The 115,343-nt window shown below is 44.8% G+C and carries 96 protein-coding genes, 1 pseudogene and 1 riboswitch (1 of these 98 only partly in view); of the genes and pseudogenes, 77 read left to right on the top strand and 20 right to left on the bottom strand.

The genetic code is table 11. The annotated features are described in order from the left end of the window. Nucleotides 1–37: 37 nt before the first annotated feature. Together ACR1R9_RS13590 and ACR1R9_RS13585 are read left to right on the top strand one after the other, a co-directional pair. Entirely contained in the window at nt 38–3,280 is a 3,243-nt protein-coding gene (locus ACR1R9_RS13590; protein WP_433923427.1) for a bifunctional cytochrome P450/NADPH--P450 reductase, read from the top strand. Between the two features lie 241 nt (nt 3,281–3,521). Next, nucleotides 3,522–4,739: an MFS transporter gene (locus ACR1R9_RS13585; protein ID WP_433923428.1), complete on the top strand. Its 1,218-nt coding sequence runs from the start codon at nt 3,522–3,524 to the stop codon at nt 4,737–4,739. 115 nt (nt 4,740–4,854) lie between these two features. Here the strand turns inward: ACR1R9_RS13585 and ACR1R9_RS13580 are convergent, their stop codons facing one another. Continuing rightward, entirely contained in the window at nt 4,855–6,357 is a 1,503-nt protein-coding gene (locus tag ACR1R9_RS13580) for a carboxypeptidase M32 (protein ID WP_433923429.1), read from the bottom strand. A 255-nt stretch (nt 6,358–6,612) separates the two neighbouring features. On the opposite strand from ACR1R9_RS13580, the gene ACR1R9_RS13575 reads away from it, so the two are divergent. The 8 genes from ACR1R9_RS13575 to ACR1R9_RS13540 all read left to right on the top strand — a co-directional run bounded on the left by ACR1R9_RS13575 (nt 6,613) and on the right by ACR1R9_RS13540 (nt 15,955). Next, the gene (locus ACR1R9_RS13575; RefSeq protein ID WP_076288317.1) at nt 6,613–8,220 is read left to right on the top strand and encodes an ABC transporter substrate-binding protein; all 1,608 of its coding nucleotides are present in this window, start codon (nt 6,613–6,615) and stop codon (nt 8,218–8,220) included. Nucleotides 8,221–8,312: 92 nt separating this feature from the next. Then, a complete protein-coding gene (locus ACR1R9_RS13570) occupies nt 8,313–9,263 on the top strand; it encodes an ABC transporter permease (RefSeq protein ID WP_076288318.1) in 951 nt (316 codons plus the stop codon). A gap of 16 nt (nt 9,264–9,279) precedes the next feature. After that, nucleotides 9,280–10,203 carry an ABC transporter permease gene (locus tag ACR1R9_RS13565; RefSeq protein ID WP_433923430.1) on the top strand — a complete coding sequence of 308 codons (924 nt, stop codon included), beginning with the start codon at nt 9,280–9,282 and terminating at the stop codon, nt 10,201–10,203. After that, nucleotides 10,181–11,197: an ABC transporter ATP-binding protein gene (locus ACR1R9_RS13560; RefSeq protein ID WP_433923431.1), complete on the top strand. Its 1,017-nt coding sequence runs from the start codon at nt 10,181–10,183 to the stop codon at nt 11,195–11,197. Before ACR1R9_RS13565 ends, ACR1R9_RS13560 begins: the two co-directional genes overlap by 23 nt. After that, complete coding sequence (locus ACR1R9_RS13555; RefSeq protein WP_433923432.1) at nt 11,175–12,164, top strand: ABC transporter ATP-binding protein; 990 nt, start codon at nt 11,175–11,177, stop codon at nt 12,162–12,164. Before ACR1R9_RS13560 ends, ACR1R9_RS13555 begins: the two co-directional genes overlap by 23 nt. Before the next feature lie 15 nt (nt 12,165–12,179). Then, a complete protein-coding gene (locus tag ACR1R9_RS13550; RefSeq protein WP_433923433.1) occupies nt 12,180–13,433 on the top strand; it encodes a M20 metallopeptidase family protein in 1,254 nt (417 codons plus the stop codon). Beyond that, nucleotides 13,426–15,132, top strand: a complete 1,707-nt coding sequence (locus tag ACR1R9_RS13545) for a M28 family peptidase (protein WP_433923434.1) — start codon at nt 13,426–13,428, stop codon at nt 15,130–15,132. The genes ACR1R9_RS13550 and ACR1R9_RS13545 overlap by 8 nt, the downstream gene beginning before the upstream one ends. Before the next feature lie 58 nt (nt 15,133–15,190). Continuing rightward, nucleotides 15,191–15,955, top strand: a complete 765-nt coding sequence (locus ACR1R9_RS13540; protein WP_433923435.1) for an SDR family NAD(P)-dependent oxidoreductase — start codon at nt 15,191–15,193, stop codon at nt 15,953–15,955. Between the two features lie 43 nt (nt 15,956–15,998). Here ACR1R9_RS13540 and ACR1R9_RS13535 read toward each other — a convergent pair whose 3' ends face one another. After that, the gene (locus ACR1R9_RS13535) at nt 15,999–16,928 is read right to left on the bottom strand and encodes a LysR family transcriptional regulator (RefSeq protein WP_079694381.1); all 930 of its coding nucleotides are present in this window, start codon (nt 16,926–16,928) and stop codon (nt 15,999–16,001) included. A gap of 242 nt (nt 16,929–17,170) precedes the next feature. Here ACR1R9_RS13535 and ACR1R9_RS13530 point away from each other — a divergent pair, with 242 nt between their 5' ends. The 3 genes from ACR1R9_RS13530 to ACR1R9_RS13520 all read left to right on the top strand — a co-directional run bounded on the left by ACR1R9_RS13530 (nt 17,171) and on the right by ACR1R9_RS13520 (nt 20,230). Beyond that, nucleotides 17,171–17,758, top strand: coding sequence for a TetR/AcrR family transcriptional regulator (locus tag ACR1R9_RS13530; RefSeq protein ID WP_099854444.1), 588 nt, complete (start codon nt 17,171–17,173; stop codon nt 17,756–17,758). A gap of 63 nt (nt 17,759–17,821) precedes the next feature. Further along, entirely contained in the window at nt 17,822–19,303 is a 1,482-nt protein-coding gene (locus tag ACR1R9_RS13525; protein ID WP_076288859.1) for a DHA2 family efflux MFS transporter permease subunit, read from the top strand. Between the two features lie 273 nt (nt 19,304–19,576). Continuing rightward, a complete protein-coding gene (locus tag ACR1R9_RS13520; protein WP_175382683.1) occupies nt 19,577–20,230 on the top strand; it encodes a hypothetical protein in 654 nt (217 codons plus the stop codon). Nucleotides 20,231–20,323: 93 nt separating this feature from the next. On the opposite strand, the gene ACR1R9_RS13515 is transcribed toward ACR1R9_RS13520, so the two are convergent. The 3 genes from ACR1R9_RS13515 to ACR1R9_RS13505 all read right to left on the bottom strand — a co-directional run bounded on the left by ACR1R9_RS13515 (nt 20,324) and on the right by ACR1R9_RS13505 (nt 21,935). After that, nucleotides 20,324–21,082 (bottom strand): alpha/beta fold hydrolase, encoded by a 759-nt coding sequence (locus tag ACR1R9_RS13515; RefSeq protein WP_433956459.1) that lies wholly within the window; start codon nt 21,080–21,082, stop codon nt 20,324–20,326. Continuing rightward, nucleotides 21,061–21,294, bottom strand: coding sequence for a hypothetical protein (locus ACR1R9_RS13510; protein ID WP_433923436.1), 234 nt, complete (start codon nt 21,292–21,294; stop codon nt 21,061–21,063). Before ACR1R9_RS13510 ends, ACR1R9_RS13515 begins: the two co-directional genes overlap by 22 nt. Nucleotides 21,295–21,401: 107 nt before the next feature. After that, on the bottom strand, nt 21,402–21,935 hold the full coding sequence (locus ACR1R9_RS13505) for a DUF1572 family protein (protein WP_326064376.1): 534 nt from the start codon (nt 21,933–21,935) through the stop codon (nt 21,402–21,404). 172 nt (nt 21,936–22,107) lie between these two features. Between ACR1R9_RS13505 and ACR1R9_RS13500 the strand changes: the two genes are divergently transcribed. Continuing rightward, entirely contained in the window at nt 22,108–23,079 is a 972-nt protein-coding gene (locus ACR1R9_RS13500) for an MBL fold metallo-hydrolase (protein WP_433923437.1), read from the top strand. Nucleotides 23,080–23,150: 71 nt separating this feature from the next. Here the strand turns inward: ACR1R9_RS13500 and ACR1R9_RS13495 are convergent, their stop codons facing one another. Beyond that, nucleotides 23,151–23,726 (bottom strand): LysE family transporter, encoded by a 576-nt coding sequence (locus tag ACR1R9_RS13495; protein WP_433923438.1) that lies wholly within the window; start codon nt 23,724–23,726, stop codon nt 23,151–23,153. Between the two features lie 133 nt (nt 23,727–23,859). Here ACR1R9_RS13495 and ACR1R9_RS13490 point away from each other — a divergent pair, with 133 nt between their 5' ends. Beyond that, a complete protein-coding gene (locus ACR1R9_RS13490; RefSeq protein WP_076288336.1) occupies nt 23,860–24,414 on the top strand; it encodes a helix-turn-helix domain-containing protein in 555 nt (184 codons plus the stop codon). 98 nt (nt 24,415–24,512) lie between these two features. Here the strand turns inward: ACR1R9_RS13490 and ACR1R9_RS13485 are convergent, their stop codons facing one another. Continuing rightward, nucleotides 24,513–26,927, bottom strand: a complete 2,415-nt coding sequence (locus tag ACR1R9_RS13485) for a family 43 glycosylhydrolase (RefSeq protein WP_076288337.1) — start codon at nt 26,925–26,927, stop codon at nt 24,513–24,515. Between the two features lie 388 nt (nt 26,928–27,315). Here ACR1R9_RS13485 and ACR1R9_RS13480 point away from each other — a divergent pair, with 388 nt between their 5' ends. The 6 genes from ACR1R9_RS13480 to ACR1R9_RS13455 all read left to right on the top strand — a co-directional run bounded on the left by ACR1R9_RS13480 (nt 27,316) and on the right by ACR1R9_RS13455 (nt 38,459). After that, nucleotides 27,316–31,167 (top strand): alpha-L-arabinofuranosidase C-terminal domain-containing protein, encoded by a 3,852-nt coding sequence (locus tag ACR1R9_RS13480; protein ID WP_433923439.1) that lies wholly within the window; start codon nt 27,316–27,318, stop codon nt 31,165–31,167. A 226-nt stretch (nt 31,168–31,393) separates the two neighbouring features. Continuing rightward, nucleotides 31,394–32,299 carry an ABC transporter permease gene (locus ACR1R9_RS13475; protein WP_064638694.1) on the top strand — a complete coding sequence of 302 codons (906 nt, stop codon included), beginning with the start codon at nt 31,394–31,396 and terminating at the stop codon, nt 32,297–32,299. A gap of 15 nt (nt 32,300–32,314) precedes the next feature. After that, the gene (locus tag ACR1R9_RS13470; protein ID WP_076288339.1) at nt 32,315–33,205 is read left to right on the top strand and encodes a carbohydrate ABC transporter permease; all 891 of its coding nucleotides are present in this window, start codon (nt 32,315–32,317) and stop codon (nt 33,203–33,205) included. 76 nt (nt 33,206–33,281) lie between these two features. Next, nucleotides 33,282–35,033, top strand: coding sequence for a sensor histidine kinase (locus tag ACR1R9_RS13465; RefSeq protein ID WP_433923440.1), 1,752 nt, complete (start codon nt 33,282–33,284; stop codon nt 35,031–35,033). 4 nt (nt 35,034–35,037) lie between these two features. After that, nucleotides 35,038–36,696 carry a response regulator transcription factor gene (locus ACR1R9_RS13460; protein WP_433923441.1) on the top strand — a complete coding sequence of 553 codons (1,659 nt, stop codon included), beginning with the start codon at nt 35,038–35,040 and terminating at the stop codon, nt 36,694–36,696. A 119-nt stretch (nt 36,697–36,815) separates the two neighbouring features. After that, complete coding sequence (locus tag ACR1R9_RS13455; RefSeq protein WP_433923442.1) at nt 36,816–38,459, top strand: extracellular solute-binding protein; 1,644 nt, start codon at nt 36,816–36,818, stop codon at nt 38,457–38,459. A gap of 73 nt (nt 38,460–38,532) precedes the next feature. Here the strand turns inward: ACR1R9_RS13455 and ACR1R9_RS13450 are convergent, their stop codons facing one another. Both ACR1R9_RS13450 and ACR1R9_RS13445 read right to left on the bottom strand, forming a co-directional pair. Continuing rightward, nucleotides 38,533–40,143 carry a response regulator gene (locus ACR1R9_RS13450; RefSeq protein WP_433923443.1) on the bottom strand — a complete coding sequence of 537 codons (1,611 nt, stop codon included), beginning with the start codon at nt 40,141–40,143 and terminating at the stop codon, nt 38,533–38,535. Further along, nucleotides 40,124–41,875, bottom strand: coding sequence for a cache domain-containing sensor histidine kinase (locus ACR1R9_RS13445; protein ID WP_076288344.1), 1,752 nt, complete (start codon nt 41,873–41,875; stop codon nt 40,124–40,126). The genes ACR1R9_RS13450 and ACR1R9_RS13445 overlap by 20 nt, the downstream gene beginning before the upstream one ends. Nucleotides 41,876–42,210: 335 nt before the next feature. Here ACR1R9_RS13445 and ACR1R9_RS13440 point away from each other — a divergent pair, with 335 nt between their 5' ends. From ACR1R9_RS13440 to ACR1R9_RS13430, 3 genes are read left to right on the top strand one after another with little or no spacing between them, the layout of a single operon-like run. Continuing rightward, the gene (locus ACR1R9_RS13440) at nt 42,211–43,134 is read left to right on the top strand and encodes an ABC transporter permease (protein ID WP_076288345.1); all 924 of its coding nucleotides are present in this window, start codon (nt 42,211–42,213) and stop codon (nt 43,132–43,134) included. Nucleotides 43,135–43,174: 40 nt separating this feature from the next. Next, nucleotides 43,175–44,071 (top strand): carbohydrate ABC transporter permease, encoded by an 897-nt coding sequence (locus ACR1R9_RS13435; RefSeq protein WP_240342896.1) that lies wholly within the window; start codon nt 43,175–43,177, stop codon nt 44,069–44,071. 38 nt (nt 44,072–44,109) lie between these two features. Then, nucleotides 44,110–45,723, top strand: a complete 1,614-nt coding sequence (locus ACR1R9_RS13430; RefSeq protein WP_083678818.1) for an extracellular solute-binding protein — start codon at nt 44,110–44,112, stop codon at nt 45,721–45,723. 81 nt (nt 45,724–45,804) lie between these two features. On the opposite strand, the gene ACR1R9_RS13425 is transcribed toward ACR1R9_RS13430, so the two are convergent. Next, nucleotides 45,805–46,068, bottom strand: coding sequence for a hypothetical protein (locus ACR1R9_RS13425; protein ID WP_076288346.1), 264 nt, complete (start codon nt 46,066–46,068; stop codon nt 45,805–45,807). Nucleotides 46,069–46,300: 232 nt separating this feature from the next. Between ACR1R9_RS13425 and ACR1R9_RS13420 the strand changes: the two genes are divergently transcribed. Next, nucleotides 46,301–48,337 carry a catalase gene (locus tag ACR1R9_RS13420; RefSeq protein WP_433923444.1) on the top strand — a complete coding sequence of 679 codons (2,037 nt, stop codon included), beginning with the start codon at nt 46,301–46,303 and terminating at the stop codon, nt 48,335–48,337. Between the two features lie 134 nt (nt 48,338–48,471). Here ACR1R9_RS13420 and ACR1R9_RS13415 read toward each other — a convergent pair whose 3' ends face one another. Continuing rightward, entirely contained in the window at nt 48,472–48,600 is a 129-nt protein-coding gene (locus ACR1R9_RS13415) for a DUF4023 family protein (RefSeq protein WP_036664828.1), read from the bottom strand. 205 nt (nt 48,601–48,805) lie between these two features. Here ACR1R9_RS13415 and ACR1R9_RS13410 point away from each other — a divergent pair, with 205 nt between their 5' ends. From ACR1R9_RS13410 to ACR1R9_RS13390, 5 genes are all read left to right on the top strand, one after another. Then, nucleotides 48,806–49,564 (top strand): TrmB family transcriptional regulator, encoded by a 759-nt coding sequence (locus tag ACR1R9_RS13410; protein ID WP_099854422.1) that lies wholly within the window; start codon nt 48,806–48,808, stop codon nt 49,562–49,564. Nucleotides 49,565–49,669: 105 nt separating this feature from the next. Further along, the gene (locus ACR1R9_RS13405; RefSeq protein ID WP_433923445.1) at nt 49,670–50,845 is read left to right on the top strand and encodes an MFS transporter; all 1,176 of its coding nucleotides are present in this window, start codon (nt 49,670–49,672) and stop codon (nt 50,843–50,845) included. Between the two features lie 260 nt (nt 50,846–51,105). Further along, nucleotides 51,106–51,645: a sugar O-acetyltransferase gene (locus ACR1R9_RS13400; RefSeq protein WP_433923446.1), complete on the top strand. Its 540-nt coding sequence runs from the start codon at nt 51,106–51,108 to the stop codon at nt 51,643–51,645. A gap of 41 nt (nt 51,646–51,686) precedes the next feature. Continuing rightward, nucleotides 51,687–52,274, top strand: a complete 588-nt coding sequence (locus ACR1R9_RS13395; protein WP_433923447.1) for a sugar O-acetyltransferase — start codon at nt 51,687–51,689, stop codon at nt 52,272–52,274. A gap of 116 nt (nt 52,275–52,390) precedes the next feature. After that, complete coding sequence (locus ACR1R9_RS13390; protein ID WP_326064364.1) at nt 52,391–53,395, top strand: ROK family protein; 1,005 nt, start codon at nt 52,391–52,393, stop codon at nt 53,393–53,395. Between the two features lie 132 nt (nt 53,396–53,527). On the opposite strand, the gene ACR1R9_RS13385 is transcribed toward ACR1R9_RS13390, so the two are convergent. Then, nucleotides 53,528–54,961: a glycoside hydrolase family 1 protein gene (locus ACR1R9_RS13385; RefSeq protein ID WP_433948943.1), complete on the bottom strand. Its 1,434-nt coding sequence runs from the start codon at nt 54,959–54,961 to the stop codon at nt 53,528–53,530. A 166-nt stretch (nt 54,962–55,127) separates the two neighbouring features. Here ACR1R9_RS13385 and ACR1R9_RS13380 point away from each other — a divergent pair, with 166 nt between their 5' ends. From ACR1R9_RS13380 to ACR1R9_RS13370, 3 genes are all read left to right on the top strand, one after another. Then, nucleotides 55,128–56,096: a LacI family DNA-binding transcriptional regulator gene (locus ACR1R9_RS13380; RefSeq protein ID WP_433923448.1), complete on the top strand. Its 969-nt coding sequence runs from the start codon at nt 55,128–55,130 to the stop codon at nt 56,094–56,096. A gap of 86 nt (nt 56,097–56,182) precedes the next feature. Further along, nucleotides 56,183–57,391, top strand: a complete 1,209-nt coding sequence (locus tag ACR1R9_RS13375; RefSeq protein WP_433923718.1) for a macrolide family glycosyltransferase — start codon at nt 56,183–56,185, stop codon at nt 57,389–57,391. A 176-nt stretch (nt 57,392–57,567) separates the two neighbouring features. Further along, a complete protein-coding gene (locus ACR1R9_RS13370) occupies nt 57,568–57,861 on the top strand; it encodes a DUF3817 domain-containing protein (protein ID WP_433923449.1) in 294 nt (97 codons plus the stop codon). A 112-nt stretch (nt 57,862–57,973) separates the two neighbouring features. Here the strand turns inward: ACR1R9_RS13370 and ACR1R9_RS13365 are convergent, their stop codons facing one another. Next, nucleotides 57,974–58,111 carry a hypothetical protein gene (locus tag ACR1R9_RS13365; RefSeq protein ID WP_175382695.1) on the bottom strand — a complete coding sequence of 46 codons (138 nt, stop codon included), beginning with the start codon at nt 58,109–58,111 and terminating at the stop codon, nt 57,974–57,976. Nucleotides 58,112–58,279: 168 nt separating this feature from the next. On the opposite strand from ACR1R9_RS13365, the gene ACR1R9_RS13360 reads away from it, so the two are divergent. The 6 genes from ACR1R9_RS13360 to ACR1R9_RS13335 all read left to right on the top strand — a co-directional run bounded on the left by ACR1R9_RS13360 (nt 58,280) and on the right by ACR1R9_RS13335 (nt 64,939). Next, nucleotides 58,280–58,624, top strand: coding sequence for a thioredoxin family protein (locus ACR1R9_RS13360; RefSeq protein WP_433923450.1), 345 nt, complete (start codon nt 58,280–58,282; stop codon nt 58,622–58,624). 196 nt (nt 58,625–58,820) lie between these two features. Continuing rightward, nucleotides 58,821–59,843, top strand: coding sequence for a LacI family DNA-binding transcriptional regulator (locus ACR1R9_RS13355; protein WP_433923451.1), 1,023 nt, complete (start codon nt 58,821–58,823; stop codon nt 59,841–59,843). Between the two features lie 117 nt (nt 59,844–59,960). Continuing rightward, nucleotides 59,961–60,953, top strand: coding sequence for an ABC transporter permease (locus ACR1R9_RS13350; RefSeq protein WP_218642251.1), 993 nt, complete (start codon nt 59,961–59,963; stop codon nt 60,951–60,953). A gap of 15 nt (nt 60,954–60,968) precedes the next feature. Then, complete coding sequence (locus tag ACR1R9_RS13345) at nt 60,969–61,856, top strand: carbohydrate ABC transporter permease (protein ID WP_076288356.1); 888 nt, start codon at nt 60,969–60,971, stop codon at nt 61,854–61,856. A gap of 67 nt (nt 61,857–61,923) precedes the next feature. After that, the gene (locus tag ACR1R9_RS13340; RefSeq protein ID WP_433923452.1) at nt 61,924–63,567 is read left to right on the top strand and encodes a sugar ABC transporter substrate-binding protein; all 1,644 of its coding nucleotides are present in this window, start codon (nt 61,924–61,926) and stop codon (nt 63,565–63,567) included. A 22-nt stretch (nt 63,568–63,589) separates the two neighbouring features. Further along, complete coding sequence (locus ACR1R9_RS13335) at nt 63,590–64,939, top strand: glycoside hydrolase family 30 protein (protein WP_310852876.1); 1,350 nt, start codon at nt 63,590–63,592, stop codon at nt 64,937–64,939. Nucleotides 64,940–65,017: 78 nt separating this feature from the next. Here ACR1R9_RS13335 and ACR1R9_RS13330 read toward each other — a convergent pair whose 3' ends face one another. After that, nucleotides 65,018–65,416 carry a hypothetical protein gene (locus ACR1R9_RS13330; RefSeq protein ID WP_099854414.1) on the bottom strand — a complete coding sequence of 133 codons (399 nt, stop codon included), beginning with the start codon at nt 65,414–65,416 and terminating at the stop codon, nt 65,018–65,020. A 369-nt stretch (nt 65,417–65,785) separates the two neighbouring features. On the opposite strand from ACR1R9_RS13330, the gene ACR1R9_RS13325 reads away from it, so the two are divergent. Together ACR1R9_RS13325 and ACR1R9_RS13320 are read left to right on the top strand one after the other, a co-directional pair. Beyond that, nucleotides 65,786–66,748 carry a glycosyltransferase family protein gene (locus tag ACR1R9_RS13325; protein WP_433923453.1) on the top strand — a complete coding sequence of 321 codons (963 nt, stop codon included), beginning with the start codon at nt 65,786–65,788 and terminating at the stop codon, nt 66,746–66,748. A gap of 29 nt (nt 66,749–66,777) precedes the next feature. Further along, nucleotides 66,778–67,848, top strand: coding sequence for a glycosyltransferase WbsX family protein (locus ACR1R9_RS13320; protein ID WP_433923454.1), 1,071 nt, complete (start codon nt 66,778–66,780; stop codon nt 67,846–67,848). On the opposite strand, the gene ACR1R9_RS13315 is transcribed toward ACR1R9_RS13320, so the two are convergent. Further along, nucleotides 67,843–68,739, bottom strand: coding sequence for an AraC family transcriptional regulator (locus ACR1R9_RS13315; RefSeq protein WP_433948944.1), 897 nt, complete (start codon nt 68,737–68,739; stop codon nt 67,843–67,845). The two genes, ACR1R9_RS13320 and ACR1R9_RS13315, sit on opposite strands and share 6 nt — an antisense overlap. 122 nt (nt 68,740–68,861) lie before the next feature. On the opposite strand from ACR1R9_RS13315, the gene ACR1R9_RS13310 reads away from it, so the two are divergent. From ACR1R9_RS13310 to ACR1R9_RS13300, 3 genes are all read left to right on the top strand, one after another. After that, nucleotides 68,862–70,319: an alpha-L-fucosidase gene (locus ACR1R9_RS13310; protein WP_433948945.1), complete on the top strand. Its 1,458-nt coding sequence runs from the start codon at nt 68,862–68,864 to the stop codon at nt 70,317–70,319. A gap of 249 nt (nt 70,320–70,568) precedes the next feature. Continuing rightward, a complete protein-coding gene (locus ACR1R9_RS13305) occupies nt 70,569–71,807 on the top strand; it encodes an RICIN domain-containing protein (RefSeq protein WP_433923457.1) in 1,239 nt (412 codons plus the stop codon). Between the two features lie 130 nt (nt 71,808–71,937). Then, the gene (locus ACR1R9_RS13300; RefSeq protein WP_433923458.1) at nt 71,938–73,509 is read left to right on the top strand and encodes an exosporium glycoprotein BclB-related protein; all 1,572 of its coding nucleotides are present in this window, start codon (nt 71,938–71,940) and stop codon (nt 73,507–73,509) included. A gap of 565 nt (nt 73,510–74,074) precedes the next feature. Here the strand turns inward: ACR1R9_RS13300 and ytaF are convergent. Beyond that, on the bottom strand, nt 74,075–74,698 hold the full coding sequence (gene ytaF, locus ACR1R9_RS13295) for a sporulation membrane protein YtaF (RefSeq protein WP_433923459.1): 624 nt from the start codon (nt 74,696–74,698) through the stop codon (nt 74,075–74,077). A 165-nt stretch (nt 74,699–74,863) separates the two neighbouring features. Here ytaF and ACR1R9_RS13290 point away from each other — a divergent pair, with 165 nt between their 5' ends. From ACR1R9_RS13290 to ACR1R9_RS13200, 19 genes are all read left to right on the top strand, one after another. Further along, entirely contained in the window at nt 74,864–75,523 is a 660-nt protein-coding gene (locus ACR1R9_RS13290) for a DUF1232 domain-containing protein (RefSeq protein ID WP_433923460.1), read from the top strand. 653 nt (nt 75,524–76,176) lie between these two features. Continuing rightward, complete coding sequence (locus ACR1R9_RS13285; protein WP_433923461.1) at nt 76,177–81,375, top strand: S8 family serine peptidase; 5,199 nt, start codon at nt 76,177–76,179, stop codon at nt 81,373–81,375. Between the two features lie 227 nt (nt 81,376–81,602). Then, nucleotides 81,603–82,361: a YheC/YheD family protein gene (locus ACR1R9_RS13280; protein WP_099854400.1), complete on the top strand. Its 759-nt coding sequence runs from the start codon at nt 81,603–81,605 to the stop codon at nt 82,359–82,361. Nucleotides 82,362–82,598: 237 nt separating this feature from the next. Next, on the top strand, nt 82,599–83,603 hold the full coding sequence (locus ACR1R9_RS13275) for a Gfo/Idh/MocA family protein (RefSeq protein WP_433923462.1): 1,005 nt from the start codon (nt 82,599–82,601) through the stop codon (nt 83,601–83,603). Between the two features lie 19 nt (nt 83,604–83,622). After that, nucleotides 83,623–84,546 (top strand): AraC family transcriptional regulator, encoded by a 924-nt coding sequence (locus tag ACR1R9_RS13270; protein ID WP_246318147.1) that lies wholly within the window; start codon nt 83,623–83,625, stop codon nt 84,544–84,546. Between the two features lie 12 nt (nt 84,547–84,558). Continuing rightward, nucleotides 84,559–85,650 carry a Gfo/Idh/MocA family protein gene (locus ACR1R9_RS13265; protein WP_076288366.1) on the top strand — a complete coding sequence of 364 codons (1,092 nt, stop codon included), beginning with the start codon at nt 84,559–84,561 and terminating at the stop codon, nt 85,648–85,650. Nucleotides 85,651–85,797: 147 nt separating this feature from the next. Continuing rightward, nucleotides 85,798–86,511: a glycosyltransferase gene (locus ACR1R9_RS13260; protein ID WP_076288367.1), complete on the top strand. Its 714-nt coding sequence runs from the start codon at nt 85,798–85,800 to the stop codon at nt 86,509–86,511. Nucleotides 86,512–86,722: 211 nt separating this feature from the next. Beyond that, the gene (locus ACR1R9_RS13255; protein WP_076288368.1) at nt 86,723–87,328 is read left to right on the top strand and encodes a pentapeptide repeat-containing protein; all 606 of its coding nucleotides are present in this window, start codon (nt 86,723–86,725) and stop codon (nt 87,326–87,328) included. 136 nt (nt 87,329–87,464) lie between these two features. Further along, on the top strand, nt 87,465–87,851 hold the full coding sequence (locus ACR1R9_RS13250) for a hypothetical protein (protein ID WP_433923463.1): 387 nt from the start codon (nt 87,465–87,467) through the stop codon (nt 87,849–87,851). Nucleotides 87,852–87,915: 64 nt separating this feature from the next. Beyond that, a complete protein-coding gene (locus ACR1R9_RS13245) occupies nt 87,916–88,452 on the top strand; it encodes a GNAT family N-acetyltransferase (RefSeq protein WP_099854394.1) in 537 nt (178 codons plus the stop codon). Between the two features lie 317 nt (nt 88,453–88,769). Then, nucleotides 88,770–90,470, top strand: a complete 1,701-nt coding sequence (locus ACR1R9_RS13240; protein ID WP_099854392.1) for an NAD-dependent malic enzyme — start codon at nt 88,770–88,772, stop codon at nt 90,468–90,470. A gap of 532 nt (nt 90,471–91,002) precedes the next feature. Continuing rightward, a complete protein-coding gene (locus tag ACR1R9_RS13235; RefSeq protein ID WP_099854390.1) occupies nt 91,003–92,481 on the top strand; it encodes an Lsa family ABC-F type ribosomal protection protein in 1,479 nt (492 codons plus the stop codon). 224 nt (nt 92,482–92,705) lie between these two features. After that, a complete protein-coding gene (locus ACR1R9_RS13230; RefSeq protein WP_433923464.1) occupies nt 92,706–93,272 on the top strand; it encodes a TetR/AcrR family transcriptional regulator in 567 nt (188 codons plus the stop codon). A 348-nt stretch (nt 93,273–93,620) separates the two neighbouring features. Then, nucleotides 93,621–94,775 (top strand): glycosyltransferase family 2 protein, encoded by a 1,155-nt coding sequence (locus tag ACR1R9_RS13225; protein WP_433923465.1) that lies wholly within the window; start codon nt 93,621–93,623, stop codon nt 94,773–94,775. A 33-nt stretch (nt 94,776–94,808) separates the two neighbouring features. Further along, a complete protein-coding gene (locus tag ACR1R9_RS13220; protein ID WP_433923466.1) occupies nt 94,809–96,089 on the top strand; it encodes an aminotransferase class III-fold pyridoxal phosphate-dependent enzyme in 1,281 nt (426 codons plus the stop codon). Nucleotides 96,090–96,337: 248 nt separating this feature from the next. Further along, nucleotides 96,338–97,369 carry a zinc-dependent alcohol dehydrogenase gene (locus ACR1R9_RS13215; RefSeq protein ID WP_433948946.1) on the top strand — a complete coding sequence of 344 codons (1,032 nt, stop codon included), beginning with the start codon at nt 96,338–96,340 and terminating at the stop codon, nt 97,367–97,369. Between the two features lie 82 nt (nt 97,370–97,451). Continuing rightward, the gene (locus ACR1R9_RS13210) at nt 97,452–98,696 is read left to right on the top strand and encodes an MFS transporter (RefSeq protein ID WP_433923467.1); all 1,245 of its coding nucleotides are present in this window, start codon (nt 97,452–97,454) and stop codon (nt 98,694–98,696) included. 65 nt (nt 98,697–98,761) lie between these two features. Next, nucleotides 98,762–99,355 carry a DUF1349 domain-containing protein gene (locus ACR1R9_RS13205; RefSeq protein ID WP_433923468.1) on the top strand — a complete coding sequence of 198 codons (594 nt, stop codon included), beginning with the start codon at nt 98,762–98,764 and terminating at the stop codon, nt 99,353–99,355. Between the two features lie 47 nt (nt 99,356–99,402). Beyond that, complete coding sequence (locus ACR1R9_RS13200) at nt 99,403–100,044, top strand: HAD family hydrolase (RefSeq protein ID WP_076288380.1); 642 nt, start codon at nt 99,403–99,405, stop codon at nt 100,042–100,044. Here the strand turns inward: ACR1R9_RS13200 and ACR1R9_RS13195 are convergent. Beyond that, complete coding sequence (locus ACR1R9_RS13195; RefSeq protein WP_433923469.1) at nt 100,041–100,841, bottom strand: AraC family transcriptional regulator; 801 nt, start codon at nt 100,839–100,841, stop codon at nt 100,041–100,043. The two genes, ACR1R9_RS13200 and ACR1R9_RS13195, sit on opposite strands and share 4 nt — an antisense overlap. A 224-nt stretch (nt 100,842–101,065) precedes the next feature. Between ACR1R9_RS13195 and ACR1R9_RS13190 the strand changes: the two genes are divergently transcribed. The 6 genes from ACR1R9_RS13190 (at nt 101,066) to ACR1R9_RS13165 (ending at nt 104,958) form a co-directional block, all read left to right on the top strand. Next, on the top strand, nt 101,066–102,196 hold the full coding sequence (locus ACR1R9_RS13190) for an NAD(P)/FAD-dependent oxidoreductase (protein ID WP_433923470.1): 1,131 nt from the start codon (nt 101,066–101,068) through the stop codon (nt 102,194–102,196). Between the two features lie 8 nt (nt 102,197–102,204). Then, nucleotides 102,205–102,495: a hypothetical protein gene (locus tag ACR1R9_RS13185; RefSeq protein ID WP_433923471.1), complete on the top strand. Its 291-nt coding sequence runs from the start codon at nt 102,205–102,207 to the stop codon at nt 102,493–102,495. 46 nt (nt 102,496–102,541) lie between these two features. Next, nucleotides 102,542–102,640: riboswitch (TPP riboswitch) on the top strand. Nucleotides 102,641–102,761: 121 nt separating this feature from the next. Further along, the gene (gene tenA / locus ACR1R9_RS13180; protein WP_433923472.1) at nt 102,762–103,433 is read left to right on the top strand and encodes a thiaminase II; all 672 of its coding nucleotides are present in this window, start codon (nt 102,762–102,764) and stop codon (nt 103,431–103,433) included. 43 nt (nt 103,434–103,476) lie between these two features. Further along, the gene (locus ACR1R9_RS13175) at nt 103,477–104,010 is read left to right on the top strand and encodes a GNAT family N-acetyltransferase (protein ID WP_099854369.1); all 534 of its coding nucleotides are present in this window, start codon (nt 103,477–103,479) and stop codon (nt 104,008–104,010) included. 49 nt (nt 104,011–104,059) lie between these two features. Continuing rightward, on the top strand, nt 104,060–104,395 hold the full coding sequence (locus tag ACR1R9_RS13170; RefSeq protein ID WP_433948947.1) for a TetR/AcrR family transcriptional regulator: 336 nt from the start codon (nt 104,060–104,062) through the stop codon (nt 104,393–104,395). Between the two features lie 14 nt (nt 104,396–104,409). After that, complete coding sequence (locus ACR1R9_RS13165) at nt 104,410–104,958, top strand: hypothetical protein (protein ID WP_433948948.1); 549 nt, start codon at nt 104,410–104,412, stop codon at nt 104,956–104,958. A gap of 161 nt (nt 104,959–105,119) precedes the next feature. On the opposite strand, the gene ACR1R9_RS13160 is transcribed toward ACR1R9_RS13165, so the two are convergent. Next, nucleotides 105,120–106,559 carry a DHA2 family efflux MFS transporter permease subunit gene (locus ACR1R9_RS13160; RefSeq protein ID WP_099854619.1) on the bottom strand — a complete coding sequence of 480 codons (1,440 nt, stop codon included), beginning with the start codon at nt 106,557–106,559 and terminating at the stop codon, nt 105,120–105,122. 281 nt (nt 106,560–106,840) lie between these two features. Here ACR1R9_RS13160 and ACR1R9_RS13155 point away from each other — a divergent pair, with 281 nt between their 5' ends. Further along, a complete protein-coding gene (locus tag ACR1R9_RS13155) occupies nt 106,841–107,446 on the top strand; it encodes a TetR/AcrR family transcriptional regulator (protein WP_099854365.1) in 606 nt (201 codons plus the stop codon). Between the two features lie 63 nt (nt 107,447–107,509). Here the strand turns inward: ACR1R9_RS13155 and ACR1R9_RS13150 are convergent, their stop codons facing one another. Then, nucleotides 107,510–108,169 (bottom strand): hypothetical protein, encoded by a 660-nt coding sequence (locus ACR1R9_RS13150; RefSeq protein WP_099854363.1) that lies wholly within the window; start codon nt 108,167–108,169, stop codon nt 107,510–107,512. Nucleotides 108,170–108,573: 404 nt separating this feature from the next. On the opposite strand from ACR1R9_RS13150, the gene ACR1R9_RS13145 reads away from it, so the two are divergent. Next, the gene (locus tag ACR1R9_RS13145) at nt 108,574–109,806 is read left to right on the top strand and encodes a cytochrome P450 (RefSeq protein WP_433923474.1); all 1,233 of its coding nucleotides are present in this window, start codon (nt 108,574–108,576) and stop codon (nt 109,804–109,806) included. 169 nt (nt 109,807–109,975) lie between these two features. Here the strand turns inward: ACR1R9_RS13145 and ACR1R9_RS13140 are convergent, their stop codons facing one another. Continuing rightward, nucleotides 109,976–110,251: a hypothetical protein gene (locus ACR1R9_RS13140; RefSeq protein WP_326064335.1), complete on the bottom strand. Its 276-nt coding sequence runs from the start codon at nt 110,249–110,251 to the stop codon at nt 109,976–109,978. Between the two features lie 188 nt (nt 110,252–110,439). Between ACR1R9_RS13140 and ACR1R9_RS13135 the strand changes: the two genes are divergently transcribed. The 6 genes and pseudogenes from ACR1R9_RS13135 to ACR1R9_RS13110 all read left to right on the top strand — a co-directional run. Then, nucleotides 110,440–111,399 (top strand): ArsR/SmtB family transcription factor, encoded by a 960-nt coding sequence (locus ACR1R9_RS13135; protein WP_076288391.1) that lies wholly within the window; start codon nt 110,440–110,442, stop codon nt 111,397–111,399. 75 nt (nt 111,400–111,474) lie between these two features. Then, nucleotides 111,475–112,053 carry a family 43 glycosylhydrolase gene (locus tag ACR1R9_RS13130; protein WP_411835997.1) on the top strand — a complete coding sequence of 193 codons (579 nt, stop codon included), beginning with the start codon at nt 111,475–111,477 and terminating at the stop codon, nt 112,051–112,053. Next, complete coding sequence (locus ACR1R9_RS13125) at nt 112,047–112,316, top strand: family 43 glycosylhydrolase (RefSeq protein ID WP_411835951.1); 270 nt, start codon at nt 112,047–112,049, stop codon at nt 112,314–112,316. The genes ACR1R9_RS13130 and ACR1R9_RS13125 overlap by 7 nt, the downstream gene beginning before the upstream one ends. 317 nt (nt 112,317–112,633) lie before the next feature. Then, nucleotides 112,634–112,738 (top strand): annotated as a pseudogene (locus tag ACR1R9_RS13120) (carbohydrate ABC transporter permease); the annotation flags it as partial. A 16-nt stretch (nt 112,739–112,754) separates the two neighbouring features. Continuing rightward, a complete protein-coding gene (locus tag ACR1R9_RS13115; protein WP_433923475.1) occupies nt 112,755–114,509 on the top strand; it encodes a glycoside hydrolase family 2 protein in 1,755 nt (584 codons plus the stop codon). Between the two features lie 56 nt (nt 114,510–114,565). Beyond that, nucleotides 114,566–115,343: the 5' portion of a family 43 glycosylhydrolase gene (locus tag ACR1R9_RS13110; protein WP_433923476.1), read on the top strand. The gene runs 623 nt beyond the window's last position; 778 of the gene's 1,401 nt are visible here — the first part of the coding sequence; its start codon is at nt 114,566–114,568; its stop codon lies off the right edge, out of view.

Raw genomic sequence — 115,343 nt, 5'->3', positions numbered from 1 at the left:
ATACTATCATTTTAAACTCTGGGAGAGGGTGTTTAAAATGAGTATTGCAACTAACGTTCCACAGCCCAAAATGTATGGACCACTCGGGAATCTGCCCTTGATTGATAAAGAGAAACCAACATTGTCCCTTGGGAAATTAGCTGAGGAGTATGGACCGATATATCGACTGACCGTTCCTGGTTATTCCGGTTTGATCGTATCTGGCCCAGATCTGGTAGCTGAATTATGTGACGTATCTCGATTTGATAAATTTGTATACAATGAACTCGAGAATGTACGTGCCTTTGGAGGTGATGGTTTATTTACAAGCAGAACATCCGAGCCAAACTGGAAAAAGGCACATAATATTTTGCTTCCCACCTTTAGTAAACAGGCGATGAAGGGTTATCATCCGATGATGGTCGACATAGCCGAACAATTGATAAACAAATGGGCACGTTTGAATTCCAACGACACCATTGATGTAGCAGATGACATGACACGTCTTACGCTGGATACCATTGGACTGTGTGGTTTCAATTATCGATTTAACAGCTTTTACAGACAGGATCACAGTCCTTTTATCGAAAGTATGGTTCGTGCATTAAATGAGGCTATGCAAAAAAGCTCACGCTTGAAAATCCAAAATCTGCTGATGGTGAAAACCAAGCGACAGTTCGAGGAAGACATCCAAACGATGTTCTCATTGGTCGATCAGATTATTGAGGAACGTAAAGCAAGTGCTGCTCCTGAAGAGGTTGACTTGCTCGCTCGTATGCTGAATGGCAAAGATCCGGAAACCGGAGAAACGCTGGACGATGAGAATATTAGGTATCAGATTATTACGTTCCTCATAGCCGGACATGAAACGACGAGTGGTTTGTTATCTTTTGCCCTTTATTTTTTGCTGAACAATCCAGAAGCACTTCAAAAGGCCCATGATGAGGTGGATCGGGTGTTGGTAAGTGACTCTCCACAGTACGAGGAAATCCTTCAGCTCCCATATATCCGCATGATTCTCAGTGAATCGCTGCGTCTATGGCCAACCGCTCCCGGATTTGACGTCTATGCCAAAGAAGACACTGTCATCGGTGGCAAATATCCGCTGAAAAAAGGGGAGAGCTGTAGTATTCTTCTGCCTCAGCTTCACCGTGACAAAGGAGCCTGGGGAGAGGATGCAGAGCTATTCCGGCCGGAACGTTTTGAAGATACGACTCAAGTGCCTCATCACGCGTATAAACCGTTTGGCAATGGGGAGAGAGCATGTATCGGTATGCAGTTTGCTCTATATGAAGCAACCCTTGTACTCGGTATGGTACTAAAACATTTTGAACTGGTTGACTATAGTGATTATAAGTTGGATGTGAAACAAACGTTAACGTTAAAACCAGGCGATTTTCGAATTCAGGTGAGAGTACGTACTGTATCATCGAAACTGATTGCTTCTGTTGCACCCTCGAATGAAAAGCCGAATCAGGGTATTCATACAAATGTAACTGGTCATAGCCCTATTATGGAATCTATGACGACTTCAACTCCGGTAAATGCCAATCCAACATTACTGGTACTATATGGCTCCAATCTGGGGACGGCAGAAGGCATTGCCAGAGTTTTTGCAGAGAAAGCCCGTACCTATGGAATTCCAAGCGAAGCCGCAGCATTGAATGAATGGATTGGCCGTCTGCCCAATAAGGGGATCGTTCTCATCGTGACAGCTTCGTATAATGGTAAACCTCCGCAAAATGCAGCGGCATTTATCGAGTGGTTAAAGGAAGCCGAGTCAGAGAAGGTGCAAGGTGTGACCTATGCAGTTCTGGGCTGCGGGGATCGGAGCTGGTCTGGTACCTACCAGAGCATTCCTCGATTGGTCGATGAGAAGCTTGCGAGCTTGGGAGGCAACAGGCTGATAACTCGGGGAGAAGTCGATGCAGGCGGGGATATGGAGAAACAAGTGGAAGAGTGGAAGCGGGTGTTGTGGCCTCAGATGTTAAACGCGTTGGGGATCAGCGAGGAATCGATGGAGCACTCCTCACGAGGTACACTTCAAATGGAATTCGTTCGCGAGAAAGCCGATCTGCCACTTACACGAACCTACAATGCCAGCTATGCCACTATAGTGGTGAATGAAGAGCTTCAGGCAATGGATAGTGGGCGGAGTACACGTCACATTGAGATGCTGCTGCCTGAAGGCATGACCTATAAAGAAGGCGATCATCTTGGCGTATTGCCCCTGAATGCAGATGAAATCGTGAATCGCATCCTGCATCGTTTTGGATTAAAAGGAGAGGTTCAAATCCAATTAACTTCGAACGAAATACAGTTTACACATCTTCCTCTAAACCGTCCTGTCAAAGTGAATGAATTGCTCCATTCCTGTGTTGAGCTGCAAGCACCTGTTACAAGGGCGCAGCTTCAGGAGCTGGCCAACCATACGGTGTGCCCACCTCATAAACGCGAGCTGGAAGCGATGCTTGAAGAAAACAACTACAGGGAACATATACTTCAAAACAGAACTACCATGCTGGAACTGCTGGAAAAGTATGAAGCCTGTGAGCTGCCGTTTGAAAGATTCCTTGGAATGCTGCCTCCACTCAAGCCCAGGTATTATTCCATATCCAGCTCTCCACACTTCAATGCCAAGCAGGCCAGTATCACGGTGTCCGTTGTGAAAGAGCCTGCATGGAGCGGCAATGGTGAATTCCGTGGTGTGGCTTCATCCTATTTGGCCGAATGCCAGACGGGAGAGAGTATTTCGATGTTTGTACGTACGCCAGGGTCCGGATTTGAGCTGTCAGAAGAGCCGGATGTTCCAATTATTATGGTTGGTCCAGGGACGGGGGTTGCACCGTTCAGAGGTTTCCTGCAGGCCAGATCTGTGCTGAAAGAGAGAGGATTGCCACTGAGTGAAGCACATTTGTTCTTTGGTTGCAGGAATGATTCGGATTTCATATATCGTCAAGAACTTGAACAATACGAACAGGCAGGCATCGTCAGGCTGCACACCGCTTTTTCGCGTGTTGAGGGTACGCCCAAAACGTATGTTCAGCATCTGATGTTACAGGAAGCCGAAGCTTTACTTCATTTACTTGATGCCAAAGGGAGAATCTACGTATGCGGGGATGGAAGCCTTATGGCTCTCGCCGTGGAAGAGACTTTGCGGCAAGCATATCAAAAGGCGAAGGGAGCAACCCGCCAGGAGGCGAAAAATTGGCTCAATCAGCTTCAGTCGGAAGGGCGTTACGTCCAGGATGTGTGGGCAGGTAAACGAGCCGTTGATTCGGCTAAGGCTCCTGTAAGTTGAGAAATGTTAAGATGGAGGCGGCGATAAACCGCCTTTTTCTTATGTCCAAAAACAGCCGCAGATCTGGAGTTTCTAATCCAGATCTACGGCTGTTTTAATTTGGCTGATACGATCTATTGACAAAGAAAAATTTTTGACGCAATATAATAAAATAACTTTATAAAGTATATAAATAAAGTAATTGACTAGCATTATTGTGTTTCATTTACTTTTAATTTATATGCAGGGAAGGGATCTATTTATGGCAACTTGGTTTCTTATCATTATCTACCTTGCGTTTATCAGTCTGGGGATTCCGGACTCCCTACTAGGTTCAGCCTGGCCCGTAATGTGGCCTGAACTTGGCGCTTCGTTTGGGTCAGCAGGAATTCTGTCGATGGTCGTTGCAGGGGGAACTATCGTTTCAAGCTTGGCAAGTGGCACGGTGATTCAAAAATGGGGAACAGGCAAGGTTACGTTAATTAGCTGTTGTCTGACTGCCGGAGCACTCCTTGGATTTTCCTTCGCCCCTTCATTGGTGTGGCTCGTCATTCTTGCCATTCCGCTCGGTCTAGGGGCCGGCGCCGTTGATGCTGCACTGAATCATTATGTCGCAGAGCACTACAAAGCACACCATATGAACTGGCTGCACTGTTTCTGGGGTGTTGGCGCGACGTCAGGGCCGATTATTATGTCATATTACATTGCGGAACATCATTCCTGGAGAAGCGGCTATACAGCTGTAGCTGTCGTCCAGTGCTGCCTCGTCCTGATTTTGTTTGCCACGTTGCCGTTGTGGAAGCGTGTGGCTGCAAGTCGGGAGCGTGCGAGTCTGAACAACGAATCAGATCATGTGCAAGCAGACAACACGTTAGTACAGCATGAGGAGAGACCCGAACGGAATGTATTGAAGATTAAGGGAGTCAAAAACTCACTGATTGCATTTCTGTTTTATTGTGGCGTGGAGACGACGGTTGGTTTATGGGGAGCCAGCTATCTGGTAGGAGCAAGAAACATTTCGGCAGAAACGGCTGCGGGATGGATCTCCTTATACTACGGTGGTATTACGATGGGCAGGTTGATAACAGGCTTTATCACGTTAAAAATAAAAAATCGGGTGTTAATTCTAGCGGGTCAAGTGACTGCCATTGTGGGCGGAATCATCTTGCTGCTTCCATTATCCATTTCGTTTGCGCTGGCAGGATTTATGCTAATTGGATTGGGGCTTGCCCCCATCTATCCCGGACTTCTTCATGAAACTCCAGTTCGATTCGGCAAAGCGAATTCTGCTCGATTGATGGGATACCAGATGGCACTGGCATACACAGGAACTACATTGCTTCCTCCGCTTTTTGGCGTTCTTGCTGCGAAAACCAATATCGGATTTTTCCCGCTGGTTGTACTTGTTTTTCTTATCCTAATGCTAGCCAGCTCAGAGCAAGTGAATCGTATTTTGAAAAAGAGGATTCTAAATGGGTAGAGCTGTTACGGGTGTAACAAGCAACAAGTCATACAACATTCCATTTAAAAAAATGATACACCAAAAAAGCGAGGATCAATCCTCGCTTTTTTTATTTTGCAGAATCACAGAGTCATTACAACTCGTAGAGCTGCTCGTATTTTTCCGTTAAGTAATGAATTAATGGAGCGGTATCAATACTTTTTCCGGTGATGGACTTGATTAGCTCGTCCGCCGATCTTGATTTACCAAATTGATGAATATGAGTTGTTAGCCATCCGGTAATTGTCTCAATATGATCTGATTCAATCAAATGATCATAATCGGGAAGTTCGCGGCGGATGACTTTGTGTATTTGTGCAGCATAGACAAACCCAAGTGTATAGGAAGGGAATAATCCAAATCCGGCGCTCCAGTGTCCATCCTGTAAAATGCCTTCCAGATGAGTCGGGGGACGAATGCCCAGATATTCCTCATATTTATCATTCCATGCTTCAGGCAATCCTTCGTAATCCACTTCTCCAGCAATAATGGCTTGCTCCAACTCATACCGAATAATGAGATGCAGGTTGTAGGTAAGTTCGTCGGCCTCAAAACGGTTAAACGACGGTTTTACTGCATTTAAAGCAAAATAAAAGTCATCCAAACTCACATGGCCAAACGTTTCAGGTTTGATTTTTTGCAAAATAAAATAGTTGTTTTCCCAGAAGCCTTTATGTCTGCCAATGAATTTCTCGAAAAAGATCGATTGGGATTCATGAATGCCGTACGAAGTGAAGATCCCAAGTCCAGTATGTATCAGGTTGGGGTCAATATTCTGTGTATAGAGTGAGTGCCCTCCTTCATGTAAAGCACTCCACAAGGAAACGCGAACGTCATTTTCAACAAATTTGGCTGCAAGACGTGCATCGTAAGGATTGATGGCAGAACTGAATGGGTGCACGGTTGAACCGAATTGCCCGGCATCAAAGTCGTAGCGAATGGCTTGTAACAGCTCGATCCCAAGCTGCCGCTGCTGTTCAAGTGGGAAGGGATGGTTGAATATGGATGTGTCCGGTTGCTTAGCGGAAGAGGTGACGCGACGGATCAGTGGTATAAGAGCAGATTTCAGCTCACTGAAAATGCGATCCAACGTTACTTTGTCCAGGTCAGGATCAAACTGCTGTACGAGTGGATCGTATGCATGCTGCTCGTATCCCCAGTATCCGGCAAACTTCAAGCTTGCATCGAAGATCTGTTTCAAATGCGGAGCGAAAATGGAAAAATCATTGGCAGCTCTGGCTTCCAGCCAAGCGGCGTTTGCAAGACCTTGCTGCTGTACAAATGCCTGATATTCCCCTATTGGAATGGCGCTCCAGCGTTTATACGTTTTCCAATGCTCTGCAATAATTCGCTTGGATAGCTCATCAAGGTCCTCTTGTTGTGCTGTTTCTTCTAATCGCGAACCGAAATCAGAATCGGTCTGTAACTTGAATAGTTCTCCAGCCAATGTTGCTTTGGCTCGTGCGGCGTAGGATGCGCCCTTTCGAGGTGCCCCTGTGCGAGCATCCCAGGCAAGCAGGGTTTGTACCTGTTTATAATGTTCGATCTTCTCGATATGTGCCGCAAGTGCAGCATCCAAGCGTTGTATTGTTGTCATGTTCATGACTCCTTCCAGATAAAGGATGAAATTTAAGTTGTATATTACCATCGGAATAGTTGGAAGTACAGAGAATCACGCTTTTTCGTAGATTACAAAAAATGAATTAACACATTAGGATTGCTTATTTTACAAAAGACCTCTGTTCCCTTAGCCTGAAAATACCAATTTTCACTAATCCGACATGAACACTTGTATATCATTCAGGGCAGTGAAATTGGATTTAACATTATGCATGAGAGCGAGAGGGGTTACATGATGAGAAAACATACCAAGCCTGCTTTAATGATGATTCTGGCATTCCTGCTTCTGGCAGGTTGCGCTTCAGGTGGAGAGGGCCAGCAGAGTACACAGGCCTCTTCAACAACCGGTGAAACTCCAGCACAGCAGACATCGGCAGAAGGCAAGACAGGCGGGGCACTGAACATTGGCTATCCAACACAACCAGTTACACTGGATGCACATGTGTCTTCCAATACAGCGGTCAAGGATATTTCACGCGAGATCTATGAGCAGCTGGTAACGTTGGATAAAAATGCACAGGTCATTCCGCTGCTGGCAGAATCCTATGAGATTAGCGACGACAAGTTATCCTATACATTCCATCTGCGCCAAGGTGTGAAGTTTCATAATGGCAAGGAACTGCACGCGGAGGACGTAGTTGCTTCATTGAATCGCTGGATCAAACTGTCAAGTCATGGTAAAGCGAACTTTGTGGGTGCCGAGGCCAAAGAAACGGACCCATATACCGTCGTACTTCAATTGAAAACACCATTTCTGCTAACACTGCAACTTCTTGCTGATCCGATTCCAGCAGCGGCGATCTACCCGAAAGAAGTAGTTGATGAAGCAGATGATAAAGGTATCAAATCATTCATCGGTACAGGTCCGTTTCAATTGGAGGAGTGGAAGCAGGATCAGTATATTCATTTGAAAAAATATGACGATTACTCCGCCCGTGCCGAGCCGAGTGATGGAGCAGGTGGAAAAAAGGAAGCGCTGGTCGATGACCTGTACTTCCGCTTCGTAACAGACGAGTCAACCCGTCTTGCCGGGATTACTTCCGGGGAATACGACATTGCGCTGAATATCTCTGTGGATAATGAACAGCAGATTGCGGACAATCCCGACTTGCAAACCTTCCTCAGTCCGGGAGGCATGATTGGATATTTCTACAACAGTAATGACGGCTTGTTCAAGAACGTCAAACTTCGGCAGGCTGTCAATGCCGTTCAGAATGTGGATGACATACTGACATCGGCTTTCCGTGATCCACAATTTTATGTGAAGACATCCTCTCTGGTTCTACCGGAATATCCGAACTGGTATTCGGAAGCAGGCAAAGAATCGTACAGCCAAGCTAACGCGGATAAAGCAAAGCAACTGCTTCAGGAAGCAGGCTATAACGGCGAAGAAATCAAAATTTTCACGACGAGAGATTATGTGGATCAATATAACGTGGCGGTTGTTTTGCAGCAGGAGCTGGAGTCGATTGGCGTCAAGGTCAAGCTGGATGTCTATGATTGGCCTACTTTGCAGGAAAAACTCGGGACAGGCACAGGATGGGATATCTACCCGATGAGTTATGCGTTCCGGCCTACGTTCTACCAGTATGCATTTTGGGGAGGGGGAGCAGGGCTGCTGAAAAGCGAAAAACTGAGCGAGCTACTTCAAGGAATTCGGACGTCCGATTCAGTAGAGGCCGCAAGGCCGCTCATTGACGAATTGCAGCAATTTGTATGGACCGAAGTTCCATTCTCTCAGATCGGGCACACCAAACAGGTTACAGCGCTATCGAAAAATATCAGTGGTTTCCAGAATATTTTGGGCCCGATCTTCTGGAATACAACCAATAACAAATAGTTAAAAGGAAAGGCAGCGGATGAAAAGGCGTAGCATCGCTACTACAGGAATACGCCTTTCCGTTTGCCATTGGAAAGTGAGGTGGCCCTCATATGGGTGGATATATTGTTCGTCGGTTATTGTCCTTGATACCTGTCCTTTTTGTAGTAGCAATTGTGGTGTTCTCCATTATCCATGTCACACCAGGTGACCCCGCTGCGATTCTGCTGGGTGAAGAGGCAAGCAAAGCCGATATCGATGAGCTAAGAAGCAAGCTGGGCTTGGACAGGCCGATCTATGAGCAATTCGGCATTTGGTTGCTGGGGCTGTTATCCGGGAATTTGGGGGAGTCCATCTTTCTGGACAAACCTGTGACAGAGGCTTTTTTTGAACGACTGGCGCCTACATTGTCCCTTGCGATCATTGCACAGGTGATTGGTGTGTTTCTCGCCTTGTTCCTTGGCATTACAGCAGTCAAGCGAAGAGGGACCATCGTGGACCAATCGGTGATGGGTTTCTCCATGCTGGGAATCTCCATTCCGAGCTTTCTGTTGGGATCACTGCTGGTGATGTTCTTTAGCGTGAAGCTGCGCTGGCTTCCCGTTGCAGGGTATCAACCACTCACAGAGGGTTTGTGGCAGCATATCAAGTATCTGTTGCTCCCTGGCATCGTGCTCGGCATCATTCAGGCAGCGCTCATTACCCGAATGACAAGATCCTCCATCCTGGATGTGATGTCCGGCAATTTTATCAAAACCGCCAAAGCCAAGGGAGTCAAAGAAAAAACGATCGTATATACACACGCGTTACGCGTTGCATTCATCCCTATTCTCACAGTTATTGGGGAATCATTCGGTGGGCTGGTTACTGGTGCTGCGGTAATAGAAACGCTATTCAATATTCCGGGAGTGGGACAGCTCATCGTCAATTCGATAAGCCGAAGAGATTACTCTGTTATTCAGGGTTCCGTGCTGCTGGTTACGGTTGCTTATGTGTTCGTAAATCTAATCGTTGATTTGTTGTATGGTTTGGTCGATCCACGAGTTCGATTAAGCAAGAGATGAAGGAGGTGGAGACAACTTGATAACCAATCCGGATACCACCATCGCTGCGTCAAGACTTCAAAAAGGGAAGAGCAGTCGCATCGCATTCAGACGTTTTATGCATAATCAGTTGTTAACCACAGGGGCGGGAATTCTGCTTGTTGTTGTGCTGCTGGTAATCATCGGGCCGCTGCTTACACCATACGGGCCGTTACAGATTGATCCGGTGAATCGACTTAAAGGGCCCAACTTGCAGCACATATTTGGCACAGATAACTTTGGACGTGATGTATTCACTCGCGCCGTATATGGTTTGCGTATTTCGGTTGCGGTTGGTTTTGCTGTTACGGTCGTATCTTCTTTGATCGGCATGATTGTTGGGCTGTTATCCGCAAGTTATTCGGTGCTGGATCACATCTTTATGCGCATCTGTGACGGTTTGTTCGCTTTTCCGTCCATTTTGCTTGCCATCTCTATTATGGCGGCTCTTGGCCCAAATCCGGGTAATGTCATTATCGCCCTAAGTATTATCTTCATTCCATCGATGGCTCGGATTATTCGTTCCAAGGCGCTGGTCATTCGGGAGTTAACTTATATTGAAGCGTTGCATGCGCAGGGAGCAAGCAGCTGGCGCATTATTTGGATTCATATGGCGCCCAATACGCTGTCTCCGCTCATTATCCAATCCAGCTTTATTTTTGCCGTATCGATCCTGACGGAAGCCTCTCTAAGTTTTCTTGGAGCGGGTATTCCTTCCCCGTCCCCAAGTCTCGGGAATATGCTTTTTGACGGAAAAACAGTGATCTACAACGCTTGGTGGATGACTGTCTTCCCGGGCATTTTCTTGGTGCTCGTTGTACTGGGTCTGAACCTGTTCGGCGATGGCCTTAGAGATCTGCTCGACCCACATACGAATAAGGTGAAAAGGGGGAGACGTCGTGGGAAAACAACCGCTGCTTGAGGTGAAGGACCTGAAAGTGTCCATTTCAACCGAAAAAGGAACCATTCACCCGGTGGAAGGCGTATCCTTCCATGTCCTTGCCGGGGAGACGCTGGGTATCGTAGGTGAGTCCGGTTGCGGGAAAAGCGTAACCGCCGAATCCATTCTCAGACTGTTTGACGAAGATTACGTGGATTACTCGGGTGAAGTCCTCTACGAAGGAACCAATCTCTTAAGCTTATCCAAAAGACAAATGGAACGCATTCGTGGCAATGAACTCTCCATGATCTTTCAAGACCCCATGTCTTCCCTGAATCCGGTTCAGACGATTGGCAAACAAATTGCCGAGAGCTTGAAGCTGCATCAAGACATGAATGGCAGACAGGCGCGTCTTGCTGCCGTGGATCTACTGCGTATGACAGGTATCCCTTCACCTGAAAAGAGGGTGGATGAGCATCCGCATGAAATTTCGGGAGGCATGCGACAGCGGGTCATGATTGCCATGGCACTTGCCTGTAATCCGAAACTGCTTATCGCAGATGAACCGACAACGGCACTGGATGTGACGATTCAGGCGCAAATACTGGAGCTGATCGAAAGTCTGCAAGCGAAGACGGGACTTGGTGTCATCCTGATTACACATGATCTGGGTGTAGTCGCAGAGACGTGTACGAGAGTGGCCGTTATGTATCTTGGACAGGTCGTGGAGGAGGCGAGCGTGGACGATTTATTTTTCAATCCCCAGCATCCGTATACGTCAGGTTTAATGAAATCCATTCCCCGTATTGATGGCGAGCAGCACAGCAAGCTTCATGTCATTGAGGGAACGGTACCCGCGCTGCATCAGGTTCCAACAGGCTGCCGATTCGCTCCAAGATGCGCTTATGCGGATGAACAATGCTTGCGGGCAGCACCTTCCTTGAAACAGGTGGAAGAGAAACATTTGGTACGCTGCTGGTATCCCGGAATAGTAACGATTCAGGAGGAGACACATGAACTCGAAATCATTGGATGAGTCGAAGCCGCTGCTGCAGGTTAGCAATCTGAACAAACATTTCCCTGTTCGATCTTCTTTTGGTAGAACCAAGGGGCAAGTCAAGGCCGTCAACGGGGTATCCTTTGACATCCACCAAGGACAAACCTTTGGCCTGGTGGGCGAATCCGGCTGCGGTAAAAGCACACTCGGGCGGTCGATTCTCCGACTTGTTGAGCCAACATCAGGGGAAGCATTTTATGAGGGCACAGATATTCTGGGGTTAAGCAAAAAAGAATTGCGAAGCTACAGGCAGCATATGCAGATGGTATTTCAGGACCCGTACACCTCGTTGGACCCTCGTAAACGCATCGGTTACTCCATAGAAGAACCGCTGTTAATCCACAAGAAGGGCAACAAACGGGACAGAACGGAAACAGCCATGTCGTTGCTGCGCAAAGTAGGATTCAGTGAAGAACATTACGAGCGGTTTCCTCATGAATTTTCAGGTGGTCAGCGTCAAAGGCTGGGCATCGCCAAAGCGTTGGCCCTTGGACCGAAGCTCATTATATGTGATGAACCCGTATCGGCGCTGGACGTATCGATTCAGTCCCAGGTTATTAATTTGCTGGAAGAGGTTCAGGAGGAGCTGGGCATCTCCTATTTATTCATTGCACATGACCTTAGCGTTGTACGCCATATTGCCGACCGCATCGGTGTGATGTATTTGGGCGAGATGGTGGAGCAGGGGCCAGCAGAAGCTTTATTTGCCGATCCTTTGCATCCTTATACCAAATCATTATTGTCTGCGGTACCGATCCCGAATCCTCGTGCCAAAAGGGAAAGAGTTGTATTAAGCGGTGAGATCCCATCGCCACTTCATCTACCTGCCGGTTGCGTTTTTCATACCCGATGCCCATACGTTATGGAGACATGCCGACAGGTCGTTCCACAGAAACGATTCGTCGCTCCAGACCGTGAAGTGCAGTGTCATTTATACGATGAATAGAGGAGGAATGAAACAATGAGTTTTCGTAGTTCAGCCGAAAAGTGGAAGGACGAAGCTATACGGCTTCGCCGCCATATTCACCAGAATCCTGAGCTTGGTCACCAGGAGTTTGAAACGGCCAAGCTGGTTGCTCAATTTTTGGAGGACGTTGGTCTCGAAGTAGAGACGGGTGTAGGCGGCACAGGGGTTGTCGGGCTTTTGAAAGGCGGACGTGAGGGAAGAACCATTGGAATTCGCGCTGATATGGATGCACTGCCTATCTTAGAGAAGACAGGATTGCCGTTTGCCAGCGTTCGCGAAGGGGTGATGCATGCTTGTGGGCATGATGTGCATACCGCCATTCTTCTTGGAACAGCAGCCGCATTAAGTGAGCACAGGGATGAGCTCCAGGGAACAGTGAAGTTCATATTCCAGCCTGCTGAGGAAGTTCAAGGAGGGGCAACGGATCTGATTGATGCAGGTGTATTGCATAATCCGGAAGTGAATGCGATCATTGCGCTCCACGTGTGGCCGGATTTGCCTGCTGGCAAGATTGGTTTGAGAAAAGGGGCCATGCTGGCAGCGGCAGATGCTTTTGATATACGAGTGACGGGAAAAGGGGGACATGCTGCCTATCCGCATCGAACCATCGATCCGGTCATCATTGCTGCCCAGATTATAACTGCGTTACAAACGGTAGTATCCCGAAACTTGTCTCCGCTTGATTCTTCTGTCATCTCGATTACGAAACTGCAAAGCAATAGCAATGCGTATAACGTTATCGCTGGGGAGGTTCAACTCAGAGGTACCATTCGTACGCACAATCCTGAGACGCGTGAAGCAGTGCCAGTATATATGAAGCGACTCATTGAGACCATTGCGGAAGGGTTCGGTGGAAAAGCGGAATTTGATTACTACCGCGGCGGTTCTCCTGTAATAAACGATGATCATATTGTCGATGTGATTGAACAGGCAGCGGCAGATACCATTGGCCGGGAAGCCGTGGTGTATCTGAAGGAGCCATCCATGGGCGCCGAAGATTTTGGAGCGTATCTCGAATATGTGCCAGGTGCCATATTCCGGCTCGGCACGGTTACAGAAGAAGATGCCCGATCAGAGCTGCCCCTTCACAGTGATTCCATTATTTTTGAAGAGCAAGCGATTGTTACAGGTATATCGGTTCTTGGAGAAGCAGCCATCCGTTACTTGAACCAGAGCAGTGATGATGAAACAAGGGTTGCCCTGAGTGTTTCAGCAGGCAATGAGGAGAGAGGGAATCGACATGACTGAGTTGAAGCAGCAGTCGGAGGTGCACTCCATACTGCATGAGATCGACCGTGATTTCTTGCTTGAATACAACAGACAGATTGCGAAGGAGATTCGTTTATCGGGTTCCGAAGAGGAACTACGGGCATTCCATTATATTAAGGAACAGCTTGAGGATTTTGGGTTGACCACCGAACTTACGTTTGACAAAGCCTACATCAGTATCCCTGTCAGTGCAGAACTTAAGGTCGGCGGCATTTCTTTTGCAGCTATCACGCACTCCATGTCAGCCCAGGCGGAACAGTTGAGCACGCTTTTGAGATTCATAGAGCTAAAGGATTCAGACCAGACCGACTGGGCCAATCAAGTGACAGGTCAAGCGGTGGTCGTTCACGGACTTGCGAATGGTCCCACGATTTATCGTTTGCAGCAGTTGGGTGCAGCAGCGGTCATATTTATCAATAGTGGTGCGTACACGCATGAAATGATCGTTTCCTCCGTGTGGGGAAATCCGACACCAGAGGATGATGGCTATCCGTCTATTCCGGTTCTGTCGGTCAACCATTCAGATGGAGAGCAGATCAAGTCTTTAATCGCCGCGGAAGAAAGAGAGAATGTAGAGATTACGTTGACCGCGGAAGTGCGCACAGACTGGGTGAACATTCCGACCTTGATTGCTGAGATAAAGGGGACGAAAGAACCTGAATCCTTTGTGTTGTTTAGCGGACATGTGGATTCATGGCATTATGGGGCTATGGATAACGGCTCCGCCAATGCAGTCATGGTGGAGACGGCACGGGTATTATCATTGCATCGTAACACGCTGCGGCGCTCCGTTCGGTTCGCATTTTGGTCAGGCCATTCCCACGGCAGATATGCCGGCTCTGCATTATACAGCGATCTTCATTGGGAAGATTTGCACGAAAACGGGGTGCTGCATATCAATATTGATTCCGTGGGCGCCAAGGGAGCGAGTCAGCTCGGTGCAGCCAATACAATGGCAGAGACACGGACACTATGTGCAAATGTCATACGTACCGTCACGGATGAACCTTTTCGCGGTTCTCCATTTGGAAGGTCGGGAGATCAGTCCTTCTGGGGTGCTGGACTTCCGTCCGCTTTTATGGGGCTGTCCTATCAGCCTGAGGGCTGGTTTGGCTGGTGGTGGCATACGACTGAGGATACGCTGGACAAAATTGACGGAGATTATCTGGCACGTGATTGCAAAGTGTACGCAGCAGCTGTCCATAATGCTGCCTCTTCTCCCATTATTCCACTTGACCAGAGACAGGCGATCCGAACCCTTTCCGAACGAGTTGGTTACTACACAGAACTTATCGGAGACAAGCTTGATCTTTCACGCTTAACAAGCAGGATCCAGCAGCTACAGAATGCCACGGACCATTTCTATGACCGGATAGGCTCCACGTCCCTGCCGGATGATTCTGTTACAGAAGCGAACCGAACGATATTGTCACTTAGCAGATGGCTGGTGCCCATCAATTATGTGCGAGGCAGCCGCTATGAACATGACGCCGCAGGCAGTCATTCACTTGTGCCTGCGCTGTCAGACATCGAGCTTCTGGCGACAGCCGAAGTAGGAAGTGAAGCCTTTTTCAGACTCCAAACATCACTTATACGTCAGGTGAATCGGATTGGTTATGAAATAAAGCAGGCAGTGCGACTTGTCGTGGAGGCCGAAAAGAATCTCGTTTTGAATTAACCCAAGTTCAAGCAGCCTGTTTACAGCAAGAACATCATGATATAGAGGAGCGACTGTCATGCCGGAACGAACATTTGCAGGGAAAAGGGTAGTCATTACCGGAGCGGCAGGTGTTTTTGGCCAATGGATTGCACAAGCATATGCCGCCGAAGGCGCGAGCCTTTATTTGTCCGATATCCGGGAGGATGCCCTAAGAAGTACAGTAGACAAGCTGAGGCAGGAGGGAGTGGATGTTCACTGGCATGTAACGAATCTTGTGGATGAACACTCCATTAATGAATTGGTTCAAGTGGTCGAGCAGCAATGGAAAGCGCCGGATATTGTCATCAATAATGCGGGAATATATCCATACCGCACACTCATGAATATGACACTTCAACACTGGAATGAGACGATGGATCTGAATCTGGCAGCGCCATTCCTGCTCACTCAGCATTTTGCCAAACAGATGATTGCGAGCGAAGTAGAAGGTTCCTTCATTAATATAAGCTCTGGGGCAGCTTCCACCGCAGGTGTCGGCATGGGGAATTATTCGGTTTCAAAAGTAGGGATCGAGATGCTGACCAAAACCTTTGCCCTGGAGTTGTCGCCCTATCGCATTCGGGTAAATGCGGTTGTGCCGGGTTATGCACCCGGCAGCGAGGTTAGTGTGATGACGAAGGAGCATACAGAACATATGATCAAAATTACACCGCTAGGCCGGACATCAGGTCCAGATGACGCTCCCCAAGCGATATTGTATCTGACCTCAGACCAGGCTTCATTTATTACAGGCAGCATATTAACGGTTGATGGTGGACGCACGGCAGGCAGACTCAAGTAACAGTTCGCATCCTGAAAATAGAATGGCAGCTGGTGAGTCAGTTTTATGGCATAGCCAGCTGGGAAGGGAGTTCAAATTCAGGAACATATAAATTGCTCTGAAGCAGCGCAGCTCGAATGTCGAGCATGAGCTTTTCGCTCGCGGAACCAAGCGGTATATTTCGCTTACGCAAAATGCCTGCAATGGGCCCAACCTTGAGATCGGCAATTTTTTGGATAACAGTACCGGGAATGGCTGGGCAGATTGTTGCAATCGGAGCAATGGTTATGCCTAATTTGGCTTGTACATAATACTTGTGAGACCGGATATTGCTTATTTCGATTCCCTGATAATCGCTGTCGATTTTCTCGGCCAATAACTGCTCAATGCGGATGCGAATCGGGCAATTAGGGGGTGTGAATAGGAATTGTTGTCCTTTCAGATCTGCCAAATGGATTTCATCACCCTGAGCAAATGGATGTGAATCATACAACAGCAATGCCATCGGTTCAAAAAGCAGCGGTTGAAACTCGGTCTCCATACTCGTCTCAGGAGAAGGGCAGACGGCAAAGTCAAGCTGCTCATCAATTAGCAATTCATTAAGCAACTTACTGTCCCCGATTCGCACGCTGAGCTTAATCTTGGGATTCTGTTTAACAAAAGAAGACAGAATAGCAGGAAGCCGATGGCTGGCTGTTGGCTCGGATACTCCAATTCGTACAAACCCCGCTTGTCCCTGTTGAATGTCTGTGATCGTATTTGTCAAATACTCGTATTCCTTTAAGAGCTGATCGGCTCTGGCGTAAAAAATTTTCCCCGCTTCCGTCAATTTAATCTTTTTGCCTCTATCCAGTAATTTCATACCCAGATCGGCTTCAAGCTTCTGCATATGCAGTGTAATAGCGGGTTGTGAATACTGCAAAGCTTCTGCTGCCTGTTGAAAGCTCCCGAGCTTTACAATCGTTTGAAAGGTCTTGATCATTCGCATTTCCATGGCAAACACCTTTCTATTCATTATTGTAATGATATCAGTATATCATGGTTAATACATACTATCCCAATAGGATATTATGTTTTTAAAATGTTATCAAGGATAATTTGCTCCTGTTCTTTCCGTGCATTGAATTGATAGCGCTATCACAAAAAAAGGCCGAAATATAAGGGTTGACAGTGTTTTTCGAAACGGTTTTAATTATATAGACCGATTGTTATAATTCATTTAAGGATGTGGCTTTATTGAGTGAAAAGTCTAATGCTAGAGAACTAATCGTCAGCACAGCAGCCAGACTGTTTTTTTCACAAGGATATCATGCGACCGGTCTAAATCAGATTATTAAGGAGAGCAGTACGCCAAAAGGCTCGTTATATCATTATTTCCCACATGGCAAAGAAGAGCTCGCTCATGAGTGTATTCAAAAAGCCAATGAAAACATTCTGCAGAAGTTTGAAGAAGTATTTGCTGCTCATGATAATACGGGGGATGCCATTCAGCAATTTATTCATGACTTAGCCATTGAAACGGAGGCGGCAGGGTTTACGGGTTTTCTTCCATTTAGTTTCTGGGCAGCCGTGGAGACCTCGTGCATCAGTCATCAATTGCGAATTGCATGTCAGGACGTGTTTGCAGGATGGCAGCAAATCATTACGAAACATCTGATTTTGGATGGCATAGGCGAAATGAAAGCACAAGAGATGGGACTACTCGTCATTTCCTTAATGGAGGGCGCGTTGATTATCAGCCTGACCAACCAGGACAAACAGCCCTTGCTGACGGCTGCTGATTATTTGTCCGTTGTGGCGAAAAATGCAAAAGAGAAGCAGTAAGCTTCGTAAAGAGAAATAGAAATCGTCAGATTGTTTGAGGAGGATGGGATTGTGGAAGCTGCCATGAAGGCTGGTTCTGTAAAGGATCAACAAGAAACAAAACAATATAAAGTATTTCCGATTTTATTCGCTATGCTACTTAGCGGTTTTATTGGTCTGTTCGGTGAAACTGCACTAAATGTGGCATTGACACCACTTATGGGCTTGCTCGAAGTTGGACCAACGACCATTCAATGGTTAACGACAGGTTATTTGCTCGTTTTGGGTATTTTGGTGCCGGTTTCCGGTATGCTGTTACAATGGTTTTCAACGAGACAGTTGTTCACAACTTCTCTGATTTTTTCGATTGCAGGAACGCTAGTTGCTGCTATTGCACCGAGCTTTGAAATTCTCTTGGTGGCACGGGTATTGCAAGCTGTAGGTACAGCTCTGTTACTGCCACTAATGTTCAACACCATATTGGTTATTTTCCCGATTGAAAAACGTGGCGCTGCCATGGGATTGATCGGTCTGGTTATCATGTTTGCACCAGCAAGTGGTCCGAGTATCTCGGGTCTGATTCTGGCCAATCTGAGCTGGCACTGGATTTTCTGGATCTCCTTGCCGTTCTTCATTATTTCATTGGTATGCGGCTTGCTGTTCTTACCGAATATCTCGAATTTGACCAAGCCCAAAATTGATGTTCTTTCCATTGTGCTTTCCACACTTGGTTTCGGTGGTATCGTGTACGGATTCAGTAGTGCAGGAGGACATGGGGAAAGTGGTGGTGGCTGGACCAGTCCTATCGTTGTAGCCACACTGGTTATTGGAGTATTATCTTTGCTGCTGTTCAGCATCCGTCAACTGAGAATGAAACAGCCGATGATGGATCTGCGGGCATTCAAATATCCAATGTTTACAGTCGGCTTGATTCTGATTTTCCTTTGTATGATGATGATGTTGTCATCCATGCTGATCCTGCCGATGTACCTGCAACAAGGTATGGCGGTTACGGCTCTGACTGCCGGTCTGGTACTGCTGCCGGGCAGCTTGCTGAATGGATTCTTGTCTCCGGTTATGGGGCGTCTGTTTGACAAATTTGGTCCGAAGTGGCTTGTGATTATCGGTCTTGCGATCGTAACTGTTGTACTCTTCTTGTACACAGGAATCACTCCGACAACGACCCTTGGCAAGATTATTACGCTGCATATCTTCATGATGATCGGGATTTCAATGATCATGATGCCTGCACAAACCAACGGCTTGAATCAATTGCCACCTGATTTCTATCCTCACGGAACGGCGATTATGAATACATTGCAGCAGGTATCAGGAGCTATTGGTACAGCTGTTGCGGTAAGTATATTGAGCGCAGGTCAGACACGCTTCTTGAGCGGTGTGACAGATCCGGAGAGTCCAGAGAATCAGTTGGCTGGCTTCACATCCGGTGTACAAAATGCATTTATTTTCGCACTGGTTCTTGCTGTCATTGGTCTGATCATTTCACTCTTCGTGAAACGAGTTAAGGTCGGTGCTCAGCAGGGTCAACAAGGACCTATGCATTAATTGAAAGTCATATTAGTAATGAAACGATGCTCTCTCATTAATAGAGGGCATCGTTTTTTTGTACCTTGACATGAAACGGGTTCCATCCATTAGAGTGAAAATAAAACTGCCAGTCGAATAAAATAAATCTCGATTTTGGAAGCAAATAGTTCATGTTCTGGCGAAATTGTATATGTTCATATGAAATTTTAAAGATAATATAGAGAGTAGATTAATAATAACGGATAGAGGAAAACGTTTTAGAATGTATCTTATAATCAAGGAGACGTCTTTATGAGAATGGTTAAATCAATTCCTGCTAATATTGAACAATTGCTAGATCGATACGAGAAAAATGGTCATCTGACCATGCAAGCTTCACTAATGGGAAAGCAGTCGGTTGTCTATCGTTTACAAGAGTATTGCCTTAAGGTATATACGCCTCGTGGAAAAGTGGATGGAGAATTTGAATGTGACGCGCTCATGTCATTGCAAAACAACCATCATGTTCCCGAATTGTATGCGTACGCTTCGGGGAATTTTGTGCTGACAGAATGGATCGATGGCCTCAATCTGAGACAGTTTCGGATAACATACGGGCACATACCGCACAATCTGATATATGATATGTTTTCAACAGAACTTCAGCAGATTCAGGCGGGTTATCGTGATTGGGATGTCATACGATATGAGAATTTGTTATGGACTGCAACAGGTGAGGTCAAGCGAACTGATTTTTGGCTATGTGAACCTGTCAGTTGTATGCGGTTGCGGGAGCGATTACAACAAGAGATTATTCGAAAGATTGAGCGGATATACAGCGGTGATGGAACTGACATGGAGGAGATCGTGCATTATTTTGATCGACACGGTCTTACGAGCACGGAGGTTCAAGAGGCATTGGCACATTTCAGATCGCTAACACCGAGGATGGCACTGGCACAGTAACGAGTTTAACGAAATAAAAACCCTGACGATTACCAGAATCGTTGGGGTTTTTTCGAAAGAAATTTTACGCTATTTTGCGTTTGTTTAGGAAATCTACTTCTTAACCAGTTCCAATATTTCATTGGCAACAAGATCCGGGTGATATTGATGAATATAATGCTCGGTATCCTTTACAGTTACATGTTTGGAATGTTCCGACCAGGACGTAAATTCAGCTTGGGTTTTATCCCATATCGGCTCACTGGTTCCGAAGTAATCCGCTGTCAGTATGGTTAGTGAAAACGGGAAGGGCTTTTTGTTATCGACGACTACCTTGGCATTGGCTGTCATTTCACGCAGCTCATCCAGAGTGTTCGCATTCCCATAGTTAAGCAATAGAGCCGTGGTATCTATTTTTTTCAGATCATCTGGTACAAACTTCAGGCCGTTGCGATTGGCATTGGAGGCTTCCAGAACAGCGTCAGACTGTAGAGTCAACCGAAACAAACCGGTTTTGATCCGAAATTGGTTCATGAAGCCACCAATCACACTTGCCATATCGTCAGTGTCGTTGGCGTAATATTCCGGACTTCCCCCATCCAACATGACAATACCTTGTACTTCATCCGGATATTTTTGCGCAAATCGGAGCGTTTCCAGCGAACCGAGGGAGTGCCCCACCAGAACGTATGGCGGCTTTTGCCCAGATACCTCTAATAACTCGTGCAATTCATCTGCCACAGTATCCACATCGCGTTTCTTATCGGTCATATCGCTATAACCATAGCCAAAGCGATCATAAACCGCGAATTTCGTGTACGGTGCAAGCTTTTCATAAAGCGGATAATAGTCTACATAAGGATTAGCGGGGATGCAAGGACAACTGTTGCATTTCCTTGACCACCCGTATATAAATGCATATTTTCATCATGTATGCTGTAGAGCTTGCCAGGCGGAATAAATGTTTTCTGATCCTGACGGGTACTCACTTGTTGATAGATAAAGCCCGTAACCAGAAGGAGAAGTAAAGCCACTGCTCCGAATATAAACGTCTTAAATAATCTTCTGCGAAATTTTTTCATCATCTCTCACATACTCTCTCTGTATTTTCTCTATCATATATGCCCAATCTTATTGGAGAGAAAACAGAGTCTTAATTCCACCTTAAATCTACATTTTTTCTATAGTGTGTTTAGTGATACAGTCCGGTGAGATGTTCGTCGCTGGGCTGTAAAAGCTTCGACAGCAATACGATCTGGCCGGTATGGTATCCGTAATGGGAAGAGACCTTTATTAACAGAGAACGTACAAATTTATGCTCATGCGCATCTTTGGCTTCATCCTCACGACGGTTCATACGATTCCAATCGGTCAACTCATAGGGAATGGTCACTTCTCTGGATAAATCCTCCTCTACCAGACTAGATAATATCGCAGTTGATTCTGTTCGCACCTGGTGAAGCTTGGCTAATAATTCCTCCCGACTCAAACCACCATTGGTATTGAACTCAGCAGAGCGTTCCCGGATTAGAGGCTGGTTCCCGATACCTGTCACCAGATTCTGATATTCATTGCCCGCCAAATGCAGACAATAATTCCCCACACTGTTCATACCAGGCTGAAGTCTGGTCCAAATCTGATCCTCGTTCAACCTGTTCAAGCTGGTTTCAATACGTTCTAGCTGCTTGTTCATGTCCTCAACTACGTCATGAATAAGTTTAATCATGATAACATGTCCTCCATTCATTAGGGTTGATTGGATATCAAATTCAGATTACCGAAGGCGAATTGATTATAAACGAACAATGATTTAATATAAAGGCTAATATTGCTCCTGTTTTACTCAAGATTGAATGATCGCTTGAATTATTGATTATAGAGAACAGAAGGTATGAATAATGACAAAATACGAAAATCAGGTTCCGACCTCCGCTGGTATGAGCTTCAGCTCCCTCGTGAGCATGTTGAAAGATTCCATGCGGAGAAGTATAGAGCGAAGGCCTGCGGGTAACATTCCGGTGGAGAAATATGAACCAGCGGAATCGTTAAATGTATCCGATCATCCGCAGGTGACATGGTTTGGTCATTCGGCTTTTTTGCTTGAGATCGAAGGACACAGATTGTTATTTGATCCAATGCTGGGCAACCGTCCATCTCCTGTATCCTGGGCGGGTACGAAACGATACAGCACTAACCTGCCGATTCAACCCGAAGACTTTCCTGCCTTGGATGCGATCATTATATCGCATGACCATTATGATCATCTGGACTATTCATCTATCCGCAGATTGAAGAATAAAACACAGCGCTTTATCGTCCCATTGGGCGTGCGTCGAAGACTAATTCAACTGGGTGTGCCCTCGGAACAGATTACCGAACATAACTGGTGGGATGAGCTATCCTTCAAAGGTTTGACATTAGCCTGCACGCCAGCGAGGCATTTCTCCGGCAGGGGGTTATTGGACCGCAATTCGACACTATGGTGTTCGTGGGTCATTGCTGGACAAGAAACGAAGGTTTTCTTTAGTGGCGACAGCGGATACGGTCCTCATTTTAAGGAAATCGGCAGTAAGTACGGACCCTTTGACCTGACCCTGATGGAATGCGGGCAATATGATGAGCGTTGGTCCAACATTCATATGATGCCAGAAGAAACGGTACAGGCACACTTGGATGTAAAGGGAGGGCTGCTCATTCCGATTCATTGGGCAGCATTTACGTTGGCCTATCATGCCTGGAACGAGCCGGTTGAACGGATCACCAAGGCTGCACATGACTTGAATGTCACTATTGCAACGCCCAAAATCGGTGAGAAGGTTGTGCTGAATACGGGAGCTTACCCAAGTCAACCGTGGTGGAGATCAAACTGAGGAAATTTGAAATAAATATAAAAGCGTCCAACTCATTAGATGGGAGGACGCTTTTTCTATTGCATTTATTATTAAATCGATAGGGCGCTATAGATGAGCAAAACACCCATTAGAATATTAAAAGGACGCTCATATTTCAATAAAAAGCTCTGAAATAACATACCGCATAACCCCCAAGTCATATTGGCACTAATGCCAATGATGGTTAGAAGTAACGAAAATACGATCATATGAACATGAGAGTCTCCGAGAGGCATAACAAATACCGAGATGGCCGTAAGACCATACAGAATGACTTTGGGGTTGATGAATTGCAGGGTGAAGCCAAAGAGAAACGTAAAACGATTGACCTTGGGATCTTTGGCATTCACAGGTTTACTTCGCATAATTTTGATCGCCAAATAGATCATGTATACACACCCCAATATGTTCAGGGCCGGTTTGATCCTAGGGATGTATTGATGCAGAATAAGGTTGAAATAACTGGACAGAAACATAATAAGCAGGCAGCCAGCTGCTACGCCGGCAATAAACGGAAGAATTTTTTTGAATCCTTCGTTTCTTGCATGCGTCATCGCGATTATGTTATTGGGACCCGGTGTGAATGAAGCCACAATTGCGTAAGTCAGTAACGGTAAGATATTCATAAGTCCTCCACATTTGATTCTTCTTGTATGTTATATTTAAATGAAATGTACGCTATAACGTACGTTCTTTATGATTGTACAATATGTACGCTATATAGCACAACATAATCTTTTAAACAGAGGTGACTGAATATTGAAAAACATTAATGTTGTTCTGGCACAGAATTTGAAGCAGCTCAGGGAACAAAGAAAACTTAGTCTGGACAAGGTTGCCGAGATGTCTGGAATCAGCAAGACGATGCTGGGTCAGATTGAACGGGGTGAATCCAACCCTACAATTGCGACAGTCTGGAAAATTGCAAACGGCCTGAAAATTTCTTTTACCGCCTTGATTCACGAGCCGAAGTCGGATACTACAGTTGTAACGGGCAGTGATATTCAAGCATTGATGGAGGATGAGGGGAAGATTCGCATTTATCCGCATTTTACCTTCGAAGAGGGGCGGCGTTTTGAAATGTACATGATGGAAATGGATGAAGAGTCTTCTTTGAATGCTGAACCGCATATCGAAGGGGCAGAGGAATTTATTACGGTTTTTGAAGGAGAAGTAACGATTCGGGTTGGGGAGGAGGATTATACGGTAAAACAAGGGGAGTCGATTCGTTTTCGCGCGGATAAGGCTCATGGCTATAAAAATTCGGGAGCCTCTGCGAATAAATTAAGCATGGTCATTCATTATTCAAAGTGAAATGAAATAAAACGCCAATACAACAGTCTGTGAATTCGACCGATAGATTGGCGTTTTTGTTATTTCAAATCAATTCCATGCGTAAGGCTTTGAATAAATTAAGGCTTTTCTTTTGCCTGACGCAGAATTTCGTTGGAGGTTAACGCTTTCTCATATACTTTTACGTTATCCATTGAGCCTTTATAGAAGGGATCGGCTGTATAGCGGCTTTTGCCCAAATAAGCTTCAGTTACTTGCAGATCTTTCGGGTTAAACGTGATTTCCGTGCTGCTTGCTACGACTTTTCCATTCACATACATAGTGCCGGTATCTCCTTGAAGGGTAACAGCGACATGCACCCATTGATTGGAGGGCAGCGGTTCAGCAGCAATCAGGCTCTGATCTCGTCCCTGATCATGAATGGTGAATTGCAGAGCTCCGGTATGCTGGGCGGGAGTAAGGAACATATGTCTAGTCAGGCCATTTCCAAAGTCGAAAATTCGCTGCCAGGCTCCGCCGCCACTCCAGTTGACCCATGCACTAAAGGTGAAATCCGTCGTATCGGTAATGATTCCGGGCAGCTGGATATAGCTGTCGGTTCCGTTAAAAGCTGCAGCCTGATTCTTGCTGCTAACCACAGAAGTCGCCACATTAAAGGCTTGGCCATGGTATTCATTTTTGCTGAAATCCTGTGCGATTTTTGCAAGTTTCTTTTGTTCAAAAGTATATTCTCCAAGCAGTGGACTTACCGCTTGCTGTGGAATGATAACGTTAAACGTTTTGGAGCTTACCGCACTACCTTTTCGAATCGTTGCCGTTAATGCCACCTTGACATCTCCCTTACCCGTGCGAGGACGATTCACTACACCGGTAGCGGACAGCGCAGAGGTGTTGGAAGATTTCCACGTAATCTCTGCATCACGTGTTCCCTTGGTCGGGAGGGACAGGTTGAAGAATACGTTCCCTGTGTCGCCGATACTCAGATCCTTTTTCACCGCATTGACAATATCCTGATCCTTCATTGCAGTCATCTGACTTCCCCAGATTGCCACGCCAGAGGAGGAGAGAGCGCTAAAGGTCAGAACCGTCTTTTGGGAATCTGGCTCCCATTCATGCGTGAAGACACCTTTATACACAACATTATTCGATGTGATTTGCACCTGATTGTCTGCTTCAAGACTCCATGTTCCCGTCACCGCACCACTAATCTGCCCATCTGGTGTGAACTGAACGGTCTGTGAAGATTTGATCTCGGCCGTAATTTCCTTCCCGTGATTCACCCATTTGTATTGACCAGCAATCTCCTGGGTTGTCAGTTGGGCAGTGTTTTCTTCCAATGCCGCATAGCGGTAAGGAGAAACGACAGGCCATCCTTCCGAGTTCATATGCATCTCATGTACGCGGACTTCATGCTCTTCGCCGCGTCCTGGAAAGCGGGAATGGAAGATCAGAAATTGTTTTCCCGTTTCAGCGTCAACATAAGCGGAGTTATGTCCTGGTGATACATAGCCGATACCTTGACCTGTGCCTGGGTCACCGATCTGTCTTTGAAACAGGAAGTTTCCCAGTAATTTGACGCCAAAAGGCTCGATCGAGCGGTCATCAAACAAGGGTTTGTCCTTGTCCGCCTTGACGTTAATCATATCATTTCCTTCAGCATCGAGGAAAGGACCGTCAGGTGTTTTGGAGCGAGCTACCCGAATGTTATATCCCCCGTCAGCACCCAATCCGCCATAGGACAGATACAGATAATAATAGTCGGTTTCGGGACTATAGAGCATATAAGGTGCTTCAATTCGGCTATGATTGCCTCCGGTCAGTTTTTTGCCATACCCCTGATTAGGGAGAGGTTTTCCCGTCGTTTCATCCATCTCCAGAATGAAAATCCCCCCGGAATAGGAACCGTACACCATCCAGAGCTTGCCGTTTTTATCGAAAAATACATCAGGGTCGACCACATTTGGATGTATGGTTGCATCGTATATGGTGCCATCCTCACTGATCTCATCCCACATGCCGGATTTGAGCAGAATACCCTGATCCTTATAAGGCCCCTCAATGTTGTCTGCAACAGCAACGCCTAACGCAGAGCGGGGAGAGTCCCCTTTGCACGCATTGTAGTACATATAAAATTTTCCATCCGCCAACTGAATGACATCTGCTGCCCATAACGTATCGGTCTGCGCCCATTGCAGGGCTTCAGCGAATTCCTTGGTTACATTAGGCACAACAGGGTTGTCATCTGTAACCCCGGAGGCGACCGAATCCCAATTCATCAAATCTTTGGACTTTGCTACTTGAAGATGTGAACCAAAAATATAAAAGGTATCCCCCACCTTGATAACGGAAGGGTCATGAACGGAAACATTCCTGAATGCTGGAACCGTATTTTCAATGGATGTGGAAACTTGCGATTTGGAACTCACCGTCCCCGGACTGTCCGCCAATACGGAGACGGGAGCCAAAGCTGTTGTCGTAAGTAATGCAGAGCTCAGTAAAGAAATATGAAGTACGCTTACCCAATAACGTTTCATACGTTTCCCCTTTCCCAATACATGAAATGAAAAATAGCCCTATTCAATGCCGAAAACGTTAACTGGTTGGACAGCCCTCCTTTTGATTACCACGAATGATCAAGCGCTTTCATTTGTTATATTATCAATCAATTTATATATTTGTAAACTATAAATATCAGAGTTAGTGTGACTTGATAATGGAGAGAGAGATAGGCAAAAGGTCGATGTATTCGTATGAATTCCTATGATATAACAGATTGTTTGTAATTTTGGGATTGAAATATTTACTCGAAATAAGATACTATACGATTAGATTATGTTTTTATATATTTATTAATCAATTTATATTTATACGAATTAAAGAGAGCTCATCTACGATAATTTAACCTACATAGGAGGAATGAACATGACTACATTTCATAATCAACTAATCGCACACTATAAGTTTGAAGATGCAGCCGACATTGGCAAGGATAGCTCAGGAAACGGGCACGTTGGAGCTGCCGCAGGAGAGAAATCACCCAACATTTCTGAAGTGAATGGCAGATGGGCGGTGACTTTTACCGGTGGATTGAACGGAACATCGTATTTGGAGCTGCCATCAAATTTACTGCAAAATGTAAGCGACAACACCGGAGTGACTGTTGCAGCATGGGTCCATTTGGGCAAAGGATCGAACGTGTGGGAGCGGATTTTCGACTTCGGTAAAGGCGAGAAGGGTCCCTATTTATTTCTGACTCGTCAGATGCGAGGCACGTTATACGCAGGCGATGATCTGGTTGTAGACCCGGGACGCGGATTTGCCAGCGGGGAATGGATGCATATTGCTTTATCGGTGGCAGGCAGTCAGGGCGGCACACGCAGCAGTGCGGGGCCGGTTGTATATGTGAATGGTGAGAAGGTGGCAGACGGTTCCATCAGTCAGACATCCAGTGGCAATTATGCCAAGCTGCGCAAATGGTTTGATTCCTTCGTGGACCCTGCGAATTATAGCCGCAATTATATTGGACGTTCACAGTACGCGGCAGATGTAGATTTTGCAGGCTCACTGTCCGATTTTCGGATTTATCAGGCCGCTCTGTCCATGGATGAAGTGATTGAAGTTATGTGCGAGTCCCTGACGGATGAAGAGATTGTGCAGCTGGCAGGAGATAAATATTTATCTGCTCCAGCCCGGATTATTACCAAAGATGTGTCATTGCCTGTAGATTTACTGGGGGGCAAGGTAAACGTGCAATGGAATTCAAGTCAGCCTGAAGTTCTGTCAGCGAATGGAGAAGTTCAACCTCTTAGCTCGGCACAGGAGATTCGTTTGAACGCACTTTTGACCAAAGGTGGAAATACGCTGAATAAAAGTTTTAATGTGTCCGTTGTGCCAGAGCATCTCCCGCCTTATACCGTGACAATACACGGGGACCAGCAGGTGGCGGATATTAGTGAAGTGATGTATGGCCTATTCTACGAAGATATCAACAATGCAGCAGATGGGGGAATCTATGCGGAGTTAGTTCAGAACCGTTCGTTCGAATCCTTTGCATTCGATACGTACTCACATGACTCTGGAGAATGTGGTTGTTCAACAGGTCGGAACCGTGATCCTTTGTTTGCCTGGTCCGGGGATACCGAGAAAATGATCGTACAGCATACCGACGGAATAAACACTCATCTTAACGTGGAAGACCCGGAAGTGAACGCTTATTATGTAACGGTTCAGGCGGGTGCGACCATTCGAAATCGCGGATTCTCGGATTCCAATCAGCATTGTGCCATGTCCATTAAGAAAGGAGAGGCATACGATTTTACCATCTGGGCCAAGGCTGTATCCGCAGGAACGATTACGGTTCAATTGCAGGACGGGAACGGTGATGCCATCAGCGATTCTGTTACCCTGCAAGTTGAGGGCGGTAACACATGGAAGAAGTACGGGATCGCCTATTCCGATACCCGTGTCCTTGTGGCCAATGCCGAATTCAGCGGTCATGCAAGTGGCAGCCATGTGTTGACTCACCCCAATTCTCCCAACATCACCAATTCCAACGTGGCCTTGACCGGAACGGAGACCGCGCTTGGGCAATTGGCACTTTCCTTTGAAGGAGACATTTCCATAGACATGGTGTCGTTGATTCCGCAGGATGTATGGGGAGCCGATCCGAAAGAGCAGGGAGTATCCGCTTCAGCACATGCCAACTACACCGGGAATCCGAACTATCGGCTTAGGAAAGATCTGGTTCAGGCCCTCGTCGATCTGCATCCGAAGTTTCTGCGTTTTCCGGGGGGATGCATTTCCGAAGGTTCGTTCATTTGGGACAATGTGTATGACTGGAAGGATTCGGTGGGAGCGGTGGAGCTTCGCAAAGAGAACTATAACGTCTGGGGTTACATGATGACGATGGGTCTAGGTTATATGGAGTATTTCCAACTGGCAGAAGATTTGAATGCTGCTCCGGTTCCGGTTATGGCCTGTGGTGTTCTGTGCCAGGCTCGATCGGATTATGCACATCCGGCGGGTGGCGCTTTGAGGGATTACTATATCCAAAACTTTACAGACCTGATCGATTTCGCGCTCAGCACGGATATTGAACATAACGACTGGGCTGCCGTTCGAAGCAGCATGGGACATCCTGAACCATTCGATCTGCGTTATCTTGGCGTAGGTAATGAGAACTGGGGAACCGAATTTTTTGCCAACTTTGAAGTATTCAAGACGTCAATTGATGAGTATATGAAACGTAATTATCCTGATCATGAGCTTCATATTATTTCGACAGTTGGGGCCCAGGCAGACGATGATGCGTACCAGCAGGGCTGGAAATTCCTGAGCGGCAATCTGACCGGATCAGCTCAGGTGGCTTTTGCAGATGGCAAAGAGGTCATCGAGGAGACGGTCACTTGGTATGAGAATCAGGACAACTATATGGATACCATTGCGGATGAGCACTACTATCGCTCCAATGACTATTTGCTGAACAACGTGGATCGGTACAACTACTATGAGCGGGCTTATCATGAAGATGGCAGTATGAATTGGACAGAGACATCCAAGGTATTTGTGGGAGAATATGCATCCACGGACAAAAATACACTGGCAGGTGCGATCGCAGAAGCTGCAGTCATGACCGGTTTTGAAAATAATGCGGACGTTGTTCGCCTGGCTGCATATGCGCCATTGTTCAATAAAGTACTGACGGACGGCACCTATCGCTGGACGCCGGACGGCATCTGGTTTGATGATGAAACGGTGTGGTATACACCGAATTATTATGTGCAGCAGCTTTTTGCCAAATTTGTGGGTGAGCAGGTGCTGGGCACTTCATTTTCAACGTACAGCAAGGGGCAACCGATGGAACTCATTCCACGAGGCGGTATCGAGATTGCGACAGGCAATGCCGACATTGTGGTGAAACGGATTACGGTCACATCGAACCAGGATGGCAGTGTGCTGTTTACAGAAGATTTCAGGGAGCGGACAGCTCTGAATGAGTCGTGGATTTGGATTCCGGGATCGGTAGGGTACACGTTGGAGACGGGTAAAGGACTGATTTTGAAAGCCCAGGCAAGCGGCCTGAATGGGTTGTATCTTCTGAACGATGAATGGTCGAATTATAAAGTGGAAGTCGAGGCTCAGCGCATAGCGGGTGAGGATGGCTTCACCATCGGTGTGGGATTGACGGAAAGTTCACCTGAGAAAAAGGATGTCATCGAATACGCAATCGGATATGGCGGCAATGCAACGGGAGTCAAAGTATACAAACAAGGGGTAGAAGGCTACACTCTGGGTGATTATTCTTCCAGTTCCGCGGCGGGGAATCTTCGGGCAGCCAACTATGAACCGCTGGCGAACGATACGAATTATACGATTACGGTGAATTATGGTGGTGACACAGGGAAGAATCTGATCTGCTCTTATACCGATGGTCACACGACCAGCAGAATTCTGGATTACAAGCTGGAAGCATACAACCGGGATGTATTCCATTCCGTTACGAGAGACGAGCAGCATGTGTATGTGAAACTGGTGAACGCAGATGGGGTGGATAAAGCAACCCAAATTCACCTTCAAGATCTGAACGTTACCTCTGTTGCGAAATGGATAACACTTGGTGGAGATGAAGCATTGCTACATGTGCCTAATGTGAACCAGAAGAATGATGAGAAAATTGTTCCACAAGAACAAGTGATACATCTGCAGGAGGATTCGGTTGTTTTGCAGCTTCCTGCTCATTCGGTCAATGTGCTGGTTATGGATATCCAAAAATAATAATATAAGTTGAACCAATAATTTTCACACAAAGTCACTACGTGGTCAGAACCATCTTCCGATCGCTGTTAAACCCAGGTTTATATGTTGCAGCCTTAGAACCGCGATACTCGCGGTTTTTTGGTGTTCCGGGAAGAGAGTCAACAAAAGATACCTAAAGTAAATAGCCTACACTATTGCCGATTCCTGACGGATTCTATAATGAATTTGAAGGAGGAGACAGCTCATGCGTTCCAACTACAGACAATTTATACGAAACGTTCCGCTTCATCTCATGATATTGCCTGGATTGATCATTATTATTGTATTCGGTTACATTCCGATGGCGGGACTCTCCATTGCCTTTCAGAATTTCTCTCCCATTGCCGGATTCAAAAATATGAACTGGGTCGGCCTGGACAATTTCAGGTATCTATTCGATCTGCCGGGGTTCGGTCAGGTCGTATGGAATACGGTATTTATTTCCGCGATGAAAATTGTGTCCGGTTTGGTCATTCCCGTACTTGTGGCCTTGCTGCTGAATGAGGTGCGCAAAACAGGTTTTAAACGAACAATTCAGACGGTCATCTATATGCCGCATTTCTTTTCCTGGGTTATATTGGCCGGTATCATTGTAGACGTATTGTCCCCTAGCACAGGAATTGTAAATATGCTGCTTAAGGCGATAGGGGTTGAACCTGTTCAATTCCTGGCCAGTAACGAATGGTTTCCTTACATACTCGTCATTACGGACCAATGGAAAGAATTCGGATTTGGCACGATTATATATTTGGCCGCACTGACAAACATTGATAAATCCCTGTACGAAGCATCTGTAATGGATGGAGCAGGAAGATGGAAGCAGACCTGGCATATTACGCTTCCTGGCATTCGTCCCATCGTGATTCTGATGGTTACACTGAGTCTGGGTAACGTGCTTAACGGTGGATTTGACCAAGTGTTCAACCTTTACAATCCGCTGGTCTATGAATCCGGAGACATTCTGGATACGATGATCTATCGGATCGGTCTGCAGGATGCGCAATATTCGGTATCAACCGCATTGGGTCTCATTAAGTCAGTCGTTTCGTTTATCTTTATCGGGCTTGGTTATTTCCTCGCCTATCGATTAGCCAATTATCGGATTTTCTAGAAAGGAGGCAAGAACATGCATCACGCTTCGAGAGCCTATCGTTGGTTTCTGGGAATGAATTATGTCATCCTGACCCTTCTTGCCTTGCTGTGTCTGTTTCCCATTGTGAATATTCTGGCAATTTCGTTTAGTTCGAGTGATGCAGTCAAGGCAGGGAGTGTCACATTCTGGCCGGTGGACTTCACCTTGTCTTCGTATAAATACATTCTCGAAAATCAGCAGTTTCTAAATTCATTCGGTACAAGTCTTCTCCGTGTTGTACTCGGAGTTGCGACAAATTTGATTTTCACGATTCTTGTAGCCTATCCGCTCTCCAAAGAGGCAGCGAAGTTTCGTTCAAGAACGTTTTATGCGTGGATTTTTGTCTTTACCATGCTGTTCAGTGGAGGATTAATCCCGGGTTATCTGATCGTCAAGGAAGCAGGTCTTTTGGATTCCATCTGGGCCCTGATATTACCGGGAGCGGTTCCGATCTTTAATGTATTGCTTATGCTGAATTTCTTCAGGGGTTTGCCGAAGGAGTTGGAAGAGGCGGCTTGGATGGATGGCGCAGGTCATTTCCGCACACTATGGAGCATTTACCTTCCTATTTCATTGCCCAGTATCGCAACCATCACACTGTTTGCCATGGTGGGACACTGGAACGCCTGGTTTGATGGCATGATCTATATGAAAAGTCCGGAAGGTTATCCGCTAGCCACGTATCTGCAATCGATGCTCCAGCAAGTGACGATGATTCAGAGTGAAATGATGACCCTGGAGGATGCAACGCTGTTAAGTCAAGTGTCGGATAGAACGACCCAGGCATCCCAAATCTTTTTGTCCGTTATCCCCATTTTGCTCGTGTATCCGTTCCTGCAAAGGTATTTCGTTCATGGACTTGTTGTCGGTAGTGTAAAGGGATAAGATCGATGGAGGAAAACCAATGGGAGGAGCCGATTTCCGGCTCCTTTTTGCCGTTGAGGAGAGGAGTGAAGGGGAAATGAGATTCGCAGTGGGGAGCTGGAAAAATGCATCCATCGTCGTCAAACTGATGATTGCCTTTGTGCTCGTCATTCTGCCCTTATATGGGATCAGTATTATGATCACGCATACCAGCTCCAAGCAAATGCAGACGGAAGTGGAGAAGGCGCATGAATCAAAGCTTTATTTTTACCACAATCATCTGCAATTTGAACTGGAGCGAATGAGTGGACTTGTTACCGAATTTTCGTTCGATGATACGATGTCCACCCTTAGTACACGAGCTGCGATTATGAGCAGATATGAGGTGACTTCCAGTCTCAATGATATCCACAACAAGCTGGGGCAGATCATGGTGACAAGTCCCTATATCAGTGATGTTGTATATTACGTTCCGGCTCTGCATAAACGGGTCAGCGCGGTGGACGGAATTCGCAATGTGGAGGATACAGAATGGAAGGATCTGCTGGCAACTATGGGGAATCTGAATGGTGAGTTGTCTTATTCAGATAACAATCTTTATTTTCTCAAAAGCAATCCGTATAACATGAATCATGAGGAACCGCCCAATTTTATATTAGGCATCCGCTTGTCTGCGGAAGAACTGAAGCACAGATTGCAGCAGCTAGCGGAAACAGGAGGCAGTGATATTACACTGAGCTTCGGTGAGCAGCACAATGTGCTCATTTCTTCTTCGGATGAACCTGTATCGGCCGTACAATTGCAAAAGGTATCACCGGATTCACCAGAATCCATGCAAGTGACGAGATATCAATCTGATCCATATCTGTATTATTCGCTATACGATCCCGATCACTCGTTCACGCTGACAGCCAGTATCCCTAATGATGTGCTCCAAGCTCCACTGGAACAATACAACCTGTGGCTGTGGACATTGACGCTTATTTCAATTGTTATCATTATGATCTTCTCATTTTCAATCTACAGGTCAATTCACAAGCCGTTATCTGTGCTCATTCGCGGGTTCAGAATGGCGGAGCAAGGTCAGACAAGCATTCATATTCCGCAATCCAGACGCGATGAATTCGGTTATTTATACTCTCGCTTTAACCACATGATAGAGCGCTTACATATTTTGATTGATGAAAATTATGTTGCCCGGATTCGAACCAGTGAGGCAGAACTCAAACATTTGCAGTCCCAGATTCAGCCTCATTTTCTATACAACAGTCTGTTCAGCATCAAACAAATGGCCGAGGTCGAGAATGTTGAATTAATTCAGGAATTCACCGACTATTTGGGTCAATATTTCAGGTATATGTCCAGGGATTCTCATTCCGAAGTATCGCTCGGTGAAGAGGTGGACCATGCCTTGGTCTATGCTTCTATTCAGAAAATTCGATTTGGCTCAAGAGTTCAACTGCAGCTGGAGGAACTAAGTAGAGAGTATCGAGACATCGCCATTCCCAGAGTCATTATTCAGCCAATTGTCGAGAATGTCTTCGAACACGCCCTTGCCAAACGCAGTCAAGGCGGGATTCTGAAATTATCCTATCAAGTCGCACACGACAAATTGTCCATTCGGATAGACGATGATGGTGATCAATTAACGGATGAAGTCTTGAGCAGCCTGCAAGAATCCTTTCAAGAATCTGCGAATCAGAGACATGGGAATGAAGAGATTACGGGACTAATGAATGTGAATCAACGTTTACGGATCAAATTCGGGGCGGGCAATGGCCTTTGTGCTCAGCGCAGTGAGTTAGGCGGTTTATGCATGATTTTAAATATTCCATGGAGACGGGAGTAATCGTATGCAGCGGATGTTAATTGTAGATGATGAACCGGTTATTTTGGATGGTCTTTATGCTTTCTTTCAAAAAGCGGATTTTCAGGATATGGAGATCATTAAGGCATACTCTGCCTTTGAAGCAATCGAGTGGTTGAATTCTGTCAAAATTGATATCGTACTCAGCGACATCTGCATGCCTGGCATGGATGGCATGGAGCTGATCGAGAAGATTATGGATCGTTGGCCACGATGTAAAGTGCTATTGCTGACAGGTCATAACGAATTCGATTATGCACATCAAGCGATACGTAACCCTTGTGTTGTGGATTACCTGTTAAAGACAGAGGGCATGAGTCATATTCGTGCAGCGGTAGAGCGGGCGTTAACACAAATTTCGGAGGAAAATGATTTTCGTTACCAGCATGCCTGGTTTCGCAGCAAGCTTCCCAGAGCGCTGCCGCAGCTGCAAAGACAGTTGCTGCTGGATCTCCTAAAACGAACAGAAAGACATGATATCGCCGCGCTTCAGGAAGAATTGGATGCAGTCCAGTTACCTTTTATGTCCAATGAGCCGGTAATCCCGGTCATCATACGGGTTGAGGAGTGGAACAACTATCAATCCCAGGCGGACCGGAGTTTAATTCGCTATGCTGTTGCAAACGTTGCGGAGGAGCTGCTCCAGGATAAGGCCAAGGTCAAAGCTATTGATCTGGATTATCAGGTGATCGCCTGCTTTGTTCAGCCCAAGGCGGAGCCATCGAGCTTCCATACAGGACAGCAGGAGAAGTGGGAACAGACACTTCGTTTCGTCTATGGAACGCTGGAGTCTGTGCAGCAATCCTGTGTGGATTGTCTGAATCTGTCCGTCTCCATTATGGTGAGCGAACTTGCGGTGGAGTGGGTGGAGCTAAGTCAGGCGATTGCACAGTTGCGTCTGTCGATCCATGAGGGCCCTGGACTTGGGATGGAGAAGCTTCTTCGGGTCAAGGTGCAGCATGATTCGCCATACACCCCCAATATATTGAATCAGCAGAATGTTGCGACTCTTCATCTGGATCAGATCAGGCAGCACGTTACAGCAGGAGATCGGGAGTGGATAGAGTCGTTTCACAAATGGACAGAGGCTTCAAAAGAAGGACTTCAGGACCCATTCTTTCGAATGAAGATCTATTCAGGCGCAGGTAATGCACTGATTGAGCTTGTTCATGAACTGGGCTTGTACGAATCAGCAATGGAGGAAATTGCGTTATCTCGTATGCTTTATTTTGACATCCATACGCCGTGGTCCGATCTGGTCGTTTTTTATCAATCGGCATATGAATGGATCATCTCCAAAAGGAGTGTTACACGTATCCATGATCAGTCGCAGATTCTCATTACCATTCATCATTATATCAAGCATCATCTGGAGGATGACCTATCGCTAACCCGTATTGCACAGGAGGTTTCCCTCAATCCTTCATATCTGTCCCGTTGGTACAAACGTATTACTGGCAAAGGTATATCCGACTATATCCATGATCGGCGCATCGAGCGCAGCAAGGAATTACTTCTCGGCTCTGCCTGCAAAATGCATGAAATATCCGCCAAGGTCGGATTTAGTGATCAGCACTATTTTTATCGTTTCTTCAAAAAGGCCACCGGCTGCACGCCACAGGAATATCGGGATCAAAAAAGTTAGATCAAGTCTGAAATGGTAAATCAAAGATACCAGATGTCAACGGGGTACACTCGTAGTGATAGCGCTTTCTTACTAAAATAAAATTATACCTCACGGGAGGAATAAAAAGGGGGATTCGCATGAACATGTCATTAAAGAAATTCTCATTGTTAACGTTAACCATGGTTCTGGCAACCACGCTTGCAGCCTGTTCATCGGGTACGGGTAATGCTGAGAATGAAGCCCAACCGAACACACAGCAGGATGCCGGAGGTCCGCTTACGAAATATGATCCACCCATTAAATTAACATCAACCATGAATGAAACCGGGAAAGAATCGCTTGCTGAAGGCGATACACACGCTAATAACATTTGGACCAGAGGATACAAGGACGAGCTGGGAATCGATGTCACCTATGACTGGATTGTCCCGGATGCCAATTATAACGATAAGATGAACGTCACCCTGGCGAGTGGCGATTTGCCAGATGTATTGAAAGTAAGTGCTGTGCAGTTTGAGCAGCTGCATGAAGCGGGGATGCTGGAAGATTTGACTGAGGTCTATGATAAGTACGCATCCGATCTGGTTAAGGAATTTATGTCTGCTGAGGATGGAGCAGGTTTGAAGCCAGTAACCAAGGAAGGGAAAATATACGCAATGGTCAGTTTCCCAGGCTCGCTGGATTCCTCGGATATGATCTGGATTCGCCAGGATTGGTTGAAAAAGGTCGGGCTTGAAGCGCCAAAATCAATGCAGGACGTTATCAAGATTGCGGAAGCCTTCACCTTCGAAGATCCGGACGGTAACGGCAAAGATGACACGTATGGTATTGCACTCAACAAGGATTTGCCAATTAATGCGTTCCTGCTTGGTTATCATGGTTATCTCGAAACTTGGATCAAGGATGCTTCGGGTCAGGTTGTGAATGGAACCATTCAGCCTGAGGTGAAGGAAGGATTACGCGAACTGCAAAATCTGTATTCGAAGGGTGTACTCGACCCTGAGTTTGGTGTTAAGGATTTTACGAAGATGATGGAAGATGTGAATGCAGGCAAATCAGGCATGTTCTTTCTGCCACAATGGGCACCATTTCAGGTTAGCAGTATGATTAAGAAGGATAAGAACGTAGACTGGCTGCCTTATCCAGTTCAATCTATCGATGATCAGCCTGCCAAAACGCAGAATCACTTAAGCTTGGGTGGAATATTTGCCGTACGTAAAGGATACGAACACCCGGAAGCATTGATCAAACTGCTGAATTTTCAGGCAGAGAAAATGTTCGGTGAGTCAGCCAAGGAAGAGCGTGCTGCGTATTTGAACGGCTTGACCGGACTTGGTTTTCATAATGCGACCGTATCCAATCTGCCCGCCAACAAAAACGTGAAGGCACAGGACGAAGTCGAGCAGGCGCTTAAAACGGGAGATACCTCCGGATTAGAGCTTGAAGCGAAGCTGTTCTACGATGATATTATGGATTACCGCAATGGGAATTTGGATAAGTGGCATATGGAACGTATTTTTGGACCGGAAAGCTCGCAGGGTGTCATTAAATATTACCGGGATAACGACCTCATTGTCATGAATGAATTTATCTACGCCCCGACGAGAACCATGAACACGAAACAGGCAACCCTGGATAAACTGCGTGCTGAGACGTTCCTGAAAATCATCTACGGCAACCTGTCTATTGACGAGTTCGATAACTTTGTTGCAAATTGGAAAAAACTTGGTGGTGACCAGATCACTCAGGAAGTGAATGAAGTCATTAATGCGAATAAATAAGCCATAGTAAAACAGCAAATGCCACTCTGCGTACGATTCGCAGGGTGGCATTTTGTATTACAAGCTATAAAGGTCATCCGGTTTCATGAGAGCCTTCTTTCTGCTTCTTGCGATATTCATTGGGGCTGCAGCCCATCTCTTGTTTAAATAGTTTGGTGAAGTGAGAGTAGTTGGTATAACCCACATTTCCAGCAATGGTATGCACCGAATGTGCGGTGGTCTCCAGGAGATGCCGGGCCGCCACAAGACGGGTATGGATGACATAATGGCCCAGTGAAATGCCCATCTCTTTCTTGAACAGCCGTGCCAGATAATCCGGATTCAGATATACCATCTCCCCCAGATTATTCCTCGTTAAATCTTCTCCATAGTGCGTGCGTATATAGTGGGTAATCTCATGTACAACCGACTTGGGCTGCTCGGCAACATTCAGATATTCCGCAGCCGTATTAACCAGGTAGGCAATATAGGATTGCATATCTTCAATAGAATGCAGAGATTGCATGAACAATTGATCATTCGTTTTGCCCATATATAGCTTGTGCACTTCGATCTCCTTACTCTTCAATTGGGCATACACAAGTTGCACCAGATCAAGACGCAACAAACTTAGAACGGCGGTACCTACCACACCTTCACGGACCAGTTGATGCATATAACGACCCGTTTCATCCAGAAAAGCCTGGAAGCGATTTTCATTTAACAATTTCTCCAGCAATCCCAGATCAGGCGGTGTGTAATTCAACTCGGGTCTATTATAGTTTTCCAGTAAAAAAGTTTGGTTGCGATGTTTGATTCGCTCTTCATTCATAAGCAACAACTCATTGATGGTATTACGAATCTGACCCAGTGGTAGAGAGAATCCGATACTACAGCAAACATCAGACTTTAGGTAATTATTAACCTCGGGGATAAACAAACCGCACATGGATTCGATCAGCTGTGCATCCGGCGCCCCGTTCCATTTTAGAATAATCATCCAGTTATGATCCTTGATTTCGATAATGGCTTCAATGGAGAACAACGTGTTCTGGAACCGCTCAACCATTACATTCAAACACGCGTAATCGAACAGGTTCTTGTCCGTCTTGCCCAGCGTATGATCGTACGGAAACAGGTTAACCAGAATAGGGAGAAACAGATCGGTTGTTTCATAAGGCAGATTTTGTTCTGTCAAAAAGGCAGAGACGTTGGCAGGGCTGGAAGGAAAAGCTTTACCGGAGATTAGCCTGCGCCAGCTGTCCTCAATCAGTTTGCTTCGGTTTTTCTGCCACAGCTCACCCTCATGAATGGCTTTCTCAATGAATTGCTGGTCGCGGGCTTTAGCAACTGCCTTTTGAATAATAAGAGTTAACTTGTCAAACTCGATTGGTTTTAGAAAATAATCAAAGCTTTGCAGCTCGATTGCTTTCTGGGCATAGTTGAAATCGGCATAGTTGGTCAGAAATATCGTCTGTACATTATGCGATTCCTCCCGGACCCATGCGAGTAATTCCAGCCCGCTACCCTGGGGCATCTCAATATCACATATGAGAATCTGTACGGGATGAGTTTGCAACACTTCCTTGGCCTGCGCAATATTGTATGCTGTGAATATTCTATGAATCCCCAATGCCTCCCAATCAATTTTCTTTTCCAAAGCCATGACAACAAAATAATCATCATCAACCAGCAATGCATTCATGGTTTGTCACCTCTCCCGGAGTATCTGAATTCAGTATCATTTTAGGCAAGGAAAGCGTGATCCGAGCGCCACTTGCGTCGTTTGCAAACGTAATATTTGCTTCATCTCGATATAACAATTCCAAACGTTGGATGGTATTCATAATGCCGATCCGGTTGCCGCCAGTTTGTTCCAGCGCTTCTCCACGCACCAAAGCGTCAAGAACATCTGGGCTGAAGCCTGGTCCTGTATCCGAAATCTGGATGAGTACATGATCGCCACTTTCCTGTCGTTGTTCCGTCACGGATAAAGTAATACATAGTTCCCGGTCTCGAGAGACCCCATATTTGACCGCATTTTCGATGAATGTCTGAATGACAAGTGGGGGCACAGCGATGCCCGTGATGACCTCAGGCTGTTCGATTCGATAGGAAAAAGCGTCGCGGTAACGCGACTTCTGGATGTCCAGAAACGTTCTCACATGTTCAATCTCATTCTCCAGAAGAACGAAATTCTCCCCACTTTGAAAGATATATCGGAAATAACGAGAGGTAGCTAGTGCCATACTCTCAATTTCCTCGTACATCTGCATCTGTGCCATACTGTACATGCTCGTCAGACAATTCAGGAAAAAGTGAGGTTTAATCTGCAATTTCATATAATCCAATCGTATTTTTTGTTTCTCCAATTCTTGCTCGTAGCGATCGATCTTGAACCGTTTAATCTGGCTTACCAGTTCTTTAAACTGTGCATTGACCTGCTCCAGTTCCATTATCCGGCTACTCTTGAAGTCTGTCGCTTCATCTCCTTCGTTAATACGCGCCAGATTTTTGGAGAATCTCTGAATGGGAACGAGCAGATTTCGCCTGAAAAACATGATGATCGCACTTAACGTGGAGGTGATGATCAGAAAAAGCAGCATAATGAGCAGCTGAGCTACCATGATTTTCTCGAATGCGCCAAACTTGATGGCCATATGCACGCTGAATGCCGCATTGGAGAAGTCGCTGCTGACAATATTATGAGACTGGAACAGATCGAGAAATGAATGTCTCTCTTCTGGTATGTGATCCCCGCCGGCAGGTCCGGAAAGTTGCACTCCATTTTCGTCTACTAGAGAGGCGTACCCGTTGGCACCCAGATTAATCTGCTGGAGAGGGGCGATCAGTTCATCTGCGGATATCAAGGCAACAAGATAACGGTTGTAGTACGGCACAATATTGATAAGATAAGAAGTGCCGTTCACGTGAATTGGTGTCCAATGGGAATAGAACTTCTCATATACACCTTTATCACGGGTCAGCGTAATGATTTGTTTTTTCACTTCTGAATAATCCGAATAGGAGATACTTATTGGTGCGCAGTTAAGGAAATATTCACTATTCTCCAAATAATAAAAGAAATTGTACGACTGCCCGTAGTTTCGCTGTAGTTCGGCGAAGAGCAAATGTAGTTTCTCGTTGGCCTTCAGGAACGGAATACTGTTCACGCCATATGTATTCATGTTGTCGAGATTCTCGTCATTGGCCAGTGTCCACCCCATGAAATGATTAATGTACGCAAAATCGTGATTAATGCGATTGATGTACAGATCAGCTGCATCCTGCAAGTATTGGGTGGACTGCTGTTTGACCATGGAGATGGACGCAATGCTGATTACGAGATCCAAGATGAGCACGACAAAAGAAATGACGAACATCATGCGGATATAATGCCGGATGGGGTAGGGTTTGATGGTGTTCAGGTTTGCCATGGAACAATGCACCACTTTCTTGATTGCTTGGTTATGAATACGCTTTAATATCTCAGGAATAGTATAAAACCTTTATTTGAAAAAAACATAAAGAATTGCATCTTTTGATTCAGAAGTCCGAATTACACACACGAAAGTCTGGATAACGATATGATTTTTGCATGTAAGCATCTTGGTTACTTGTAAAGTTCATGGATGGAACTATAGAAGTCCGAATAACGTCCTTAGCGGTCCGATAAACCCAATGTGAAGCAGTTTATACTGAAGCTATTCCAGAGATGACAGGTCCTACGGGAGAGCAGCATCAGTATATTTACAGGAGGGAAGGAAGAACCATGAGGACCAATCCACTTTATATTGGAAGAACGTTGGAGAGAATTAGGCGAAATTGGGGTCTTTACGTTTTGCTTTTTCCAGCGGTTCTGTTGACACTTTTATTTGCCTACAAGCCGATGTACGGCGTATTAATCGCCTTTAAGGACTACAGTCCGGCGCTTGGGATCGGAGACAGCCCTTGGGCTGGATTCAAATACTTTGAGAAATTCTTTAAATCCTATCAATTCACCAATACGATACGTAACACACTTGTGATCAGTCTGTACAGCTTGGCTACTTTTCCGATTCCAATTATGCTTGCATTACTGGTGAACCAGATGAGAGCAGGGAGATTCAAGAGGTTTTTTCAGACAGTCTCCTATATGCCTCACTTTATCTCAACGGTAGTTATGGTCGGGTTGATGCTAATCCTGTTCTCGCCAAGTACAGGACTTGTTGGCAATATGTATCAGCTGTTTGGAGCACAAGCACCGGACTTAATGGGTTCATCAGCTCTGTTCAGCAGTGTGTATGTATGGTCTGACGTGTGGCAGCATGTCGGTTGGGATAGCATTATCTACATTGCCGCGCTGTCTGCCGTAGACCCAAGCCTTTATGAAGCGGCCACGGTTGATGGGGCAAGTCGATGGCACAAGGTTCGTTATATTGATATTCCGATGCTGCTGCCGACTGCCATAACGCTGCTTATTCTGCGGGTAGGTGGATTACTCGGCGTAGGATTTGAGAAGGTGTATCTGATGCAGAACGACCTGAACATTCTCTCAAGTGAAATTCTGTCCACTTATGTATACAAAATCGGGTTGCTGAGCAGTCAATACAGCTTCTCCTCAGCAATAAACCTGTTTAACACGGTCATTAATTTCATTTTGCTTATTCTAGTCAATCAGTTGTCCAAGAAATACAGTGAAAACAGTCTATGGTAGGGGGGAGACAAACAAGATGAGCGTTATGGAACCGGCAGCAATGACCAGAACTCCCCGTATCAAACGTCGACCACGTGTTACGGTTGCAGAAGTCATATTGTATGCCTTTGCTGTTCTTTTTCTAATTGCTATCATTTATCCGATCTATTTTATTGTCATCGCCTCGTTCAGTGATCCTTCATCTGTGGCTAACGGACAGGTGTGGGTGTTCCCCAAAGGATTCACTCTGGAAGGGTATAGGGAACTTCTCCGACACGAAAATATCTGGATCGGATATCGCAATACCATTCTGTATACAGTGGTTGGAACACTCTTCGGGCTTGTCGTTAATATTTCGGCGGCTTATGCATTATCGAGAAAAGATCTGGTTGGGCGCAAATTTTTCTCGCTGTTCTTTATCTTTACAATGTTCTTCAGCGGGGGATTGATTCCAACCTTCCTGACGATCCGCGACTTCCATCTCTATAACACGTTCCTCGTGATGGTGCTTCCGTTCTCTGTAGTTGTTTTCGACATGATTGTCGCCCGGACATTTTTCCAGACCAGTATTCCGGGAGATTTATGGGAAGCTGCCCAGATCGATGGCTGTGGTAACCTGCGGTATTTTGTACTAATCGTATTGCCGCTGTCCAAAGCAATCATCGCAGTACTTGGACTATGGATTGCTGTAGGGTATTGGAATTCATATTTTAATGCCCTGATTTATCTGAAAGATCCGAATCTATATCCGCTGCAACTCATTTTACGTAATATTCTCATCACAAATCAGATGCAGTCTGGCATGGGTACAGGAGAAGCAGCACAAGTTGCCCTGCGTCTTGCCAATTTGATGAGGTATTCCGTTATTATTATCGCTACAATTCCAATCATGTGTGTGTATCCATTCATCCAAAAATACTTCAATCAGGGGGTGATGATCGGCGCAGTGAAGGAATAGGCAGGTTGAAATTCATTACGAATCAAGGGGGTTCCCAAATGGGGAAAAAGATAGGGAAGAAGTTATTCACCAAAATGAGCAGCCTGATTCTCGCGTCGGCTATGTTAGTCAGCGTGGTTGGCTGTAGTAGCGGAAATGGTAGTGAACCTGCGGAGACTACGGTATCAAGCGATTTTAATCAGGAAGGTATGCCAATTGTCAATAAACCGGTCACACTCAAGGTGCTGACGGTTCGTTGGGGGAATATGGGCGACACCTTTACACAGAACCAATGGCTCAAGGATTTGGAGAAGGATTCTAATGTGAAAATTGAGTGGCAGGTCATGTCCTCTAATGACTGGGGTGAGCAGAAATCTATTATGCTTGCCAGTGGTACACTCCCGGACATTATCTTGGGTGACCAGGTGTTCAGCGATTCTGACATTGTAAACAACCTGAGCTATTTCCGTCCACTGGATGAGTACATTGACTCGTATATGCCCAACTTGAAGGCGGCTATGCAAGAGACGCCAGATATGAAGAAAATCAGCACGTTTCCTGATGGCAAAATCTATTCTATGCCAACAAGACTGCCTGCCCGTCCGAAAAGCCGGAATCAGCCTGTAATCAATAAGGCTTGGCTTGATAAGCTGGGGTTGAAAGCACCAACGACAACAGAAGAATTGTATCAGGTATTGAAAGCGTTTAAGGAAAAAGATCCGAACGGAAATGGAAAACAGGACGAAATTCCGTACACGGAAACGGGTCTGAATGTGGACTTCCTGAATCCATTCGGAATCACTGACATTAATGCCAGCAGTATGATTGTGCAAGACGGTAAACCGGTCTTCTTCCCAACGACTGACGAGTATAAAGAAGCTCTTATTTATACACATAAGCTGTATTCAGAAGGGTTGATTGATCAGGAGCTGTTCACACAAGACAATACAATGACATCAGCCAAATGGCAAAATGCAGACATTCCAATCGTCGGCTTTAGCAACCAATGGACGCCTGATGCTGTGTTTGGAAAGTGGAGTGACCAATATGAAGCGATTGCACCTATTGCCGGACCTGATGGCAAACGCTATCAGCCTGGGGATCCTGGGGGCATGAATCTGGCTCGTAATGAACTGCTCATTACAAGTTCATGTACTGTTCCTGAAGTAGCCGCACGCTGGGCAGATCAGTTCTATTCCAACGAAGCCAGCATTCAGAATTTCTGGGGTGCGATCGGAACTGTAATTGAGAAAAATGATGATGGCACATACACGTTGATGGACCCGCCGGCAGGCACCAGCGCCGATGCTTGGTACTGGGATCAATCCTTGCGTGATTTCGGACCTAAATATGTAAGCCCTTCCTTTGAAGAAAAAATTAAACTTAATCCGAAGGCTGGTGACGGTCTCAAGCTGGAAATCGATCAGTTGGGCAGTGCAGATGTAACAACACCTTATCCGAAGGTTATGTACAATGCTGAAGAGTTCCAGGAGCTGCCAACGCTGACAACGGATATTGACGGTTATGTAGCAACAATGCGAGCTCAGTGGGTAACCAAAGGCGGCATCGAAGAGGGCTGGGATGCTTATATCAAAAAGTTGAATGATATGGGACTTGAACAGTTACTGACCATCCGTAATAATGCCTTCGAACGTTATATGAACGTCAAATAGAGTGGAGTTCAGTCACATCATTCATTGATTAAATAACAAAAAGGTGCGCTTCCTTATTGAAGGAGTGCACCTTTTGTTCGTTTATGATCTGCGTTTCAACAATAAAACGCCACTGATGTTCGATGTTTTTTTGCTATAGACCACTTTAAAACCAATATCATTGTCCAGCAAACAGTTTAAGGCATTAATCAGCAATGCACCACGCACCAGTGTGAAGGTACAAGGGGATGTGTTCCCAATCACACGTACACTTCTGATTCGGCGTGCAGAACCGGGAACGAGCGGATTTCTGGACCAATAGATCAATACTAAATCCGGTTGTGGAACAGCCTTTACACATGCCATCCTCATCATCTCTTTTCTATTAGATTCTTTATAGTAAATGAAAAGCAGATTCAGAAGGTGCTAGACAAAAGACGCGATATTTAATAAATGGACAATCACGAGGTAAACCTCATGGCTAAGCTCATGTTATTCGTATTTGTAGTCACACATGGGATTCGGATCAAAGTATGGTATATCAGGCAATCATAAGTGTTCTTCCAGTCCCATACATATAATGCTGGAGGTGATTGGAATGAGCAAGGAACCCATGGATGAGAACAAAAAGATAGAGCAGCGAAATGCCTTTCTTCGGGATAATAACGGAAAAGAAATGTCTTCCAATGAAGGGATTAAAATATCGGATGATAGCAACTCACTAAAAGCTGGGGATCGCGGACCCACGCTGCTAGAAGATTTTCTGATGCGTGAGAAACTGTCTCACTTTGACCGTGAACGCATTCCGGAGAGAGTTGTGCATGCACGGGGATATGGAGCCTACGGTGAATTTGAGTTATATGAGTCACTTGAAGAGTTAACGATGGCGCATTTTCTTCAGGATCCCGGTGTGAAAACACCGCTATTTGTTCGTTTTTCCGAGGTCGCAGGCTCCAAAGGAGTGAACGAAACGAATCGGGATGTGCGTGGGTTTTCAGTAAAGTTTTATACCGAAGAGGGCAACTTTGATCTGGTCGGGAACAATATTCCGATCTTCTTCATTCAGGATGGGATTAAGTTTCCGGATCTGATACATGCGCTGAAACCGGAACCCAATAATGAAATTCCACAAGGCTCCACTGCGCACGACACCTTCTGGGATTTCATCGCGAATAATCAGGAGTCGGCAGCCATGGTCATGTGGATTATGTCGGATCGCACGATACCGCGAAGCTTTCGAATGATGCAGGGATTTGGAGTACATACCTTCCGGCTGGTGAACAAAGAAGGTAAATCCAGATTCGTGAAATTTCATTGGCGGCCGGTACTTGGTATGCATTCTTTTGTGTGGGATGAGGCGCAGAAGCTGGGCGGGGCGGACCCGGACTTTCATCGCAGAGACTTGTGGGAGAATATCAATGCAGGCAACTTTGCTGAGTTCGAACTTGGAATACAGGTGCTGGAGGAAGCAGATGAATTCAAGTTTGATTTTGATATTTTGGATGCAACGAAATTATGGCCAGAAGAAGACATTCCGGTACGAATCATTGGCAAAATGACGATTAACCAAAATGTCGAGAATGTATTTGCGGAAACGGAACAGTCGGCTTTCCATCCTGGCAACATTGTACGTGGCATTGATTTCAGCAATGATCCACTGCTTCAAGGCCGACTATTCTCGTATACGGATACACAATTGGCAAGGGTGGGCACGAATTATCAAGAATTGCCGATTAATCGTCCCGTGTGCCCTGTACATAATAACCAGAGAGACGGAGCTTCCCGTTACACCATTGATCGAGGAAGAGTCGCCTACCACGAAAACTCTCTTGCCAATAATTCTCCCTATACTGTGCCCGGTACAAAAGGTGGGTTTGTAACGTATCCTTCCACGGTGCAAGGTCTCAAGGAACGAAAAACGGCAGATAGTTTTCTGGATCATTTCTCGCAAGCACGTTTATTCTGGAACAGCATGACAGGCGTGGAGAAGGGTCATATCATTCAGGCACTCACGTTTGAGCTCGGGAAGGTAAAGGACGTTTCGATTCGTCAACAGGTCGTTGATATGTTAGGAAATATCAGCACAGAGCTGGCGACCATTCTGGCCCGCGAACTTGGAGTCGCTGTACCGAACGTTCATGAATCTTCAGTGACCAAATCCTCCCCTGCGTTAAGCATGGCCAATACCGTGTTTTCTCCCAAAACGCTGCGCGTCGGGGTGATTGTCGGTGAAGGATTTGATGGTCCGAGCACACAATACATTTTGGATGAGCTTAGGAGCGCTGGACTTTGCCCAGTCATTGTTCATGAAAGACAAGGTGTGGTCCATGGAACAGGCGGTGTGGAGTTGAAAGTGGACGACAGCTTTTTGACCGGATCACCATTGGTATATGATGGGTTATTCATTGTTGGAGGACAGAAGGAAGATGATTATTTTCAGAAATACACCCGATCCTATGCCATTGCAACGTACAATCATTTTAAACCGATAGGTGCTACACCGACAGGGGCGGCCCTGATTCAGCCAGTCGGCATTATCGGCAAACCTGGTGTCATTGTGGAACAGAAACCTTCAGCTTTTGCAGAGCAATTCATTCAAGCCATGACCCAGCAACGCTTCTGGAATCGAACGTAGCAGGCTGGATGCCTTCAAACGAGCGGATATCAAATAACAAGAAAAGGACCTCACTAGAGATCCTTTTTCTTGTTTTCTTGTGCTTGAAAAAATAAGAGCGATATTTCCCTAATTTGCTGCAATTGATTATTTCCTTACTTATTGGTGCTATGCTGTTTCGCCGGCAGTTTATCCGTTGGTGTACCTTTACCATTGTTTTTGTTATGACGTGCTTTTTCGGCGTTCTCATTCACTTTTTTTACAAAATCATGGGTGCTCTCCATGTTAAGCAAACCTCCTTCAAGGAATCAAAATGTGTAGCCTGAATCTTAATATAACCATTGGAAGGTCATTATATTTGGATGCTCCACTCTTACTGTAATATCATTACGACTAGTATGAAACGTCGGTGGGATAAACTGGACATGGGAAGTTCAGGCGTCTAAACTGTATAGAACGATACAAACAAGAAGGAGCCCGAATCGAACCATGTTGCAGAAATTCGGTTTTACACAATATGAAAGTCAGGTATATGAGGCCATATTTGCGCAGGATGCACCGCTTGATGCCACATCCATTGTTAGTTACTCCAATGTACCCAAGGCTAAGATATACGAAGTGCTTAATCGGCTTATTGATAAGGGAACCGTACTAACAACCATGCATGGGAAGAAAAAATTGTACATGGCGGTTGATCTTCAGTCCATTATCCTCAAAATAAGGGCTGACTTTGAGAAGGATATTGAGGAATTAAAGACGTATAAAATCAAACGTACATTCACTGATGAACATATCTGGACATTGAAGGATGCAACATCCATTGCATCGAATATTGAACAGCTTATTGAGGAAGCGGATTCATCTATCCTTTTTCTGGCCTGGAATGAGCAAATGGAGAAGTACCGGGAGCTTCTGGAGCAAAAAGAAGCTGAAGGTGTACATGTAGAGGTCCTGGCTGTAGGAGGACTGCAAACGTCTCTAGCCCATAAATATTCGTTAATTCCAATGCTTGAGGACAGTAATCTTGAGCCCTCGCAGCTAATCATTGTTGACCATGGTTATCTTTTGTTTGCAGGAATCGAACATGATTCATGGAAGGCGATCAAGACAACGTCCAAACCGATTGTTAAAGCAATGACGGATTATTTCTATCATGACGTCGCTCTTACTCAAATTACCAAAAAATACGGTGACCAGCTGCTTCAGGATGAAGAGATTGCACGTCTGCTGGCGCGATTAATTTATTAAAACGATGGTTCCAAAGCTATTCTTTCTGAGAATAGCTTTTTTGTATTGAAACCTCCTCTCAATTAAGTTACTATCGTAGTTGTAACTTTCGAGGAGGATTCAAAAATGAATAAAAAAGTATATGTCCTGGCAATCGCGGCATTTGTGGTTGGTACCGTTGAACTCATTTTAGGTGGGATTCTGGACTTGATTGCAACAGATCTTCATCTGAGCTTGGCCAAAGCCGGGAATTTAATTTCCATTTTCTCACTTGTCTATGCGTTATCTGCGCCTATTTTGTTAAATATGACGGCCAGATTCGAACGTAAAAAAGTATATATGTGCACTCTATTCGTTTTTCTAATCAGCAATCTCATCTCTGCGTTCAGTGCCAATTTCTATATGCTCTTGGCAGGCAGAGCATTGGGGGCCGCAACGGGATCTCTGATTTTTGTCCTGTCTCTGACGCTCGCAGCCCGTATTGTGGAGCCGCAGTATAAAGGGCGTGCTGTGGGGATTATCACGATGGGAGGAAGTGCTTCACTGATCCTGGGTGTACCTATCGGAATCTTTGTGGGTAATCTTGCTGGATGGCGTGAAGTGTTTATGTTGATCGCAATTTTGACTGCAGTAGTCATGGTTGCCATTGGCATTGCCATGGATCGTGTGCAGCCGATTCCGGCAGTATCCCTGAAGAAGCAGCTTACTGCTCTATGGAACCCAAAAATGCTGGCAATCCATGTTACAACATTGCTTGTGCTCGCAGGACACTTGACGTTATATGCTTATTTCACACCATTTCTCCAGGAAGCGCTTGGAGCCAGCTCAACAATGGTCACCTTTATCTATATGATGTTTGGTATCGCTGCTGTGGCAGGGGGAGGAATTGGCGGCATATTATCAGATCGTTTGCACCCAGCCAAAGCCATTATCATCGTGCTAATACCCTTTATCATAAGCATGGCGGTTATTCCATTTAGTACCGGGTTGCCTTTAATTGCCTTCTTGATTCTGCTAAGTATCTGGAGTGCGCTAAGCTGGACCGTTACCCCGGTACAGAATAGTCTGATTATCAAAACCTCACCGGCAACGGCTGAAACGTTAATTAGCACCAATTCAGGAATTGCACATGCGGGTATTGCTCTCGGAACTTATATCGGCGGGGTGGTTATCGATCATTCATCCATTATGTATACAGGATGGGTGGGATCGGTTCTAATCCTGATGGGTCTGGTGTCAGCCTTTTATGCAATTAGTCGCAAAGAGCAAACGGTTCATGCCGCCGAAAAATCGTTAGTATAAAAGTTATCTTTTCCAAATTGGTCTATATAGCTTCAAAAAACCTCTGCGGTCCAATAATTATTGGATTGCAGAGGTTTTTTGAATGACATTAGGCATAATATCTCTATATTCAATTTGCAAAGGAACTTGATTTATTTAGGTTATCCCATATAATTATTATAGCTTTATAAAGTGTCTTAATTTATTAGTTCGAAAATTAATATAGACGTAAAGGGGAAACAATCATGAGCAATATCACAACAAAATCGGAAAAGTAGAAAATGATCGATGGTGAACTGTACTTGGCTTCCGATCCCCAATTGTCTCAAGACAGGGAATATGCAAGGAAAATGACACGCATGTACAATCAGACCACAGAAACAGATGGTGAGCTCCGTACAAAGGTATTAAAAGAGCTGTTAGGTTCAACGGGTGAACACCTGAGCATGGAACCGAATATTCATTTTGACTATGGATACAACATTCATGTTGGAGAGCATTTCTATACCAACTTTAACTGTACGATACTTGACGTATGTGAAGTGCGCATTGGGGATAACTGTTTAATGGGACCTGACGTTCACATATATACCGCTACCCATCCCTTGAATCCATTCGAGCGGATAACAGGTGCAGAGTATGGAAAGCCAGTAACCATAGGCAATAATGTATGGATCGGAGGTAGGGCAGTTATTAATCCAGGAGTCACCATTGGGAACAATGTCGTAATTGCTTCCGGTGCCGTAGTTACAAAAGATGTTCCGGACAATATGATTGTTGGTGGAAATCCTGCTAGAATCATTAGAGAGATAGAGCTTTAATCTATTCATTTTGGACAGAAGAGTTGGAGGCATAAGAATTCATGACAGAAAAAGAGAAATCACAACTGGGACTACTGTATAATGCGAATTACGACAAAGAATTAATTGATGAGCGGTTGTACGCAAAGGGACTTTGTTACGAGTATAATCAGCTTCATCCTGGCAAGATCTCTGAGAGAGAGGCGCTGCTCAAAAAGTTGCTTGGGAAAACGACGAATCGTTTCCTGATCGAGCAGCCATTTGTATGTGACTACGGCTATAACATTGAAATTGGTGAGAACTTCTATAGCAATCATAATATCGTTATGCTGGACGGGGCAAAAATTAGTTTTGGTGACAACGTTTTTGTTGCACCAAATTGTGGATTCTACACTGCCGGTCATCCTTATGATGTGGAGCAACGTAACGAGGGTCTTGAAATTGTAGGTCCGATCACAGTGGGCAATAATGTATGGATCGGTGGCGGCGTGACTGTGCTTGCGGGTGTGACCATTGGAGATAACACAATCATCGGGGCAGGAAGTGTAGTTACCAGAGACATTCCTTCGGATGTAATTGCTGCGGGTAATCCATGCAGAGTTATTCGCAAAATAACGGAAGCAGACAAAACGAAGTATAGAAGAAGCTAACACAAGTGTATACGAACCTTCAGAATGCCCGATGTTTTTCATCGGGTGTTTTTAATACCTCTGGAGATATTGTATAGTTACTACATTGGAGAAGAAACTATGGAGTAGGGGTGCTTATGAAAATAGCGAACGCGTATTTGATGAAAGAAATTAATATAAACCATGTACGCCAGGTCATGAAACGGGTGGAAACAGCAACCAAGCCACAACTGGCCTCCTTGACCAAGCTCAGTGTAGTAACCGTCAATTCACTGGTCAAAGAGTTGTGTGAACTGGGTGAACTGTTTGAGGACGAGACAGTACCTTCCAACGGGGGAAGACCTGCATTAACCTACCGATATAATTACGATTTTAGCTTGGCTTTGGTTATGTATATCAACGAAAAGCAGGGGCAGGATCTGATTACAGCCACCGTCATTAATCTAGAGGATAACATGGTGTTTAGAGAAGAATATACGATGCCAGCCTTTGACCAGAAACACTTCTATGAAATCATTGGGAACGTACTGTCTCAGCATGCTTCCATTAAAGTCATCGGTATCGGTATTCCGGGACAGACCGTGAATGGAGAAATTACGGTGAGCAGTCACCGGCAGTTAGAAGGTATCCGCATGATTGAAGATCTTGAAGCACAGTTCGGATTACCAGTTCTGGTGGAAAATGATGTGAACGCTGCAATAAGCGGATATTGTGCAAAAAAAGAGTTGGACGAGGATCAATGTGTCATCGGAATTTATTTTCCAACCAAATATCCTCCAGGCATGGGCATTTATCTGAACGGTAAAGTGATCAAAGGAAAACTTGGCATGGCCGGGGAGGTTAAATACCTTCCAATGGGGATTGATTGGTATAATTCAGTGGAAAAGGAAGCGTTTATTGCAACGGTATGCAAAATGATTCAAACGGTAAATGCGATTCTTGCTCCAGATCAGGTTGTAATTTACCAGAAGATGGTTGAAGAAAATGCATTGGTTGAAGCGTGGCAAATGTATCAAGCGGATCTGTCGATGCCATCTTATCCTAATGTCATTCTGATCGATTCCTTCCGGGAAGACTTTGAAGCAGGGATGCGATGGCTAACATTGAAAGCGTTGGAACCCGATCTGGTTCAATTTAACTGAAATCGGGACTCACTATATTAGTAAAAAACCCCCCAGCAGCAAACCATACATCATCACATCATATTGCAATGTATGTCCTTGTTTTCTGTTGGGGGAAAGCAGGAATGTACCTGCTACAGCGGTATCACTTACTTAACGTTTTAGGCTCTTGCCGTTACTACCGATGATATCTTTGTACCAGTGGAACGACTTTTTGCGATACCGCTCGAGTGTTCCTGAACCATCGTCATGGCGGTCAACATAGATATAACCATAACGCTTTTTCAATTGTGCTGACGAAGCACTGACCACATCAATACATCCCCAGGACGTATATCCCATAACTTCAACGCCGTCTTCAATGGCTTCCCCAACCTGAACAAGATGATCATTTAAGTACTGAATGCGATAGTCATCTTCAACTGTCTTTTCACCATCAGGTCCAGTAATAAGCTCGTCCACAGCGCCCAGCCCATTTTCCACAATAAAGAGTGGTTTCTGATAACGGTCATAGAACATGTTCAAAACATAACGCAGTCCTTGCGGATCGATCTGCCATCCCCATTCACTTGCAGGCAAGTAAGGGTTAGGTATACCGCCAAGCAGGTTACCTTCACCTGCAACCTGTTTATCCGGATCAGCCGTTTGGCAGATACTCATGTAATAGCTGAAAGAAATGAAGTCGACGGTATGGAGCAGCATGTCTTCGTCGCCATCTTCCATCTGAATCTGGATTCCATTTTCACGGAAGTAACGTTTCATGTATCCAGGATAGCGGCCTCTCACATGAACATCTCCGAAGAAATAATTGCTGTGTTCGAATTCCATCACTTTAATCATGTCATCGGGATTCGGTGTTAGCGGATAAGTCGGCATACTGAGCATCATACAACCAATCTGTGCAGTTGGAATGATCTCATGACAGAGTTTCACAGCAGAAGCGCTGGCTACAAACTCATGGTGTATTGCCTGATAAAGATCCTGCTTGCTCAATTTCTCTTTTGGTGTGTAGATCCCACCACTCATAAAAGGTGCTTCCAGAATCGAATTGATTTCGTTGAACGTGAGCCAGTATTTCACTTTATTTTGATAACGTTTGAATACAGCAGTCACATAACGCTCGTAGAAGCCGACCATCTTCCGATTAACCCAGCCATCATATTCCTTGGAGAGATGGAGAGGTGTCTCGTAGTGGGAAAGGGTGACCAGTGGTTCGATTCCGTATTTATGACACTCGTCAAAGAGATCATCATAGAATTGAAGGCCTTCTTCATTGGGTTCCAGCTCATCGCCCTTAGGGAAGATACGGGACCAGGCGATGGAAGTACGGAATACCTTGAATCCCATCTCAGCGAACAGCTTGACGTCTTCTTTATAACGGTGATAGAGGTCAATCCCGATCAGTTTCATGTTATCTTCAGTCGGTTCTTCAGTAATTGGACCCATGATACCTTTGGGAGCCACATCCTGAGTAGACAAACCTTTGCCGCCTAAATTATATGCACCTTCAGCCTGGTTGGCGGCAATCGCACCACCCCACAGAAAGTTTTCGGGGAAATCAAATGATGGATGTTGAGAATGAGTCATGTGTATCGCTCCAATCGTTATGAATTCGTTGTGAATATTACATACAGCAGCACTGCATAAAAAAAGCTTAATCGTTGGAACGGGTTACACGTCAAGTTTTACTTTTTATTTATTTTGAGGCAAACTGTAATTCATCATAGAAAGTCAGCCAGAAAGGAGACTTCATGTGTCCAAATTTGATGAAATTATGAAGCTGTCCGGCTACTCGAAGGCCACGGTGTCCAGAGTAATTAATCATTCACCGCATGTGAGTGACGAGGCCCGGCAGAAAATAACACAAATCATGAAACAGCTAAACTATATCCCGAACCGAAATGCCGTTTCGTTATCTACCGGACAGACCAAGCAAATTGGAATTGTCACATCTGCCACCAACGAGATTATCCTTACGTTTATGAATCAATTCATTGATACAGCGATGGATTATGGATTCCAGACCCTGATCTATACTTCGCGTGGAGATAAAGAGATTGAATTGCAGGCGTTCGAGGATCTGCGGAGTAAACGGGTGGATGGACTGGTGATTATGACCTGTGTCAACCCTCCAGACAAACTGAAAGCCTACTGCGAGTATGGTCCGATTGTATCTTGGCAGCGGATGGGAGATGACGAAATTCCGTCAGTGGCTATGGATCAGGCGCAAGGCTACAAGCTGGCTCTGGAACATCTGGTGTCCAAAGGCTATTCCCGCATTGCCAATGCCTTTGGCAGAGCAGAAAGTCTGAATACCCAGAGTCGGCGTGAAGCCTATGAATCATTTATGACAGATAAGGGTCTGCCTGTATTGCGTGAGGCCTATCAATATTCCGTGTTTAGTTCATCTGACGGGGAAGAGGCGATGCGAAGAATGGCAAATGGGCCAGAACTTCCTCAAGCGGTGTTATGTTCAAATGATTATGCAGCAATCGGAATCTGGTCCGAAGCACGCAAACAGAATATACAAGTTCCCGAACAACTTGCCATTGTTGGCTTCGATGATATAGAGCTGTCCCGTGTGCTTGGAATAACAACCATACATAATCCAATTGCAGAACAAGCCACCCAGGCATTTCATCGATTATGGGCCGTCCTTGGCAAGCAGGAGTTACAGCCTCAGCAACTGAAATTTCAACTGATTGAACGTGCGACCACCTGAATTGATTTTTTTGGGAAGTAAAGTACATCATTGCTTACGAATTCTTACACCATTAGAGAACGTAGCATTGCAAAGGAGAGATTGTTATAGCACGTGTTTTATTTATTAACGGTGGATCAGAGGGACATGTCAATCCAACGATTGGCGTGGTACAAGAGCTTATTTCACGCGGGGAAGAGGTTGTGTACTTCACTATAGAAGCGTATCGGGAGCGTATGGAGAAGACGGGTGCTATTGTTCGAACCTTTGACGGTCAAAAAATCATTAAAGCCTTTGTCTCAGGTGGCAGAGATTATTTGCTCGAACGAGTCAACGGTCTTTTGCTTACGGCAGATATCGTCATTCCAAGCGTGCTTGAACAGATCAAGGGTGAACATTTTGATTACATCATCCATGATTCCATGTTTGGCTGTGGACGTTTACTTGCGCAAATTCTGAAGCTACCTGCAATTAATTCGTGTACTTCTTTTGCGCAGGCTGAAGAATCTTTCGATCATTTGCTGCAACACTTTTTCTTAAATGTTCCTGCCGAAATCGCCCAACCTATAAACGATACATTTCATAGCTTGACGATGAGGTTACAGAAAAAATATGAGGTGGAGATTGCTTCTCCCTACGAGGTGTTTTGCAATCCCGCGCCACTTACCATCGTATATACAACAAAGGAATTTCAGCCTTATGGAGAAGAATTCGACCACACGTATCAATTTGTAGGACCGTCCATAGTTTCGCGACTATCCCATGAAGACTTCGATATGGAAGGAATTAAAGGGAAAAGACTGATTTACATTTCACTGGGTACAATTTTTAACCAAGCTCTTGATTTCTATAAGCTTTGCTTGGAAGCATTGGGGAATACCGATTATACAATTGTCATGTCCGTAGGGGATAGAACACAGCTTGCTGATCTGGGAGCAATTCCGGAAAATTTCATCGTTAAACGTTATGTTCCACAAATGGATGTATTGCAATCTGCTAAATTATTTATCACACATGGCGGGATGAACAGTACCAATGAAGGTTTATATTACGGGGTTCCCTTCATTTTAATCCCTCAGAGCGTGGATCAGCCGATCATTGCAGAACAGGTTGTTAGTAGGGGAGCGGGCCTCCGTTTACAAATGCAAACCTTGACTGCCAATCAGCTGCGTGAAGCTGTGGATCATGTGTTGAGCGTTCCTTCTTTTGAGAAAGCTGCTGCGAATTTGAGGGAATCCTTTCGAAAATCAGGCGGATATCATTGTGCTGTTGATGCGATTTTCGAATTTAAGACTCAACATTTCATTCACGGATAGTTCAGTCATTAATTATTCAAAATTGAAGCATTTCCGGACCAGAACCATGCGGTATACTGAACAAGACGTTTCAAGAGAAGCTGCATTATTACAAATTATGTGGCTTCAACTTGAAACATCTTGTAACAAGTTACATATTTCACAAACTAGCCGCTGGAAAGGTGAGATTGAACAGGATGAAGACAGTCACAGGTCGATTCAGAATTGCAGGCATATGGGAAGGTGTATCATTGCTGCTGTTGATTTTTATAACTATGCCGCTAAAATATTTTGCCGATATGTCTTCCCCAGTAACCATTATGGGTATGATTCACGGTATTCTTTTTCCGCTATATCTGATTACACTTGTGCATTTGGCTGTTGTGAAGAAGTGGAAAGCTTCACGTTGGTTCATGGGATTGGTAGCAGGCTTATTGCCTTTCGGAACATTTGTATTCGAGTCCTATCTTCGCAAGAGAGACTGGAAGTAAGGCTTGCAAAAAAGAACAACAATGACAGCAGGCGACCAACTCCGGATGTTATCCGAACTGGTCGCCTGCTCGTTTCTGTGCAAATTCTTTTTTTGGAAAGAGTGCGAACGCGTTATTTTACAGTACCTTGCTGACGATCCGATAGCAGGCTAACTCCAATATCACCAGAGGCATCAGATACAGGTGCATACGCGGAGAAGGAGATAACGGCAATCAGGGCAGTAAGCAGAAAAACAAATGATTTTTTCATACAATAACCTCTTTTCATATGGGATGATCTTCCAACTATATTTTAATGCAGATAGGCTGTGTTTGAAAAGAAAATGTTTAGGGGAACGCAAAATTTGTACAGTTAGACATTCGTGATAAACTAGATTGTACAACACACTCGCGAAATGACTGAAAGGGATGACCCTTTATGAAAGAGATTAATGACATAACATCCATAGAAATGATCGAAGAGATGATTCAACAACATGAATTGGTTTTTTTATATGTATCTCGGCCAGAATGTAGCGTATGTCACGCCTTACTCCCCAAGATTAGGGAGTTACTAGAGCCTTATCCGATGGTGCACCTGGCACACATCAATGCCAACCAAGTGGAAGAGGTGGCGTCCAGGTTTCTTATTTTCACAGTACCCACGATGATTATGTTGGTGGAGCAGAAGGAATATATTCGAGCTGATCGCTTTGTACGCTTCGATCGATTGGAAGAGCAGGTGCAGCAGATTCATTATATGTACACCCAGAATGGGGAATAAGAAGCATGATTCAAGGCAGCTCCTATTTGAGCTGCTTTTTTGCATATCTGTCTCTAATTTTGGTGCTAAGCAACCATGCCATCATTAAAGCAAAAGAATGTGAAAAATAATTAAAAGAAAAAGTGTTGTATTGAAAACGGTTTTATGCTAATTTAAAATATATAAAAACGTTTTTATAGTAAAGGACCAAAAAATTATGGGAAAGATTACGATTAAAGATGTTGCAAGGGAAGCCGGCGTATCCATTTCTACGGTTTCCAACGCCTTGAATGGCGTAGATGTCTTGAATCCGGAGACCAAATCACATGTCCTGAAGGTGGCAGAGCGTTTAAATTACGTTCCCAACCTGAACGGCAAGCTGCTGAAATCCGGGCAAACCAAGATGCTGGGCTTTTTTACCACAAGTGTGTCGGGTCCGTATTTCTATAAGCTAGTTGAATCCATGTCTCGTGAATGCGATCGTCTAGGTTACGGACTAAATGTATTTGTGACCAAGGATAAGCAGGTCATTATGAGTAATATTCTGGGCCGGCGTGTGGATGGCGTCATTATCTACGAAGAGCTGCGAATTGATGAACAGGATATTGTCGCTATGGAGAAAGACAAGATCAAGGCTGTATTTTTGGATCGGGTCTATCAGAGTGATACGATGGGAAGCGTCATTTTTGACTCCTATGTAGCGGGTTATGAAGCGACCAAGTATTTAATTGGACTTGGGCACAAGAAAATTGCATACATATCCGGCGTGGACACCATGTTTGACAGTAATCAGCGTAGAGATGGATATCTGGCTGCTTTGCGTGAGTACCAGCTTCCGCTGGATGATGATTACATCTTACAGGGATATTTTGAGGAAGAGGGCACCTATAGTGCTGTGAAATCTTTTCTTCATCTGCATCCTGCCAAGCTACCTGATGCTTTTCTTGCAGGAAATGATGTGAGTGCAATCGGCTGCATCTATGCATTGAAGTCTCATGGCTTCGAAGTTCCTCAAGATGTAAGTGTAGTAGGCTTCGATGATATTGATATTGCCCAATATTTCTCCCCACCATTAAGTACCGTAAGAAACCAGATTGCAAGGCAGGGTATCCTGGCGATCAATCACCTGGTTCGCATGATTAAGAAGAAGGAACATGGGGTTTCACAAAAATTGGCGGGTGAACTTATCATACGGGGTTCAAGTCATGTGAAGATGGACCGGAGTGATTTTTTAACATAGCGGATGTAATCATTTCCGGTCTTTTTTAATTATTGATTTGAGATTAGGGGGTTTTTTTGTCGGAAAATAAAAACGTTTTTATGAAAGTATGCTTAAGTTGGAGGGGAGAAAAAGAGCGTGAGTAAATTAGCCGTAGAGACATCGTCAACCGGTAAAAAGCCTATAAAACCGGGGGGAAGGAAGCCAATCGGACAAAGAGTAAAAGAGTTCGTCATCGATTATAGAAGACAATGGGAAATTCAATCGATGATTATACCCGGCATCATTTTTATGATTATTTTTTGTTACATTCCGATATACGGATTGACGATTGCATTCAAAAATTACACCGTTATTGATACGCTGTCTAGCGCACCATGGGTCGGTTTGGAAAATTTCAGAATCATTATGTCAGACAAATACTTCTGGGATGCCGTAGTGAATACGCTAGGGATCAGCTTTTTGAAATTGGGTATCGGGTTCGTCATTCCCATTATCCTGGCAATCATGATCTATGAATTAAATAGCGGACGTTTCAAAAAGTTCGTGCAAACGGTTTCATATCTACCTCACTTTCTGTCCTGGATCGTACTGGGCGGCATGCTGATCACCTGGTTTTCAACAACAGGATTGTTTAATCAGCTGCTACTCAGTTTGGGAGTGATCTCGCAACCGCAAAACATTTTGCTGGATGCAGGCAAGTATTGGTGGATTGCAGTCTTATCCGATATTTGGAAAGAGGCCGGCTGGGGAACGATTCTGTATTTGGCGATTATGTCCAAGATTGATCCTACGTATTACGAGGCAGCCAAAATTGATGGTGCAAGCCGTCTCAGACAAATTTGGAATATCACAATACCCAACATGAAGTCGATCATTAGCCTTAATCTGATTCTTACTGTAAGCGGTTTACTTGGTTCCAATCTGGACCAGACGCTCGTTCTGATGAACTCGCAAAACCGTGACAAGGCAGAAGTCATCAATTCGTATGTATATCGTATGGGGATGTCACAGGGTGACTTTTCGTATGCTACCGCGGTTGGTCTGGGCGTCTCGATCGTGTCCGTTATTCTGTTAGTCACCGCGAACAAAATTACAAGCAAATTAAACGATAATCAATCTGTGCTGTAGAAGGAGGCATCCCGTGTGAATGGAAAGGTGGCTAAAGAAGATCTCGATAGTCGGATCTTTGATACCTTAAATATTATTTTACTCGCTATTTGTACTGTCATTATTGTGGTTCCGCTCTGGAATGTCATTATCTCTTCTTTTAGCTCAGGCAAGGCTTTGGCTGAAGGCGGGTTCATCTTCTGGTCACCGGAGTTCTCGCTGGAGAATTATAGAGCTGTATTCAACGATTCGAGTATCTGGCAAGCGTTCTTCATCTCCGTATCCAAAACAACAATCGGAGTCGTTACACATGTGTTCTTCTGTGCCATGGTCGGTTACGGTCTGAGCAAAAAGCATATACGTGGACGTAAACTGTACGTTGCCATGGGGGTTATCACGATGTTCTTCTCTGGCGGAATGATCCCAACGTACCTATTGATCAAATCACTTGGCCTGCTCAACAGCTTCTGGGTGTACATTATTCCGGCATTGTTCAGCTTCTATGATGTCGTCATTCTGATGAATTTCTTCCGGAATGTACCGGATTCCCTGGAGGAGTCAGCCAAAATCGATGGTGCAGGAGATTGGCATATTTTCCTCAAAATCTTCATCCCGCTGTCCATGCCAGCGATGGCAACCATTGCATTGTTCAATGGGGTTGGGCAATGGAATGACTTTATGACTACCAAGTTGTACATTACCGATCAGTCGCTGTATCCATTACAGATGATGCTGTACGAGATTATTGTTCAGTCCCAAACGCAGTCGATGCAAAATATCGGCGGTTCGGCAGTCATTGAAACAACGACTAAAGGGGTTCAACTGGCTACGATTGTTATTACAACACTGCCGATCGTACTAATCTATCCCGTCCTTCAAAGATACTTTATCTCGGGTATGATGCTGGGTGCAGTTAAGGAGTAACGGAAATCTATTGCTCGAAAGTTCGCTCTATTCAATATTTCTCACCTAACTTTAAGGAGGAAACAATATGTTCAAGATGAATAAGGCAGCAGGCAAAAAAGGAGTCAAACTGTGCGCGGCTTTGCTGACAGCGGTGATCATGATTACAGGCTGCAGTAGTGGATCAGGGGGTTCGAGCGATGGGAACTGGGTTTCCATTGAAGATCGCTATACAGTCGATCCGGAAAAACCAGCTTGGCAGCTGGATAAAAAGGAAGAAGCTACAGACCTAACTTGGTACGTTAATGCCGACTGGTGGAACACGGATTTCGGTAAAGACATTGTAACCAAGAAGATCAAGGAAGATCTGAACATCAATATCAAATTCATTACAGGTGATGACACGAAGTTGAATACGTTCTTTGCCGGTGGAGATATGCCTGACCTGCTGACAGTATTTGACTCTAACTCTCCTGTGGTACAGAAAGCCGCAACCTGGGCTATGCCGCTGAACGATCTTGCGGAGAAATATGATCCATACTTCAATAAAGTTGCGGCTGCCGATACCCTGAACTGGTTCCAGCAGGCTGACGGCAAGACGTATGGCTATCCAAACTACTCTAATACGCAAGCCGATTATGATAGCGGCAACATCCCAGCCAAAACAGCATTTATCATCCGTAAAGATGTGTATGAAGCTTTGGGAAGTCCTGTCATGGGAACGCCAGAGGAATTCGAAAATGTGATGAAACAGATCAAGGGAAAATTCCCAACGTTGATTCCATTTGGTTTTAACTCTATCGGTGAAGGAACAGGTTCACTCGGAGATGTGTTGCAAGACTTCATTGGTGTGCCACTTGAAACTGAAAATGGAGAATTCTATGATCGCAATCAGGATGAAGATTATCTTACATGGCTGAAGACTTTAAATAAGGTATATAGAGACGGAAATATCAGTGATGACAGCTTTGCTGATGATGGTACGGCCTTTGAGGAAAAAGTGAAATCCGGAAAATATGCAACATTGCTGATGGATGGTACACCTCAACAGGGTGGGAATCTGCAAATTTATCTGAGTGCCAATGAAGGCAAAGAGTATGTTGCCATTGATGGACCACAAAGCACCAAGGGTAATGCACCGACGCTCAATCAATCCGGTATTACTGGGTGGATGATCAACTTCATCTCCAAAGACGCCAAAGATCCAGCCAAAGCGATTCAAATCTTCACGTACCTGCTGAGTGAAGAAGGTCAGCTTCTAATGAACTATGGTATCGAAGGTGAGACGTATGAAAAGAATGCAGATGGTACGGTTGAGTTGCTCCCGGCTGTGAAAGACCTGCAACTGCACAACGCTGACAAATTCAAGAAGGAATACCGGTTGGGTGAATTCATGTTCTTTGGCCATGACCGTCACAAAGCACTGAGTGCGGATGCTTTCCCGGAAGCGATTAAACAAATGCAAGAGTGGGGCAAAGGAAAACTGAAACCACACTTCATTCTGGAGAATATTAGTCCAAATCAGGGAACACCTGAAGCACGTGCGTTGTCGGCGATCAACGCCAAGTGGAATTCAACCTTGGTAAGCATGGTTCGTGCCAAAGATGATGCCTCTTTTGACAATGCACTCGCCGCTTACAAGTCATTTTTAGGCGAAAATCGTTGGGATGAAATCCTGAAGGTTCGTAGTGAGAAAATGAAACAGAATAAAGAGAAATTGGGTATCCAATAAGAGGAATGTGGAGGGAAAGCATATGACGAAATTCAAAATGTACAAATCCACGGGAGAAGATGCATTGTTTGTGTCCGTGTCCCAGGATCAATTGAAATCGCAGGACTCCGGCTTGGAGACAACGACTATCTTTTTGGATGATCAGCAAACATATCAGGAAATGGATGGTTTCGGGGCATCTTTTACTGACTCATCTGCCTATCTGATTAACCAGGTATTAAGCGATGAGCAGAGAGCGGAAGTCATGAATCGGTTGTTCCATCCCGAGGAAGGCATTGGATTGTCGGTCATCCGCAATCCGATGGGAGCTTCAGACTATGCCAGAACGGTATACAGCTATAATGATCTGCCAGAAAATCAAACGGACCCGGAATTATCCGGGTTCAGCATCGCACACGATGAAGCGGATGTTATTCCTTTGACTCAGAAGGCTTTGGAGTTAAATCCTGAGCTGAAGCTGTTCGCTTCACCTTGGAGCGCCCCGGGCTGGATGAAAACAAGCGGCTCGATGATTACAGGTCAATTGAAAAATGAGTGGTATCCGGCATATGCGGAATATTTTGTGAAATATATCCAAGCCTACGCATCCCATGGATTGCCTATCCATGCAGTAACACCACAGAATGAAGCACTTTATGAACCAGGTCATTATCCAGGCATGTTAATGCCAGCTGAAGCACAAGCAGACTTTATCAAAAATCATCTCAAGCCGGCTTTGGTCAGAAATGACATTCAGTCCAAAATCCTTTGTTATGATCACAACTGGGATCGTCCGGATTACCCGCTGACCGTGCTTGATGAGGCGGCAGAAGAGGTAGATGGAGTCGCTTGGCACTGGTATGGGGGCGAAGCCTCGGCACAAACAAAGGTGTATGAAGCTTTTGCCGGTAAAGAGGTACATTTCACCGAAGGATCAGGAGGAGAATGGATCCCTCCATTCGAACAAGCTTTCTCCAATGTGATCAGAACAGGTATTGAGATTCTTCGCAATTACAGCAAATCTTTTGTGCTCTGGAATATGGCACTGGATGAGAACAACGGTCCTACCGTTCCTGGCTTCGGGAAAAGTACATGCCGCGGCATTGTGAAGGTTAACCAGCAAACGAAAGAGCTTACCTATACACTGGACTATTATGCTCTGGCTCATTTCAGTGCATTAATTCGTCCCAAAGCTGTACGTATTGACTCATCCTCCAATGAGGCATCCATTCGTTCCGTTGCCTTCAAAAATACAGACGGTTCAATTGCTCTCGTGCTTTTCAATGACGGAGAAGAAACAGGAAATGTGCAGGTTCAGCTAAGAGAAGAAGAACTGTTAAGTTTCCAACTCGAATCCAAAAGTGCTTTGTCCATTTTGATTAACCAAGAGTAATCATGTTGTAATGAAAGAAAAGGCGATACTCTGAGAATTAACTCAGAGTATCGCCTTTTTATATTGCATCCAGTGAGCCTATACTCTTTGGATTGCTAGATTTGGTGTTCCTCCACTCTCATCAATAAACAGAACATACTTATTTCCACTAGTGCCTGTTAACACTAGACCCGGCTGGTTAAGTACACCGGGATTATAATATAACAGTTGCTTTACAAGCGGCAAGGCAGCTGGAAGAGTCGGCTGATTCATGGCCATTAACTGCGTCGTTGCTTTTACACTGTCGCCCGCCTCGATAACCCCACCTACACCTAGATGATTTGTAATGGAGGAGCTGTCGTTAATCTGCAAACTGCCAGCAACCGTCTGGTCTCCGTTCACCTGCAGGTCCAATCCAATCGTTTCATTACCGTTCACCTGCAAATCCTGATTAATGGTCTGGTTTCCTGTGACAAGAATGCTATCGAATGTTGGCAATCATATCAACTCCTATCTGATTTAATATATTTTATGAGGACAAGAACCGGATGGACACGGGGTTGTGGCACATTTAAAGACACGGATGAAGCCCATCTTTGAGTAGTTAAACACCTAAAAATCAGTCGATAGAAACCTAGCCAAAGACAGATGCATATTGTAGGCAAAGAGAATCAATCCGTTTCGTGATGGGAGGGTATGGTCATCAAAAAAAGGAGGAGTACGCCAACAAAGTCCCGAAAGAATCGGCGCACTGTCCAGCATCCCAATAAGGTGTACCTTAGACAAATAAACGCAACATTGAACCGTAAACTCAAATCAATCCAGCATCATCTGGTTGTGCAGCAATCGGACTTACAGCAGCATCTTATGAAAATAATTCAAGACGGCAAGGAACAGACCGTGGAAAGTAAAGACAGCAGAGCAGTTTCAGATTCTCCCCGTGTTCAATATAAACAGTTGAATGTTCTCCTGATAACTCCTGCTATGGAAAGAGAGAGCTCTGCGAACTCTATTTTGATTGAACAGAGCTTGAGGCATCTGGTCCAACATGTCAATGAGATCAAAACGATCCAGCCAGTGGCAGATCACACTTCAGGACAGCAATTAGATTTGATTCTAGTCCTGCATGGAGAAGATGTTCTATCGAATCAGAATTTGGAAGCAATGAGCGCATCCTCAGCCAAAAAGGCAATTTGGCTGTCGGATCAGTCGGATCTAAAACAGATGGAATCGATCATCCCTTTTTTTGATTATGTTTTTACACAGAATTTCGCTGACATTCCCTCCGATCAGCATATGGGGAATGTCTCATGTCATGAACTTCCTTTTCCACCGAATCCCACAGTGTTCTGTCCACAGGTGGTGGGAAGAGAATACGAGTCCGATGTCTATATCATTGGGGATGCACATCCTGGTAGCTGTCTGTACGCTCTTGCCAATCATGCGTGGTTATGGGATAAAAAAGTGCGAGTTGAGGGAGAGGGTTGGAAGGATTTCGGTGCATTTGTGCCTGTGCAACCTCATGAGCTTCGGGAAAAGTTGTACAACGGCAGCAAACTTGTTGTTCAGGACAACTCATCCGCGAGACGAATCATGGAAGTAGCGGCATGCGGCACATTTCAACTTGTTTCGGCTGCCTCAAGTGGTCCTGAGAACACGGATGCATTCCAACGCTATGCAACCATTGAAGAACTCGTACAGAAGCTTGGACATTATTGGGACCATGTGGAACAACGAAGATTGGCTGCCTCCCAGGCACTTTCTTATATGAAGTACAATCAATCCTACCTTCATAAATGTTTGCAACTTATGAATATTATTTTCCAATGAATTATGTCTTTTAATTGGAGGAGTCCTACTTGAAGCTTATTGCGTTACATTTGCCCCAATTTCATCAAATTGCGGAGAATGACAAGTGGTGGGGAAACGGATTTACAGAATGGACGAATGTAAAAAAAACAATCCCCCTGTATCCGGGCCATTTGCAACCCAGGAAGCCGTTGCATCAGAACTACTATGATTTAACAGATCCCAAGGTGCGCAAATGGCAGGCTGAGACAGCCAAAAACTATGGAATATACGGATTTTGTTATTATCACTACTGGTTTAAAGGCAAACGATTGCTTGAGAAACCGTTTGATGAGATTTTGGACAGCGGAGAACCGAATTTCCCTTTTTGTTTGTCATGGGCCAATGAAACATGGACACGCAAATGGGACGGGCGCGAAGAGGATATTCTTATTTCCCAAGACTACGGGGATGAGAGCGATTGGAAAGAACATTTCGATTATCTGGTCAGAGCGTTTAAGGATAAACGATACATCTGTGTAGAGGGAAAACCGCTATTTTTGATCTATCGGCCTGCCAGCATCCCTCGATGTCAGGAAATGATTCATTATTGGCGTAGGCTTGCGATAGAAAACGGGCTGGAGGGTATCCATTTTGTGCAGACGATAGGCGGTTTTCCTACATTTAATTCTCCTGTCTTTGACGCTAGCATGGAATTTGAGCCCCACTATACGTTTGCGCATGGTCACATGAATGGAATATGGATTGAACTGGACATCAAGGGGCAGAAGCACATTGTGGTGAATTACGATAAAGTATGGTCATCCATTCTCGAAAGAACACCGCACCGAAACGGGGAGGTCGTATATCCTGGTGCATTTGTAAATTGGGACAATACGCCGCGCCGATCGATTGATGGACAGAGTACAGTAGGGTCAACACCTGAAAAATTCGGATTGTATTTATCGCGACAGATAGCGAGAGCCAAGGAATTGAACAGGAGTGGCTTCCTGTTCGTCAACGCATGGAATGAGTGGGCGGAAGGAGCGTACCTTGAACCGGATGACGATTATGGGTACGCCTACTTGAGAGAGGTCAAAAGAGTAGTTGAGCAAAGAGCGGGAAAGCGCAGCAAGTTATGACAATGGAGTTCCCTTGTGGAGCTCCGTTTCATTTGGCTGTGGGCAATCGATCATCTCTTTCACTGTTCTTCCTATGATTTGTTTGCGGTACTCCGTTGGATTAAGACCTGTATGCTTTTTAAATTGCCTTGAGAAATAATATAAGTCACTAAACCCAAGGTGTTCGGCAATGGCAGTGACTGTTTTTGACGTACAGGTCAGAAGTTCTTTTGCCTTATCCATTTTTTTGCTAGCAATATAGTGGATGGGGGGTACGCCGATCTGCTGTTTAAAAAAACGAATAAAATAATTGGGATGCATGTAGGCAATCTGAGCCAGATCCCGTACAGAAATGTTTTCTTCAATGTTGGAATCGATATAGGCCAGTATGGCAGAGATTTTTTCCATAACAGACACATTTATATAACTAATCTGTTCCTGATCCAGATGCATAATGTAGTGTGACAATAGCTCTATTAACTTGCTTTTTGCCATCATATGCGCATAGACTTCACCTGATCGGGCGTAGTCAAGAATGCTGTTGAATATTTCCTGTATCAGCTCGGGCCGATCCGATGTACAGAAGTGGGGGAAATTAAGAATTTGAAATAGGTTGATGCCTCCCACTCTCGCACTGAAATGACACCAGTATTTGAGAAAAGGACGATCACTGATGGCTGAGTAAGATTGCGTAACCCCCTCAGGCATTAAAAAAAGCTGTCCCGGTGCAGGGTAATACTCCTGATCACCAATCTTGAGCCAGCCCTCGCCTTCACAGATCAGATAAAATTTGCTGTAATCGGGAGTGTAATCAAGGTCCCTCCAATCCGTATCGCAGCGATTGAAGTTGACCATGAACAAATCAACCTGCAGATTGGATAAGTGGTTCGTGAGCAAGTTCTTATGATTCATTATCCTCAACTCCCTACAAAGGTTATTATTGTCCATCCTAAAGTTAACGTTCTGCATGTCTATCCGCGGATCATGCCACTACAATACAAGTGGATATGATAACGGAAGGAATGAGAATGATTATGGATAAAAATGAATATTTGCAACAGATCGAAGAGACCATTGCCGAAGGGAAGTATAAGGACAATTGGAATTCCCTTAGCGCATTCGAGGTTCCCGAGTGGTATCAGAACGCTAAGTTCGGTATTTTCGTTCATTGGGGCCTTTACTCGGTCCCGGCTTATGATAGTGAGTGGTATTCACGAAATATGTATATTGAGGGCTCCAAAGCTTATGAACATCACCTTAGTGTTTATGGCCATCCGAAGGATTTTGGCTATAAGGATTTTATTCCGATGTTCCGAGCAGAGAAGTTCGATGCAGATGAGTGGGCTGTGCTTTTTAAAAAGGCAGGAGCCCGTTATGTGATGCCTGTAGCCGAACACCATGATGGCTTTCAAATGTACAAAAGCTCCTTCTCTCACTATAACACAGTTGAAATGGGACCCAAACGTGATCTGCTGGGTGAGATGAAGGTCGCGTATGAGAAGCAGGGTCTTATCTTGTGTGTTTCGTCACACCGCGCTGAACATTGGTTTTTCATGTCTCATGGAAAAAACTTCGATTCAGATATCAAGGAGCCGCTCAGATGTGGGGACTTCTACTGGCCTGCCATGCCAGAACCGGATCATCATGACTTATATGGCTCCCCTCCAACGGATGAATATTTGGAAGATTGGTTGATTCGTTGCTGTGAACTGGTGGATCAGTACCAGCCGAGCGTTTTTTATTTTGACTGGTGGATCCAGACGGCGGCGTTTAAACCATACTTGAAAAAATTCAGTGCCTACTACTATAACAAAGGTGAAGAGTGGGGCATTCCGGTAGCGATTAACTATAAACATGATGCTTTTATGCTTGGTTGTGCCGTTCCGGATGTGGAGCGCGGACAATTCGCCGATTTGAAGCCGTATTTCTGGCAAACCGATACGGCTGTCGCCAAAAATTCCTGGTGTTATACAGAAAACAATAACTATAAAACAGCGGATGAGATCATCAGGGACCTCGTTGACATTGTGAGCAAAAATGGTAGCCTGCTGTTGAATATTGGACCGAAAGCAGATGGCAGCATCCCGGATGAAGACAGAGATATTTTGCTCGCTATAGGTCAATGGCTGGAAGTGAATGGGGAGGCGATCTATGACACGACGTTCTGGCGGACGTATGGGGAAGGGCCGACCGAGGTGAAGGAAGGGCAATTTACAGATGGCGAGACCAAGATCTTTACCAGTGAGGACATTCGTTTCACTGTAAAAGAAAGCTGCCTTTATGCCACGGTTATGGCTTACCCGGAGAATGGGATCGTTCATATTCGTTCGCTGAAGGAAAACTCTCATCATTTCCATGGATTGATCAGGGATATTCAAGTATTGGGCTTCGACGAACAACCGGAATGGAGCAGGTCTGAAGAGTTCTTGACGATAACGACAAGGAACGTGCATAGCGGCTCACCCGTCGTATTTAAATTAGAACTGGATTAAGAAATGAGATCGAAGGGCTATAACCAACAGTAATACGTACTGGTTATAGTCCTATTCTTTGTGCGATTCTGTAATGGATTACACTCGTTTACGGGTTGAAGAAGGGCGTCTTGTCCATTGTATATCCCGTTCGCAGTTAGAAATAATCGAGCTACATGCAGAATACATTTAATGTAAACGTTGTTACGGATTGAGAAAAATGGGGTATCCCCGTTCAGAATCAGTCCGTTAATATGGGGAGGGAAAAGATTGTTGAGAAAGAGAAAAATCGTAAGTACGCTGGTGCTGTTCAGTTTCCTAATCGCTTTACTGCCAGGCACGACGACAAACGCAGCAACCAATTGGAATCTGGTGTGGAGTGACGAATTCAATGGAAGCTCTCTGAATACGTCGAATTGGTCTGCGGAGATTGGTACCGGCAACAGCGGATGGGGAAATAATGAATTGCAGTATTATACGAATCGCACCGAGAACCTGCAAGTTACAGGTGGCAATCTGGTCATCACTGCACGCAAAGAAAATTATAATGGCAGCAGCTATACCTCCGCACGAATCAAAACCCAAGGCTTGAAGGATTTTACTTACGGAAAAGTTGAAGCACGCATCAAGCTGCCGTCCGGTCAGGGGCTGTGGCCTGCTTTTTGGATGCTGGGAAGCAACATTAATTCTGTCGGCTGGCCTAAGAGCGGAGAGATCGACATTATGGAGCGGGTCAACAATAATGCATTTGTAAACGGTACCGTTCATTGGGATGCGAACGGGCATGCCGATTATGGAAAGATATCGGAGAATCTTGATTTTTCCCAATTTCATGTATACAGCATCGAATGGGATTCCAAATATATAAGATGGTTTGTGGATGGCAAACAATTCAATGAGTTTTACATTGAAAATGGAACAGGCAACACCGAGGAGTTCCAACGTCCGTTTTTCCTTCTGTTGAATATGGCTGTAGGTGGGAATTGGCCTGGCAGTCCTAATAATGCGACACCTTTCCCATCACAAATGCTGGTGGATTATGTGCGGGTATATCAAGCAGCGAGTACACCGAACATTGTCAGCGGAGGCCTCTATACGATCGGTTCCAAAGCAAGCGGTAAAGTGTTGGATATCGTGGATGTATCCACGGCAAGTGGAGCCAAAGTACAACAATGGACCAACTACAGTGCGAGCAACCAAACGTTCAGAGTCGACAGCACAGGGGATGGTTTCTATAAACTCACGGCTGTTCACAGCGGAAAAGTTCTGGATGTGCCTAACTCAACAGCATCACCAGGCGTGCAGCTCCAGCAATGGGATGATAACGGCTCTAACGCCCAAAGATGGAGCATCCAGGATGCTGGTAATGGTTACTATAAAATCATTTCAAAGGTGAATGGATTGGCAGTAGATGTGTCGAGCTCATCAACGGCAGATGGGGCTGCAATCCAGCAATGGAATGATAATGGTACAGATGCACAACGATGGTCGTTTAACAAATTGAATTAATTAAATAGCAATAATTTTAGGTGAATTCATCACAAAGTTTGATGTTGGTAATATATTGTTGACATCAAGCAAGTGATGTTCGCCCGACCTGCGGACATTAACAAGGCTCCCAAGGAGGAGATTGTGGAATATGAAATACAAGAAACGCAGTGTGCACGGCGGAAGCGGCTTTAGAAAAGGTGGAGGAGAATCACATCTCACAGGTATTGGGGAAGAAGCCCATTTAATTCTCAAATTGATTGGCGAATTGAGAGCTGCCATAGTACAGGTATTTGCTAATCCAACTCAGGTTAATGTTTCTGTTTTGATTGAAATTCTACGCAAGTTGCTGGCTTTGGTTCATCATTTGAAATTAAAGAAAGGAAACAAGGCCAGCCTGGAAGCTGCCTTGGAACTTTCCATTGCTTCAGCGGAGGTCATTCCATTCTCTCCAATAAGTGTAGGCACCAATTTGCAGCAATTGCTTGATTCGCTGTTGTCTGTTGTTTTACAGGAATGCATCCATTCTGCGGACAAAGATCAATTGGTCATTGCGATCAGAGCAGCAGAGGTAGCTCTTGCCAACGCACTTAGAAACTCAGGGATTCCGGGCCCTGCGGGACCCGCAGGACCAGCAGGCCCTGCAGGTCCTGCCGGATCTCAAGGTGTTGCAGGTCCTCGAGGAACGGTAGGCCCAGCTGGATCACAGGGTAACCCTGGCCCTGCGGGCAGCCAAGGGCCTGCAGGTGCAGCTGGTCTAAACGGAGCTACTGGGGCAACCGGAGCTACGGGAGCGGCAGGTCCAGCAGGAGGAGCAACAGGATCAACAGGTGTGACTGGGGCGACAGGTGCTGTTGGGGCAGCAGGTGTTACGGGAGCCACTGGAGATCCTGGTGCAGCCGGAGCCATCGGTGTGACTGGAGCAACAGGAACAGCTGGGGTCACTGGTGTAACTGGCGATACGGGAGCTGCAGGATTGGCCGGAGCCACTGGTGGCACAGGAGCGACAGGAATAGCTGGTGTAACTGGTGTGACCGGTGGTACAGGAGCGACGGGAATAGCTGGTGTAACTGGTGTGACCGGTGGTACAGGAGCGACGGGAATAGCTGGTGTGACTGGTGTGACAGGTGGCACAGGAGCAACAGGAACAGCCGGAATCACTGGCGTAACTGGTGTTACTGGCGTAACAGGAGCTACAGGTTCGGGAGCCATCATTCCATTTGCTTCTGGTGGTCCAGCCATTCTGACTACGATCGTTGGTGGATTGGTTGGTACAACAAGTCTGATTGGTTTCGGTAGCTCGGCAACGGGAATCAGCTTGGTGGGAGGCACCATTGATTTAACAGGATCGGTAGTCGGACCACTCATTAACTTTGCATTTTCGGCTCCAAGGGATGGTGTTATAACTTCCATTGCAGCGTATTTTAGCACAACCGCAGCCTTATCTTTGATCGGTTCAACGTTGACCATTACAGCGCAACTATTCAGCTCACCTACGCCAAACAATGCATTTACAGCTGTTCCAGGAGCTGTCGTGACACTGGCACCTCCACTTACAGGTATTATCGCATTGGGCAGCATCTCCAATGGTATTACAACTGGATTGGCTATCCCTGTGACTGCACAGACTCGTCTGTTGTTGGTGTTCTCGGCGACGGCTACCGGACTCACACTCGTGAATACCGTTGTCGGCTATGCAAGTGGTGGCGTGAATATTACCTGATTTAATTTAGCGAACAACAGAATTAATAAATTGAAGAAACAAGCTGCACTCCATTTGAATTGGAGACAGCTTGTTTTTTTGTTCTTTTAGATTTATCTTCGACACAAACAGGATTGAATAAATCAACTGAGAAGCCATCATCAGCTGAATTCCCTGTATATTAAACTTGCTACTCTTTGGAAATTCTGAACAGGTGAACCGGAAGAGTGAATCATACAGCTAGACGATATGTGCGTGGAGGGAACCATGAATATAGAACAGCTTTTTTTCCATATTTTATACTGCAACTCAAGGAAGCCGAATGAACAGCGGAAGTTTTCCCTACAGCAATTGATTATCGCAATCGGTCAAAATATAAAAAAGCATCATTGTAATTATGCGACATCCTTGAAATTGGAAAAGTCATCAACTATATGAGTGAAGAAGTGGTTACGGCACTGAAATAGACAAGCGGGTGTATAACCAAGGATTCTGACAAGATAAGGATCTATCAACAATAACTCTAAAATGTTCAAAAAAGAGATATCTGATCAGATGTCTCCTTTTTGGTGTTTGTCATACATGCTCAGAACAAATTATTGGCTGCAATCAACAGTAAGAGAATTCCGCTGACAAGTGTTCCGAACTGTCCCAATGTGAATGAACCAATACGAACGTTTGCCGCTTTGGACCCCATCCACACGCCAAACCATACGGTAACAAAACTGCCGATAGCTGCGGTAAGGGAAATATACAAGGGGGATAAGCCCATCAGCCCGGCGCTTAGGCCATTCGTCAATGCATTTGTCGAAAGGGCAACACCCAGAATCAATGCTTCCAGAACTCCAATATGGTTTGATTTGTCCAAATCTACCCGTTCTGGATTTTGCAAAATAGACCCGATCCCGAGGGTTTGAGAATCGGTCTCTTCATGATCTTTCTTCTTGCGGGGAACCGATAATAGAATGATACGAAAACCGATAACGAGTAGGATAAATGTTCCCAGCAGTATAGGAAAAACGCCAGGAAGCACGATCGAAATCCATTTCCCGAACAAAATACCTGAATAGCTGAACAATAAACAAACAACGGCGATCAAAAAATTCGAAAATAGGCTGATTCTAATTTTTCTGATCCCGTACGATAGTCCGACACCCAGATTGTCAAGACTCGAAGAGACGGCCAAAGCAAGAATAAGCATCCACGCCATAAAATCACCTCATGATCTTTAGTCTGCTCTTAATGTATGTCATGTTGAGATTCATGTGCCCGTCCTTGAGAAAAATGCAACAAAACGTTGTTGATGAAGAAAGAATAAGGTAAACTTTCACCACATTGTCCCATATACTAGACTATCGATCATATCTCTGGAGGGATGCTGGTGAGAGCAAATGATCAAACAAAGGATTGCCTTATTGGAGATTTGATCAAGCCTCTGCTAGCCAGACGTGCGCTCTCGATGCGCAAATTCAGTACGTTGTGCGGAATGGACACGGCTACCATTTCTCGGATACTGAACGGGAAGCAGCAACCGAAGCTCACACATTTGCAGATTTTTTCCGAACAGTTGGACGTTTCACTGGATCATCTTATTGAGGCTGCAGGCTACAAAATCAATCACGTCAAAAGAGGGGCCGAGCAGGGTATTCTGGATTCGCTTGAATCGATCAAAACGGTCCTGCAACATACGAAATTATTGGACCTCGATATAACAACAGAGCGGATAAAACAGGAAATGGTTAAGTACGAACAATACGCACGTACGGATGAAGGGCATCGAATAATATGCAAGGAGTTTGATCTGAAAATCAATCAGATTAACGGAGCGGGACCGTTTATAGATCATTTGAAGGAAATGCATATTCAATACTGTGATGAGATTACATCCGAGAACGATCGTACTCTGATCGGTAGTGCGTTATTATACTTTATTTCGTCTGCGGATTTGATCCCGGACTATCTCTTTCCGATTGGTTATCTGGATGATGCCATCGTTGTGTATCTGGTGTTGGATCGTCTGGAGCAACGCTTATGACAGGATTGGTTTGGAAGAACCCAAAAGAACGGCGCGAAGTTTCTCGCATCGTTCTTTTTGATGTCCGAATAAATCAGATATAGTTAAAAAGGACTGTTCGGATCGATTGAAACGTCAGAGGTTTCGTATTTGCGAAAAGAAGGTTAATTGCAGAGTGTCATTAGACTTATGAAAGCATTAAAAAGGCTTATTTTCTATATTTTTCTATAAAAGTGCTTGTATATCTCATTTTGTGACTCTATAATATACCATAAATATACAATTTGATTCTAAATTTTATATTATATGTAAGTTTAAGAGTTTGTTTGTACATAGATCAAGAAATCTCCTGTTCTACCCAGGTCCATAATACTCCCATATAAAGTATGCGTTCTTGCTAACGCCGGTGGTACCCTCCTTAATGCATGCGAATATACTTCCGCTCACAAGATGGATTGATCTCAAATCCATTTCTTCCATATACGCTGAAATTGGCTATCTAATAATCTTTCAAATTCGATGTAATTTAATAACCTGCCCTGTAAAGGAGGTGAGGCTTGATGTAAATAAACACAATCAGTCTGTCCAGTTGAGGTTGTTTCATCGATTTATTCAAAGAAATGGATACAGTGAATCACTGTATTACAAAAACCGGGTAAAGGGAGTGGAAAAGTTTGATAAAGATGAATCGTTTGCGCAAGCCGCTTTCCATGGGCTTGTCGCTTCTCCTTGCATTATCTATCATTCATCCGGTTTCAGCTGAAAACGCCGCATCGCAGAAGATCGACATGAAATCCAGTTCGGGCAAAATCACCACCTCCAAAGTCAACGCAAAGCTGAGCAAGGAATTTGAGAGCAATGATTATGTTACTTATCTGGTGAAAATGAAAGAACAGGTAGATACAGCCTCAGTATCCAAGCTAGCCTTGGAAAAGGCGACAATTGACAAGCAAACGGCTTCGGCAACGAAATTGTCCGTGCGAAGCACGGTTGTCAGTACGCTGCGGGAAACGGCCTCACGATCTCAGTACACCCTGGAAAGTTTTCTTGAAAAGGAACTTGACCTTGGCAAGGTCAAAGAATATAAAAGCTATTTCATCGTTAATGCACTCGCAGTAACGAGCACGAAGGAAGTCATGGAACAGATTGCACTTCTTCCCGAGGTGGATAAAATACTGCCTAACGAGCAGCGTTATATGCAGAAAACCGAGATTAGCAGTGAAAATGCAACAGCTGCTCCAGCAACGGAGTCTGCCAAGGCACCAGCTAAAGAGGCAGATAAGAAGGAAAGTGCAGCTGCTAACGATAAGAGCCTGCAGACAGAGAACGTTGAGTGGAACATCGATTCTATCAATGCGCCAGCAGTCTGGGATAGAGGAATCGACGGTACAGGAATTGTTGTTGCCAACCTGGACAGCGGGGTTGATTATACCCATCCGGCCCTCCGCAGCAAATGGAGAGGGCTGGATGCTTCGGGAAATATCGTTGATCCCGAGCTAAGCTGGTATGATCCCCATAGTAATGCCTCCCTTCCTACGGATGGAGACGGTCATGGTACACATACCATGGGTACAATGGTAGGCTCCGAAGCGAACGGCACCAACAAGATTGGGGTTGCTCCCGGAGCAAAATGGATTGCTGTTCGGATTTTTAATCCGAGTACGACCGATGCCATTATACTGGATGGCGGGCAATGGCTGATTGCTCCAGTAGATGCTGAAGGAAACTTGCACCCCGAGCTTGCCCCGGATGTGGTTAACAATTCCTGGGGTGGTGGTGCAGGATTGGACGAGTGGTTCCGTCCAATGGTACAAGCTTGGCGTGATGCACAGATCTTTCCGGAATTCTCAGCCGGGAATGTGACACTAACGAATCCGGGAGGTCCAGGTTCAGTCGCGAACCCTGCGAACTATCCAGAGAGCTTCGCTACGGGAGCAACGGATATCAACGGGAATCTGGCTTCGTTCTCTCTACTGGGTCCTTCCCCTTATGAGGAAATTAAGCCGGAAGTTTCGGCTCCAGGTGTTAACATCCGTTCATCTGTTCCGGGCGGAGTATATGAGGGTGGCTGGAACGGCACGTCCATGGCAGGCCCACATACCACTGCACTGGCCGCACTCCTGCTTCAAGCCAATCATTCCCTTACGGTTGATCAGTTGGAGCAAATTATTATGGATACAGCGACACCGAGAACAGACAGCCGGTATCCAACTTCGCCCAATAACGGCTACGGTCACGGCATTATCAATGCACTGGATGCAGTGGGCTCCGTCCTCGAAGGTATAGGCACGGTATCCGGCAGGGTTGTCACAGCAGGTGACGATCTGGAAGCACCGGTTCTGGAACATACGCCTGTAAATTCTGCTTTTACGGGGCTTGATATTCCACTTACTGCACGTGTTACCGATAATGTCGGTGTAACCACAGTGGAGGCTTTTGCCAAAACAACGGGTACGAGCCAATACGTATATCTGCCGATGAATCGAGTAGCTGGGGATGCCAAAGATGGAACTTACTCAGCGACAATTCCGGCATTTCTGATCGAGTCACAAGGCTTGGAGTACTATATCCGGGTCAATGATTATGGCAATAACGGATTCGAGAGTAAAGTTTATAAGGTCGCTGTCTCCAATGGAGTTCAGCCTGGGTATCTGCAAGACTTTGAGGAAGACAATCTGGGCTTTACCTCGGGCGGAGTTGGAAACACCTGGGCATGGGGAGCACCAACGAGTGGACCGGGAAATGCTTACTCTGGTGACAAGGTGATTGCAACCAATCTGACAGGGACATATGCAGCCAACAGCAATGCCTACTTGCTCGCACCGCCAGTTGATCTTACCGAGAGCCCTGAGGGAGCATTGTTATCCTTCAAACACTGGTATGATTTGGAGAGCAATATCGATTTTGGTAAAGTGTACATTGCAACAGAGGATAGTGACTTCGTATTTGAAGAGGCATTGAGCTTTACAGGTGCCGGTGGAGGCTGGAAAACGCAATATATTGACTTACGTGACTACGCAGGTCAACAGGTGTTTATCAAGTTTAATCTGACCAGTGACAATTCCGTTCAAAAGACGGGTTGGTATATCGATGACTTTTCAGTACAAGCTCCAGATGATATTGCTCCGGGAGCGCCAAGCGGATTGTCCGCTTCTGCCGACATTCTGGGGAATGTAAACTTGTCCTGGACGGGATCGGACGATGAGGATCTGAAATCCTATAACGTGTATCGTTCAACGAATTCCGGCTCAGGTTATGAATTGCTCGGAAATACATCTGCAACGACATTTACGGATACGGCTACAGTAACAGATTCGACTTATTTTTATACGGTAGCCGCTGTTGATTATAGTGGCAATGAGAGTGACAAGTCGAATGAGGTATCCGTGACCGTGGAGGTCCCAGAAGATATCTTCATCGATCACTTTGATGGTAACAGTGACAATGGGTGGACTCATTCGGGCACCAAGGATGAGTGGGAACGCGGAGTTCCCGTCGTTGGACCTGCCAGTGCAGTTTCTCCGCCGAATGTATGGGCAACCGATCTGGACAGCAACTATGAGAATGGTTCTAACTATTCTCTGGTATCGCCAGTCGTGGATCTAACTCAGGTGGATCAAGCTACGCTGACGTTCAATCATTGGTATGAAATCGAAAGTGGATACGATTACGGTTATGTTGAAGCCACGAAAGACGGTGGTAACACATGGTCGGAGCTTGGTAAATTCTCTCATTCTTCAAATGGAAAACAATGGGCTCCAGTATTCTACGATCTGGCAGCATTAAAGGGGAATGAAGTTCAATTCCGGTTCAGATTGACTTCAGACAGTAGTGTCGTCAAGCAAGGCTGGTACCTCGATGACTTCCGCATACTGGGTATCGCCGCTGAGACGGTTACGAAAGATACGGCAGTTGTTCTGAACAGCGACAAACCTAAGCCGGAATATGATACTTCTTGGTACAAAATTTCAAGTACGGACAAGGCTGAATTCAATAAAACCAAGCAGGAACAGCCCGAAGTACAGAAACCTGGAACAGGCTCTGTAACGCCTCAAAGCTTGCCTGCAAGTGCTACGGTTACCGTTCTGGAAACAGGACGTTCAGTGAAGACGGACCCGACGACAGGCAAATACAGTTTCACTCACGTGGCTGGTGATTACACGTTGAAGGCTGAGGCCTATGGCTATTATCCTCAAACGAAGACGGTAACCATCACGGATGGAAGTGGAGCAACAGCCAACTTTAATCTGGAAACTATTCCTCAAGGAAAGATTGAAGGTATTGTGAGCGATGAGCGGACAGGGAAACCTATCTCTGGAGCATCCGTCCTCGTGTTGGAAGATGCTCAAGTAGGTGCTGTACGCACAGGAGCAGACGGTAAATTTGCTCTGGATGTTTTGGAAGGAAGCTATACACTGTCGATCATCGCGACGGACTACTATAGCAAAACTGTAAATGTAACGGTACCTGGAAACGGTACAGCCGAAGCGAAAGTTGCCTTAAAACCATTTATCGGATTTCCTGGTGAAATCGCTTATGACGATGGAACGGCTGAAAATGCAAGAGCCTTTGTGGCCGCAGATAACGCATGGGCTGTACGTATGACGCCAGAATTGGAGACAGCACAGCTTACAGGTGCATCACTTCGATTTTGGAATACACAATGGCCAGTACCAGGTGGAACAGCATTCAAATATGCCGTCTATGATGCCACTGGCTCAGAGGGAGCGCCAGGCCGATTGCTGGCAGGACCGTTCGATGGTACGGCATTACGCAATGATCAGTGGACAACCGTTGAATTTCCTGAACCTGTAGTGGTACAAGGTGATTTCTATATCGTCTATGTACAGACTGCTGTCGGAACGAGCGCACCGGGACTCGCAACCGATGAAAATGGTGTGAATGCAGGCCGGAGCTGGCAGCGTGTAGGCGGCGTATGGAGTACTGCACCAGCAGAAGAGGGTAATTATATGATTCGTGCAGTGGTAAAATATCCGGTGAATGCACCTGTACTGACGCAACCATCGAACACCTATACCAACCAGCCGACATTTGATGTATCGGGAACTTCCCCAGCTTCTGGGGCTCAAATTAAGATATATAACGGGAAAGAACTAGCCGGAACAACGACAGTGGAGAATGGAAAATTCAAGCTGAATGTTAAACTTCGTGCAGGGGTTAATGCCATTACTGCTGAGGCTGTAGTTAACGGCAAAACGACAGATCGCTCCCTTCCAGTTGTGATCATCTTGGATCAGACAGCACCTGTGTTAACGGTCCTTACACCTGAAGAAGGAAGTCAAACAAACACGGAAGTGGTTCATGTGACGGGCGATGTACAGGACCAATTCCTCGACAAAGTGACCATTAACGGACAGAAGGTGAAATTGGAGCAAGATAGAAGCTTTAATCACCGCGTACTTGTGAATGAGGGCAAGAACACGATTACAGTTATAGCGACAGATATTGCAGGCAATAAAACAACCGTGACCCGGACTGTGTATGTTGAAACGTCTTTGCCTGAACTAACCAATATCTCTCCGGCTGAGGATGTACGCATTGTGGCAGGAGAAACCGTAACGGTTTCGTTCGACAGTATCCCCAAATTACAGGCTTCTTTCCGGATTGAACTGCCATCCAATTTGAGCACACAGGCTGGCGCAGAGATTCCATTGGTGGAGACAGAACCTGGTCATTATACAGGCACCTACACTACTGCTTCTTCGCTGGTACTTGAGGGTGGAGTGATCGTGATCCGTGCTCAGGATGCAGCAGGGAACAAAGTCGAAGTAGAAGCACCCGGACGGTTGTTCGTATCTGCAGCAGAAGTTCCGGACACGAATGTGCCAGTTGACGAAAATCTGTTGCCATAATTGAAGCATCACAGAGATGCTTATAATCCAGTTTCAAATTGAAACGGGAACGATGATTTGAAAATGTTAAGTTGAAAAGCCGACAAGCCCAAAAATCCGGGTTTGTCGGCTTTTTGCGTGTAAATTCATGAAGTATTGCCTAAGATTCGTTCAATTAAATTGCATATGATGCATGAACTTAATGAAACAGCGATATGTGTTGGATATGAAGACGGGAGGAACGAACTGTGGGTATTGAGAAATCACAACCATTAAGAAGCAAATGGTTAAAAACAAAGCAGCTTATCAATAATGATTCAATAAAACCGTTCATACCTGATACACAAAAGTTTAACAAGGTGAATCTAAAATCTATGATAGCCAGATATGGGATGTTATATATCAAGCCTGAAATAGGAACTCATGGAATGGGCGTAATAAAGGCTGAGATGAATAATCAACAGGATTTTGCGTATCAGATGAACCAAAAGCGTCTGACGTTTAATAGCTTCGATTCATTCCATAAAAGTCTTGCACACGTTGTGAATCAGCGAAGCTACCTCATTCAAAGAGGAATACATCTGCTAAAATACAATAACAGGCGCTTTGACATCCGGGTCATGGTACAGTTAAGCCCAGAACAGCAGTGGGAAGCAACGGGGGTTATCGGTCGACTTGGACATTCCAAAAAAATAGTAACCAACTATCATAACGGCGGTCAGCCAATGGATATTCATAAGCTTCTGGAATCTCATGTGTCCACAAAGCGCAGAAATGAACTGATTCAGGAGATGAATAAGCTGGGTGTTGGGATAGCTCGTCATATGAATAAGAAATACAAGCGATTGAAGGCAATTGGCGTGGATATTGGACTGGATCAAAGTCTGACACCCTGGGTCATTGAAGTGAATGCCAAACCGGACCCTTATATATTTAATCAATTAAAAGATAAGACGATGTATCGCAAGGTAATCCGGTACTTCCGCCATACAGATCATAAGCCATAAAATCTTCAACCTAACGTTGGACAGCCTAGATTCCGAACGGTTACATGCAGAGAAAGCTTCCTATCCTCACGACTTTGTGAACAGGAAGCTTTTTTGCTTGTTTTCTTAAGAAGGTCATTCTGATTCATGTCGTAATTTTATATAGTTATTGTCGTAAGTTCCTATTAAAATTAGATCAGGTCTGTGTTAATTTATAGTTAGATGTCAGAATATCATATAGTATGGAGGTTAATCATAGTGACCATTCGAATAGGTAAAATAAGCTTATGGCACGTACATGCCTGGGATTATATTAAACAGGCTCAGGAGCACGAAGATACGGTGATGGCTGCTGTATGGGATGAAGATGCCGCGCGTGGACAGGAAGCTGCTGAACGTCTGAATGTACCATTCTATGCTTCGCTTGAAGATATGCTGGCACAGGACAACATCGATGCCGTCATTGTAGATGCACCGACACGTCTTCACGAAGAGGTGATTACTGCTGCCGCGAAAGCGGGCAAACACATTTTTACAGAGAAAGTTATCGCTTCAACGATTAAAGAAGTAAATACGATCATTTCGGATGTACAGGATAACGGAGTGAAAATGACGGTTTCTTTACCGCGTTTGAACGATGGATATACATTAACGATACAAGATGTTCTGAAACAAGGGCTACTTGGTAAGGTGACTTATGTTCGTGTGCGTCTATCCCATAACGGTGCAATTGGCAATTGGCTGCCTGAGCATTTTTACGATCTGAAAGATTGCCAAGGCGGAGCATTAATTGACCTCGGTTGTCATCCGATGTATCTGACGAATCTATTCCTGGGTCAAGAAGTGACAGGAGTAAATGCTAATTTTGGATATGTTACTGGAAAAGAAGTGGAAGATAACGCGGTTGCCACGTTATTTACAGATTCCGGAGCAATCGGTGTAGTCGAGGCTGGGTTTGTGAACAGTCATTCGCCGTTTGCGATAGAGGTTCATGGTACGGAAGGCACACTGTTATATGGAACACCAGAGGATAAGTTGCTAATCCGTACGAATGTTGGTTCAGATCAACAGAAAGAATGGACGGAGATTCCTTTGCTGGACAGAAGAGAAAACGCATTCAGCCAGTGGGTATCCCATATTCAAAATGATACGATTGCTACCGAGAATTTGCAGACGGCTACTCAGTTAACTCGCCTGATGGAGGCGGCCAACCTTTCTGCGAAGGAAGGGCGCAAAATCTCCTTGAAGGAGTTACAGGGATAGGGTATTGGGAGGTGCCGCATTGAGCCGATATCCTTTTGAGAAGATGCTTGAACGACAGGATATCCTGGAAAGGCTGGATGTCTCGATCCTGTGGGGACACTACGAAATACGCGTTCTGCGATTTCATCTGACTTCTTTTCCAGCAGGCAGAATCGTTGATTTTCATAACCATGCGGAATTCGAGTTACATTTCATCCCTAGAGGGAAAGGGAAAGTCATTTTGGGGGATGAGATGCATCCGCTCTCTGAAGGCATGCTGTATTTAACAGGTCCGGGTCTTGTTCATTATCAGGAGGCGGATTCCCAAGAGGCCATGGATGAATTATGCCTGCACGTGGATATCATTGAACATCCCAGAGAGGGTGTAGATCCGTGGGAGGCAGCAGAATCAGAGGAAACGATCGAAAAGCTTAGAACACTTCCTCTTGTTCCGGTACATGATTATCATCGCGCGATGAACTGTTTCCTGGAAGCCTATGAGGCTTGTGACCGTAAACTGATCGGATATTACACGTCTATTAAACAGCAGGTGATCAGCATTCTACTGAAGACCGTCCGAGCCTACGATATCGGGGGAAATCGGGCGGAAGCTCCTGTGCGAGACATGTCTGTGTATAGATACGATTATGCCATTCAGTATATGGAGGCGAATCATCCCTCAGCAGTAACGCTGGAGAATGTAGCCGAGAAGCTGCATATTAGCAGCAGACAACTGCAACGAATCTTTTATCAGGTTCAGCCGGAAATGCCTTTCAGCCGTGTGTTGGAGGATATTCGCCTGCGCGCGGTGTGCCGCAATCTGGAAGAAAGTAATGTTTCTATCGAACAAATTGCCCTGGCTTCAGGGTTTACCAATGCGAATTATTTGCATGCTGTTTTTCGCAAGCGTCTGGGGATGACCCCATCGGCTTTCCGTAAAATGAAACAACCAAACCAAAAGTGAGGGTGATTAGATATGAGTAAAACGTATCGTGTAGGAATTATTGGCTGTGGCGGGATTGCAAACGGCAAACATCTGCCAAGTTTGAGCAAGCTTGATAATGTAGAACTGGTTGCTTTTTGCGATATCGTTCAGGAACGTGCAGAAGAAGCCAAAGAAAAGTATGGTAGTGCCGAAGCACAGGTGTACACGGATTATCAAGAATTACTTCAGGATGAAACGATTGATATTGTTCATGTTCTTACGCCAAATATCTCTCACGCAGAGATTTCTATTGCTGCACTGGAATCCGGAAAACACGTTATGTGTGAAAAACCAATGGCCAAGACATCTGCTGAGGCGCAAAAAATGCTTGAAGCAGCCGAGCGTACGGGTAAAAAACTGACCATCGGATACAATAACCGTTTCAGAGAAGACAGCTTGTACCTGAAGCAAATGTGTGAAGCTGGCGAACTGGGTTCGATTTACTTTGCCAAAGCACATGCAATCAGAAGAAGAGCGGTACCTACTTGGGGTGTTTTCCTTGATGAGGAGAAACAAGGCGGCGGACCGTTGATTGACATCGGTACACACGCACTTGACCTGACACTGTGGATGATGGATAACTATCAACCAAAAGTTGTTCTGGGCACAACTCATCACGAGCTTTCACAAAGAGAAAATGCAGCGAATGCATGGGGCCCATGGGACCCGAAAAAATTCTCCGTTGAAGATTCCGCTTTCGGTATGATCGTAATGGAGAATGGCGCGACGATCATGCTGGAATCCAGCTGGGCGCTCAATTCACTGGATGTGGATGAAGCGAAATGCAGCTTAAGCGGAAGCGAAGCGGGCGCGGATATGAAGAATGGTTTGCGCATCAATGGCGAGAAATTCAGCCGTTTGTACACCAACGAAATTGAATTGAGTGCAGGTGGGGTCGCTTTCTACGATGGAAAGAGTGAAAGTGCACCAGATGTAGAGATGAGAAAATGGATTGAAGCGATCGATAAAGATCTGGAGCCAGTTGTAACTCCTAAACAAGCTTTGGTAGTTTCTCAGATCCTGGAGGCACTCTATGAGTCAGCTCGTACAGGTAAAGCCGTATATATGAACGAATCCAATTAAGCTTAGTTTGAATTTAAGAGCCCTTTGTCTTGATTCTTAAGGACAGAGGGTTTTTTGGTGTTTTATACGCTATCGATTCGTCTATACCATTCTCTACTTCTGAACGTATGATGAAAAAACATATATGTGCAGAAAAGAGGGTATGTCATGACAGCAAATAAAACGGGAAACGGTGTCTCCATTATTGTATGTACCAATCGGCCACAATTCTTTGACAACATCCTGCAAAATTACAATCGACAGCGCTATAAAGCAAAAGAGCTTATCATCATTTTGAATCATGACAGCATGAATCTGCAATTATATCAAAATCGTGTTCGAAAACATGCGAATGTTAGCGTCTATCAAGTACCAGAAAGCATATCGCTTGGACAAAGCCTGAATGCCGGGATTACCCGAGCCCAATTCCCGTTGATCGCCAAATTTGATGATGATGACTACTACTCGCCATTTTATTTGAAAGAACAAGTAAATGGACTAAGAAGAACGAAAAGCGATATTGTGGGCAAACATTCGTGCCTCGTTTACTTGGGTGCTTCAAAAACACTGCTGGTTAGATCACCCAAAGAAAAGAATAAATATGTGGAATTTATACAAGGCGGCACACTTCTGTTCAAAAGGGAGATATTAAAGAAGGTCCGATTCACGGATCGTTCCATTGGAGAAGATGTAACCTTTCTAAGACAATGCAGAAAAAGAGGATTCAAAACCTATGCTACGTCACCATATAACTATGTGTATCACCGGAGACAAAATAAAAAAAGTCATACCTGGAGAGCAGATGATAGCTTTTATCTGGAAGGAAGCAAACGGTTAGCAGTCACGGAAAATTTTAGATCATATGCAGATAAGGAATTATAGAGGGAACCTGATTGAAGTACTAGCTAAACACATGTATGGAGCCAAAAAGCCGCGATTTTCGCGGTTTTTTTATTAGAAGTAGCAACGTTTTTTAGAAAAAAGTGACTTGACTTTTGCAGACGTTTAAGCAGGTACTTGACAGCCGTATGGTATATTATAAAAAGCTCTTTAATGATGAACACATGATAATCTACAAGATGGGGTGTACGTGATGTATCAATATAAGGATCAAGAGTATGAAGGTGTACATTTTGAAGGACGTGACTTGCGTTATGGAGAACTCATTAGTTGTGTTTTCAAACAGTGTACCTTTATGAACGCTTCGATGGAAGAAATCGAGACAAGCAACTGCCGTTTTATCGAGTGTGACTTTAAAGGTGCTTCCATGAATGGCTCCATCCATAGAGAATCGGCGTTTGAAAACTGCTTATTTGGTGGTGCTAATCTTTTCGCTTCCAAATTTACCTCCTGCAAGATGACGGGATCGGACTTCTCAGGTGCACAAATGGATGGTATTACACTAAGTCAGGGTGATTGGTCTTATACGAATCTCAGACATACCCGATTGGGCAAACAGGATTTGCGAGGAATTCGTTTCTTTGAAGCTGACTTTACGGATACGGATTTTACCAAAGCAGATCTGAGAGACTGTGATCTCACAAGAGTAGTTTTAAGCAGAGCCAAGCTGCAAGGGGCCGATCTTAGAGGTGCTAACCTGGAAGGAATCGATCTGAAATCATTGGATATTAAAGGTGTACGTTTGGATCGCGAACAAGCGGTTCTGTTTGTACGCTCTTATGGTGCGAAAGTAGATTAAGCTGAACGACAAACAAGAAACCGCCTATAAAGGCGGTTTTTTTGATATGGAGTTGTTCCAGTTCAAGCAAATTTGCAGGAATAACAGATATAAACAAGAAATAATAAACATAAGTTTCAAATAAAAGGAGGCCATTATGACTACTACATTAATTATTATTGTTGCTGTTATTGGCTTTGGGCTTATAACAGGTACAATCACTATGATTATGGTATTTAAACTGCTCCGTAACAATAAACAGAAACAGCACCTTCGAAAAAGCATTTTAATGGATGGGATTCCCGCAGAAGCGATTATTCATGACATTACACAAACTTCATCCAGTATGGATGGAAGGCCGGGAGTGCGACTGGATTTGACCGTTACCCAAGTTGACGGTCGTACCTTTCCCACGATTCTAGAAACATACATCCCGGTTACACATATTCCCCAATTCCAGAAAGGAAGTGTCATTCACGTAAGATACATAGCAAACGGAAATGAACGAAAGGTAGAAGTGGAGGATGCTTACATGCGTAATTGAACTTTTACAACTCAGATGAGACAAAATAAAGAATAGAAATCGATTTAATTCAGGAGGGTATTTTTTGAAATTAGTTAAAGCTTATGATATGGATTTGAACGAAGAATGGTCAACGCATCTTCAGGAATTGCTTATTGCCAGTTTTCCAGAGGTCTACCCGGAGGACCGTTTGTTTTTCAAGCAAATTCCACATGGCAGAATATTAGCATTCACCTCAGATAATCAACTGATTGGGCATGTAGGATTAGATTACAGAATGATGAATTTGAATGGAAAAGCAATAAGAGTTCTAGGGATCATTGATCTATGTGTTTCCACTTCACATCGCTCTCAAGGAATAGGTTCCTTTTTGCTAGCGGAAGTGGAGAAGCTGTCCAAAGGGCATATTGATTTTGTGCTATTATTTGCTGATCATGAGGACTTGTATAGCAAAAATGGGTTCAAAACGGTTAACAACACATGTAAGTGGTTGAAAATTGACCATGAAACCTTAATTACAATTGGAGTTGGAATTCAGAAGGTCGAAGGCTTGATGGTTAGAGAAGTCGGAACTATGCCATGGGGTGAAGGAGAACTCGATTTTTTAGGCTATTTGTATTGAGCACTATGAGCACTCACCCAAAAATTGAGCCCATAAAAAAGGTGATAGAGCCACGCAGTTTCGTGGCTTTTTTGTATTCCAAGAGAATTTGTTTATAAAATGAATTTGTTGAAAAATAACAAAGTGATAAATTTTATTTATCGAAATGAAATTGAATTTCATTCATGAACGTTTCATGAGTTCGTTTACATGCCATAGAAAATATTTTATAATTGTCATCGGAAGAACTATAACTAACTAAAAGTTATTAAGTGTTAAAATTAAATTAAATAGACGTTAAAACGTCAAGAGACATCATGAAAGAAGGCAATCAGTAAATGAACTCATTTTTTGTAGATTCCAATGGAAACTTGAAAACCTCTTTGAAAGGCAAGGATGTTCTGTCCAATCCCTTGTTGAACAAGGGTACTGCCTTTAACGAAGAAGAAAGAAGAGAGCTTAACCTGAATGGCATCTTGCCACCGATGGTTTTAAATATTGAAGAACAAGTGAGTCGAGTATATCAGCAATTGCAGAATGAATCGGATAATCTGCGAAAAAGCATCATGCTTAGTGATTTGTTCAACCGTAATATTGTACTCTTTTACCGTTTAATGAAGGATCATCTTAGCGAAATGTTGCCGATTGTGTATACACCTACGGTCGGACAAGCTATTCAGGAATATAGCCATCAGTACCACAGACCAGGTGGTCTATATTTATCCATTAATGATATGGATGGGCTGGAGGAAGCTTTCCGCAACAGTGGTTTACATGCTGGAGATGTGGATTTGATTGTGGTGACCGACTCGGAAAGTATTCTGGGCATCGGAGACTGGGGCGTTGGCGGCATTAAAATTGCCATTGGTAAACTCGCGGTATATACAGCAGCCGTAGGCGTTGATCCAAGCCGTGTATTGCCTGTTGTGCTGGATGTGGGAACCAATAATCCCAAACTGCTGAATGATCCATTGTATGTGGGCAACCGTCATGAACGGATTCGCGGGGAAAAATATGAGCAATTTATCGAAGCCTTTGTGAAAGAAACAACAAAGTGGTTTCCGGATATCCTGCTTCATTGGGAAGACCTGGGCAGCGTGAATGCCAGAAATATTATACAGAAATATGGGGAAGAACTCCTTACATTTAATGATGATATTCAGGGGACGGGTGCGGTTACACTTGCGGCGATTATGTCCGGAGTTCAAGTGACGGGTGTACCTCTTTGTGAACATCGTGTCCTTGTATTTGGACCAGGGGCAGCTGGCATTGGTAACGCGGATCAGATTCGTGACGCTATGATGGAAGAAGGGCTTGAGCAGGAGGAAGCGGAGAGCCGTTTCTGGGCGTTCGATTATCGTGGAATCCTTACGGATGAGACGGAAAGTCTATTTGAATTCCAGAAACCATATGTACGTAAAGCTGCGGAAGTGAAAAATTGGGCGTTGAATGAGCAAGGGCAGGTTAGTTTGCTGGAAGCTGTGAAACAGATCAAACCAACGATCCTGATCGGCACTTCCGGTGTGGCAGGTGCCTTTAATGAAAAAGTTATCAAAGAGATGGCGAAGCATGTGGAACGTCCAATCATTATGCCAATGTCCAATCCGACCTCGCTTGCCGAAGCAGCACCAAGAAGTTTGATTGAATGGACGGATGGCAAAGCACTGATTGCAACAGGCAGCCCCTTTGAACCTGTCATGTTTAATGACACATTGTATGAAATTGGTCAATCCAATAATGCTTTTGTGTTCCCTGGTTTGGGTCTAGGAGCGATTGTAGCGAAAGCATCGAAATTTACCAAAAACATGTTCACCGCAGCTGCAGTGGCCGTAGCTAATTCGGTAGACTCCTCTGCACCAGGTGCTCCACTTCTGCCCAGAGTGAAAGAGCTGCATGCTGTTTCGTACAAAGTTGCAGTGGCGGTCGCCAAGGCGGCAGTGGAAGATGGCGTTGCGCGTGTAGAATTGAAAGACGTTGAAGAGGCTGTAAAAGCTGCCATGTGGCATCCGGTGTACAAACCGCTGTATGCGGCAGTTTAATAATTGAATACAGCGCGTGGTAACTATAAATTCTTGTGGGTCGATAATGTGGATTTGGATTCAAAAAGGTGCACAACTTGATTTCTCGCCTTGACCCGTGGCTGTATTCCATGTTAAGTTTCTGATATTAAATTGTTGAGCTTTTAAAGGGGGATAGAGCGATGACTGAATTAGAGGTTGTAGATGTTTATGTGAACCTGTCAACGAACATGAACACTGACATGGTTCACAACATAACTAATCAGAATCCGGCACTTTATCCTCCTATGCATAGATTATCTTGGTGTTAATTTTTTGAACGCCAAGTCTCTTTATCATAGTCAGGTTGATGTAACGCAAAAAAGCACCGGTGAATGGGGCTTTTTTGCGTTTTTTCATTTGAGGATATTCTAATCACTCTGACACGAGGGATATGTCATTATGCAAGAACGGATTGAAATTCTGATTATGTTCAAATATAAAGTGAGGGACCATGTCGTGGTAAATTTCACGTCGGTTAACTTTTATATTTCACATAAAAAGGATGATCTTTATGTCTTTAATTAACGTTAGCAACCTAACCTTTGCCTATGATGGCAGTTACGATAATATATTTGAAAATGTAAGTTTTCAGCTAGACTCCGATTGGAAATTGGGCTTTACCGGAAGGAACGGCAGAGGCAAAACGACATTCCTCAATCTGCTGCTTGGTAAATATGAATACAGCGGAACTATTTCTGCGAATGTTAGCTTTGAGTACTTTCCTTTTCAGGTTCAGAATAAAGGAGCTATGACCCTCGATGTCATTGAAGAGGTTTATCCTGAATATTTACACTGGCAGCTTGTTCGAGAGCTTAACCTGTTAAAAGTTTCGGAAGATATTCTGTATCGGCCTTTTGATTCCTTGTCTAACGGAGAACAAACGAAGGTGATGCTGGCTGCCTTGTTCCTGAAGGATAATCGGTTTTTGCTCATCGATGAACCTACCAATCATCTCGACATTCATGCCAGAAAACTCGTCAGTAATTATCTTCGCAGCAAAAGTGGATTTATTCTGGTGTCACATGATCGATCTTTTTTGGATAATAGCGTAGACCACATCCTGTCCATCAATAAAAATAACATTGAGATTCAGAGAGGGAACTTCTCCGCTTGGTGGGAAAATAAACAAAGGCAAGATCAGTTTGAACTTGCAAGTAATGAGAAGTTAATAAAGGACATCAAACGTTTATCCGATTCTGCCAAACGGACGGGTGGATGGTCGCATGAAGTGGAAAGAACCAAAAATGGTACGAGAAATTCCGGTTCAAAGGTGGATAAAGGCTATATTGGACACAAGGCTGCCAAAATGATGAAACGTTCCAAAAATATTGAGCAGAGGCAGCAATCCGCCATCCAAGAAAAGTCCAAACTTCTGAAAAATATTGAGAGTGCAGAACGTCTACAGATTCATCAACTGGATTTTCACAAAAAAGAACTTGTTGAATTGGAACATGTGTCGATTGCATACGGCTCCAATACGGTATGTAAGGACGTGAGTTTCACAGTTGAAAAAGGGGATCGTATTGCACTTTATGGTAAAAACGGATCGGGGAAATCAAGCATCCTTAAACTGATTTGTGGTGAGGATATCCCTTATACAGGTCAATTTCGAAAGGATCACCAACTTAAGATCTCGTATGTGTCCCAGGACACGTCAGATCTCGGCGGCCAATTATCGGATTATGCTGACACGCAGGGAATCGATGAAAGCCTGTTTAAATCGATACTAAGAAAGCTTGATTTTTCCAGGCTGCAATTGGAGAAGGATATCTCAACGTATAGTGCAGGCCAAAAAAAGAAGGTGCTGATTGCTAAAAGTCTCAGTGAGCAAGCTCATTTGCACATTTGGGATGAACCCCTCAACTTTGTGGATGTCATTTCTCGTATGCAAATAGAAGACTTGCTGCTGGAGTACTCCCCAACCCTTCTGTTTGTAGAGCATGACAGTGAGTTTTGCGCAAATATTGCAACAAGAATTATCGAGCTATAAGCAAAAGGGAAAGATAAAAGATATACATTCTAAGAGCCGCCGCTTGGCGGCTTTTAATCATTACATCTATCTTTGCAATACATAACCAATCATAGGTAATGCTTGTTACGTGTTCAGACATCGGAATTGTGAGCAACTATGCTATAATTTTATAGTCACAGCCAATCAAATGATGGTTCATTGAATCAATTTATTGAATATATTCCCCAAGAGGTGTAAACCCGTTGAAAAAAGAAATGACATCGATGAAGCAAGCGAGACTTAATTCCATCCTGGACGAAGCGACTAAACTGCTGATTGAAAAACCCAATGCATCCATGAATGATATCGCAGAATCTGCGAAAATTGGTATTGCAACCCTGCATCGATACGTGGAGAGTCGCGAACAATTAATGGTTTATCTGGGCTTGCGTGCGATCGAGGTGGTCAGTGAGGCCATGCAAAACATTCATCTGGATGAGGAAAACTGTGAAACGTATATTCCGGAACTGATTGAAGTGCTCATTCCGTTAGGGGATAAAATATTTTTCCTTACCCATGATGCAGCTATTCACTATAATCCTGAGATTGAGGGAGCAGATTTGAAGCTGAGAGAACCTATACTGCATGCGGTTAGCATGTTGCAGCAAAAGAATTACTTTCGTCAGGATGTCAATAAAAACTGGATTGTAGATGTGCTGTATTCCATCTTGTTTCTGACGTGGCAGCAGGTTGTAAGTGGTGACATTGCTCGTAAATCAGCAGCTTCGCTAGTTGTGGATACGTTTTATCATGGCTTTAGGGCCAGATAATTAGCCGCTACCTTATAACAGCATATAATAAATGCAATATAACACCCCATTGTGGAGTCGGTCGTGTCATTGGATACGGACTCACTTTGGAGGTGTTTTTTTGCGTGGAGAGCTATCAGCGATTCTTGAAAGGCGCATATTTTCTTTTCGGTACATATTCATATTTTAACAGAGTTCAGAATTTAAGATTTTAAACTTACAAAAAATGATATAAATTTCTAGTAGATTCAAATCATTACCAAATTAAGACAGTTAATTTGCGACAAGGAGGTCGATAATCTGCACTGAACGCGATACCGTTTCAACTCGCTTTTGCACGCATTCCATCATATCCACAGGAGGGATTCCATGCTTTACACCATTATTGTGCCAGTTAACCAGGACTATAACATTTTGAACCTGTTCACGGACTCATTGTTACGGACCGTAAGCCCATCCACTCAAATCATTTTTATCAACGATGGTTCCGGTTCTGCTGTCTTACAGCATTTGGAGAAACTGAAACAAGAGGTTAGAGAAGGTGTAACGATTGAAATTCTTCAGCATGATTTTCCACTTGGTTGTGCCGTATCAATCAATAGCGCGCTTCGGCGAGCAGAGGGAGATTATATTTTCTTCCTGGATTCCGATACGATCCTTCAACCGAACTGGCAATCCATGATGAAAGAGACGATGGACAGCGACATTACGATCGGTATGATTGGCGGTGTTCTGCTCTATCCGCAAACGGGAGGTGTGCAGCATTGTGGTATTGCATTTGCCGATACAATTGGTCGCCACTTATTTCTGAACGCTTCGCCTGAAGACATTCCGAAGGAAACATTTTCAGTTCAGCTTGTCGTATTCGCCATGTTCGGCATGAAGAGGGAAGTGTATGAAACGGTAGGCGAGCTGGATGAGAAGTTCTTTAACGGATATGAGGATTTTGATTATCAGATGCGAGCACGGGCAGCCGGATATGATACGGTCATTAATCCGAATATTCTCGCCTATCACTGGGAACGGAGCAGTGGCATTCATCGCAACTTCAACCGTAAAAACAATCTGGCACGTTTCTGGAAAAAGTGGGGTGGGGAAATTGAGGCCGATGTTTGGCCATTCGTATTCGGTCATCTGAAAGAACAGCTGGATAGCCAGAGTGAATATCAGCATCTGCCGATCGTTGGCATTGATCTTGCAGAAGTTCGCAGTGACGCGGATACGTTCTGGACCAAGCTGGAGGAAGCTGACATTGCACTTGTTGCTGAGGTACGTGACTATTCCAACCGCTTTAACTCTAATGGAGCTATCTGGCTGCCGCAGGTTCTGGGCAAGGAGCTGATTCATAGCGAGAACCGATTATTGTTTCTGGTGGACAATTTCGCCCGGTTGTTGGAAAACCGTTACTGGATCGAGATGAGACATGCTCATCGGGCTAAAGATCTGATTATTGATCTGTATGGCAATGTTATCACCATGGATCGCATATATGATGGCTGCTGGCCAGGCTCCAAAGTTCGCTAGCTCACAAACCATGTAAACAGGGAGGAACCAAAGGTGAAATCAAAAGAGAGCACGCTTGATCGTGCCGTAAGGTTTACACGGAATCTGGAGTGGTTGGAACATGTCGAAAAGGTTATTCCGAGCGGATGCAGTACGTTAGCGAAAGCACCAGAACGATTATTTCCGGGATATACACCCGTATGCTGCGCAGAGGCACGCAATTCCCGTTTTATAGATATCGATGGAAATGAATGGTTGGACTGTGAGATGGCCATGGGTACGGCGCCATGGGGACATGCACGGCATGAAGTTCAACTGACCGTCATCCATCAGCTGAAAAAAGGGACAAGTTATTCGATTCCTGCTGACATTGAACTTGAATGCGCTGAATTGATTTTGGAACGGTTTGAGGGCCGCTACCCCTCATTGCGATTCACCAAAAGTGGCGCCGATGCAGTCAGTGGAGCCGTACGTCTGGCTCGTGCGGGAAGTGGCAAAAGCAGGGTCATCGCGACGGCCTATCATGGGTGGCATGACTGGTCTGCCTATGGGTACTATGGCCGCGAAACGAAAGAACGAGGCATCCCCGTGGATATCGAACGCACAACAATCTGGATAGATAAGCCCTCACCAGAGCGTATCGAGGCCCAAATCCAATCCTCTCCCGAGGATATCGCCTGCATTGTTCTTTGTCCAAATGAATGGAAACGTGAGCCGTTGGCGCAAGTTGTATCCCTATGTCGGTCATTGGATATCATTGTCATATTTGATGAAGTCACCTCCGGTATTCGAATGGGCAAGCAAGCTACAGCTGGGGAGTATGATATCTGGCCGGATCTGCTCTGCATTTCCAAAGGCATGGCGAATGGACTGCCACTCGCAGCCGTAATAGGACCAGAACATCTGATGTCATTATCAGGACAGGTCAGATTCAGCAACGCCCATTCCAGCGAGACTACTGCACTCGCGGCAGCGATTGCATGTGAGAGATTGATGAAAAGCGCTAAAGTATGGCCTAGCTGGCGCGAGGCTACTATTCGGATTATGGATCTGATTGAAGCTGAACTCGTACTTCTTGGATTAACCGATCAATTGGTGCTGAAGGGTACCTATGCGAGTTTCTCCATTAGCTCTATTTCGGAGGAAAACTTTCATACCGATCCTTTCCGAGAGTTTATGGTCAAACGAATGGCCCACTTCGGAATATTCACCAAAGGGTACTTTATTTTCTCTGATGCTCATACCCGGGAAGAATTATTGTGGGTGGAAGAAGCTCTTTTGCAGACACTATCCGACTGGAAAGAAGTTCTGAAACAGGAACACTTTTCGAATTGAGATTTACGAAAACGTTTAAAATTTTATTCAAATTATATTAGTTGAACTATCATTTACACGTGAACGGAGAGGACAGAATAAACCTGAAAAAGCGGAGCGGTCGCCTTTATACCCGGATTTCCCCCTTTAAAAAAAGGAATTAAAAAATCTGGGGATAACAGCGATTGGAAGCTTGTTCTGTCATCGGAGTGGATTGTGTAAAATCTTTATTTCAACTTATATAAAACATCGACTAGGAGGAATATTCAATGAAAGCACTCGTATATCAGGATCTTAAACAGGTGACTTACCAGGATATTGAGGAGCCAACCATACAAAAGCCAAACCAGGTAAAAATTAAAATCTATGGTTCAGGCATCTGCGGTACAGACCTGAATATTGTCAAAGGCAAAGTGCCGGCGAATAAAGGAACGATTATTGGTCATGAAGGTGTAGGTACAGTGATTGAGATTGGCGACGAAGTGCGCGGTTTCAAGGTAGGTGATCGGGTATTGGTTGATCCCACGCAATCTTGCGGTACCTGCTCCTATTGCCGCGAAGGACTGTTCATCTACTGCGAGAATTTTGATGACTATCAAGTAGGGATGACGACACACGGAACCTTTGCTGAATATTTTGTTGGGGACGAAAAGTATATCTATGCCATCCCGGATTCCATGAGCTGGGAAACGGCCATGATGATCGAACCACTGGGATGTGTACTTCAGACGTTGATGAAAGCAGGGACTAAGCCAAGTGACTCTGTACTGGTCCTCGGTTCTGGTGCAATCGGTTCTCTGTGTCAGCTTGTGAGCAAACGATTGGCAAGGCTTACTGTAGGCACGGAAGTTGATCCATTCCGCAAAGAGTTCGCTTCAGAGATCGCGGATCATGTGTTCTATCCTCAGGAACTGACGCTCGATAAAGTATACGAGATCAATAATAACAAGAAGTTTGATATTGTAGTGGACGCGGTTGGTAACCAGCTTCATGTGGGATTTGAGATGATTGCCAAAGGAGGCAAGATCATTCCTATGGGTTATGACGACAGCTATGAGGTGACGTTCAAATCAACTACCGTAATTAATGATGGTATTAGTATCATTGGTGCGGTAGCTAATCACTCGATGATCAGTACAGCATTGAAATTTGCACAAAGTATTCCGGAACTGGAGCAAATGGTTACCTCTACGGAACTGCTGAGTGATTATGAACAGGCATTCAATGGGACAATCGGGTATCATCTGCGTACCGGAGAGAAATTGCCCATGAATTCGGTTAAAACAGCTCTGATCTTGTAAGCATGTAGAATTAGCGGTTTTGCCGCTGTGAAAAGCAGGAATTCGCAGCGGTGAAACACCGCAGAAAAGGGGGAGATATCGATTGAAGCTGCTACAGGATTTGCCGAGAAATCCGCGGTACTCCATCTTACTTGAACCGGTATGGGCCATTCCGGGCACGATTGTTCTTTTTTATGCTCCCTTATATATGAAGGAAGCCGGACTTTCTGATATTGAAATTGGTTTGATCAATTCGGTGAATCTTTATTTTGCCTTTATATTTCAGTTATTTGCGGGTTCAATCACGAATAAGCTGGGTCGCAAGCGAACAACACTGATTTTTGATTTGATTGCCTGGAGTGTTCCCATGTTCATCTGGGCTTTCTCCCAGAACTTTTGGTTGTTTCTGATCGCTTACTTGCTGAATGCAACCTCCAAATTTGTGACGGTTTCCTTCAACTGTCTAATTATTGAGGATGTTGAGGAACACAAGCGATCCAAGGTATTCGCCATTCTCAACATGATCATTACTGGTGCTGGAGTACTGACACCGATCGCCGGGGTAGTGATTGCCGATTTTGGCATCGTGCCAACACTAGCCAGTATTTATTTTGTCGGTGGTATTCTCATGACCGTAATGTTCTTCATTCGCAACCGATATACGGATGAGACCACAGTAGGGAAGGAACTTATGGGAATGCATAGCCAAACCCGGGTGATTCAGAGTCTTGCTTCCAGTCTGCGACTTTTCGGCAAATCGTTCTACAAACGGAGGCTTTTACCGATTATTCTCATCACGGTGCTTTCCAATTTGATCCTGCAGTTGAACTTTTTTCAGGTGATTTTTTTCAAGGAACAGTTAAAATTCAATGATCAGATTATTTCATTTATCCCGGTTGTCACCGCTGTAACCGTCATGCTCTTGTATTTAGTCATTATCCCGCGTCTGAAACGGCGTTCAGAAGAAAAGTATGTCAGTTTCTCGATCATTTTGAGTACAGTGGGGGCAATACTTTTTCTGTTAATACCTGTGGGGAATATAGCCATGTTATTTCTGACTCTAATTGTACTGGCGGCAGGCAATTTCATCTTGCAAACGTATCGGGACTCACTGCTTATGAACCGATTGGGTACACATGAAAAAGCGGATATGTTCTCGGCAGTGCAGACCGTCATGACGTTAACAGCGATTCCATCAGGTTACCTGACAGGGCTGCTGTATCACTATAATCCCGTGCTGTTATTCAGTGTCATTCTTGTACTATATATCATACTCATGGTCATCATGTTATTCCTCCCTGATCCCCAGAAACACTCCCAGGCAATCAGTACTTACAAAAATATGTAGGAGAAGGGGTTTTCTGTATATGAAACGAATATATAATACAGAAAATGAACCTGGGAGGCATAGAAATGACAAACGTATTTGCAACAGAAACAAGAAACCAAATGAACTGGATTAATGAGCCGAAGACCTGGTCTTATACCGATCAAGGAGTTCTAATTGTAGAAGCTCAGGCTGATACGGACTTTTTCCAGGACCCAGCGGGTAAACACATCCGTGCAACCGCGCCATTTCTTTCGATGCCGGTGCCTAACGATTTTGAAATGACGACCCAGCTAACCGTGGACATGAAACATCAGTATGATTCCGGATGTTTGATGGTGATGGCAGATGAGCGAAACTGGTGCAAGCTTTGTTTTGAGTATGATGGAAAAGCAGCTACCATTGTGTCGGTAGTAACGAAGGAAGGTTCATCCGATGATTGCAATTCGGTTGAAGTTCCCGTAACCAATCCTTATCTGCGCATACGCAAAGTGGAAGACTGCATTTCATTCTTTTATTCACCCGATGGGGTGGAGTGGAAATTAATTAGATATTTCGGCATGCCGATAGAGGGGGAGATTCGGGCTGGAGTTGTTGGACAGTCACCAGCTGGAACGGGATGCACCTGTCACTTTTTATCGATGAATCTTACCCGTCCGGATGTGACTGCACGCTTCTAAGCCCATCTCCCTGCCAATCGGTTGATCATTGGAGGGAGAAAAGCGGAATGGTAAAAGCTTTTATTTTGGATTTTGATGGACTGATTGTGGACACGGAGACACCTTGGTTCTATGCTTTTCGCGATATTTATAAAGAGCATGGACTTGAACTTGGGCTGGAGCTTTGGTCGAAAAATGTAGGGACATCGTTTGAAGAATTTCATCCTTTTCTATATCTGGAGCAAGCGCTGCAAAAACCGATCGATCACGATCATATCAAGCTGCTTTCTGAACAGAAATACGAAGCATACCTTGGACAGGCAGCAATTCTTCCAGGCGTGCATGAGTTGCTCCTGTCTGCCCGTAAAAAGGGAATTCAACTTGCCGTTGCTTCCAGCTCTACCCGGGATTGGGTTCATGGTTATTTACGTACACTCGGCATTTTCGAACTATTCGATGTTATTCATACAGCTGAGGACGTCAAGCGGGTCAAACCGGACCCGGAATTGTATCTGCTTGCCCTGGAGAGTCTCGGGATTGGAGCATCCGAAGCGGTTGTGTTTGAAGACTCGCCGAATGGACTGAAGGCAGCCAAAGCCGCGGGGATTCGCTGTGTCATTGTGCCTAACGAGGTAACGCGTAATCTGGAATTCTCGAAGTATGATCTGCGGTTAACCTCGCTGGCAGAGATCACGATGGAAATTCTTTAACCCTGGTATTGCTTGCGTAACTCAATAGGAGAGATTCCTTCATATTTTTTGAAAACGGATCCAAAATAACTGGCGCTGTTGAAACCGACAGCCCGAGCAATTTCGTGGGCCGTTATCCCAGCGTCATGGACGAGCATTTCCTTGGCTTTCAATAACCGATATCGTGTCAGATAATCAAGCGGAGTCATTTGGAATTCCTTTTTGAATATCCGATTTAAATGCTGTTCGGTGACGTCCATTTGCTGAGCCAACATGGAGAGCGAGATGTCCTGATCATAATTTTGCTTGATAAAAGTAACCAGTCCGCCCAGCTTTAATCGGGCATCCGAGCGTTCATAAGCGCCATAACGATCACCATCAATCGTTAACCTGACCAGAAGCATGTACAGCAATGCGGATACGTGCCAGATCTGATCCTTGTGCCGGGACTGTAGCGCCAACGTTATTTCATGCAACAGGATATGAAGCATTCCATCTGGCTTGAAGGCGCGCAGCTCCCCGATCTGCAAGGTATGCAGAAACCGGGGCAATAAATAGCCATTAAAGGACAGACAATCGAACAACAATGAATTACTCAGATTGTCGTAACGATATGTTACCTCCGGAAACATAATAAGAGCTATTCCTTCCCGAATTGAAAACTCATGATTTTGGGCTGCGATTTTCCCTGTTCCCCCGATACACTGCACAATACTGTAATCCCGTGAATGGCCGTTCCAATTCATTAATTCGTCTACGGTCAGCTGATTTTGACCTGTAATCATAAGCGGCATATCGGGATCCAGTGAATTCCCCATACTAGGTTTCGGCATCGTTGTGTTATTCCTCATTTCGTTAAAGGTCGTGTGCGTAAATGGCGTGGATACAGCGTTAAAAGAAACCTGATTTGAATTATATTACATAAATAACATTTTATCGAAAACCTTTTAGGAACACGTATCATAATGTCGATGCCTTGCCATTATCAGACCAAGCAGTATGCGTTATAATGGTTACAGTGATTTAGGAAAGGGATGCAGTCATGAAGAAAGTCATCGTCGTAGGCTCAGGAATTCTTGGGGCTTCCACAGCGTATCAATTGGCTAAACGGGGTGCGGAAGTTCTTCTTATAGACCGGAAAGATCGAGGGCAGGCTACGGATGCTGCTGCCGGGATCATCTGTCCCTGGTTATCTCAGCGCCGTAATCAGGATTGGTATCAGCTTGCCAAAGCGGGTGCACGTTTTTATCCCAGCTTGATTGAAGAACTCAAGAGTGAAGGGGAAACAGAAACGGGTTACGCTCAAGTGGGTGCTCTTAGTATTCATACGGATGTGGACAAAATCAACAAGATGCAGGAGAGGGCACACCTTCGTAAAGAAGATGCACCGGAGATTGCCGATATTACCCGTCTAGATGCAAAAGAAACTCATGAGCGTTTTCCTCTTCTGGAGGGGAGCTTTCAGTCCGTCTACATCAGTGGTGCTGCGCGTATCGATGGACGTGCACTTCGTGATGCCTTAATCCGATCGGCTCAACGAAATGGAGCGGTCCTGATTCATGGGGACGCGACACTTCAATATGAATCGGACCGAGTGACTGGAGTGGTTGTGGACGGTAAAGTCATATCGGCTGACGAGGTTATCGTGTGTGCCGGCGCTTGGGCTAATGAACTGTTGAAGCCCTTGGGCATTGATTTTAAGGTTCATTATCAGAAGGCGCAAATTATGCACTTACAGGTTCACGATCGAAAGGACACTGAGAACTGGCCTGTAGTCATGCCTCCTTCGGATCAATATCTGTTAGCCTTTGATCAACAGAAGATTGTGATCGGAGCGACTCACGAAAATGATATTGAAGGATACGATACAAGAGTAACTGCAGGCGGAATGCAGGAAATTTTGAATAAAGGATTGGAACTGGCTCCCGGTTTAGCTGATAGCACGTTTCAGGAAGTAAGAGTAGGATTTCGTCCATTTACACCAGGTTTTCTTCCGGTAATGGGTGCTGTTCCAGGTTGGAATGGCTTGATCGCAGCTAACGGGCTTGGAGCGTCTGGGCTAACGATGGGGCCTTTTATTGGCAGTCAACTGGCCAAATTGGCTTTGGGTATGAATTTGGATATCGATATTCAGCCATATGACCTTGAAAAAGCAATGGATGATCAGAATTGAGGTGAACTATGACGTATTCACAGCGCTTAACTCACGGCTACTCCTCAGACATCATCTATCTGGAGCATCAGATTGCCATCGCAGAGGAGGAATTGGCAAAAGCTGAGGAAAAGCGGCGGGCATACGAATCGGATTTAGATCAGTTAAGAACGTCTCCCGGGTATCATTCAACTTCAGCAACGAACGTCTCTAATGAGGAAAAATGGGTCGATGAGTTAAACAAATTGCAAAGTATGATTAAAGATATCCGGACCCGACTTAAAGACTTGCAAGAAGATTTAGGGGAACTTGAAGATTAATAGGAATGGATTGACATTTGGAAAAACACATGTTGTAATAAGCCTGAGCTATTTGCAGGGGGACTGTTCGCAGTTGAGAAGGTTAAAACCTGACCCTTTGAACCTGTTAGTTAATACTGACGTAGGGAGCAAATAACATGTACTCATGTTATTTTGCCCTTGCCGAAAATAGGACAAGGGCTTTTTGGTCTGCATTTTGGAGGACAGAACGCGATAGCTGGATATGAAGCGGGGACATTATAATTTTAATAAAAGGAGAAATGATCATGTCATTTTCAAGAACGTTAAAAGATAAGTCCAGAACCGTATGGGAAGATGGATACAACCATCCTTTTTTACACGAAATGGGGAAAGGCACACTGGATCGGGAAGCGTTTAAGTTTTATCTTCTTCAGGACTATACATATCTGATTGAATATGCGAAGATTTTTGCCATGGGTGCGGTGAAGGCGACAGATGAAAAACTGATGACGAACTTTACGGTGATTCAACATGCTATTCTGTACGAAGAAATGGATTTGCATCGAAAGTATATGAATGAATTTGGGATTGCGCTGGATGAAAATCATGCTGTCAAACCCTCTCTATACAACAAGGCGTATACGTCGAATATGATGAGTGTTGCACAAACAGGTGGGGTTGCCGAAATCATGGCCGTCATTTTCCCTTGTGCGTGGACGTATTACGACTATGCTACAAGATTAAAAGAACAATATCGAGATTCATTAGAGGGCAATTTCTATCAGACCTGGATCGAAAATTATGCAAGTGATGACTTCCGCGACTCATTCGAATGGTTCTATGATACACTGGATGCATTATGTGAACATAAAACCGAGCTGGAGCTGGAGGCCTTAGAAGACATATTCAGAAGAAGTGTTGAATTTGAATATCTGTTCTGGGATATGTCGTATAAACGGCAACTCTCGTACTTGTGATGAATGCAATCTACTACAACCAGAGATAAGGATGAACATACAGATGGACAATCGTGAGGAACGTATCTATTTGCGATTTTTGAACGTGGAGGACGCGCCGACATTGCTGGATTTGCAGTTCCGTAACCGGGCTGTTTTCGAAGAGATATCGGCAAGTGAACGATCGGAGACGTTTTATACACTGGAGGGTCAAGTTGCACTTCTCGAAGGTTGGAACAAGGCCAGGGAAGAAGGGAAACGTTACTCTTTTGGAATCTTCCTGAACAATACACATGAGCTCATTGGAGAGATTTCTCTGTTCGAACTTGAACTGGATTCCACAGCCAAATGGATTGTTGGTTATGTGCTAGATCAAGTGCAGAATGGCAAGGGATACATGAGCGATGCCCTTCGGCTAGCACTGGATTTTGCTATGAATGAAGCGGGAATAAAACGAGTGGAGGCAGGTGCACTTCCCGACAATGCCGGATCAATTCGAGTGTTGCGTAAAGCGGGCTTCCAGGAAACGGACCGCCAGAATATTAAAATCAAGGGAAGTTGGAAGGAACATGTGATGTTTGCAGTGGATTTGCAGTAGATTGTTGAATACCGTAACGTGAACCACCTAAATCATCCAGGGGGAACTTATGAATAAACGGAAACAAATGTTATTGGACTCAGCACTTGTGCTCTTTGAGAAACATGGAGTAACCAACACCTCCATACAGATGATCCTAGACGAGTCAGGTGTGTCCAAAGGAACATTTTATAAATTCTTTGGTTCCAAGGATGATTGTATTCTTGCCATTCTGGAGCAGCGTGTACAGGAAGATATGATGATTCGCAAAGATTTGGAGAGCCAAAGCTATGCATCCGATTTTGACTTACTGGTAGATCAAATTATGGTGCCGATGATTTTGCCGGAAAAAAGCTTGTTGTGGAGCTATTCTGGACAGGCTTCTACTCTGGAGAATGCAATCTAGAGAACTTGACTCGTATGCAGTTAAATTGGTTATCTGAACGACTGGTACAGGTATTTGGTGAAGAATTAAAACCCTTTGCTTATGAAGGGGCTATTTTTGGTTTTGGCATGATCCATCAAATCTCGAATATGTGGAGAAACTTCCATCTTGCCCAACCGAATTGGAACCATCTTGTGCCCAAAATCCTGAACTACATTGAAATTTTGCTTCGTTCCATGCTGGAAAGGCAAGAGCATATTGTTGATTTTCCAAGTCTGTTGGTGATTGCTCCTGATTCCAAAGAAATTGCGGTGGATAAAAACAATCTGATTGAAGGTCTTCAAAAATTCAATCATTCTATTCTCCACTCGGAAGTGTCTATTAAAGCGAAAGAACTGACCAAAGGACTGCTTGCTTTAGTCGAGCAGAAAGAGATCAATATTTCCATGTTGGAAGTAACGCTGCAGGCGTTTCAAACGGAATTTGAATCGTCTTCTATGAATTGCGAAGCTAGCAGAATTGTCAAAGACTGCGGCTTATATCTTGAACAAATCAGGCAGGTTCCGATGGAGAAAACGAAATAGAACACGTTAGCGCAGCGGTTCTCACTGAAGTGCAGAGGCTTTTGTTCATTAGTAATACACAAAAAAGCGGCAGATTGGACGTAAAGCTTAGGGTCCTGATCTGCCGCTTTTTATATAAGATACATAGGCTCTACATGATGTAATTCATGTAAATGTTGTTCTTAATTTGTATTCATCGAGACTTTTTGTCTTACAGGCTGCTTGGAGTCTTCCTCCGTCGCTTGTTTGGTACGTTTGATGAAGAAGGAAAGTAGCAATCCGAGAACGGCAATGCCGATAATGACAACATAAGCATCATTAATTCCCTGGATCATGGATTCCATTCCCAACTGTTGCTGGGTTAAACCTTTGGCTGCACCCGTTGCCACCATGTCCTGTACATGTGCCGTTGTGCGACTAGTCATTACACTTACGAGCAATGAAGTACCCACAGCGCCAGCTACTTGTCTGACGGTGTTGGATATCGCTGTACCATGCGGCCCAAGTCTTGGAGGCAGTTGATTCAAACCTGCCGTTTGGATAGGCATCATGAGCAAGGCCATACCAATTCGGCGACCTGTTGACATTAAGACAAGGTAAGTATAACTTGTAGAATCGGTTAGATCGATGAAACCAATAGTGGTTACAATCGTGATAACCATCCCGATAATTGCCAGCCATTTTGCGCCAAACCGGTCAAACAATCTACCTGTTATTGGCATCAGGAAGCCCATGACAAGCGCCCCTGGAAGCAACAATAATCCGGACTCCAATGCCGTGTAACCCCGTGCATTTTGGAGGTATAAAGGAAGCAACATCATATCAGCATACATGATCATCGTGATCGCGATATTAATGACCGTGGTCAGTGAGAACATATTATACTTGAAAGCACGCAGATCGAGTAGCGGATTTGTAGACGCGAGCTGTCTCCATGTGAACAGTCCAAGAGCAATTACTCCTGCTGCAAGGCATATGATGACTTCTGCGCTTGACCATCCCAGACTTCCCGCCCGACTGAAGCCATACAGCAATGCACCAAATCCAATTGTGGACAGCAACACGCTGAGTGTGTCGAACTTGAGTTTGATTCGTTCCGATACATTTTTGAGATATACAAACGCAAAACCAATAACAATAACGGTTAGTGGGATCATTCCGTAAAACATCGTTTGCCATGTGTAGTTCTCAAGAATATATCCAGCAAGGGTTGGCCCAATCGCTGGAGCGAAAATGATGGCAAAACCGACCATACCCATCGCTGCTCCCCTTTTCTCAGGAGAGAACAGGGTTAGAATGACATGCATCAACAATGGCATGATAATACCAGCACCAGCTGCTTGAACCATACGTCCTGTCAACAATGTACCGAAATTACTCGCAAGGGCAGATATAATCGTACCGATGAGGAAAATAAACATCGAAGCTTGAAATAATTGCCGTGTCGAAAAGCGTTGCATGAAATAGGCCGTGACAGGAATGAGTACACCATTCACCAGCATGTAGCCTGTCGTAAACCATTGGGCTGTTGCTGCTGAGATATTAAAATCCCCCATCAGCTCCGGAGTTGCCACGCTCATAACGGTTTGATTCAATGTGGCAAGAAATGCACCCAAAATCATAACAAACAGTATGGGGCCCTTTTTTACGTCATCTCTTTCTTTTAATCTAGCCTGACTCAATCCATTCCATCCTTTCAATCCACACGTGACTAAATTTACAACGTGTTGTATAGTTTACATTGTATTTATTGAATTATATACATATTCCCGGAGATTACAATTTACGATTTTGGGTATTTTCGTTGCTTATTTTACGAAAAAATAAAATATGTCGTCTAATTCGGAAATAAACGACTGATCATTTAAAATTGTAATTTTTAAAATTTGAGGAGTGATTTTGCATGAAGAACGAAAAAAAGTCTGCTACAGATCCTCGTATACTTCGTACAAGACAGTTGATTCGTGATGCTTTTGTAGATCTATTGCAGGAAATGGACATCGAGAAACTATCCGTCAATCGGATTGCAGAACGAGCGACGATCAACCGCGTGACCTTCTATCTGCATTATCGGGATATCACAGACATGATGGAGAAAATGGCGGATGAGATGATTGAGCACATTGAACGGATTGTGGACGAACATGCTCCTCAATTTGAAGATGCTGCCAAAGATGATGGTTGGCCAGTTCTAGTGAAATTGCTTGAACACTTTGCTGACCACTCCAAATTCTATCGCGTCGTTCTCGCGTCAAGAAGAACCCCCATTTTTACGGAGAGACTATTGAAATTGCTAACGAAACTTGTTTCAGCCAAGATCGAAAGTTTAGAGTTGGGAAGCACACTTGAACAAGCAGGTATTCATAAGGAGATCGCCATCTGGTACAGTTCCTCAGCCCTGATTGGGACCATTGTATCCTGGCTTCGCAATGATATGCCTTATGCACCGCATTTTCTAGCCAAACAGTTCTCTTTAATTCGTGCTTATTCTTACAATGACTTGATATAACAAAAAAACATCCAGCTAAAGTCAGAATCAACTTACGCAGATGTTTTTTAAGAATTTAACGGCCTACGCTCCTGTCGGAGTTCGTAATATCATATACAGCCCGATGAGTGCTGCCAGAGCACCAAAAATAATGCCAGACAGTCCATTGTAAAAGGTGGGATCTCCTTTGTATGAAAATGACATGATCGCAGTTTGTGTTAATGAAAGTGAGATCAATGATGAAGAGAAGTTCGTCAGTTTGATGGCTTCAATGACCGGTTCATTATTCCGTCTCGCCATAATGGCGCCCCCTAGAGAAACCGCGATTTCGGTAAAAGTGACTGCAGCTATGATGAAGGCGACATAGTGAGGATAATGTGTTCTACTGCCTGTAACAAATAATAACTTACTGCAATAAATGATGTACACCGCACTAGAAGCGAGCACAATATTGCCTATAAATCGGTATGCAGCGTATTGTTTTTTTAGGATTTCCTCCGGGCTGGAATCATCAAGATTCGAGTCCTCATGTGCTTTTGCTGCGTGATACTTGGCAACAGCAATGCCGATATTATAAAAAGCGTTAATGCATAAAAAGAAGGAGAGGGTAAAAATCCCTAAAAGTATTTTCCCAACTGCGATAAGGGCATTTAGTGGAATAGATAATTTTGCAAAGTAGATAATGCGATTATTTTTAACTTTAAAGACAGATTCTCCGCTATTCAATGGACGTATCCAATTCACTTTATCCCTCCCGAAAGAAACCCCGATGTGCAAACAATGAGTCTAGTGTTCAAGCATACCATAGTAAACCATATGGTCCACGTATTAGGTTTAGACATGTTCATGCTTACCTATCTGTAATCCTGTATTATAACCGTTAAGAACTTAATTTTCGTCATAAATGAACTATTAGTATAAAAATACACCTTAAAATATCCAGAATATGAATATAGTTCAAAAGTTTCATTCCAAATAATATACGGTTAGTATAAAATGGTTGTGCGCTGAACTGTCAATTCATGTGCCAACCAAAGGAGGAATGAAAAGGAAACGAAGACCTGGAGTGACGCCGTGGCATGATTATCAGAGACATGGAAGAAATCCCTCTTTGCACTGGATAAAAATAGTTTTAAGGCGGTGTTTGGATGTACAAAGAAGTGATTCGAGTTCACGATATAACCAATTTCCAGTCCAGATCGGAAGAGTTTTTTCCACTTCACTGGTTTCGGAAAATGTTGTCGGAAAAACCTGTTTACTATCATGAGGATACGGATACCTGGAATGTATTCAGATATGACGATGTCAAGCAGGTACTAAGCAATCATGAATATTTTTCATCCGAAGGAACAAGAACAACCATTTCTGTTGGGGCGAAAAGCAAGGAAGGCACACCGCCGGACAAAATGAATATTTCAAGCATAGATCCACCGCGTCATCAAAAAAGCCGTTCGTTGCTTTCTGCTGCTTTTACCCCCCGCAGTTTAAAAAACTGGGAGCCGCGTATTCGGAACATTGCCAAGCAACTGGTGGAGGATATCGAACTCAATACAACGGTTGACATCGTGCAAGCTCTGGCAGCACCATTGCCTTCCATGGTTATGGCTGATTTGCTGGGCATACCGCTGAAGGACAGCCACCGCTTCAAAAGCTGGGTAGATATTCTGTTTCAACCCGCCAATAGAGAAAATGCAGAGGAAATGGAACTGAAAAAGCAAGTCGCGGCACAGGAGTATTATCAGTTCCTTTATCCCATTGTCGTTCAGAAACGGTCTCAGCCTGGCGACGATATCATTACAGACCTGTTGAAAGTGGATGTGGACGGCGAGAAATTTTCCGACGATGAGGTTGTTCGAACCACGATGCTTTTGCTGGGGGCTGGTATCGAAACCACTAGTCACATGGTTTCCAGTACATTTTATTCTTTTCTCTATGATGACCCCAACTTGTATGTTCAATTACGAGAGAACCCTGAGTTGATCCCACTTGCGGTGGAAGAGATGCTTCGTTATCGCTTCCATAATGCCAAGCGACATCGGACCGTTAAGAAAGATAATAATCTCTTGGGTGTAGAATTGAAAAAAGGGGATGTCGTTATTAGCTGGATGAGTGCGGCGAATATGGATGAAACAATATTTGAAAATCCATTCGATTTGAACATTCACCGTCCCAATAACAAAAAACACCTTACCTTTGGGAATGGTCCGCATTTCTGTCTAGGTGCTCCACTGGCAAGAATGGAATTAAGCGTTGCTTTGACTGCATTTGTAGAAAAAGTACACTTCATCGAATCAGTTGAGTCATTTGAGTTGGAAAACAACCTTACCGTCTCGGCTCCAGGCCAGTCCCTGACGTACTTGCCTGTGAAAATTGTGCACTAGGATAAAGATTAAAATCATACAGTCCAAATAACAAAAGCCGTAGATTGGATGTGTACCAACATCTGATCTACGGCTTGTATATCGTTCAAGTTTTTTCTGAGATGTTTACGTAACAGAGTAGAGAGGGTCATACAACAGTAACTATACAATATTATATGAGAAGAGAAGATCACATTAGAGGAGGTTGCGATGAAGACTCGAAGTGGTCTTCTTTGTGCATCATGTCTCTGTTTTCGTTAGGAAAGGAGAACTGCTGAGCTAAAAGCTGCTGTTCCTTGATGAGAAGATCAACTTTATGGTGCAGATGATCCAATTGTTTGTTGTAGTGTTTGTACGTGTAGAATCCGATCACAGCCTTAATCGCGAAGAAAATAACAGCTGCCGTAATAATCAATATATAGTTAGAAGCAATATGCCTGATCCAGCTATTGAGTTCACTTATCACGTATAACACTTCCTTTCACAAGAAATGCAGATTACTTCTATTCATTGCCTTCGTTATAGGAAAGATTACGTGGAAAATGTTCTCAGATGTATTCCTCCGAAAGCAGGATGGAGCATAGCGACATTGTGTTTATTCCTGTTATTAAGTAGAATTATTTTAATTAATATTTTCCAAAGGAGAGCAAATACGTGCTGGAACTTAGCTTTAACGACCCGGAAAAACTGGTAACTGTAACCCACGCCTTGTCGACTCGTTCCCGGATTGACATTCTCCAGCTTCTTAATGCCAACAAATTAAACATAATCGAAATTGCCGAAGCACTTAACCTGCCCGTGTCAACGGTAGCCAACCATATTAAAGTGCTGGAGGCGGCCAATTTAATACATACGGAAATGCTCCCAGCCTCTCGTGGGGCCATGAAAGTTTGCAGCCGTAATTATGATGATATTCATATTGCCCTGGATCGAGTGAGTTCTTTTCCCGCACGGGATACGAATGTCTATGAAGTTCAGATGCCGATAGGGCATTACAGCGACTGTGAAGTTGCGCCAACATGCGGTATGGCGAGCACGGAGGAGATGATTCTGAAGGAAGACGACCCGGCAAGCTTCTATCATCCTAAACATATTGATGCTCAGATCATTTGGCTGGCAAAAGGTTATCTTGAATATTTGCTTCCAATGGATATTCCGCAAGGTGCAACGATTGAATCTTTGGAATTGTCCATGGAAATCTGTTCTGAAGTAGCAACGTATAACAATGATTGGCCCTCGGATATTTCTGTTTGGGTGAATGGCACTGAGATCGGGATGTGGACTAGTCCCGGAGATTTGGGCGACCGCCGAGGTAAACTGAATCCGGCATGGTGGTCAGATGGTTCCACACAATACGGCATTCTCAAAAAATGGCGTGTGGACGACAACATGACCATGCTAGACAAGGAGAAAATTTCGGATGTGTCCCTGTCAGATCTTCATCTTGAGGATAAACACAAGTTAAGATTACGCATTGGAATTCATCCGGATGCTAGGCATCAGGGAGGCATGAACCTGTTTGGCAATGAGTTCGGAGATCATGAACAGAACATTATTATGCAGGTAAGGTATACGATGAATGCAGGTGATAAGGATGCGAGATATGCCAAATAACGGTACTTCATTTATCGTGAGTATCGAGCGTTTTAAACCGAACTTGTTTCATCTGGAGCAACACGTTCCAATTACCTGGAGCTAATTCAGACCACCCGATTATCTCTAATTGACGAAGGTAAACGGAAAATCATCTGGTCACCGGAGCCTGGCGGGCGTTATAGCCATCATTTGTGGGCACCAGAAATCCATTTTTTGAACGGAAAATGGTACATATACTATACGGCCAATGATGGGGGAGGGGACGATTCACGGCGGATTTGCGTGCTGGAGAATGAAAGCCCAAATCCCATGGATGGCGATTGGGTATGGAAGGGGGCTCTGGGCACTCCTGTCCCTGGTCTGGATGGTACCGTGCTGAAATTGAGTGCTCAATTCTATTTTCTGTACGCAGGCTACGGTCATTTTCCGGACTATGGGTCAGCGATCTATATTATTCGGATGTCTAATCCTTACACATTGACAGGTGACCATGTGCTGTTAACAGCTCCAACCTTTTCGTGGGAAAAGCAAGGCGGGATGGCGATTAATGAAGGCCCGGTTATGCTGCATCGAAATGGACGAGTCTTTCTGATTTTCTCGGCCAGCACAACCTGGACGGAAGATTATGCACTTGGCATGTTAACCAGGATGAAGAAGATGATCCAATGCTAGCTTCATCATGGACCAAATCCCCGCAGCCTGTTTTTTGGAAGAGTACGGAGAATGGTGTATATGCCACAGGGCACAACAGCTTTACTACATCACCGGATGGTCTGGAGGACTGGATCGTATTTCATGCTCTTCCGGCACCGGGTGCTGATACTGGTTTTCGGGCTACGCGCATTCAAAAATTTGAATGGAACAGGGATGGAACACCTGATTTTGGTGTGCCTTTCAGCGATGATCATGCGCTCCAAGTTCCATCGGGAGAGTAAGACATAAGACTTGAGAATAGGGGATAGGTATGCCTAAAGTTACAACTATTTTGTAATTAATAGCGAATTAGATAAATGATTGGGTGAAAACGAATGCTTTCATTAGACAAAGAAAGTAATAATTATTTTGGCTTTAAACTGGATTTTTCCGCATTCTAACTATGTTTTAATGGTGTAACCTAGTGAATAATCAACTTTTCAATGCTGTTTGAATGAGATGTAAGCAAGAATACCAGATATATTTTGTTACAAGAAAATAAATTGAAAACGTTGACATCTAATTATTGTGTAATTATACTTTGATTCAAATACAGAACAAATATTGCACCATTGTTGTGTCCACCATTCCAATACTGATGGTATACCCTTTCCTACAAAAGTACTTTGTAAAAGGAGTATATATCGGTTCAATCAAAGGCTAATAGGAGTGATTTACGTATGAATAAAGACAAGATGACATTGACACCACGACCGGAATATCCTCGTCCTCAGTGGGTACGTAACGATTGGATCAATCTGAACGGAACTTGGAAGTTCGAAATGGATCATGGCAAAAGTGGAAAAGAACGGGGTTATGAACAGTCCGAACATGACCTCTCTGGGACAATCACTGTTCCGTTCTGTCCAGAGAGTAAACTGTCCGGGGTGGGCTATACCGATTTTATGGCAGCAGTATGGTATAAACGCGAGTTCTCCATTCCGGATACCTGGATGAATGGACGCATTTTGCTTCATTTTGGCGCTGTTGATTACGAAGCCGAGATCTGGGTCAATGGAAAAGCGGTTGGTAAACATCGGGGAGGCTATTCTCCATTCCATTTTGATATCACATCCCATGTTTCGTCGGGAACGAATGTAGTCACGGTTTATGCGGAAGACGATGTGCGTTCTGGACTTCAGCCGCGAGGCAAGCAGAGCGAACGATTCCACTCACATGGCTGCGATTACACGCGGACGACCGGCATTTGGCAAACGGTGTGGCTGGAGCACGTGCCAGAGGTGTATCTCTCCGACATGAAAGTCGCGGCTGATCCGGAAAATGCATGTGTGCACCTTGAAGTGAAAATATGCGGTAACACTGCTGGAGGAGAGCTGGCTGCAACAGCCCACTTTGACGGCAAGGATGTTGGATCGGCAACGGCGGTTATTCATGGACCTGCTGTGAAGCTTACCGTCCCATTATCTGAAATCCACTTATGGGAGCCAGGGCATGCCCAATTGTATGATTTGGAGTTGAAGCTGCATGGGCAGGATCAGACCATCGATACGGTAGGCTCGTATTTCGGACTGCGGACGGTAAGGTTGGATGGCATGGCATTTCGTATTAATGAGAAGTCTGTTTTTCAGCGGCTTGTGCTGGATCAGGGCTTTTACCCGGATGGCATCTACACGGCACCTAGCGACGAAGATCTGCGCAAAGACATCGAGATTTCCATGGGGCTTGGCTTTAATGGAGCGAGATTGCACGAAAAGATGTTTGAGCCGCGTTTCCTGTATTGGGCTGATCAGCTGGGTTATCTGGTATGGGGAGAACATGCCAACTGGGGACAGGATATTACAACGTCTGAAAGCCTTGCCCGGTTTTTGCCAGAATGGATGGAAGGTATGGAACGCGACTTTAATCATCCATCACTTATCGGTTGGTGTCCGTTCAACGAAACGTGGGATCGTGATGGAACCCGGCAGGATAATGATGTGCTACGCATTGTCTATGAGATGACCAAACGTATGGACCCGACACGTCCTGTCATTGATACCAGTGGTAACTTTCATGTGGTGACGGATATCTTCGATTTGCATGACTATGATCAGAACCCGGAAACGTTCCGTGCCAGATATGAACCGATGAAAAGCGGTGGAGAAGTATTCAATACGTTTCCGGAGCGGCAGACGTATGAAGGGCAGCCCTATTTTATTAGCGAGTATGGCGGTATCTGGTGGAATCCGGATCAGCAAGATGAGAAAGCTTGGGGCTACGGGGACAGACCGAATTCCGAAGAAGCTTTCATTGCACGTTATGAGGGATTAACCAATGTCCTGTTGGACCATCCGAAAATGTTCGGGTTTTGTTATACCCAGCTATATGATGTGGAACAGGAAGTGAATGGACTGTACACCTATGACCGCCGTCCCAAATTCGACCCGGAAACGATTCGTCGCATTAATTCCCGCAAAGCTGCCATTGAAGATTGAACGTTGAAGGTCAGGTACACGCATGATTCATAATCCTATAGGGAGCGTGACTGTAGATGAAAATAATGAATTACAGGAACAAATTTTTGCTGGCCTTATGTGCATTTCTTATTTTTCCAATGGGACAGACGACGCATGCTGCGACCGTTCAGAATAACTTCTACAATGTCGTGATGCAGGATGGAGCTGATCCATGGGTCTACAAGCACACAGATGGATTCTATTATTTCACCAAAACAACAGGTGGTAACGTTACCATCTGGAAGTCAGCTCAATTAACAACCGTTGATGCGGCTGCAACCACAGTGGTGAATACTGGCTGCTGCGGCATCTGGGCTCCAGAGCTTCATTACATCAATGGTGCTTGGTACATCTATTATGCGAAGGATGATGGAGACAACGTCAATCACCGCATGTATGTTATGGAAAATACGTCAGCTGATCCTACTCAGGGAACCTGGCAATACAAAGGGCAGATTACGGATCCCACCAACAAGTGGGCTATCGACGGGACGGTTTTGCAGGTGAACGGACAGCTCTACTTCATCTGGTCGGGCTGGGAAGGAGATACGAATGTAAGGCAGAATCTGTACATTGCCCATATGAGTAATCCCTGGACCATCGATTCAAATCGTGTGGAGATTGCACGACCAACCTACGCCTGGGAAACCAATCATTCCCCGAATGTAAATGAGGGACCACAGGTGATCATTCGAAACGGAGTTATCAGTCTAGTCTACTCTGCAAGTGGCAGCTGGACCAACGACTATTGTCTGGGGCTTATTACCGCTAACGCCTCAAGCAATTTGCTGAATCCGGCATCCTGGAACAAGC

This window comes from Paenibacillus taichungensis (genome assembly GCF_050994985.1).
Lineage (GTDB): Bacteria > Bacillota > Bacilli > Paenibacillales > Paenibacillaceae > Paenibacillus > Paenibacillus taichungensis.
Note: the sequence above shows the minus strand (reverse complement) of the source record. Positions and strands in the feature narration are given on the sequence as shown.

Excerpts from the sequence above, each read along its gene's own strand:
- ACR1R9_RS13525 (WP_076288859.1), top strand. The coding sequence starts at position 17,822 with ATGAAGGCTGGTTCTGTAAAGGATCAACAAGAAACAAAACAATATAAA.
- ytaF (WP_433923459.1), bottom strand. The coding sequence starts at position 74,698 with ATGGCGTGGATGCTTATTCTTGCTTTGGCCGTCTCTTCGAGTCTTGAC.
- ACR1R9_RS13325 (WP_433923453.1), top strand. The coding sequence starts at position 65,786 with ATGAAAATAATTCAAGACGGCAAGGAACAGACCGTGGAAAGTAAAGAC.
- ACR1R9_RS13500 (WP_433923437.1), top strand. The coding sequence starts at position 22,108 with ATGACAAAATACGAAAATCAGGTTCCGACCTCCGCTGGTATGAGCTTC.
- ACR1R9_RS13505 (WP_326064376.1), bottom strand. The coding sequence starts at position 21,935 with ATGATTAAACTTATTCATGACGTAGTTGAGGACATGAACAAGCAGCTA.
- ACR1R9_RS13165 (WP_433948948.1), top strand. The coding sequence starts at position 104,410 with ATGCAGTTAAATTGGTTATCTGAACGACTGGTACAGGTATTTGGTGAA.
- ACR1R9_RS13365 (WP_175382695.1), bottom strand. The coding sequence starts at position 58,111 with ATGAAAAAATCATTTGTTTTTCTGCTTACTGCCCTGATTGCCGTTATC.
- ACR1R9_RS13410 (WP_099854422.1), top strand. The coding sequence starts at position 48,806 with ATGTTGCAGAAATTCGGTTTTACACAATATGAAAGTCAGGTATATGAG.
- ACR1R9_RS13400 (WP_433923446.1), top strand. The coding sequence starts at position 51,106 with ATGATCGATGGTGAACTGTACTTGGCTTCCGATCCCCAATTGTCTCAA.
- ACR1R9_RS13125 (WP_411835951.1), top strand. The coding sequence starts at position 112,047 with ATGCTAGCTTCATCATGGACCAAATCCCCGCAGCCTGTTTTTTGGAAG.
- ACR1R9_RS13390 (WP_326064364.1), top strand. The coding sequence starts at position 52,391 with ATGAAAATAGCGAACGCGTATTTGATGAAAGAAATTAATATAAACCAT.
- ACR1R9_RS13335 (WP_310852876.1), top strand. The coding sequence starts at position 63,590 with ATGACGAAATTCAAAATGTACAAATCCACGGGAGAAGATGCATTGTTT.
- ACR1R9_RS13370 (WP_433923449.1), top strand. The coding sequence starts at position 57,568 with ATGAAGACAGTCACAGGTCGATTCAGAATTGCAGGCATATGGGAAGGT.
- ACR1R9_RS13205 (WP_433923468.1), top strand. The coding sequence starts at position 98,762 with ATGACAAACGTATTTGCAACAGAAACAAGAAACCAAATGAACTGGATT.
- ACR1R9_RS13250 (WP_433923463.1), top strand. The coding sequence starts at position 87,465 with ATGACTACTACATTAATTATTATTGTTGCTGTTATTGGCTTTGGGCTT.
- ACR1R9_RS13310 (WP_433948945.1), top strand. The coding sequence starts at position 68,862 with ATGGATAAAAATGAATATTTGCAACAGATCGAAGAGACCATTGCCGAA.
- ACR1R9_RS13190 (WP_433923470.1), top strand. The coding sequence starts at position 101,066 with ATGAAGAAAGTCATCGTCGTAGGCTCAGGAATTCTTGGGGCTTCCACA.
- ACR1R9_RS13590 (WP_433923427.1), top strand. The coding sequence starts at position 38 with ATGAGTATTGCAACTAACGTTCCACAGCCCAAAATGTATGGACCACTC.
- ACR1R9_RS13470 (WP_076288339.1), top strand. The coding sequence starts at position 32,315 with ATGCATCACGCTTCGAGAGCCTATCGTTGGTTTCTGGGAATGAATTAT.
- ACR1R9_RS13550 (WP_433923433.1), top strand. The coding sequence starts at position 12,180 with ATGAGTTTTCGTAGTTCAGCCGAAAAGTGGAAGGACGAAGCTATACGG.
- ACR1R9_RS13575 (WP_076288317.1), top strand. The coding sequence starts at position 6,613 with ATGATGAGAAAACATACCAAGCCTGCTTTAATGATGATTCTGGCATTC.
- ACR1R9_RS13255 (WP_076288368.1), top strand. The coding sequence starts at position 86,723 with ATGTATCAATATAAGGATCAAGAGTATGAAGGTGTACATTTTGAAGGA.
- ACR1R9_RS13425 (WP_076288346.1), bottom strand. The coding sequence starts at position 46,068 with ATGGCATGTGTAAAGGCTGTTCCACAACCGGATTTAGTATTGATCTAT.
- ACR1R9_RS13235 (WP_099854390.1), top strand. The coding sequence starts at position 91,003 with ATGTCTTTAATTAACGTTAGCAACCTAACCTTTGCCTATGATGGCAGT.
- ACR1R9_RS13360 (WP_433923450.1), top strand. The coding sequence starts at position 58,280 with ATGAAAGAGATTAATGACATAACATCCATAGAAATGATCGAAGAGATG.
- ACR1R9_RS13225 (WP_433923465.1), top strand. The coding sequence starts at position 93,621 with ATGCTTTACACCATTATTGTGCCAGTTAACCAGGACTATAACATTTTG.
- ACR1R9_RS13385 (WP_433948943.1), bottom strand. The coding sequence starts at position 54,961 with ATGACTCATTCTCAACATCCATCATTTGATTTCCCCGAAAACTTTCTG.
- tenA (WP_433923472.1), top strand. The coding sequence starts at position 102,762 with ATGTCATTTTCAAGAACGTTAAAAGATAAGTCCAGAACCGTATGGGAA.
- ACR1R9_RS13265 (WP_076288366.1), top strand. The coding sequence starts at position 84,559 with ATGAGTAAAACGTATCGTGTAGGAATTATTGGCTGTGGCGGGATTGCA.
- ACR1R9_RS13435 (WP_240342896.1), top strand. The coding sequence starts at position 43,175 with ATGACCAGAACTCCCCGTATCAAACGTCGACCACGTGTTACGGTTGCA.
- ACR1R9_RS13510 (WP_433923436.1), bottom strand. The coding sequence starts at position 21,294 with ATGATGAAAAAATTTCGCAGAAGATTATTTAAGACGTTTATATTCGGA.
- ACR1R9_RS13465 (WP_433923440.1), top strand. The coding sequence starts at position 33,282 with ATGAGATTCGCAGTGGGGAGCTGGAAAAATGCATCCATCGTCGTCAAA.
- ACR1R9_RS13155 (WP_099854365.1), top strand. The coding sequence starts at position 106,841 with ATGAAGAACGAAAAAAAGTCTGCTACAGATCCTCGTATACTTCGTACA.
- ACR1R9_RS13545 (WP_433923434.1), top strand. The coding sequence starts at position 13,426 with ATGACTGAGTTGAAGCAGCAGTCGGAGGTGCACTCCATACTGCATGAG.
- ACR1R9_RS13170 (WP_433948947.1), top strand. The coding sequence starts at position 104,060 with ATGAATAAACGGAAACAAATGTTATTGGACTCAGCACTTGTGCTCTTT.
- ACR1R9_RS13395 (WP_433923447.1), top strand. The coding sequence starts at position 51,687 with ATGACAGAAAAAGAGAAATCACAACTGGGACTACTGTATAATGCGAAT.
- ACR1R9_RS13460 (WP_433923441.1), top strand. The coding sequence starts at position 35,038 with ATGCAGCGGATGTTAATTGTAGATGATGAACCGGTTATTTTGGATGGT.
- ACR1R9_RS13185 (WP_433923471.1), top strand. The coding sequence starts at position 102,205 with ATGACGTATTCACAGCGCTTAACTCACGGCTACTCCTCAGACATCATC.
- ACR1R9_RS13495 (WP_433923438.1), bottom strand. The coding sequence starts at position 23,726 with ATGAATATCTTACCGTTACTGACTTACGCAATTGTGGCTTCATTCACA.
- ACR1R9_RS13175 (WP_099854369.1), top strand. The coding sequence starts at position 103,477 with ATGGACAATCGTGAGGAACGTATCTATTTGCGATTTTTGAACGTGGAG.
- ACR1R9_RS13300 (WP_433923458.1), top strand. The coding sequence starts at position 71,938 with ATGAAATACAAGAAACGCAGTGTGCACGGCGGAAGCGGCTTTAGAAAA.
- ACR1R9_RS13580 (WP_433923429.1), bottom strand. The coding sequence starts at position 6,357 with ATGACAACAATACAACGCTTGGATGCTGCACTTGCGGCACATATCGAG.
- ACR1R9_RS13450 (WP_433923443.1), bottom strand. The coding sequence starts at position 40,143 with ATGAATGCATTGCTGGTTGATGATGATTATTTTGTTGTCATGGCTTTG.
- ACR1R9_RS13475 (WP_064638694.1), top strand. The coding sequence starts at position 31,394 with ATGCGTTCCAACTACAGACAATTTATACGAAACGTTCCGCTTCATCTC.
- ACR1R9_RS13115 (WP_433923475.1), top strand. The coding sequence starts at position 112,755 with ATGAATAAAGACAAGATGACATTGACACCACGACCGGAATATCCTCGT.
- ACR1R9_RS13260 (WP_076288367.1), top strand. The coding sequence starts at position 85,798 with ATGACAGCAAATAAAACGGGAAACGGTGTCTCCATTATTGTATGTACC.
- ACR1R9_RS13200 (WP_076288380.1), top strand. The coding sequence starts at position 99,403 with ATGGTAAAAGCTTTTATTTTGGATTTTGATGGACTGATTGTGGACACG.
- ACR1R9_RS13340 (WP_433923452.1), top strand. The coding sequence starts at position 61,924 with ATGTTCAAGATGAATAAGGCAGCAGGCAAAAAAGGAGTCAAACTGTGC.
- ACR1R9_RS13240 (WP_099854392.1), top strand. The coding sequence starts at position 88,770 with ATGAACTCATTTTTTGTAGATTCCAATGGAAACTTGAAAACCTCTTTG.
- ACR1R9_RS13160 (WP_099854619.1), bottom strand. The coding sequence starts at position 106,559 with ATGATTTTGGGTGCATTTCTTGCCACATTGAATCAAACCGTTATGAGC.
- ACR1R9_RS13535 (WP_079694381.1), bottom strand. The coding sequence starts at position 16,928 with ATGGAAATGCGAATGATCAAGACCTTTCAAACGATTGTAAAGCTCGGG.
- ACR1R9_RS13485 (WP_076288337.1), bottom strand. The coding sequence starts at position 26,927 with ATGAAACGTTATTGGGTAAGCGTACTTCATATTTCTTTACTGAGCTCT.
- ACR1R9_RS13355 (WP_433923451.1), top strand. The coding sequence starts at position 58,821 with ATGGGAAAGATTACGATTAAAGATGTTGCAAGGGAAGCCGGCGTATCC.
- ACR1R9_RS13570 (WP_076288318.1), top strand. The coding sequence starts at position 8,313 with ATGGGTGGATATATTGTTCGTCGGTTATTGTCCTTGATACCTGTCCTT.
- ACR1R9_RS13445 (WP_076288344.1), bottom strand. The coding sequence starts at position 41,875 with ATGGCAAACCTGAACACCATCAAACCCTACCCCATCCGGCATTATATC.
- ACR1R9_RS13540 (WP_433923435.1), top strand. The coding sequence starts at position 15,191 with ATGCCGGAACGAACATTTGCAGGGAAAAGGGTAGTCATTACCGGAGCG.
- ACR1R9_RS13195 (WP_433923469.1), bottom strand. The coding sequence starts at position 100,841 with ATGGGGAATTCACTGGATCCCGATATGCCGCTTATGATTACAGGTCAA.
- ACR1R9_RS13215 (WP_433948946.1), top strand. The coding sequence starts at position 96,338 with ATGAAAGCACTCGTATATCAGGATCTTAAACAGGTGACTTACCAGGAT.
- ACR1R9_RS13440 (WP_076288345.1), top strand. The coding sequence starts at position 42,211 with ATGAGGACCAATCCACTTTATATTGGAAGAACGTTGGAGAGAATTAGG.
- ACR1R9_RS13585 (WP_433923428.1), top strand. The coding sequence starts at position 3,522 with ATGGCAACTTGGTTTCTTATCATTATCTACCTTGCGTTTATCAGTCTG.
- ACR1R9_RS13290 (WP_433923460.1), top strand. The coding sequence starts at position 74,864 with ATGCTGGTGAGAGCAAATGATCAAACAAAGGATTGCCTTATTGGAGAT.
- ACR1R9_RS13480 (WP_433923439.1), top strand. The coding sequence starts at position 27,316 with ATGACTACATTTCATAATCAACTAATCGCACACTATAAGTTTGAAGAT.
- ACR1R9_RS13555 (WP_433923432.1), top strand. The coding sequence starts at position 11,175 with ATGAACTCGAAATCATTGGATGAGTCGAAGCCGCTGCTGCAGGTTAGC.
- ACR1R9_RS13420 (WP_433923444.1), top strand. The coding sequence starts at position 46,301 with ATGAGCAAGGAACCCATGGATGAGAACAAAAAGATAGAGCAGCGAAAT.
- ACR1R9_RS13315 (WP_433948944.1), bottom strand. The coding sequence starts at position 68,739 with ATGAATCATAAGAACTTGCTCACGAACCACTTATCCAATCTGCAGGTT.
- ACR1R9_RS13455 (WP_433923442.1), top strand. The coding sequence starts at position 36,816 with ATGAACATGTCATTAAAGAAATTCTCATTGTTAACGTTAACCATGGTT.
- ACR1R9_RS13145 (WP_433923474.1), top strand. The coding sequence starts at position 108,574 with ATGTACAAAGAAGTGATTCGAGTTCACGATATAACCAATTTCCAGTCC.
- ACR1R9_RS13520 (WP_175382683.1), top strand. The coding sequence starts at position 19,577 with ATGAGAATGGTTAAATCAATTCCTGCTAATATTGAACAATTGCTAGAT.
- ACR1R9_RS13405 (WP_433923445.1), top strand. The coding sequence starts at position 49,670 with ATGAATAAAAAAGTATATGTCCTGGCAATCGCGGCATTTGTGGTTGGT.
- ACR1R9_RS13430 (WP_083678818.1), top strand. The coding sequence starts at position 44,110 with ATGGGGAAAAAGATAGGGAAGAAGTTATTCACCAAAATGAGCAGCCTG.
- ACR1R9_RS13415 (WP_036664828.1), bottom strand. The coding sequence starts at position 48,600 with ATGGAGAGCACCCATGATTTTGTAAAAAAAGTGAATGAGAACGCCGAA.